This is a genomic window from Sporosarcina highlanderae, assembly GCF_030433715.1.
In the GTDB taxonomy this organism is placed as follows: Bacteria; Bacillota; Bacilli; order Bacillales_A; family Planococcaceae; genus Sporosarcina; species Sporosarcina highlanderae.
Genome location: NZ_JAROCC010000013.1, coordinates 1 through 95819 on the forward strand (window position 1 = coordinate 1; position 95819 = coordinate 95819).

100 protein-coding genes, 1 other RNA gene and 2 pseudogenes are annotated in these 95819 nt (G+C 41.1%); 14 read left to right on the forward strand and 89 right to left on the reverse strand.

What is annotated here, in order from left to right; translation table 11 throughout:
* Window positions 1-136: 136 nt before the first annotated feature.
* Complete coding sequence (locus P5G49_RS14505; RefSeq protein WP_301244899.1) at window positions 137-1267, reverse strand: DUF4362 domain-containing protein; 1131 nt, start codon at window positions 1265-1267, stop codon at window positions 137-139.
* A 129-nt stretch (window positions 1268-1396) separates the two neighbouring features.
* Between P5G49_RS14505 and P5G49_RS14510 the strand changes: the two genes are divergently transcribed.
* On the forward strand, window positions 1397-2086 hold the full coding sequence (locus P5G49_RS14510) for a hypothetical protein (protein ID WP_301244901.1): 690 nt from the start codon (window positions 1397-1399) through the stop codon (window positions 2084-2086).
* A gap of 43 nt (window positions 2087-2129) precedes the next feature.
* Here the strand turns inward: P5G49_RS14510 and thrS are convergent, their stop codons facing one another.
* Both thrS and acnA read right to left on the reverse strand, forming a co-directional pair.
* Complete coding sequence (gene thrS, locus P5G49_RS14515; RefSeq protein WP_301244902.1) at window positions 2130-3326, reverse strand: threonine--tRNA ligase; 1197 nt, start codon at window positions 3324-3326, stop codon at window positions 2130-2132.
* A 631-nt stretch (window positions 3327-3957) separates the two neighbouring features.
* Window positions 3958-6672, reverse strand: a complete 2715-nt coding sequence (gene acnA / locus P5G49_RS14520; protein ID WP_301244903.1) for an aconitate hydratase AcnA — start codon at window positions 6670-6672, stop codon at window positions 3958-3960.
* A gap of 241 nt (window positions 6673-6913) precedes the next feature.
* Here acnA and P5G49_RS14525 point away from each other — a divergent pair, with 241 nt between their 5' ends.
* Together P5G49_RS14525 and P5G49_RS14530 are read left to right on the forward strand one after the other, a co-directional pair.
* Window positions 6914-7459, forward strand: coding sequence for a cysteine hydrolase family protein (locus P5G49_RS14525; protein ID WP_301244904.1), 546 nt, complete (start codon window positions 6914-6916; stop codon window positions 7457-7459).
* A gap of 109 nt (window positions 7460-7568) precedes the next feature.
* Window positions 7569-7823: a GlsB/YeaQ/YmgE family stress response membrane protein gene (locus P5G49_RS14530; RefSeq protein WP_301244905.1), complete on the forward strand. Its 255-nt coding sequence runs from the start codon at window positions 7569-7571 to the stop codon at window positions 7821-7823.
* A 74-nt stretch (window positions 7824-7897) separates the two neighbouring features.
* On the opposite strand, the gene P5G49_RS14535 is transcribed toward P5G49_RS14530, so the two are convergent.
* Window positions 7898-8557 carry a lytic transglycosylase domain-containing protein gene (locus P5G49_RS14535; RefSeq protein WP_301244906.1) on the reverse strand — a complete coding sequence of 220 codons (660 nt, stop codon included), beginning with the start codon at window positions 8555-8557 and terminating at the stop codon, window positions 7898-7900.
* 25 nt (window positions 8558-8582) lie between these two features.
* Window positions 8583-9176, reverse strand: coding sequence for an SCO family protein (locus P5G49_RS14540; RefSeq protein ID WP_301244907.1), 594 nt, complete (start codon window positions 9174-9176; stop codon window positions 8583-8585).
* A 223-nt stretch (window positions 9177-9399) separates the two neighbouring features.
* Here P5G49_RS14540 and P5G49_RS14545 point away from each other — a divergent pair, with 223 nt between their 5' ends.
* Window positions 9400-9825, forward strand: a complete 426-nt coding sequence (locus P5G49_RS14545) for a DUF2621 domain-containing protein (protein WP_301244908.1) — start codon at window positions 9400-9402, stop codon at window positions 9823-9825.
* A 38-nt stretch (window positions 9826-9863) separates the two neighbouring features.
* Here P5G49_RS14545 and P5G49_RS14550 read toward each other — a convergent pair whose 3' ends face one another.
* The 12 genes from P5G49_RS14550 to menC form a co-directional block, all read right to left on the reverse strand.
* Window positions 9864-10379 (reverse strand): CcdC family protein, encoded by a 516-nt coding sequence (locus tag P5G49_RS14550; protein WP_301244909.1) that lies wholly within the window; start codon window positions 10377-10379, stop codon window positions 9864-9866.
* On the reverse strand, window positions 10372-10701 hold the full coding sequence (locus P5G49_RS14555) for a thioredoxin family protein (protein ID WP_301244910.1): 330 nt from the start codon (window positions 10699-10701) through the stop codon (window positions 10372-10374). The genes P5G49_RS14550 and P5G49_RS14555 overlap by 8 nt, the downstream gene beginning before the upstream one ends.
* Window positions 10702-10791: 90 nt before the next feature.
* Window positions 10792-11502 (reverse strand): cytochrome c biogenesis CcdA family protein, encoded by a 711-nt coding sequence (locus P5G49_RS14560; protein ID WP_301244911.1) that lies wholly within the window; start codon window positions 11500-11502, stop codon window positions 10792-10794.
* Window positions 11503-11761: 259 nt separating this feature from the next.
* On the reverse strand, window positions 11762-13543 hold the full coding sequence (locus tag P5G49_RS14565; RefSeq protein WP_301245047.1) for an ABC transporter ATP-binding protein: 1782 nt from the start codon (window positions 13541-13543) through the stop codon (window positions 11762-11764).
* A gap of 5 nt (window positions 13544-13548) precedes the next feature.
* Window positions 13549-15303: an ABC transporter ATP-binding protein gene (locus tag P5G49_RS14570; RefSeq protein WP_301244912.1), complete on the reverse strand. Its 1755-nt coding sequence runs from the start codon at window positions 15301-15303 to the stop codon at window positions 13549-13551.
* A 79-nt stretch (window positions 15304-15382) separates the two neighbouring features.
* On the reverse strand, window positions 15383-15715 hold the full coding sequence (locus P5G49_RS14575) for a YolD-like family protein (RefSeq protein ID WP_301244913.1): 333 nt from the start codon (window positions 15713-15715) through the stop codon (window positions 15383-15385).
* Between the two features lie 35 nt (window positions 15716-15750).
* The gene (locus tag P5G49_RS14580; protein WP_301244914.1) at window positions 15751-15879 is read right to left on the reverse strand and encodes a hypothetical protein; all 129 of its coding nucleotides are present in this window, start codon (window positions 15877-15879) and stop codon (window positions 15751-15753) included.
* 32 nt (window positions 15880-15911) lie between these two features.
* Window positions 15912-17165 (reverse strand): Y-family DNA polymerase, encoded by a 1254-nt coding sequence (locus P5G49_RS14585; RefSeq protein WP_301244915.1) that lies wholly within the window; start codon window positions 17163-17165, stop codon window positions 15912-15914.
* A gap of 159 nt (window positions 17166-17324) precedes the next feature.
* A complete protein-coding gene (locus tag P5G49_RS14590) occupies window positions 17325-18332 on the reverse strand; it encodes a S66 family peptidase (protein WP_301244917.1) in 1008 nt (335 codons plus the stop codon).
* 49 nt (window positions 18333-18381) lie between these two features.
* Window positions 18382-18819 (reverse strand): GNAT family N-acetyltransferase, encoded by a 438-nt coding sequence (locus P5G49_RS14595; protein ID WP_301244919.1) that lies wholly within the window; start codon window positions 18817-18819, stop codon window positions 18382-18384.
* 158 nt (window positions 18820-18977) lie between these two features.
* Window positions 18978-19778 carry a DUF6612 family protein gene (locus P5G49_RS14600; protein ID WP_301244920.1) on the reverse strand — a complete coding sequence of 267 codons (801 nt, stop codon included), beginning with the start codon at window positions 19776-19778 and terminating at the stop codon, window positions 18978-18980.
* 62 nt (window positions 19779-19840) lie between these two features.
* Window positions 19841-20947, reverse strand: coding sequence for an o-succinylbenzoate synthase (menC, locus tag P5G49_RS14605; RefSeq protein ID WP_301244921.1), 1107 nt, complete (start codon window positions 20945-20947; stop codon window positions 19841-19843).
* Between the two features lie 116 nt (window positions 20948-21063).
* Between menC and P5G49_RS14610 the strand changes: the two genes are divergently transcribed.
* Complete coding sequence (locus tag P5G49_RS14610; protein ID WP_435877225.1) at window positions 21064-21585, forward strand: transcription repressor NadR; 522 nt, start codon at window positions 21064-21066, stop codon at window positions 21583-21585.
* Window positions 21586-22200: 615 nt separating this feature from the next.
* Here P5G49_RS14610 and P5G49_RS14615 read toward each other — a convergent pair.
* The gene (locus P5G49_RS14615) at window positions 22201-22752 is read right to left on the reverse strand and encodes a DUF4829 domain-containing protein (protein ID WP_301244925.1); all 552 of its coding nucleotides are present in this window, start codon (window positions 22750-22752) and stop codon (window positions 22201-22203) included.
* Between the two features lie 486 nt (window positions 22753-23238).
* Between P5G49_RS14615 and P5G49_RS14620 the strand changes: the two are divergent.
* Together P5G49_RS14620 and P5G49_RS14625 are read left to right on the forward strand one after the other, a co-directional pair.
* Window positions 23239-23381 (forward strand): annotated as a pseudogene (locus P5G49_RS14620) (IS1595 family transposase); the annotation flags it as partial.
* Between the two features lie 55 nt (window positions 23382-23436).
* The gene (locus P5G49_RS14625) at window positions 23437-24039 is read left to right on the forward strand and encodes a phosphoglycerate mutase family protein (protein WP_301244927.1); all 603 of its coding nucleotides are present in this window, start codon (window positions 23437-23439) and stop codon (window positions 24037-24039) included.
* 88 nt (window positions 24040-24127) lie between these two features.
* Here the strand turns inward: P5G49_RS14625 and P5G49_RS14630 are convergent, their stop codons facing one another.
* The gene (locus tag P5G49_RS14630) at window positions 24128-24757 is read right to left on the reverse strand and encodes an HD domain-containing protein (protein ID WP_301244929.1); all 630 of its coding nucleotides are present in this window, start codon (window positions 24755-24757) and stop codon (window positions 24128-24130) included.
* Window positions 24758-25105: 348 nt separating this feature from the next.
* Here P5G49_RS14630 and P5G49_RS14635 point away from each other — a divergent pair, with 348 nt between their 5' ends.
* Window positions 25106-25309: a cold-shock protein gene (locus P5G49_RS14635; RefSeq protein ID WP_283731874.1), complete on the forward strand. Its 204-nt coding sequence runs from the start codon at window positions 25106-25108 to the stop codon at window positions 25307-25309.
* Window positions 25310-25356: 47 nt separating this feature from the next.
* Here P5G49_RS14635 and P5G49_RS14640 read toward each other — a convergent pair whose 3' ends face one another.
* Window positions 25357-25545 carry a zinc-finger domain-containing protein gene (locus P5G49_RS14640; protein ID WP_301244931.1) on the reverse strand — a complete coding sequence of 63 codons (189 nt, stop codon included), beginning with the start codon at window positions 25543-25545 and terminating at the stop codon, window positions 25357-25359.
* A gap of 80 nt (window positions 25546-25625) precedes the next feature.
* Here P5G49_RS14640 and P5G49_RS14645 point away from each other — a divergent pair, with 80 nt between their 5' ends.
* Window positions 25626-26021, forward strand: a complete 396-nt coding sequence (locus P5G49_RS14645; protein WP_301244932.1) for a reverse transcriptase-like protein — start codon at window positions 25626-25628, stop codon at window positions 26019-26021.
* Between the two features lie 44 nt (window positions 26022-26065).
* Here the strand turns inward: P5G49_RS14645 and P5G49_RS14650 are convergent, their stop codons facing one another.
* From P5G49_RS14650 to P5G49_RS14695, 10 genes are all read right to left on the reverse strand, one after another.
* Entirely contained in the window at window positions 26066-26659 is a 594-nt protein-coding gene (locus P5G49_RS14650; protein ID WP_301244934.1) for a metallophosphoesterase family protein, read from the reverse strand.
* A 19-nt stretch (window positions 26660-26678) separates the two neighbouring features.
* Window positions 26679-27500: a sulfurtransferase gene (locus P5G49_RS14655; protein WP_301244936.1), complete on the reverse strand. Its 822-nt coding sequence runs from the start codon at window positions 27498-27500 to the stop codon at window positions 26679-26681.
* Between the two features lie 14 nt (window positions 27501-27514).
* Window positions 27515-31132 (reverse strand): dynamin family protein, encoded by a 3618-nt coding sequence (locus P5G49_RS14660; protein ID WP_301244938.1) that lies wholly within the window; start codon window positions 31130-31132, stop codon window positions 27515-27517.
* A gap of 129 nt (window positions 31133-31261) precedes the next feature.
* Window positions 31262-33175 (reverse strand): ATP-dependent DNA helicase, encoded by a 1914-nt coding sequence (locus tag P5G49_RS14665; RefSeq protein WP_301244940.1) that lies wholly within the window; start codon window positions 33173-33175, stop codon window positions 31262-31264.
* 65 nt (window positions 33176-33240) lie between these two features.
* Window positions 33241-34368 (reverse strand): THUMP domain-containing class I SAM-dependent RNA methyltransferase, encoded by a 1128-nt coding sequence (locus P5G49_RS14670; protein WP_301244942.1) that lies wholly within the window; start codon window positions 34366-34368, stop codon window positions 33241-33243.
* Window positions 34369-34505: 137 nt separating this feature from the next.
* Window positions 34506-34900, reverse strand: an RNA gene (rnpB, locus tag P5G49_RS14675) — RNase P RNA component class B.
* 79 nt (window positions 34901-34979) lie between these two features.
* Window positions 34980-35276, reverse strand: a complete 297-nt coding sequence (gene gpsB, locus P5G49_RS14680) for a cell division regulator GpsB (RefSeq protein ID WP_301244943.1) — start codon at window positions 35274-35276, stop codon at window positions 34980-34982.
* Window positions 35277-35384: 108 nt separating this feature from the next.
* Complete coding sequence (locus tag P5G49_RS14685; protein WP_301244944.1) at window positions 35385-36644, reverse strand: ribonuclease H-like domain-containing protein; 1260 nt, start codon at window positions 36642-36644, stop codon at window positions 35385-35387.
* Window positions 36645-36810: 166 nt separating this feature from the next.
* The gene (locus tag P5G49_RS14690) at window positions 36811-39072 is read right to left on the reverse strand and encodes a DEAD/DEAH box helicase (protein WP_301244946.1); all 2262 of its coding nucleotides are present in this window, start codon (window positions 39070-39072) and stop codon (window positions 36811-36813) included.
* Window positions 39069-39437 (reverse strand): YppE family protein, encoded by a 369-nt coding sequence (locus P5G49_RS14695; RefSeq protein ID WP_301244948.1) that lies wholly within the window; start codon window positions 39435-39437, stop codon window positions 39069-39071. Before P5G49_RS14695 ends, P5G49_RS14690 begins: the two co-directional genes overlap by 4 nt.
* 163 nt (window positions 39438-39600) lie before the next feature.
* Here P5G49_RS14695 and recU point away from each other — a divergent pair, with 163 nt between their 5' ends.
* Window positions 39601-40215, forward strand: a complete 615-nt coding sequence (recU, locus tag P5G49_RS14700; RefSeq protein WP_301244950.1) for a Holliday junction resolvase RecU — start codon at window positions 39601-39603, stop codon at window positions 40213-40215.
* Between the two features lie 19 nt (window positions 40216-40234).
* A complete protein-coding gene (locus P5G49_RS14705) occupies window positions 40235-42883 on the forward strand; it encodes a transglycosylase domain-containing protein (protein ID WP_301244952.1) in 2649 nt (882 codons plus the stop codon).
* A gap of 30 nt (window positions 42884-42913) precedes the next feature.
* Here the strand turns inward: P5G49_RS14705 and P5G49_RS14710 are convergent, their stop codons facing one another.
* The 16 genes from P5G49_RS14710 to P5G49_RS14785 all read right to left on the reverse strand — a co-directional run bounded on the left by P5G49_RS14710 (window position 42914) and on the right by P5G49_RS14785 (window position 57771).
* A complete protein-coding gene (locus P5G49_RS14710; RefSeq protein ID WP_301244954.1) occupies window positions 42914-43240 on the reverse strand; it encodes a YpoC family protein in 327 nt (108 codons plus the stop codon).
* Window positions 43241-43262: 22 nt separating this feature from the next.
* A complete protein-coding gene (gene nth / locus P5G49_RS14715; RefSeq protein WP_301244956.1) occupies window positions 43263-43913 on the reverse strand; it encodes an endonuclease III in 651 nt (216 codons plus the stop codon).
* 10 nt (window positions 43914-43923) lie between these two features.
* Window positions 43924-44631, reverse strand: coding sequence for a DnaD domain-containing protein (locus tag P5G49_RS14720; RefSeq protein WP_301244958.1), 708 nt, complete (start codon window positions 44629-44631; stop codon window positions 43924-43926).
* Between the two features lie 31 nt (window positions 44632-44662).
* Complete coding sequence (gene asnS, locus P5G49_RS14725; RefSeq protein ID WP_301244959.1) at window positions 44663-45958, reverse strand: asparagine--tRNA ligase; 1296 nt, start codon at window positions 45956-45958, stop codon at window positions 44663-44665.
* 24 nt (window positions 45959-45982) lie between these two features.
* Window positions 45983-47176 carry a pyridoxal phosphate-dependent aminotransferase gene (locus P5G49_RS14730; RefSeq protein ID WP_301244960.1) on the reverse strand — a complete coding sequence of 398 codons (1194 nt, stop codon included), beginning with the start codon at window positions 47174-47176 and terminating at the stop codon, window positions 45983-45985.
* A gap of 45 nt (window positions 47177-47221) precedes the next feature.
* Complete coding sequence (locus P5G49_RS14735) at window positions 47222-47701, reverse strand: cell wall elongation regulator TseB-like domain-containing protein (RefSeq protein WP_301244961.1); 480 nt, start codon at window positions 47699-47701, stop codon at window positions 47222-47224.
* A 68-nt stretch (window positions 47702-47769) separates the two neighbouring features.
* Complete coding sequence (dinG, locus tag P5G49_RS14740; RefSeq protein ID WP_301244963.1) at window positions 47770-50544, reverse strand: ATP-dependent DNA helicase DinG; 2775 nt, start codon at window positions 50542-50544, stop codon at window positions 47770-47772.
* 42 nt (window positions 50545-50586) lie between these two features.
* Window positions 50587-50859 carry a hypothetical protein gene (locus P5G49_RS14745; protein ID WP_301244964.1) on the reverse strand — a complete coding sequence of 91 codons (273 nt, stop codon included), beginning with the start codon at window positions 50857-50859 and terminating at the stop codon, window positions 50587-50589.
* An 84-nt stretch (window positions 50860-50943) separates the two neighbouring features.
* Complete coding sequence (gene panD, locus P5G49_RS14750; RefSeq protein ID WP_301244965.1) at window positions 50944-51324, reverse strand: aspartate 1-decarboxylase; 381 nt, start codon at window positions 51322-51324, stop codon at window positions 50944-50946.
* 16 nt (window positions 51325-51340) lie between these two features.
* Complete coding sequence (panC, locus tag P5G49_RS14755) at window positions 51341-52195, reverse strand: pantoate--beta-alanine ligase (RefSeq protein WP_435877222.1); 855 nt, start codon at window positions 52193-52195, stop codon at window positions 51341-51343.
* Entirely contained in the window at window positions 52182-53030 is an 849-nt protein-coding gene (gene panB / locus P5G49_RS14760; protein ID WP_301244966.1) for a 3-methyl-2-oxobutanoate hydroxymethyltransferase, read from the reverse strand. The genes panC and panB overlap by 14 nt, the downstream gene beginning before the upstream one ends.
* 304 nt (window positions 53031-53334) lie before the next feature.
* The gene (locus P5G49_RS14765) at window positions 53335-54315 is read right to left on the reverse strand and encodes a biotin--[acetyl-CoA-carboxylase] ligase (RefSeq protein ID WP_301244967.1); all 981 of its coding nucleotides are present in this window, start codon (window positions 54313-54315) and stop codon (window positions 53335-53337) included.
* Entirely contained in the window at window positions 54293-55480 is a 1188-nt protein-coding gene (locus tag P5G49_RS14770; protein WP_301244970.1) for a CCA tRNA nucleotidyltransferase, read from the reverse strand. Before P5G49_RS14770 ends, P5G49_RS14765 begins: the two co-directional genes overlap by 23 nt.
* Complete coding sequence (bshA, locus tag P5G49_RS14775; protein ID WP_301244972.1) at window positions 55477-56613, reverse strand: N-acetyl-alpha-D-glucosaminyl L-malate synthase BshA; 1137 nt, start codon at window positions 56611-56613, stop codon at window positions 55477-55479. Before bshA ends, P5G49_RS14770 begins: the two co-directional genes overlap by 4 nt.
* Window positions 56614-56635: 22 nt before the next feature.
* Window positions 56636-57436, reverse strand: a complete 801-nt coding sequence (gene dapB, locus P5G49_RS14780) for a 4-hydroxy-tetrahydrodipicolinate reductase (RefSeq protein ID WP_301244974.1) — start codon at window positions 57434-57436, stop codon at window positions 56636-56638.
* Window positions 57436-57771, reverse strand: a complete 336-nt coding sequence (locus P5G49_RS14785; RefSeq protein ID WP_301244976.1) for a nucleotide pyrophosphohydrolase — start codon at window positions 57769-57771, stop codon at window positions 57436-57438. The genes dapB and P5G49_RS14785 overlap by 1 nt, the downstream gene beginning before the upstream one ends.
* A gap of 72 nt (window positions 57772-57843) precedes the next feature.
* Between P5G49_RS14785 and P5G49_RS14790 the strand changes: the two genes are divergently transcribed.
* On the forward strand, window positions 57844-58746 hold the full coding sequence (locus P5G49_RS14790; protein WP_435877223.1) for a YitT family protein: 903 nt from the start codon (window positions 57844-57846) through the stop codon (window positions 58744-58746).
* A gap of 48 nt (window positions 58747-58794) precedes the next feature.
* Here P5G49_RS14790 and P5G49_RS14795 read toward each other — a convergent pair whose 3' ends face one another.
* The 34 genes from P5G49_RS14795 to P5G49_RS14960 form a co-directional block, all read right to left on the reverse strand.
* Entirely contained in the window at window positions 58795-59472 is a 678-nt protein-coding gene (locus P5G49_RS14795) for a zinc metallopeptidase (RefSeq protein ID WP_301244979.1), read from the reverse strand.
* 70 nt (window positions 59473-59542) lie between these two features.
* Window positions 59543-60130 (reverse strand): lipoprotein heptaprenylglyceryl N-acetyltransferase LhaT, encoded by a 588-nt coding sequence (gene lhaT / locus P5G49_RS14800; RefSeq protein ID WP_301245051.1) that lies wholly within the window; start codon window positions 60128-60130, stop codon window positions 59543-59545.
* 119 nt (window positions 60131-60249) lie between these two features.
* A complete protein-coding gene (locus P5G49_RS14805) occupies window positions 60250-61011 on the reverse strand; it encodes a menaquinol-cytochrome c reductase cytochrome b/c subunit (protein WP_301244981.1) in 762 nt (253 codons plus the stop codon).
* A 54-nt stretch (window positions 61012-61065) separates the two neighbouring features.
* Entirely contained in the window at window positions 61066-61740 is a 675-nt protein-coding gene (qcrB, locus tag P5G49_RS14810; RefSeq protein ID WP_147059784.1) for a menaquinol-cytochrome c reductase cytochrome b subunit, read from the reverse strand.
* 22 nt (window positions 61741-61762) lie between these two features.
* Complete coding sequence (locus P5G49_RS14815; protein ID WP_301245053.1) at window positions 61763-62269, reverse strand: QcrA and Rieske domain-containing protein; 507 nt, start codon at window positions 62267-62269, stop codon at window positions 61763-61765.
* A gap of 210 nt (window positions 62270-62479) precedes the next feature.
* Complete coding sequence (locus P5G49_RS14820) at window positions 62480-62926, reverse strand: DUF2487 family protein (protein ID WP_301244986.1); 447 nt, start codon at window positions 62924-62926, stop codon at window positions 62480-62482.
* A gap of 58 nt (window positions 62927-62984) precedes the next feature.
* Window positions 62985-63536 carry a ReoY family proteolytic degradation factor gene (locus tag P5G49_RS14825; protein ID WP_301244987.1) on the reverse strand — a complete coding sequence of 184 codons (552 nt, stop codon included), beginning with the start codon at window positions 63534-63536 and terminating at the stop codon, window positions 62985-62987.
* A 1-nt stretch (window position 63537) separates the two neighbouring features.
* A complete protein-coding gene (locus P5G49_RS14830) occupies window positions 63538-64803 on the reverse strand; it encodes a tetratricopeptide repeat protein (protein WP_301244988.1) in 1266 nt (421 codons plus the stop codon).
* A 39-nt stretch (window positions 64804-64842) separates the two neighbouring features.
* Window positions 64843-66150 (reverse strand): 3-phosphoshikimate 1-carboxyvinyltransferase, encoded by a 1308-nt coding sequence (aroA, locus tag P5G49_RS14835; RefSeq protein ID WP_301244989.1) that lies wholly within the window; start codon window positions 66148-66150, stop codon window positions 64843-64845.
* Between the two features lie 15 nt (window positions 66151-66165).
* Window positions 66166-67281: a prephenate dehydrogenase gene (locus P5G49_RS14840; protein ID WP_301244990.1), complete on the reverse strand. Its 1116-nt coding sequence runs from the start codon at window positions 67279-67281 to the stop codon at window positions 66166-66168.
* Between the two features lie 2 nt (window positions 67282-67283).
* Window positions 67284-68378: a histidinol-phosphate transaminase gene (gene hisC / locus P5G49_RS14845; RefSeq protein WP_301244991.1), complete on the reverse strand. Its 1095-nt coding sequence runs from the start codon at window positions 68376-68378 to the stop codon at window positions 67284-67286.
* A gap of 26 nt (window positions 68379-68404) precedes the next feature.
* Window positions 68405-68770 (reverse strand): chorismate mutase, encoded by a 366-nt coding sequence (gene aroH / locus P5G49_RS14850; protein WP_301244992.1) that lies wholly within the window; start codon window positions 68768-68770, stop codon window positions 68405-68407.
* Between the two features lie 11 nt (window positions 68771-68781).
* Window positions 68782-69873 carry a 3-dehydroquinate synthase gene (gene aroB, locus P5G49_RS14855; protein WP_301244993.1) on the reverse strand — a complete coding sequence of 364 codons (1092 nt, stop codon included), beginning with the start codon at window positions 69871-69873 and terminating at the stop codon, window positions 68782-68784.
* A 1-nt stretch (window position 69874) separates the two neighbouring features.
* Complete coding sequence (gene aroC / locus P5G49_RS14860; RefSeq protein WP_301244996.1) at window positions 69875-71056, reverse strand: chorismate synthase; 1182 nt, start codon at window positions 71054-71056, stop codon at window positions 69875-69877.
* Between the two features lie 130 nt (window positions 71057-71186).
* Window positions 71187-71957 (reverse strand): CheR family methyltransferase, encoded by a 771-nt coding sequence (locus tag P5G49_RS14865; protein ID WP_301244998.1) that lies wholly within the window; start codon window positions 71955-71957, stop codon window positions 71187-71189.
* 113 nt (window positions 71958-72070) lie between these two features.
* Window positions 72071-72517, reverse strand: coding sequence for a nucleoside-diphosphate kinase (gene ndk / locus P5G49_RS14870; RefSeq protein WP_301244999.1), 447 nt, complete (start codon window positions 72515-72517; stop codon window positions 72071-72073).
* An 87-nt stretch (window positions 72518-72604) separates the two neighbouring features.
* The gene (locus P5G49_RS14875; protein WP_301245001.1) at window positions 72605-73579 is read right to left on the reverse strand and encodes a polyprenyl synthetase family protein; all 975 of its coding nucleotides are present in this window, start codon (window positions 73577-73579) and stop codon (window positions 72605-72607) included.
* A gap of 25 nt (window positions 73580-73604) precedes the next feature.
* Window positions 73605-74300: a demethylmenaquinone methyltransferase gene (locus tag P5G49_RS14880; RefSeq protein WP_301245002.1), complete on the reverse strand. Its 696-nt coding sequence runs from the start codon at window positions 74298-74300 to the stop codon at window positions 73605-73607.
* Between the two features lie 18 nt (window positions 74301-74318).
* Window positions 74319-75053 (reverse strand): heptaprenyl diphosphate synthase component 1, encoded by a 735-nt coding sequence (locus P5G49_RS14885; RefSeq protein WP_301245004.1) that lies wholly within the window; start codon window positions 75051-75053, stop codon window positions 74319-74321.
* A 48-nt stretch (window positions 75054-75101) separates the two neighbouring features.
* Window positions 75102-75323 (reverse strand): trp RNA-binding attenuation protein MtrB, encoded by a 222-nt coding sequence (mtrB, locus tag P5G49_RS14890; protein ID WP_283731840.1) that lies wholly within the window; start codon window positions 75321-75323, stop codon window positions 75102-75104.
* Window positions 75324-75395: 72 nt separating this feature from the next.
* A complete protein-coding gene (gene folE / locus P5G49_RS14895) occupies window positions 75396-75959 on the reverse strand; it encodes a GTP cyclohydrolase I FolE (RefSeq protein ID WP_301245007.1) in 564 nt (187 codons plus the stop codon).
* 201 nt (window positions 75960-76160) lie between these two features.
* Complete coding sequence (locus tag P5G49_RS14900) at window positions 76161-76433, reverse strand: HU family DNA-binding protein (protein WP_301245008.1); 273 nt, start codon at window positions 76431-76433, stop codon at window positions 76161-76163.
* Between the two features lie 182 nt (window positions 76434-76615).
* The gene (gene spoIVA / locus P5G49_RS14905) at window positions 76616-78094 is read right to left on the reverse strand and encodes a stage IV sporulation protein A (RefSeq protein ID WP_301245010.1); all 1479 of its coding nucleotides are present in this window, start codon (window positions 78092-78094) and stop codon (window positions 76616-76618) included.
* A gap of 93 nt (window positions 78095-78187) precedes the next feature.
* On the reverse strand, window positions 78188-78907 hold the full coding sequence (locus P5G49_RS14910) for a hypothetical protein (protein WP_363322190.1): 720 nt from the start codon (window positions 78905-78907) through the stop codon (window positions 78188-78190).
* Window positions 78904-79110, reverse strand: coding sequence for a DUF2768 domain-containing protein (locus tag P5G49_RS14915; RefSeq protein ID WP_435877224.1), 207 nt, complete (start codon window positions 79108-79110; stop codon window positions 78904-78906). Before P5G49_RS14915 ends, P5G49_RS14910 begins: the two co-directional genes overlap by 4 nt.
* A 35-nt stretch (window positions 79111-79145) precedes the next feature.
* Window positions 79146-80165: an NAD(P)H-dependent glycerol-3-phosphate dehydrogenase gene (locus tag P5G49_RS14920; protein WP_301245014.1), complete on the reverse strand. Its 1020-nt coding sequence runs from the start codon at window positions 80163-80165 to the stop codon at window positions 79146-79148.
* A gap of 19 nt (window positions 80166-80184) precedes the next feature.
* Window positions 80185-81495, reverse strand: coding sequence for a ribosome biogenesis GTPase Der (der, locus tag P5G49_RS14925; protein WP_301245015.1), 1311 nt, complete (start codon window positions 81493-81495; stop codon window positions 80185-80187).
* A 120-nt stretch (window positions 81496-81615) separates the two neighbouring features.
* On the reverse strand, window positions 81616-82758 hold the full coding sequence (rpsA, locus tag P5G49_RS14930; RefSeq protein ID WP_301245017.1) for a 30S ribosomal protein S1: 1143 nt from the start codon (window positions 82756-82758) through the stop codon (window positions 81616-81618).
* Between the two features lie 80 nt (window positions 82759-82838).
* Window positions 82839-83420 carry a lysophospholipid acyltransferase family protein gene (locus P5G49_RS14935; RefSeq protein WP_301245019.1) on the reverse strand — a complete coding sequence of 194 codons (582 nt, stop codon included), beginning with the start codon at window positions 83418-83420 and terminating at the stop codon, window positions 82839-82841.
* Window positions 83417-84094, reverse strand: a complete 678-nt coding sequence (gene cmk, locus P5G49_RS14940; RefSeq protein WP_301245021.1) for a (d)CMP kinase — start codon at window positions 84092-84094, stop codon at window positions 83417-83419. The genes P5G49_RS14935 and cmk overlap by 4 nt, the downstream gene beginning before the upstream one ends.
* 90 nt (window positions 84095-84184) lie before the next feature.
* On the reverse strand, window positions 84185-84826 hold the full coding sequence (locus P5G49_RS14945; RefSeq protein ID WP_301245023.1) for a flagellar brake protein: 642 nt from the start codon (window positions 84824-84826) through the stop codon (window positions 84185-84187).
* Between the two features lie 92 nt (window positions 84827-84918).
* Complete coding sequence (locus P5G49_RS14950; RefSeq protein ID WP_301245025.1) at window positions 84919-86205, reverse strand: PepSY1/2 domain-containing protein; 1287 nt, start codon at window positions 86203-86205, stop codon at window positions 84919-84921.
* Between the two features lie 45 nt (window positions 86206-86250).
* Window positions 86251-87000 carry a spore cortex-lytic enzyme gene (sleB, locus tag P5G49_RS14955; RefSeq protein WP_301245057.1) on the reverse strand — a complete coding sequence of 250 codons (750 nt, stop codon included), beginning with the start codon at window positions 86998-87000 and terminating at the stop codon, window positions 86251-86253.
* A gap of 178 nt (window positions 87001-87178) precedes the next feature.
* Window positions 87179-87325: a hypothetical protein gene (locus tag P5G49_RS14960; RefSeq protein WP_301245027.1), complete on the reverse strand. Its 147-nt coding sequence runs from the start codon at window positions 87323-87325 to the stop codon at window positions 87179-87181.
* 38 nt (window positions 87326-87363) lie between these two features.
* On the opposite strand from P5G49_RS14960, the pseudogene P5G49_RS14965 reads away from it, so the two are divergent.
* Window positions 87364-87887, forward strand: a pseudogene (locus P5G49_RS14965) (transposase); the annotation flags it as partial.
* 274 nt (window positions 87888-88161) lie between these two features.
* Here the strand turns inward: P5G49_RS14965 and prsW are convergent.
* The 6 genes from prsW to P5G49_RS14995 all read right to left on the reverse strand — a co-directional run bounded on the left by prsW (window position 88162) and on the right by P5G49_RS14995 (window position 93963).
* Window positions 88162-88839 carry a glutamic-type intramembrane protease PrsW gene (prsW, locus tag P5G49_RS14970; protein ID WP_301245029.1) on the reverse strand — a complete coding sequence of 226 codons (678 nt, stop codon included), beginning with the start codon at window positions 88837-88839 and terminating at the stop codon, window positions 88162-88164.
* Between the two features lie 41 nt (window positions 88840-88880).
* Entirely contained in the window at window positions 88881-89843 is a 963-nt protein-coding gene (locus tag P5G49_RS14975) for a YpdA family putative bacillithiol disulfide reductase (RefSeq protein ID WP_301245031.1), read from the reverse strand.
* Window positions 89844-89922: 79 nt separating this feature from the next.
* Window positions 89923-90696: a metallophosphoesterase gene (locus tag P5G49_RS14980; RefSeq protein ID WP_301245033.1), complete on the reverse strand. Its 774-nt coding sequence runs from the start codon at window positions 90694-90696 to the stop codon at window positions 89923-89925.
* A gap of 59 nt (window positions 90697-90755) precedes the next feature.
* Window positions 90756-91412 (reverse strand): LysM peptidoglycan-binding domain-containing protein, encoded by a 657-nt coding sequence (locus P5G49_RS14985; protein ID WP_301245035.1) that lies wholly within the window; start codon window positions 91410-91412, stop codon window positions 90756-90758.
* Between the two features lie 80 nt (window positions 91413-91492).
* On the reverse strand, window positions 91493-92926 hold the full coding sequence (locus tag P5G49_RS14990) for a RecQ family ATP-dependent DNA helicase (RefSeq protein ID WP_301245037.1): 1434 nt from the start codon (window positions 92924-92926) through the stop codon (window positions 91493-91495).
* Window positions 92926-93963, reverse strand: coding sequence for a YpbB family protein (locus tag P5G49_RS14995; RefSeq protein WP_301245039.1), 1038 nt, complete (start codon window positions 93961-93963; stop codon window positions 92926-92928). The genes P5G49_RS14990 and P5G49_RS14995 overlap by 1 nt, the downstream gene beginning before the upstream one ends.
* Window positions 93964-94082: 119 nt before the next feature.
* Here P5G49_RS14995 and P5G49_RS15000 point away from each other — a divergent pair, with 119 nt between their 5' ends.
* Window positions 94083-94337, forward strand: a complete 255-nt coding sequence (locus tag P5G49_RS15000; protein ID WP_301245041.1) for a ferredoxin — start codon at window positions 94083-94085, stop codon at window positions 94335-94337.
* A 65-nt stretch (window positions 94338-94402) separates the two neighbouring features.
* Here P5G49_RS15000 and P5G49_RS15005 read toward each other — a convergent pair whose 3' ends face one another.
* The 3 genes from P5G49_RS15005 to P5G49_RS15015 form a co-directional block, all read right to left on the reverse strand.
* Window positions 94403-95023 (reverse strand): hypothetical protein, encoded by a 621-nt coding sequence (locus tag P5G49_RS15005; RefSeq protein WP_301245043.1) that lies wholly within the window; start codon window positions 95021-95023, stop codon window positions 94403-94405.
* 81 nt (window positions 95024-95104) lie between these two features.
* Window positions 95105-95251, reverse strand: coding sequence for a hypothetical protein (locus P5G49_RS15010; protein WP_301245059.1), 147 nt, complete (start codon window positions 95249-95251; stop codon window positions 95105-95107).
* The gene (locus P5G49_RS15015; protein WP_301245045.1) at window positions 95248-95526 is read right to left on the reverse strand and encodes a hypothetical protein; all 279 of its coding nucleotides are present in this window, start codon (window positions 95524-95526) and stop codon (window positions 95248-95250) included. Before P5G49_RS15015 ends, P5G49_RS15010 begins: the two co-directional genes overlap by 4 nt.
* Window positions 95527-95819: the final 293 nt, after the last annotated feature.

The window sequence follows — 95819 nt, forward strand, 5'->3', positions numbered from 1 at the left end:
TTCCTTCACTTCTACTATAAAAAAATAGTAGCACAAACCATGGCCATGGTCTGCACTACTAATGTTAGTATGTTTCCAATTCAATCAACGGAAATTACTAAGTAAAAAAATAAATCTTTTCATAGTATAAGATTTATCAAAGTCCAGGCACATTGATTCTCTTAATCTCTTTCACTTTTGCTTTCCCTGGATGTGTATTTGTTATACTGCCATTTAAAACAGCTTCTATTTTATCACCAATCTTAAACTCTTCATTTTCAACGCCTTCCAAGAAAATGTACTTAAAGGCATATAAGCTTAAATCGATATTTCCTATTTCATTTTTTAGCCATTCATACTCTAATCGACTAAAGTCGACGCCGATTAACAACGTATCATCTTTCACTTTAAGGATATATCCTTGAATGACTGTTTCGGGATTTTCTTCTTGCTCCATTTCAGACTGTGCAATTATATATTCAGCAATCTTGGTGAATTTTGCGCCTTGAGAACTTTTATCACAGCTGGACCAATGAAACTCTTCCTCGGCGCTATTAATATATACTTTCAAATTATACTCTTCAAATTTTTTCGTATGGCAATTAGTCTCTAATTCAATGTCACTTAATGTTAGGACCAATCGTTTAAAGACTTCCTGCTTTACTTTCGGTGACATTTGAAGATCATTGGTTTTCTTTATTTTCGTTAAACTATTAACCCTTGTAGTTTTTCTTGTATTTGTATTTACTTCATTTTTCAATCCATTACCGAACTTTAATTCGAATTCAAAAAGGTCCTGTTGCTTTAGGTTATAATCAAGAGCTAAAATTTCAACCATTCCAGAACGGCCATCCGAACAATCAACCGCAATATAGGTCGTATTCGTTGGATTGACTTCCTCCACCAATTTGCTGCATTTAGTGGTTGTTATTTCACCACTTCCATATTTGTTGCGTGATGTGTCAAAGGTTATCTTCATTGTCTCTCCGTCGTAATTTAAATCAGTGACGATTGGAGCCCCTTCAAACGTGTAATGGACAATTCGCAAATCAGATGAAACACCTTGTTGCGTGTTTTTATAAAACCTTTCCATTCTTTCCAACCCATTAATGCTACTTACATGTTTAAGTACATCTACATTTTCTACGCCTTTCACAGTCGGCCGGGGGCTATCTGTACCTTGTACCCTATCAATCGGATCAATTTCCTCGCCAACCTTTTCCTCGCAAGCTGTTATAATAAAAAGAAAAGTGATTAATAGGATTATATAGGCTATATTTCTCAACAAGACACCACATCCAATCGGTATACTTTTTTATGAGTGATAATTGTGCTTATAATGAATAGTGTGACATAATTGTTATGAATTTTCAAAAGTATTTTCCTCATACTAAACCAAACGGTAATGAGGTGTTATATGAATCGGGTGTTAGTATGTTGCGTAGCAGCCTGTTTGATAGGTCTGATGATAAAACCAGTTAAATCTATGGCCATTGAAAAAGTTGTTGGGAAAATACCGGAAGCAAATATCTATTTATATGCTACTGAGAGAGAAGGCAATTTGGAAAAATTCCGATTAGAGGCAAATGGGGTTATTCAATACTTCCCGTTTTGGATCAATGTGTCAAATGAGACGTATTGGCCGCAACTGATTTATCATGATATTAATCATGATGGAAAAAAAGAGTTAATCATCATTTTAACTCAAGGGTATGGTACTGGCATTATTCTTCAAGAGGTTCATGTCCTGCATAATACTGAAACAAATATCGGCAATGTGTATAGGGAAATGATTGTTGATAATCCAATGGCGATTCTTTTGAAGAACGTGAAAACGAAGTTGACCAAATCGGAAGCTATTATTACGATTGGGAAAGAAAAGACGGTCATAAAAATAGATACATTAGGGATTGAACCGGAGAATCTTTTTTCCGATGTTGTTACTGATAACTTGATACGATTTGAAGTTATCGATAATCAATTGACGGCCCTCATCGGTGCCCAGATTGCACCCGTTGGTGGATATATAGGGAGCTTTTATATTACGTATAAATTTCAGAATGGATTGTACGAAGGAACGAATGTCGAATTCGTGCATTCCGACTAACAAGAGGTAAATAAGGAAAGAGTGCTTCTTCGGCACTCTTTTCTTATTCCGCTTTTAATAAATTCAAGACATCATCAATGACTAACTGACCAAGGTCCCCTTCTTTACGCTTCCGTACAGAAACCATTTGTTTTTCAACTTCCCGATCACCAACAATCATCATATACGGAACCTTCTGCTTCTCCGATTCCCTAATTTTCAATCCCATCTTTTCAGCACGGTCATCCACATTCACACGGTATCCCTTTGCTGCAAGCTCCTTCTTTACTTCCTCAGCATAAGCTACATGCATATCAGCAATCGGAATGATCCTTACTTGCTCCGGTGCGAGCCATAATGGAAATTCCCCTGCATAATGCTCAATGAGAATGGCAAGGAATCTCTCGACAGAGCCGAAAATCGCTCGATGGATAATGATTGGGAATTCAAGTTCATTCTCTTCCTTAATGTACCGGCAATTGAACTTCTCCGGCATTTGGAAATCTAATTGCACAGTTCCACATTGCCAACTCCGCCCTAACGAATCCAGTATGTGAAAATCTATCTTTGGACCATAAAACGCCCCATTTCCTTCGTTAATACGATAAGCCATTCCCCGCTGTTTAAGCACCTCTTCCAGTGACTGTTCCGCTTTGTTCCATAAATCGATGGAGCCCATATAATTTTCCGGCCTTGTCGATAATTCGACTTCATAACTGAAACCGAATTCCGAGTAGATATCGTCTATCAAATCCAATACACAATCGATTTCTTGTTCAATTTGATCCTTGCGGACGAATAGATGTGCATCGTCTTGTGTAAATGCACGTACTCGTAATAGTCCATTCAAGGATCCTGATAATTCGTGGCGGTGCACTAAACCTAATTCCGCATAACGGATTGGCAATTCTCGATAACTTCTCCGTTTATGATTAAATACAAGCATCGCACCCGGACAATTCATCGGTTTCAATGCATACTGCTGTTCATCTACATCCGAAAAATACATGTTCTCATGATAATGATCCCAATGGCCGGATTGTTCCCATAATCCTTGCTTCATCATAATCGGTGTTTTAATCTCTTCATAGCCTGCTTCCTGATGCTTTCTTTTCCAAAATTGCTCCAACTCATTGCGCACAATCATCCCTTTCGGCAAATAAAACGGCATGCCTGGCGCTTCTTCTGATGACATGAATAATTCAAGCTCCTGGCCCAATTTACGATGATTCCTTTTTTCAATATCCATTTGTACTGACATTGTAATTCCTCCTTTTTTTATATAAAAAAACCGCATTCGTCCCTCGTAAAGGGACGAATGCGGTCGTGGTACCACCCTGATTCCGCCATGTTTAAAAACCATGGCGCTCAATTGATAACGGTCTCCCGATCATAGTTTCCTGCAAAATGCAGTCCTCAATGATTGCTCAAAGGTGGTAAATCAACTCTTCTGCTACAGGATTTCCAGCCAAGATCCTGTTCTCTGGTAAATCTTCCGAAATGATTCATATCCTTCTCAACGCTTCATATTAAATTAAAAAAGACCGCATTCTTCCCCAAGAAAGGGACGAATGCGGTCGTGGTGCCACCCTGATTTCGCCATGTTTAAAAAGCACAGCGCTTCAATCGATAACGGTCTCCCGATCATAGTTTCCTGCAATACGCAGTCCCCTATCATAGCTTAAAGGTGGTAAATCAATTCTTCCGCTACAGGACTTCCAGCCGTGATCCTGTTCTCTGGTGAAGCTTCCCGAATGATTCGTGTCCTTCTCAATGCTTGTTTATAGAAAGTTAATTGTATTATATTATATGTGACTATTAATAATCTGTCAATAATAAAATCAAGCATGTTAAAAGGCGCCCGATTTTATCGGGCGCCTTTGTTAAGCTTATTAGTTATTCTTCATTTTATCACGAAGAACCATTTGAAGGATTCCACCGTGACGGTAATAGTCGATTTCAACTTCGGAGTCGAAACGAGCTAATACGTCAAACTCTTTAACAGAGCCGTCATTTGCAGTTGCTGTCACTTTCAGGATATCGCGTGGTTTTACGCCTTTCGCGATATTTACGCTAATTTCCTCTTCACCTGTTAGGCCAAGTGTTTCTGCACTTTCGCCATTCAAGAATTGAAGTGGAAGAACACCCATCATGACAAGGTTCGAACGGTGGATACGCTCATAGCTTTCAGCGATGACTGTTTTGATTCCTAAGAGTGAAGTACCTTTTGCTGCCCAGTCACGTGAAGAGCCCATTCCGTAGTCTTTGCCTGCAAGTATTGCAAGACCTGTTCCATCCTCTTGGTAACGCATAGCAGCGTCATAAATCGGGCAAATTTCTTTAGTTGGCCAGTATGTCGTGTAGCCGCCTTCAGTGCCTCTTGCGACTTGGTTACGGATACGGATGTTCGCGAATGTACCACGCATCATTACTTCATGGTTACCACGGCGTGAACCGTAAGAGTTGAAGTAACGTGGCTCTACGCCGCGTTCGCGCAAGTATTTACCAGCAGGCGTATCTTTACCGATTGCGCCTGCAGGAGAAATATGGTCAGTCGTGATTGAATCACCGAATTTACCGATGACACGAAGTCCGGATAGAGCTTCGATATCAGCAGGCTCTTTTGACAAGCCTTCGAAGAACGGTGGGTTTTGGATATAAGTCGAGTTTTCATCGAAATCATATAATGAATCGTCAGTTGTCTCGATTGCATTCCAAGCTTCGTTCTCCGTAAATACGCGAGCATATTCTTTACGGAATAGTTCAGGTGTTACTGTCGCTTTAACGACTTCCTTCACTTCTTCCGATGTTGGCCAAAGGTCTTTGAAGAATACATCCGTGCCGTCTTTCGCTTTACCGATTGGATCTTTTTCGAAGTCGATATCGACAGTTCCAGCAAGCGCATAAGCGACAACAAGTGGCGGTGAAGCCAAGTAGTTCGCTTTCACAAGTGGGTGGATACGTCCTTCGAAGTTACGGTTACCGGATAGTACTGAAGATACTAAAAGGTCGTTTTCTGTAATCGTTTTTTCGATTTCAGGAAGAAGTGGACCTGAGTTCCCGATACATGTCGTACATCCATAACCAACTGTGTTGAATCCGATTTGATCCAAGTATTTAGAAAGGCCGGAGTCCTCTAAGTAGCCTGTAACAACTTTTGAACCTGGTGCAAGTGAAGTTTTCACGTATGCAGGAGGTGTAAGTCCTTTTTCAACAGCTTTCTTCGCAACAAGTCCGGCACCTAACATAACGTAAGGGTTGGAAGTGTTTGTACAAGAAGTGATTGCTGCAATTGCAAGGTCACCTGTTTTCATACCAACAGTGCGGCCGTCCGCAAACTCAACTGTTCCTTGCTTTTCGAATTCCTTTGGAGTAAGACCGAAGCCTTGGTTTCCTTCAGGAGCTACAACGGATTCCTTAAATGAACGTTGTAGTTCTGTAAGCGGGATCATATCTTGCGGACGCTTAGGGCCAGCAAGGTTTGCTTCAATTTTTGTTAGATCAATTTCGATCACTTCTGTGTAAGTAGGATCTTCATTATCTGGCGTGAAGAACATATCATTTTCTTCAAGATATTTCTTAACGACTTGGATATGATCTTCTTCTCGTCCTGTTAGACGCATATAGTCAAGGGATTCTTCGTCAACTGGGAAGAAACCGCAAGTCGCACCGTATTCAGGAGCCATGTTCGCAATTGTTGCACGGTCTGCAAGCGGTAATTTCGATACTCCAGGTCCGAAGAACTCGACGAATTTACCAACAACGCCATGTGCACGAAGTGTTTGTGTCACTTTAAGTGCAAGGTCTGTAGCAGTCGTTCCGTTTGGAAGTTCGCCAACAAGTTTTACACCGATTACTTCTGGAATCGGGAAGTACGAAGGTTGGCCAAGCATACCTGCTTCTGCTTCAATACCACCAACACCCCATCCAAGAACACCGATACCGTTGATCATTGTTGTATGGGAGTCTGTTCCGACTAATGTATCTGGGTATGTTTCGTATGTGCCATCTTCGTTTTCGATTGCGTGTACAACGCTTGCAAGGTACTCAAGGTTAACTTGGTGAACGATACCAGTTGCTGGAGGAACTGCACGATAGTTATCGTACGCTTTTTGTGCCCAGCTCAGGAACTGATAGCGCTCAGCGTTACGTTCGAATTCAAGTTCCATGTTCAAGCGCAATGCGTCTGCTGAACCGTAACGGTCGACTTGTACGGAGTGGTCGATAACAAGATCGACTGGAATCTCAGGATTAATTTTATTAGGGTCTCCACCCATTTCAGCCATAGCTGAACGAAGGGATGCAAGGTCAACAACAACTGGAACTCCAGTGAAGTCTTGTAGGATAACGCGGGAAGGTTTGAAAGGAACTTCTGCGTCTTTATCTGCATCCTTGCCCCATTTTGCCAAGTTTTCGACGTGTTCGTCTTTGATCACATAACCGTCATGTTGGCGCAAGACGGACTCTAATAGCACTTTTACTGAATAAGGTAGTTTGGAAACGTTCGCAACGCCTGCATCTTCAAGTGCTTTGATGTGGTAAAAGTTATATGTTTTACCATTCAACTCGAAAGATTTGCGGCTGTTGTGCAAATTGCTTTTTGCCATTTGTGAATTCCTCCTTTTTCGACTGAAAAGGCCGTAAATAAGCATCTTTTCTCTACTTCATCATAGTACATCTGTGTTCATAAGTAAAATACTTAAAATTTATAGTATATCATAAGAAAAAGTAATGACCTTTTCAATCTTTGATAACATTCAATTTATCCAAGAGTTTGCTAATTTTTAATGATTTATTAACACTAATATGTCATGATAGGTGTATAGACAAACAGAAAGGGTGTAAATCATGGACAAAGCACTATTAGTGATCGATTATACGTATGATTTCGTTGCAGAAGATGGAGCGCTAACTTGCGGTCAGCCTGGTATTGATTTAGAGGGATATATTACCGAATTGACAAGAAAGTTTTTGGATGATGGGCAACTTGTCATCATGCCAGTTGATGTTCACGAGAAAGATGACCCCTACCATCCGGAAACTAAATTATTTCCTCCGCATAATATTAGGGGAACAGCCGGACGAGAACCGTTTGGTACTTTGCATACTCTTTATGAGGAAAGGAAAGAAGAGATTCTTTGGGTGGATAAGACACGCTACAGTGCCTTTGCGGGTACCGATCTTGAAATACAATTACGAGCGCGCGGTATAACCGAATTGCACTTAGTCGGTGTTTGTACAGATATCTGTATCCTCCACACATCAGTCGACGCTTACAATAAAGGGTTCGACATAATCATCCATGAAAAAGGGGTTGCAAGCTTTAATCCCGCAGGTCATGAGTGGGCACTTGGCCATTTTGAAAATTCATTAGGCGCGACAATCATCCGATAATCCTCTCCTTATTAGTAATTTTTTTGCTTAAAATGTTTGACGTATCGAAATATCGGATATTCATATACTACGGAAGCAATTATGAATTACTAAAAGGAGATGAAGGAAAATGAGCTTTATTTGGTTCTTAATTATTGGAGGAGTTATAGGTTGGCTTGCAGGCCTCATTTTAGGGAAAGACATTCCGGGCGGCATTATTGGTAATATTATTGCTGGTATCGTCGGTGCTTGGGTTGGTGGAATGCTTCTTGGCCAATGGGGACCACGGGTTTCTGATTTCTATATCATCCCAGCCCTATTAGGAGCACTAATCCTTGTGTTTATTGTGAGCTTGATCATGAAATCGATGCGTAGAGCATCATAAAAAACAAAAGTGCAGGGCGCACGGAGTCTATACGAATAAAAAGAGCATCGAGGGTTTTCCCTCGATGCTCTTTTTTAATCTTCTCCTTGTTGTTGACTCTCGAATTCATTGAAGAACCATAAGACATCTTCAACATATTTATCGCTCCGGTTATAAAGATAAATAGCTTGTTCAATTTTACCTTCAGCGGCCCCGCTTCTTGACAAATAATTGGCAGCACTGAAAATCGCGTCTTCGATATCATATGGATCTGCAATTCCATCTCCATTCGCATCGACGCCATACCCGCCATGCTTTTTAATAACCTCTGGATTGGTTTTATCTTTTTCTGGGATATCCCCTTTTCCAAGGCCCTCACATCCTGGATAGCTCCAACCGACAAATGTACAAGGCATGAATTGCATATGGCCTTCCGCACCCACTGGAGACAATAAAGGATCCATTGTTGAAAAACGGGTTTCAATCCGATGATGTGCAGCTAACAGCGTCCAAGGAATTCCGTATTCCTCTCCAGCTGCCTTGTAAATTGGAATGTAATCCTCAGGAATTACAGTTGCTGTATGCCTATCTTGAAATTCAAGCAACGTACTCGCAGATTTCTTCAACAAAGCTGGATTTTCTATTGCTGTCCAAACAATTGCTGATAAGGTAAAGGTGACGACAGCGACGGGTATAAATAAAACGATCATGAATAATTTCGCTTTTATAGATAATCCCTTTTTCTTCTTTTTCACTGCATCACCCTTTTCCATTCATCATTTATGATTTAGCGTCTTCTTTTATAAGAGCCTTAATATCTTTTACCATTTGATCGTATGGAACGTCCTCCGCTCCATTATACGTTTTTACGGATACTCCATCTTTATTTACCAAGCTAAATCCGGAGCCATGGATTACAGTATCCGGTGCTTTCGTTACAAATGTCTTAAATGATCCAATCGCAAGTTTTTCAATTGCTTCCTGGCTATATCCAGTCAACATTTCCCATTTGCTTTGATCCACTGGATCGAATGCGTCCAAGTACTCCTGTAATACTTCGGGTGTATCATATTCAGGATCCACACTAAAAGAAACAATTTTGTAGTCTTCAATTCCTTCATCTTGTAGTTGCTTTTGAAGATCCGCCATATTCGCCATCATTGGCAAGCAAACATTATCACAATTCGTAAAGACAAATTGAGCAATCCAAACTGTCCCTTTGAGATCATCTAAGGACACTTGTTCATTATGTTGGTTTGTTGAGCTGAAGGGCTCAATCTTATACTTATGGTCCGGCTTGAATCCGCCCATCGAGCACGCACTCAATACTAACATGAGTGGTAAAATAAAAGAAAGAAAAACTTTTTTAGGCATAATCAGACTCCTCCACTTTGCATACTTACTTTATCATAGTGGAAGAGTCAATTTCAAACAACCGCACTACCCTACTCCTTCTTGTCCAAATCTTGACTTTTCCGTGAAGTTCACTTCACTTTTAATGAAACAAGCGCATCAATTGATAAAAAGTATACTTTCTTCGTGTATTTTTTCAAAAAAGCTTCTATAATAGTGAGTAGAATGGAAGAGGTGAAGATAGTTGCAAGATTTCTTTATATGGTTCATCATTTTCTGGTGTTTCGTTCTTGTCGGTCTTTTCGGGATTGGTGGCTTCTTCATGTTCCGCAAATTCCTCAAGGTATTTCCTAAGGCGGACGGTAAATCCACGCTTGATTGGGAAGAACATTATGTAAATGAATCCCTTCATCTCTGGAATGATGAAGCGAAAGCTCTATTGAATGAACTTGTCAGCCCCGTACCGGAACTTTTCCGAGACGTAGCTAAACAGAAAATCGGCGCTAAAATTGGCCAAATCGCGCTGGAGGATCGAGCGAAGACAATTAGCTTCGATCATATTATCCGTGGCTATATCATCGCTACACCTAAGCGTGACCATAAATTTCTTCGCAAGAAATTAGATTCGATGAAGGTCGATCTGACGCCATATGAGCATTTATTTGAATAACAAAAGAGGCTTTCCTATATTGAGGAGGCCTCTTTTGTTTAATTTGCTACATTTTTAAGTTTGGAATATTTCACGAGCATTCCTATACGCCATGGGAGAATCATTGCAAATGCTAAAATCCAAAATATTCCCCCAAGCTCTCCAACATTTATAGTACTGCTTAATATCAATTTTGCAACAAGGCGAACAACTAGTAAACCTACTAATATGAAAAGGAAAGCCCTCGACTTTTTCACGTAAAGCTTATCTTCTTTAACCTCGAAGTTTGTCGTTTTGATCAATATCAATGAAAACAGCAACCCAATGAAAATCGATTCTAACACCTGTGGAAGAGGAACCCTGAACTCTTCAAATACAAACATCAATGCCCCTGTTGACATGAATAGTGGCGGTAAGATGATTCTTTTCATGGAAATCGGCTTTTTTGCTGCATTGGCTCGTACGAAAAACGCCATCGTTCCCATGAATATGAAGAGTAATGTTGAACCGACAATTAAATATATAGAAGGAATTTCCGTAAAAACAAAATCAACGAATTCACGCAGCTTAAGCATTCCCCTTCCCCCATTCTGCCAATTCAGCCATCCGATGTTTCAACTGTTCCATTTGAACGAATCTCGCAAATCGGGCAGTTTCTTTTTCTTGGTGGAACAATAGAATGACAGGTGCCGTAAATAAGGATAACTGGCCCGCCATTTCAGGAACTTGCGCTACGTTCGCTTTATAAAAAGGAAATTGATATTCATCTTCAAGTTCGGCCACTTGTGGATAAAGCCCATCACAGACCGAGCAATGGTCCGTTTTAACGAATAATAGTAGTTTAGGTTCTGTGGCTACTATTTCCAGCCACTGTTCAAAAGATCCGATTTCTTTCATCTGCAACTCCTCCTTTTGCGGTTTATTAACTTAAATTGCCTCCATCAGCATTTTTGAATGGATGGAGGCAAGTATGGTAAGCGTTTTTTATTAAAAACCTTGGAAATCTCCAAAAATCGGGCTTAGTAAACTTGTGAGGTATGTGATGCCGTCGAAAAATAACACGAGACCGAATACAATCATGATATAGCCACCGATTTTCATAATGAGATTGCTGTTTCTGCGGATCCATCCAAGTCTTGTGATGAAAAACGACAAAATGAAAAATGGAATCGCGAAGCCTAATACATATAGCATCATATAAAGCATGCTGGATCCTGGATTTGCTGCAGCCAATCCAATGATTGCACCGATTATTGGCCCCATACATGGTTGCCAGCCTGCAGAAAAAGCGAGCCCGATCAATGCAGTACCTAAGTAGCCTGCAGGACGATTTTTGAATTGCAGCCTATGTTCTTTCATTAAAAACTTCGGAGTGAACAATCCGATGACCATCAGTCCAAATACAACTATGAAAATGGCACCAATCTGTCTAAGCATATCTTTGTATTGTATAAAGAAAGTACCAACAAACGAAGTACTGAACCCTAAAAACACGAAGACAATCGAAAACCCAAGTAAAAAGAAAAGCGTGTGAAACATGCCGTTCCGGTTCATCCGTTTCGAATCCGATTTCAGTTCTTCAATCGACATCCCGGTAATGTAAGATATGAATGCTGGATACAATGGCAGGACACACGGTGATATGAAGCTAAGAAAACCAGCTCCGAATGCAAGAAATATATTTAAATCAGTCGCCATATTCTCTCCCCTTCATTTTTCTACCTCCATCGTAACAAATCCTGCACCAAATTTCGCCCATTTTGTCTGTGAACAATTTTCGAACACAGAAAAGCGAAGGGCGCCCGCTTAGGTGCGACGGGCATAAGGCGAAGATGCGAAGTGGCGCTTTTTGACACGTAGCAACTTTGACTTATGACCCCGAGCACCTGGCGTCCGGAGCTGGACAAAAGAAAAATGGCTTGCACGCATTGTATAATCAATGCGTGCAGGCCATTTCTTAAATTGCGTCATCCATAATTCCATTTTGAAGCTGATACATCATATAATACAATCCTTTTTGTGCAAGGAGCTGTTGGTGATTTCCGCGCTCAACGATTTCCCCTTGATGCAACACTAAAATAAGTTCTGCATCTTGAATTGTGCTCAACCTGTGAGCAATTGCTATCGTTGTTCTACCTTTACGCATTTTCTCCAAACTTGCCTGAATGGCGACTTCTGTTTCTGTATCAATATTGGCTGTCGCTTCGTCCAAGACAAGTATTTTCGGGTTCGTTGCGATTGTCCTTGCGAATGCAACAAGTTGGCGTTGCCCGCTGGAGAATGTTGAACCACGCTCCGTTACTTTCTGTGCGTATTTATCCGGCAGCTTTTCGATGAATTCATTCGCTTGAACGAATTCGGCCGCGGCACGTACCTCTTCCGAAGACATTCCTTCATTATGCAGACGGATATTACTTTCGATATCCCCGTAGAACAGGAACGGATCTTGAAGAACGAGACCAATTTTCTTCCGAAGTTCCTCTTTAGGCAAATCCTTCAAAGAAACACCGTCAATGAGGATTTCACCTTTATTGTATTCATAGAAACGCATAAGCAAATTAATGATGGAACTCTTTCCGCTACCTGTGTGCCCAACCAACGCAACAGTCTCACCTGCGTTTGCGGTGAAGGAAATATTTTTCAATACATCATTTTTCCCGTCATACGAAAACGTCACGTTCCGGAATTCAATAGTACCTTTTTGAATTTCCTTATTAACCGTTTCTTTTTGCGCAGGCTCCATATCAGGGTCATCCATCAATTTAAACACGCGCGATGCTGAAACTAACGCCTGTTGGAAAATCGACAACCTCTGCATTACTTGTTGAACCGGTTGGAATAAACGTCCGATCAACGTCGTGAATGCGTAGATGATTCCGACTTCGACTGCACTGTCAAGTGACATGAATCCAAAATAGCCAAGGACACAAACGATTGCGAATGCATATAGCAAGTCGATGAATGGCCCAAGCAGGACACTATCGAATTTGATATTTCGCATGCCTGCCCGGTAGTGGCCTTCGTTGATGTTGTCAAATTCTTTCGCCAAGCGTTCCTCTTGTCTGAACGCTTGCACCATTCCCATACCAGACAATGACTCTGCGATTTTGGCATTCAATTGACTTAAACGCTCCCGCAAATCCTGATAGAAATCGGCACTATAACGTCGGTATACAATAATGATTGTCAGGAATAAAGGTAGCAAGAGCATGGATGCAAACGTCAATTTTACATCCAATGAAAATAATGCGATGAAAACACCAATTAAGACAAGAATCGCTTGTAGGAACGTAACAACGACACTCGTAAACATTTCCTTGATGGATTCCGTGTCGTTTGTTACACGTGATACAATGCTTCCTGCTGGTGTCCTGTCAAAGTAGCGCATGCCTAAACCATGTACTTTTGTAAAAACGTCAATCCTCATCTGCTGAATAATTTTCAATGAGATATCTTGAAATCTCAGCAGTTGAAAATAGGATACGGTTACGATGAACACTTGTAATCCGATATAGACAAGTGCAAGCGTCATTACTTCATTTTTTGGAAAATGAAGCGGTGTTAGATTATTATCAATGAATGATTGAATGATAAGGGGTCCTACAATGCTCCCGGTTATTGTCAAAATAAGCAAGAACAATGCGATTGTAATGCTCACCTTATGTGGGATTGTATAGCGCATAAGTCGCTTGAATACATTGAATTGGTCCTTCGCCGTCAATTTGGGCTGTTTTTCCATCTGCATTATTCTTCCCCTCCTTGCTCGACAAGCACTTCCAATTGTTGCAAGTCATACATTTCTTTATATCTTCCGTCGATTGCAAGCAACTCTTCATGCGTGCCTGCTTCAACAATCGTCCCTTCATGCATGACGATAATCTTATGGGCATGCTGGATAGCACTTAGACGGTGTGACGTAATGATTGTCGTTTCTCCTGTACGCATCTGTTTCAGTGATTCAAGGATTGTTTCTTCTGTTTTGGCATCAACCGCTGATAGCGAATCGTCCAAAATGAGTAATTCCGGTTGCATGATAAGTGCACGGGCGATTGAGATCCGTTGTTTTTGTCCCCCGGACAATGATACTCCGCGCTCCCCTACAACCGTTTCATACCCTTCAGCAAACCCTTGAATATCTTCATGGATATTTGCAAGGCTTGCTGCTTCGTAAATTTTCTCGCGATCGATTTTCGGATTTGTAAATGCAATATTTTCCGCTATCGTCGTGGAGAACAGGAAATGATCTTGTGGTACATAACCGATTGATTCCCGTAAACGTTGCTGTTTATATTTGTTAATTGGGTTTCCGCCATAGACGATGCTTCCTTTATACCCTTCAAATTCCCTTAGAAGCAACTTCAAAATAGCAGTTTTCCCCGATCCCGTTTTTCCGACAATCCCTAACGTTTCTCCGCGTTTCAAGGTGAAATGTACATCATGGAGCGCTGGAGTTTCATCATCTGGGAACTTGAATTCCTTAATGTCGAAGTGAAGATCCCCTTCGGGTCGATGATTAATGGCACCTGTGACATCCTGAATATCAGGATTGATCGATAACAATTCAGTAATCCGGCTATACGAAGCATTTCCACGTTCCACGATATTAAATAGGAAACCAAATGCCAGCATTGGCCAAGTTAACAATCCGAGGTATGTACTGAATGCGATCATGTCACCGATAGACATATCACCAGCAATGATGAATTTTGTTCCGAAGTAGAAAGATAGAATATACGATACGGCAAAAATTCCAGTAATCGTCGGATCAAAAAGTGCATCAACTTTTGCCACTCGCATGTTTCTTGCAACGACATCTGTTGATAAATCAGTGAAATCTTCAATATCTTCCTTTTGCTGACCAAATGTTTTGATCACTTTAACGCCAGAAATGCTCTCCTGCGTCTTATCATTCAGGTTGGAGAATGCCTCTTGCGCGAACCGGAAGCGACGGCGTAGCAATCTACCGTAATAGCTTGTAAGGAAAATCATGACTGGAAATGGAATAAGTGCAATCAATGTCAGTTTCCAGTTGATGGTCAATGCCATTGTCAAGATGACGAACCCGCCTGTGGAAAGGGAGTCGACCAGCGTTAAAATCCCCATTCCCGCCGTCTGTTGCACCGCATTGATGTCGTTCGTTGCGTGTGCCATTAAATCGCCGACTCGTCTTTTTTGGTAAAAAGAAGGCGACATTCTTGTGAAATGATTGAATAATTTCTCGCGCATTGTCCGCGATAATAATACTGCCGAGCCAAAAATCATGACGCGCCAATAGTAGCGCGATACGTACATCAGAATCCCTGCAACTGCCAAAATAATAAGCCATTTTGTCAGTTGGTCCCCTGTCAATGTCCCAAGTGTAATATCATCGACGATGTAGCCGATGATTTTCGGTGGAAGCAATTGTAATAAGGAAACGAACACAAGCGCCGCGATTCCCAATCCGTATTGTTTCTTCCGTTGTTTGAAAAACCAGCCAAGCTGTAATAATACTTTCACGGTATTCCCCCTACTCTTTTTCTATGTCCCTGAATAGTCTACCAAAATTCTGAACAATAGAAAAGGTACGAGACTCAAATTATTCGAAATCTGAAATACTTTTTAGGTTGACAAATGGAATTGTGTAGGTCTTGCCCTCCCCAAAAGTGATTTGGAAAAAGCCTTCCAGTACATTGATTTTGCTGACAAAACCCTTGACCGTTTTTACTTTTTGGTCCTGCCAATAATGAACGGTAAGCGACAAATTTCTTTCGATTGCTTCTTGGATCTGATAATTCCATTCTTCCATTTGCTGTTCATCGGGCTGTTGTCTAATTTGATGTTGATCTTCCTTTTGCCAGTCCCGCAGCTGTTCGACATGCTCCGGCAGCATCATCGCTGTCCATTTGATGCGACCTCGGTCACGGATCATTCCATCATCTCCTTGCTAATTAATTTCAGAAAGCATTATAACCGGATTTCCGTTCCAGGCGGACGCTTTCCTGGGGGCACGGCTTCAGCCGCTTCCCTCGCTCCTCTCAGTCCAAGGTCTTCAGCCCGTGCTGATCCCCAAGGAGTCGCCGCCTTCCACTCCAATCCTACAACTTACATCAAACTGGTCTAATATCTTACTTGTAATGCCCGCCGATCAGCTTCGAACGATGGACAGCTGTCCCTGCGTCCGTATAGGATACGGCGCGTAATATGGCTGTGGAGCCGTATTTTTTACGCAATGAGTCCATTGCCTTTCCAAGTTGGCGGTTGCGCCATTTATGTTGATCAAAAAGGCTGAGTTGCATGGCATATTCGTCTTCCAAATTCGCTAAACTGATGGCAATGCGCCTGACAGGACGGCCGTCATGGAACTCGTCTAATAGCTTTGTGCAAAGCTGGTAAATGGTCATCGTGTCATTTGTCGCCTCGTACATTGAACGGGATCGCCCGAAGCCGCCACCAAGTGAATTTTTCGAGTAACCGATGGATAAATGGACTGTGCGGCCCGCTTTGCCCGCTTCCCTTGCCCGTAATGCGACATCTTCACACATCTCAAGAATGACTGTCAGAATATCTTCCCGCTTCGTATAATCACGATAGAGGATCTGCCCTTTCCCGAAGCTGATTTGCCCTTCGACAAGCGGTGCTCCAAGATCGGATAGATCAATGCCGTGCGCATGGTGATACAATTGGTTCCCCATGATGCCAAATTTCTGCTCCAGCCGTTCAAGCGGAGTGTGCGCCAAATCTCCGACCGAGAAGATTCCCATGTTATTTAATGTCTTTTCGAGCCTGCTGCCGATCCCCCACATACGGCTTAACGGTGCGACCGGCCAAAGCCTTGAGGGAATGTCTTTATATGTCCAGCGGGCGAAGCCAGTCTTTTTCGCATCCAGGTCAAGGGCCAATTTCGACATCAGCATATTCGGACCCATTCCGCATGCCGACCTTAGCTGAAACTGATCGACAAGCTCATCTTGTATTCGTTGAACTGTCTCTTCCGGAGGCCCCCATAGCCGCTCCGTCCCGCCGAGGTCAATGAAGCTTTCATCGACAGAATAGACATGGATTGCCTCTTTCGGTACATAGCGATTCAAGAGCCTCGCGATTTCCATTGAAACATCGATATAAAACTGCATTTTCGGTTCAATCAGTCGGATGGAAGGGTCGTCTGGTATTTCATACAGTCGCATTCCCGTCTGCACACCGAATTCCTTCTTCAAGGCAGGGGAAGCAGCTAAAACAATGCCTCCTTTCCGTTCCTTATTGCCAATAATGGCAATCGGCGTATCCATGACATCAAGCCCTTCCATCGCCGCCGCACAGCTGGCATAGAAACTCCGCATATCAAGGCAAACAATTTTCCGGTCCGGTAAATCCGTATACATAGCGATTCCCCTCCATTTAAGAACACTCGTTCCTTATAGTATACTCAGAACAAGTGTTCATATTCAATGGGCGTTATTGGAAATAAAAATAAAAAAGCAAGTAATAACGCACAGATCAATTGTCTGTGTGTTATTACTTGCCATATTTTCTCGATAAAGTTAACCAAGTGTAGAGAAATCTAACCAGTCTTCCGTACAAAAAACCTTTTTCCTTCCAGCATCTAACTTCACTTTCATACCGATGGCAAGTGGGTGCATGGGGTGGGTGTGAGACGTATCAAAATCAGCTAAAATCGGTATGTCCAATCCATCTAATTGCTCTATTAATAAATCCAACGGCTGTTTGCCTGTATCTAAATCATCGTACTGTTCATGTTTTCCTAAGATAATACCAGCGACTTTATCAAAAATGCCTTGCGCTTTTAGCATGGCGAAATTTTTTTCGACTATTGAGGCGTTTTTCATGCAATCTTCAATCAATAAAATATCGCCTTGCTCAATCAGCGGGAAGTATGGTGAACCAATAAATCCATACATGGCATTTACATTTCCACCTATTAGTCTTCCCTCTGCAACTCCATTATGTCCAGTAATCCATTCATTTTTATACAGCTTTTTCTCTGTCGTTTTTTCTAACCAATTTACTAGTTCATCTGACCAAAAATCTGGCATCGGCACTTCATAAGGTAGCTCATTCTTTTGCATAAAATATTGCTCAAAATAGTGATATGTATCATTTACTAAAGGTTCAAATTCACCAAATGAAGGAACTAACGCAGGACCATAATACGTTGGGATGCCTGTTTTTGAATAAAGTGCGAGCAAGATAGCCGTTGCATCAGAATACCCCACCACTATCTTAGGGTTTTGCTTAAACGCTTCGTAATCAATATATGGCAGCATACTGTTCGAGTTTGTACCCCCAATAGTTGACATTATCATCTTTACACTCGTGTCTTTTATTAACTCATTCAATTCCTCAGCGCGCTCTTTAGGTGAGCCAGAACGATAACCATCCATCTTTCCCGTTAATTTCCCTTCCACAATGGCAAAACCTTTTCCCTCCAAAAAAGATTTTGCCCGATCAAAACGTAATTTTGCCGTCACAGTTGCAGGTGAGGATGGCGTAAATATGCCAATTGTATCACCCTTTTTTAAAAGTTCCATATATAAATCACCTCATAACATAATTCAAAGGTTACCGTTGACCCTAATCTCAAATCATCTTTTTTGAAAATCCAGTGCTCTTACCTACATAGCCATTACTTGTATAAAAGATATGTGCCGTTTGACGCTCTGCTCGATTACCACTATTTAATGTTATAGCTACAGCACCTTCTTGAATTGCCCATTCTTCACATGCTTTTAAAAGCTTTGTTCCAATCCCTTGCTTCCGTTGGTTGGAACTTACGACAAACGCGATAATACGCACATATATACCAGTGAATTCAAAAGCAAGTACCTTACACATCCCTGCAAAACCTATAACTTGATTGTTTTTAACAGCTACTAATGCTTCATAATCTACATGTTTTCCTAGTAATTCCAATCGTTTCGTTAAATCTTCAAGTGTTGTTGGATAACCTAATTCACTCATCAATTCGACTAAATCTGTGTAATCTTTTGGTTCTATTTCTCTAATTTCAATGGTCAATAATATCACCGTCCTGGATATCCAACTTATGTCACCTATATAACTATTGAAAGTGTAGCATACCCAGATAGTTTTAAGTAATACTCTGTTAAATGAATCAATGAAAAATAAAAAGCATCTATCCATGGACTAACCCTGGACAGATGCCGCTTTTAATATTATTTAGATGTCAGATCCTTAACTTCCTTCGGCAATTCGAAATTCTCTGCGTCATTGAAATAACTATATGTCGCATTCAACTTCTGTTGGGACCTATACGAATTGCTATCGCTGTATGTCTTTATATAAGAAGACATTGTAAAGCCAGTTACGTAAAGAGTTCGGTTATTGAATGTAATGACAATATCCAATCTGTCGACCATGTCAAACCCTTCTTGACTTGAACCAACATCAGGGAAAATCTCCTTAAATCGCTTTAACTGATTTCGGTCCAACGATAATTTCAAGGCGTATCCGTAATCGATCGGTTGAAGAATAAAATCATCCCCGAACTCTCTGAACTTGGATAGGTCAACGATTGGATTGACGCCCGATACTAACGTGCCGAACAGTTCGGCAATCGAGCCGGAAGCCAATTCATCCCATTTCTTATTTTTGTCGTCAGTTACAAACACACGGTCATCCATTCGGTATACATCCATATTCCATGGCGCTGTGCCGCGAGGAGTAACCTTCGTCTGTGTATGAACCTTTACAGGGTTAAGAAAGGCAACCGTGCTCATATCGAATTTGACACCGGCCCTTTCTGGATTCTCCAGATCACCATCTTTAACGGTAACTTCCGTTTCGTCATAGACGATATGCGATTGGACGGATTTCAAAGACGTTTCCATCGCCTCTTGCGATTTATCCAACAAATCTCCGGCCGTCATTACATTCTGGGCCTTTCCCGTATAGCTACAAGCAGCAAGCAGAAGCAGCATAGAGCTTACCGCGAGAGCGTTAATTATTTTTTTCACATTAAACTCCCTCTCTACAAAAACCTACATTCATTTTACTGGAAAAACTATCATTCATCAATCTATTCGAAATGATAACTAACAGTGGTAAATTCATCGATTGTCTGAAAATCTGGCGAATAGCCAATGCCGGGCGCATCCGGAACAGTGATGAAACCATCTTCCACAACCACTTCAGGCTTAATAATATCCTCTTCCCAATAACGGGAAGAGCCCGCAGTATCTCCAGGAAAAACGAAATTCGGTAATGTCGTCAAAGCAATATTATGGGCGCGCCCAATTCCAGCCTCAAGCATGCCTCCGCACCAAACGGGAATCCCATTTGCCATACAATAATCATGGATTCTCTTTGCTTCCGATAACCCGCCTACTCTTCCGATTTTCACATTGATGACTTTTGTACTCCCCATCTCAACCGCCTTCCGCACATCTTCCAATGAAAGAATACTTTCGTCAAGGCAAATCGGTGTTTTAAGCTCCTTTTGTAAAACAGCATGATCGAAAATATCATCATAAGCAAGCGGCTGCTCAATCATTAGGAGGTTAAATTCATCTAACTGCTTCAGCAGATCGATATCGTCCAACGAATATGCCGAATTGGCGTCTGCCATAAGTGGGACATTCGGAAAAGCTTCCCTCAACCCACGAATTACATCAATATCGGCACCCGGTTTGATTTTCACTTTAATCCGTTTATACCCTTCATCCAAATAACCTTGTACTTTTTCGATTAAACGTGCCAAGTTTTCTTGAATGCCTATACTAATCCCGACTTCAATCTGCTCCCGATTGCCACCTAAAGCCTCGGCTAATGAAATCCCCTTCCGCTTTGCATAAAGATCCCACACAGCGCCCTCGATAGCGGCTTTCGCCATATTGTTTTTCCGGATAGGAGAAAAAAGAACCCCCACTTCGTCCGGGTGGGTAATTTCCTTTCCAAGCAGAATCGGGATAAGAAAATCACGGATCATATGTAAATTCGTCTCAACTGTTTCTTCTGTATACCACGGGGCATCGAAAGCAACTGACTCCCCCCAGCCGGTATTTCCCTTTTCATCTTTGACTTCCAGCAATAAAAACTGCTTGTCCTGCATCGTTCCGAAGCTCGTTGCAAAAGGCTCCTTCATTCTCATTTTCATTTTACGAACTGTTACTTTTTTAATTTGCAAGCGGGTTCTCCTCCAATTCGTTTAGGTGAACTCTATCGGTGACATTATACACTAACCTTTGAGAGATATGGTAAAATTGAAGTAATGGAGGGATAACATTGACCGTAATTGAAAAAATGCCCGGTGAAGAACGCCGGGAACTAATTTTGGCTACATTGCAAAAAGCCGATAGACCGATGACCGGAAAAGAACTTGGAGAACTGACAAATGTCAGCCGCCAAGTCATCGTTGGAGATATCACTTTATTGAAAGCTAAAAACGAACCAATCATTGCAACAAGTCAAGGCTATATGTATATGCATGCCCCAGTCGGACCCGGGAAAATCGAGAAGACACTAGTCTGTCACCATGCTCCGGAACAGACTGAAGAAGAATTGAATATTCTTGTCGACCACGGCCTAACGGTGAAAGACGTAAAAATCGAACATCCTGTATACGGTGACTTAAGTGCATCAATCATGGTGTCAAACAGGCAGGAAGTAAAAGAATTCATCCGGCAAGTCCAAGAAGCCAATGCTGTATATTTATCGAAGTTAGCGGAAGAAGGCATTCACCTTCACACAGTTATCGCGGAAACTGAACAGCAAATCGAAAAAGCAGAAATCGCATTAAAACAAGCGGGTATCCTCGTAGAATGAAGGATACCCGTTTCGATATTGAAAAGAAGATTGTTTATTATACTTTGGGGAGGGAGCAAGTTGATGATACCGTCTTTTGAATGGAAACAAGAATTGTATTTTATTCTTTGCCTATTGATTATCCCCGTTACTTGTTGCATATTTTTTTATTTTAAACGCCCGAAACTCATATGGATTTCCCCATTAATTATACTTATTGGATTTATAATTGTATCTATAGCCTTCTATCCGTTTTATTTCGAAGATATTTTTAATGGTGAATATGATTTTACAACAATATATTGGTTATTATTTTTCGTTCCTGTTCAGATTATCTTAGCTTTATTATTCACAGGGATAACATATTTCATTATTAAAATGCGGAGCAGAGGATAATAATACTCACTCCCCCGCTGCATTCCAGCCCAATGAACTGGACTTAGCGACCAGTAAGCTTCATAAAAAGATGAAAGCTCTTCCCTGCCAGCCATTTCCTTTTTTTTGATCAATTTCCTGGTTGAATTCCTGCAATCATCTTTACACGGGCATCATAGTGAATGGGCAGCAAAGGGAGATCAAAACGAGAACTTCCGGATCATAAACGAGCTTCCCTGAATCCCTTAGCTGTTCCCTTCATTAATTCAAATACTTCAATCTTCTTTCATCATAGGTTTTCTCATCCTCAGTACCAAACCCATAACCGTCCGAAATAATTGACCTTACCGGGACATGCGGAGACAAAGCTATTTTCCATTCTCCATCTTCCTGAACCAAGGCTATTAAAAAATAATTCATGCCATTAATGAAGTATTCGTTCTGGGAGTACACTTCAAAATCCACACCAACATAATACACTTTGATGTTTTTGAATTTCTCCATGTAATGATACGGTAAAAACTGTTGGAAGTACTCAAAAGGCAGCTCTTTCCACATAACAAGGCTGGCCTTTTCAATATTAAACAATCCAAGTCTCTGGATTTGATTTTCCCTATCGGCAATAAAGTCCAATAAATCCTTTTCAGTTTTCTTATCCCACCGGGAAATCGCTTTTTCCAACTGTTTCTTATTCAAATCATCAAAATAAGAACGGATGACTTGTTCTGGCGACCCGATTTCTTCGGCGTTGATAGGAAAAGAATATGCTGAAAAGCAAATAACTAATGCTATAACTAAAATTCTTAGTTTCATACCACGACAGCTCCTATTACAATTTACACATAGATTGTCCTATTTATTTCATTAAATCCGTACAATATGGGTATAGCTATACTACCTATCTATCTGATGAAGTAGTATACTCTGATAAATAATGCAAATGTAGATCAAATTATTTCTGCTACCTACGCTTCCAAGAATTTCGGAAAGGTAAGAAAAAAGAATCCCCACAATTCATTTCCGAAATAATGTAGTCGACACAGTCATTTTAGATTATAAAGCGTACGAAGAAATGTATGCTGAAATTCAAGCACTTCGAGAATTAACTTGGGAAGTAAACATTGCAAACCGTCTTGAAAAGCCAGATATACTAAGGTCATATATTCTTTGGAAGAAGTTACGAGTGAGGAAGAATATAATAGGTTCTATGATATCGATTCAGACTCAATTTCTGACGAGGAATTATTCGAATAAGTCATGTCCGAAAATTTCGAAGTTGTGTCGTGGTGGGAAAACGGGAACTACCTTGAGTCGTTCTTATTTGTTGATAGTCGCAGTAATGTAAGCACAAAACAGCATATAAAAGAATTTCGATTAACATCATTTGTATTTGAAATGACGATACTTATGATAGCTTACACCTCTCAAAATTCAGTGTTTAGTGAGCAAAATCGTATATTAAAAAATACTTGGTTACAAATTTAATAGGAGAGCCGTATGGAAATAACATTAGTAAGACATGGTAAATCTTTGTGGGATGAAAATAAGCCTATAACTTGTCAAGAGTTTAAAGTTTGGGTTGAAAAATATGATTGGCATGGAGTGTTTGAAGAGAAATCTTATCCTTCGGAAACTCTTGAAAAGTTAGGTGTAGCAAATATTGTATTTACAAGTGATTTGAAAAGGGCGATAGAGTCAGCGAAGTTTTTGAGTCCCAACTTGCAAACTATATCAAACTCATTATTTCGTGAAACAGAATTACCTGTTCCTTTAGCAAAATTATGGGGATTAAAGTTAAATGCAAGTATTTGGACGGTCATTTTGAGATGCCTATGGTTTTGCGGTTATTCAAACCAGTGCGAGTCTTTGAAAGATGCAAAGAGAAGGGCTGAAGAGGCATCAAAGTTTTTAGTTAAACGTGCAAACGAGCATGATAATGTAATATTGGTTGGACATGGATTTTTCAATAAGTTGATTGGGAAAGAACTTAGGAGAATGGGTTGGAATGGAAAGATAAAAACAAGCTCTACACATTGGAATTCTACAACTTATTCCTTAATCAGTAATGTATTAACGGGAGAGGAAACTCTTGATCAGTAAAGAGTTTCCAATATTTTTTTAAAAATCAATATTAATATTTTAAAAAACTGGGTGTTTTCCCAATCCCTCCAAATGTTCATCAGTATTCTTATATTCCAACTTCCCTCTTCAACTGTTCAAGAAAATCAAGCATAAAGACATGCCGCTCTTCCGCCAGCCTTGTCCCTTCCTCTGTAACCATGAGGTCTTTTAATAGTAAGAGCTTCTCATAAAAATGAGTGACGGAAGAAGTGTTTTTGGAACGGTATTCAGATTCGGACATAGTTGTTCTCACTATTTCATCCGCATCATACAATTTTCTTCCCCTTGCACCACCAAAAGCGAAAGTCCTTGCAATCCCTATCGCACCGATTGCATCAAGGCGATCCGCATCCCTCAAAATCGCCCCTTCAATTGAAACGATCTCTTCCTCATTTCCTCCATTGAATGAAACACTCTTAATCGTTTCCAAGACACGAAATGTCGTTTCATCATCAACACCTGATGATTGCAATAAATCAAGTGCCGTTATATGATTCACCATTTTATATTTTGGGTCATCAACATCATGAAGAAGAGCCGCAAGCCTTACAATCGCCATATTAGCTTCCGGCAAAGTCCCCGCAATCGCCTCTGCATTTCTCATTACTCGCAAAATATGATCAAAATCATGACTCGCATCAAACTGCTCATAAATCTCAATCACTTGCCCCGTACATTTTTCAATAATCTGTTCCATCTAAGCACCAACTTTCTATATACTGAAAAGCTATGGTTTTCATATTATCTTGGTAAAAAGAACTTGTTATCTATTGGAATTTCCGTTGATTGAAGCGAAAGGCGGCGACTCCTGGGGGATAAGCGGGACAGGTGAGACCCCGCAGTGTCGCGTAGCGACCGAGGAGGCTCACCGCCCGCCCCCCGGAAAGCGTCCGCCTGTAGCGGAAATCAACAGTTCTACATAGCTTATTTAACACTCGTTAGAAAATTCAAACCATATCATTGACGTATATTGTCGATTCATGTATAGTAAATTCAACCATGTCAATAATGGGATAGACATTGAATTGCCGAGGGAGGAATAAACATGTACCAAGGTAAAGTAAAATGGTTTAGTAACGAAAAAGGATATGGTTTTATCGAAACCGACAATGGCGAAGATGTATTTGTACACTACACTGGTATTATGTCAGATGGGTTCAAAACGTTGGATGAAGGCCAGACCGTCTCCTTCGAAATCATTGAAGGTAACCGTGGTCCCCAAGCGGCAAATGTCTTAAGTATCAGCTAAAATGAAAATTGAATGTAAATATCCCGCCACAAGCTTTTGGCGGGGTATTATTTTGTCAATTTATTCATTTCATTACCTAAAAATTGCAATTGCTCTCCTATTGTGCAGATTCGAATACAAAAATTATGGGCTCCGGTTTTGCCGATATCCTTCGCCTGTTGCCTTTTCACAAAACAACCTTCACAATACGTATCAAGCACTTCATTTATTTCATTCATGATTGTTAATTTATCCATAATAACCTCCCGTGCCGGTCATTCATTCATTTTAATGTCCGTATCGTGAAATTGCAACTAAGTCTAAGGAGTGAATAAATATGATCGAGTTATACGTAGATGGCGCAAGTGCCGGTAATCCCGGAAAAAGTGGTATCGGAATTTACATCAAAGGAGAAGGAACACAAGTAAAGCTTTCAGAACCGATTGAGCCAACAAATAATCATACGGCTGAATTCATCGCACTCTTGCGCGGCATGGAAGAAGCGGCCAAATTGACGACCGGAATCGTTTCAGCACGCTCGGATTCAAAAGCAGTCGTTTCCGCTGTTGAAAATGAATTCGTGAAAAACAAACTACATAAAGGGTTTTTGAATGAAATCCTGTCGATTGCGAAAACATTCGAATTCTTCTTCATTAAATGGATCCCAGATACTGAAAACCGTGCAGCTGATGCACTCGCAAGGGAAGCAATCCATCAGCAAACCGATTCCTAACCCGATAAAAAATAGTTGCCGCCAAGAGGATTGGCGGCAAATGATTATTCCGCTTTCATGAAAGTCACAGTATTATCGGTGCTGTCGTACAAAACCCATTCCCGATCATTGACAACCGCCCCAACATTGACAAGCGTCTGTCCATCGCTGATTTTTTTCGGGTGCTCAAACAGCACTTCTTCTTCTTTTCCATTATGCACGAACCCGGATTGATGGCTATGCCCATAGAACGTCAGCGGCTTCACTGTATCTGCCTTCAGTAAAGACCAAGGTTCCCCACCCCATGTCCATTGATGTCCATGGATGACTTCCGCATTTCCAAGTTCCATTTTCTCCGGCATCTCGGATAACATTTTGAGCAGCGGGTCATTTGCTTCAGTAATCAGTAAGATACGCTCCTCCTGATTCCCTCTTACAGATGGAAAAGTAAGTAATTCCTTAAAGCCATCTGGCAGTAACATTACTTCAGACAGGCTGCTGTACTTATGTTCAGTGATATTACGTTTACTGATGGTACATTCAAACAAGTCACCCGTTCCGATTAAAACGGCATCAGGTGCTTGTTTATTTATATGGTTAAGCACTTTTTTCAAATCTTCTTTAGAGGAATGGATATCCCCGATAATCGCGTATTGCATCTGTGGTACCTCCGACCGTTCAACCTTTTTCTACTTCTATGGAATCTCTGGAAATCCAATCACTATAACTTCCAACATACAGTTTTACATGATCATATCCATTATGTTTCAGCATGGCGTATAACGGTGTAGCCGTAACCCCGCTGCCGCAATAGACGGTAATTTCGTCTTCCTGATTGACTACTTTTGAAAGTTGATCTTTCACGTCACTTCCCAAGTCATATGCTCCATCCTTCTTGAGTTGTTCCCAGTCGAAATTCAATGCCCCGGGAATATGCCCTGCAATCGGGTCAATCGGTTCCACTTCCCCGCGATACCTTTCCGCGGATCGCGCATCGACCAAGACATTACCAGTTTCCCCCGCCACTGTCTTTTCAACAAATTGGCGGGAAGCGAAAATGGATTCATTCCATTTTGGGACAACTTTCGAAGGCAAAGGCTTTGTGAATTCATCGGAAACTGCAACACCTAAGGTTTTTAACTGATCAAAACCTTCAATAGCTATAAATGAATTCTTAAATCCAGCATACTGAAGAATCCACCATGCTCTTGTTGCAAAAGGTGCTCCACCATCATCATAGACCAGTATTAGATCTTCCAGTTCCAGTCCACTTTCCCTGAATAAAGACGTCAATTCTTCTTTATCTGGCAACGGATGTCTACCCGATTTCGATTTCAAATCGGATAGGTCTTTCCCAAGATCCCAATGGACTGCACCTTTAATATGCCCTTCTTCAAACTTCTTTCTCCCCAAATTTGCGTCTTGCAATGAAAACCTTGCATCAATCCATTTAACCCTTTCGACATTTACCTCATTGATCGATTTAAAAACTTCCCCCATCTTAAACATCCCCCTTAACGAATTTTTTCATAAACGGTACGCCACTCCTCTAACTGTTCCGTGTCTTGCAGTAATGAACGCTCCGATTCGATTTGCTGAATACTTTGTGTCAATAAATGAAGTCGTAAACCTTCTGCTTCGGCTTCTATCCATTGATCGGCCCAAAGTTCAAGACGTTCTTTTTCTTTCCCTAAATAGACGGAAGCATCCTGCTTCAAGCGCTCTTCAAGCTGATCCCTCAGAACCAACCGGTCTCCTCTTTCGAAAAATGATTTTTGGTTTTTAAATAAACGGTTAACATCTTTATAAACTGATGGATTCTCAAAAGGTGTTGCGAATGAAAGCATCTCTTTATCTTCCGTTTCATACGGTGACGGTGAAATGGAGGCATCTTTTTCACCAAGGAACCGAATTTCGGCACGCTGACGCTCTTTCAATTGTTTATTCATAAAGTTAAGCATGCGTAAATTGGTGACCTTCAATTCTTGTGTCAGATCAAAACCGACCATTTGCACGGTTTCAGCAAGCGACATGGACAATGCTTTTTCGGCTGGGTAGTTCGCAAAAGTCGAGGGACTGTAGCCCTCTTTGAAAAAGTCGCCGAAACGCAAGAATACACGTTGTAAAATATAGTAAACCAATTCATTCAACTCATTACTTGAAGCTTTGCGGATCACTTGTGCAAAGCCATTTGAAAAATGTGCTCGGATATCTTGCTCAAAGCGGTCCAGCTCAAGCATGCGCTCCGCTTTACGGGACCGGTTCAATTCCGTTCTTTCGATCAAAGTCGCAAGACGATTAACCGTTTTTTCAACCTCTTCTTCTAACGCCTGGACAGCGAGTCCCTTTAAATCATCCTTCAAGAAGTGTTCAAAATGGTTTTCAAATTCATGCATGGAAGGTTCATTTTGCCCAGCAAGTTTTGCCTCCAGTGCTTGCAAACTAGAAATTCCATGAACGCGTGGATGACGGATACCGAATGTCGTTAACTCTTGTTCAACAAATGATTTGACGGCTTCAGCTTCCTCATCATTCGAGGCTAAATCGATTGCATTGACGACAAAGAACATCTTATCCAATTCGAAAGCGTCTTTTACTCGTCCAAGTTGGATCAGGAATTCACGATCCGCTCTTGCAAAGGCGTGATTGTAGTAGGTAATGAAAAGAATCGCGTCCGCGTTTCTTATATAATCGAAAGCGACATCCGTATGCCGGGCATTTATCGAATCAGCCCCCGGTGTGTCAACAAGGGTGATGCCTTGCCTTGTCAATGCACAATCGATAAAGAGGTCAATTGAGTCAACGAAACAGCTACGCTCCTCTTCTGCAACAAATCGTGTGAATTCACTTTCTTCAACATTTATAGTCGTTCCAAGCTTTTCCATGTGAACGGGATAACCCTTTGAAAATGCCCTAATGAATGTTTTATGGATATGCAGGCTTTCATCCTCCAATTCCCGTTTCAGAACTTCACCGGATTTCTTAAATGCTTCTTCAAGTGTCGTTATTGGTACACCTAACTTTTCAAATGAAAATGCAACATCTTCCGTCATCTGATTGACTGATTTCAAATGAACATCCGCAGTGCGATCCTTTTTCCCTATGGATAACGGACGGATCCTATTGATGGCAGCTGTTGTCGGGTTTGGAGAGACAGGTAAAATGCGGTCACCGATCAAAGCATTGGAAAATGAAGATTTCCCAGCACTAAACGCACCGAATAAAGCTACTGTAAATTCCTGTTGGGAAAGACGGTCAGCCTTGTTTCGCAAATAACTTGCTGTTTCCAAAAAGCCTGGAATGTCATTCACTGCTTCCGCTATATGTAAAGCTTGGTCAATGACCTGACTCGCTTCAGTTCTCTCAGATTTCACTTCTTCTATTTGTTCCTCGGGCTTTGACTCAGAAATCACTTCATTTTCCCCTACAGTAAGCTGCTCAGGGTCAATTGTTTTAATTTCTGATTTCTTTTCCCATTCATGAAGGAGTTGACGGCTTTTCTCCTCCAAGCTTGGCGATGGCGTTATAACGCTTGTATTAAAAGTGGATAATTTTTCGTTTATCTCTTCTACCTGTGAGATAGCTGCAAGCTTTTGCTCAAGTGAATGAATCGTTGATAATAATGATTCTGATTGTTCATTCCCAATGGATTCAGCGATGGCAGACATCTCTTTTTTCCACTCATCTGTCTTTTTTCGGATGATATGTTGGATGGACGATTTCATCTGTTCCGCCATATTCAATACGGTATCACCCGTCATTACGTCAGATACATTCAGCTGGGCATCAATTTCATCAAATGGAACAGTCAAATCCATTTCGTCAATTTCAATCGACCGCTCATCGGTCATAAAACCAGCATCTTTCAACACTTTTTTCATTAAAGCCTTCATATGCACTTCGATTTGCGTATGTATTAGTTTTGATAAATTGGCCGTAAGGGCATTCCTTCTATTTTCCTTTTCTTCTGCCGTCTTTTTAGCTCCGAATAGAAAACCAACCTTGAATCTTGGAGATTTTGATTCTAAATATTCTTTTAGCAATTCCCGCGTTTCAAAAGGACTAACGGAAGCGTTTCGTAATAATTCGTTTCGTTCCCTTTCAAATACTGCATAAAACTCATCACCTGTCAGAAGGGCTGCCCGCTTTTTCAACTCTTTCACTTCAGTTAAAATTTCTCCGTGTTGAGACCATTCTTCATCTGAAACCATTTCGGCATAAGCCTGTTTGTGTTCTTCTTTATCGGATTCAAGATAATTTAAATGCTCTTCATTCAACTTCAGTAAAGATAGTTCCGCATTTTTCAAAAAATGCTTTTTCCAGTTTTCCATTGAGCCTTCCACAATACGTTTCACTTTTTCAAAATCATTATGTGGAAGGTCTTTATCCCTTAGAGACGTGTAAAAAATCCCTTTAGGCTCAACTCCCCATAGAGTGAAGGAATCTTCAACGGACTTTTTGAAGTCCTCGAATGGCAACTCGCTCTCTCGATGTTTGTCGATTTGGTTAATGATCAAATAGACATTGGGGTTATAGCGCAATAGTTCTTTTGTGAATTTGAAATTAAGTTCTGATTGGACATGATTATAGTCCATCGTGTAAAAAACGAGATCCGCCAGATGTAGGGCTGATTCAGTAGAAAGCCGGTGTGCATCATCTGTTGAATCGACGCCTGGTGTATCCATAACTGTTATTGCTTCAGGTAATTTGGATGCAGGATGACCGATTTCAACAAGCGCAATTTCTGCACCATCTTTGCTGAAAGATTTGATCGCCGACGGAAAGCCATGACCCTCGTATTTAAACATCGTCCCATCTGTTTTATGAATGATTGCATATTCACTATCTGTTTTTTTCACTTTAACAATATTGGCACTCGTCGGTATTGGACTGGATGGCAATAAATCATCACCAGTCAGTGCATTGATCATTGACGATTTACCTGCTGAAAAATGTCCAGCAAAGCCGATGACAAATTCCTCATCGATTAACTTTCGTGCCAACGACGCTGCTTTCTTCACACGGTCCTCATCATGATTATCTTTAAATAATTGTCCGTAAACTGCTACTTGGTGTAAAACATCATTTTGAGACATTGGATTCTTTCCTTCCCTAATTTCTGCTTCTATCATATCATCTTTTCCAAATGAAATGACCAATAAGAAAGTTGTGAAACATATATATTCTATTGGCTATCACTATTTTCGCATAAGAAAAGCTGTCTCCAATGGGATTCTCCCAAATAAAGACAGCTTGATTCATTATTTATTGATAGGTGATTGGATTTCAACTGGGAAAATACCCGAAATTTCGTTCTTCATCTCCCTATCTTGGCCTTCAAGTGGAATATGGATTGTACCATAGTCATCACTTGTTCGGATGAGTCTCCCCGCACCTTGTCGTAATCTTAACAACATGAACGGAAGGTCGACCTCTTTGAAAGGATTTTCTGCATGCTTTCTTCGTGCGTCAAACAAAGGATCTTGAGGTGGAAATGGCAAATCGTAAATGATGACACGAGTTAAGGCATCATTCGGAACATCCAGCCCCTCCCATAAATGATACGAGCAAAGAACCGATATTTCTTTCTGTTGGAAGTCACGGATCATTGAAGATAATTCCCGTTCCCCTTCAAAAGCAATTTCCTTATGCCCTTCGCCCAACTTCTCTTTGAATTCCTTCATTGATTGTTCTGATTTGAACAGCATGAGTGTTTGCTGCTTCTCTTGCAATAGGTCAAGGACATAATCTGCCTTTTCTCCTTCCTCAAGATCTGCAACAAATACGTCCATCACTTCTTCATAATCAAAAGGAGACTCAACAGAAAACGATAGGAAATCATCGATTCCGAGACTATCCAGCAAATACGTAAAATCCTGGCCGACTGATAGAGTTGCGGATGAAAAGACAATCGGAAGGTTTGAAGAAAATAGTTTTTCCTTTAAAATATCCGTAACAAGTCGCGGCATAATGATAAGCGTCATTTCCCCTTCGGCCTCTTCAACCCAATCGACCGCATCGTTTTCGGAAGTGAATAATTCCATCGAGAAAATATATTGTTCCAAGTATTCCTCAACCATTGTCAAATCGTATTCAGGAATAATATAAAGTTCTCCTTCAAATACAAACTCTTCCAATAATGCAGTAGATACTGCAATGGCCTCTCTACCTACTGAAAGGAGTTCATCGATCTTTTTAATCGCTTTCCGTTCTGTAGTATTTCCAATAGAATTCGCTCGAAGTAGAAGGAAAAAGTGCTCATGTAAGTCGATCAATTGTTCCATCAACCGCAATGTCTCTTCCCGAACTCCATCAACCATTATGCGCTCTAACAAATTAAGCAATGTATTATTTTGCACTTCATATGTGAGAGCACGTTGAGCTGAATATTCAAGAAGATGGCCTTCATCGAAAACAATCATTGATACATCAGGTAACAATGGCAATTGCCCTTGTCGTTTTCTTGAATCTTTCGTCCAAATGTGCTCCATATAGAAATCATGTGAACAAATGATCACATCTGCTGCCTCACGATAATGATTTCGGTGGATTGTCTGACCGCATCTATTCCGGATATCGCAAGCAGCACATTGTTGGATTGGATGGAAATTTATTGTTTTCCATTGATCATCGTTGATGTCAGGATAATCGGATCGTTCCCCATATGGAGAAATAGACTGCATGGATAGGTTTCCCCGAACAAAGTCCGGTAGACTACTTTGTACGTTTTCAGCGAACTCTTCTGTAGTACCATCTACCGTTTCATCCAAACGTTTGAGGCATAAATATTGATCTCTCGCTTTTGCAAGGCGGACATCGATATCGATTTGAAGGGCATCACTAATTTTTCGAATATCGCCTTCTTCTTTAACAAGCTGGTCTATAAGCGTTTCATCTGCACAGGAGATGAGGGCTGGTTTTCCTGTATACCTCGCATAGGCAATGGCTGGCAGTAAATAGGCAATTGTTTTTCCAGTTCCGACACCAGCTTCAGCAAGGAGGACTTTCTTCTCTTTTAGCGCTTGTTCAATTTGGAATGCCATATAGATCTGTTCATCCCTGCATTCAAATCCTTTTTCAGTCAGATCGTCGTATAACGTATCACCAATCCAGTCATTCAAGGATTCGTAGAATGATTTCTCTTTTGACAATGAAAATGGCATTTTTCGTTTCATCTGCGCTTCCCCTTTCCTTTACACATGGAAACGGAAGAGGGCTGGCCTCTTCCGTTAACTATAACTTATTTCCGCTGACCCCAAAATTGATAGAAGTCCGTCCGGATAAATCCATTAAATAATTTCCGTTTCTTCGTAGCTTTTTTACCATACATCGTTTCGAAGTTTTCCAAGGAGGAAAGCATGTATACCGACCAAGAGGGATACTTATCCATAATATGGCCCATGGTCTGTGTAAGTTCCTCTGCTTCCTCGATTTCTCCCAACCGTTCTCCATAAGGAGGATTACCGACAAGAACGCCGTTCAAACCTTCAACCGATAAATCCTTAATATCCCGTTGGTTAAAACGGATCAAATCCATAAAACCGGCTTCAACAGCATTTTGTTGAGCAACTTTCACCATTCTTGAATCGACATCAAAACCTTGTATATCCAGTGGCTGATCGTATTTTGCAAGGTCTTCGGCTTCTTCTCTAATACGATCCCAAATTTCTGCGTTCATCCATGGCCAATGTTCGCTACTAAATTCACGGTTATAGCCAGGTGCAATATTCTGGCCGATCATCGCTGCTTCAATCGGAATTGTACCAGAACCACAAAACGGGTCAACAAATGGTCGGTCAGGATTCCAACGTGTTATTCTTACAAGAGCGGCTGCCAACGTTTCTTTCAGCGGCGCATCCCCTTGTCCGACCCGATAACCGCGCTTATGCAAGCCGGCACCACTTGAATCGATTGTAAGAGTGACCTTATCTTTTAAAATGGATACTTCAAGTTTAAATAATGGACCCGACTCGTCTAAGAATCCTATCCTGCGATATGCAGTTTTCAACCGTTCAACGATTGCTTTTTTTACGATTGCCTGGCAGTCAGGTACGCTATATAGTGTGGATTTCACGGATTTTCCCGCTACTGGGAAATTTGCGTCGACTGGTAAGTATTGTTCCCATGGAAGTGCTTTTGTTTGTTCGAATAGATCATCAAATGTCGTTGCGTTAAATTCTCCAACAATGACGCGTACACGATCGGCGACACGAAGCCACATATTCGTTTTTGCGATTGCTGCCTCGTCGCCTTCAAAATAGATTTTCCCGTTTTCTGTTTGTGTTTGGAAGCCTAATGCTTTCACTTCATCGGCAACAATTGACTCAAGGCCCATCGCTGAAGTGGCAACCAATTTATAATTTGTCATTCATGTCCAACTCCAATTCATAACGTATGTATATGATTATAGTCTGTGTAATTTCAGTCAAATAATTTCCCTATTAATGAAGAAATGCTCTCCAAAACGAAAGGAGAGCATTGATTGTACTATTGAACCATCGTAAATTCGATAAGCCATGTTTTGTTCCCGCGTACTCAAACGGCTTGCGCCTCGTACTTAGGGCGGTAATCATCTATCTACAGACTCATCTTAAAATGATGTCTGTCCCTTCATCTGTTCATTTCCTTCAGAAGAGTGCCCCTACCATAATTTGGGTTTCTCGCTCGTGGGGTTTACCGCGTTCCACCTTAGCCGTTTCCGGATAAGCTACGTCACTGTGGCACTTTTCAGGAGACCTCATCCATATTCGTTGAACGAACTTAGGATTTATCCCCGCCGTCAACGCATCATGCGTTGCCCCGGCTTATTTTTTCGCCGAGCACGAACACTACGGTCTTCTCAGAGCCGTGCGAGCATGGACTTTCCTCTACAACGTAAGTTGCAGCGATTACCTGAATTCACACTATGGTCTCAACAGTATACAGCTTTTTTCATTAAATATCAATTGATTTATTTTTTGTTTTTCTTTTGGAACATGATCATTCGTAGTCGTATAATTTGCTACCAAAAACATGCTTTTCCAAATTCGAAATTCGCTTTAATAAGTCAAAGTTAGTTGTATTCGTGTTTGTTGGAGCTGGTCGTTTCGCTTGTGTAGCAAGTTCATCTTTCAATCTTTCGTTTTCCATTCGCAATTCGGAAATCGTTTTTTTGAAAGCCTCATAATCCTGTATGACCTGGTCAAGGAATAAGTCAACATCTTCCTGATTATATCCGCGTAGACCCGTTTTGAATTCTTTTTCAAGAATTGTTTTCGTATCGAGTTTTATTTCCATAAAATGACGCCCTTCCATCTGTGTTTACGTATCGCAAGTATAGCATATTTTGTATATCCGTGTCTTTTATTTTCAGCGTTAGAAGACGGATTTTGTCGGTTGGTGCGCTTACCCGGGAAATAGCTTCCTTCGTAACCTTATTTCCCTATTCGCAAAATCACTCCCCATCCGTTTTTTGAAACGTTCAGGAATATCGGGATTATTATTTAATAGCTCAATCGCCTTCTTTGTATATTGGAGTGCCATTTCCGGCTCTTTCACTTTATGCTCGTACAGCTTCGCTAATTCCTCCAAAGCTATAATACTTTCTCTACCGTCCAAACCATCAGCAGCAATTTCGAATGAATTGATCGCTTCGGTATGGCGATTCTCCTTTTTAAGGATGAAACCTATATGGAAATGAGCCATAGGTTCTTCCGCTCCAAATTCGGCGATGACGTCTCCAAGTACCTTTTTACTTCGGTCAAAGGATTTTAAATCCCTATACCATTTCCCGATATTTGTTTTGGAATTCGCCGAAGCTGATTGTTGTTCTTCAAGAAGAAGATTGGTGGAACGGATATATAATGTAACAAGTGAAAGGATATCCCATTCATTATGCACAAGGACTTTCATCAGCATTTCAGCACGTCCGTTTTTAACTGCATCTTGATAAATGATTGGGGCCATATATCCGGGGATATCCCCATCGCGGAAGAAACCTAACTGTTCTTCTTCGACGGCGGTAAGTTTGAATGTATCCATTTCATTTTTCCAGATCCGTTTCGAGCCATGCAGCAGATCGATTTCGGTATGCTTCAGTAAAGGGGGCAGGATATCTCGGTTCATCGTCCATCTCGTCTCCACTTGCGGCATATCGAAGCTTTTTCCATTATACATGACGACCGACATCGGGGTTTTCCAGAAATTCGATGCGTAAAGGAAAGCAGCCTCGTGATCAGGTCCAGGTAATACATATTGGGTTAACGTGAAATTCGTTTCAGTGTATTCGATAAAGCCTAATAGGAAAATGAGTGTTCCCGCTCCCTTTAGCCCTGTTGTTTCAGTATCGAAGAAAACAAGGGGGCGTGATAAATCAGGGGAGAGTGGATGAACTTCATTTGCTTCTCGCCAACTTTCCACAGTACCCAATAAACCTGATAGTTTATGCTTTCCATGAAAATGATTCGGTCCGTAATCAACTACGCGTTTGTAGACAATTCCATACTCGTTTTCCTCTTTTGTGAGGCCAGCCGCGAGCCAGTTTTCTTCATAGGGTGGAGAAGGTGGTCTTTTTCGTTTCGGTTCCACCAGCTTTTCATTCGATGGTTCAGCAGGTTTTTTCTTTAGAAGCTTCTTCATCTGCATCAACTTGGCTTCATATGACATCCCGCTCCCCCCTTCTATTTATATAGTTATGGATATAGTAACATAGAATAGAATTGAGGGGTGTAGTATTTAATGGCTTGTTGCTAACGGATCCATTCTATGCAATTTTTCAATCAAAAAAAGAGGGGTCGAAGCCATGATAACAATGCTTCAACCCCTCTATTTATTACGCTAATTCCCGTAGCAACGTACTAACTTGCCGTTTGGCTGTTTTTACGCCTTCTTCCTGAGCACCGATACAGACCGGGCAGCCATTTTCACAGACGCAGCCTGCAACATGTTTTGCCGTTCTGTCGATCAGCTCTTTCCACCTGCCATACAGCTTTTCGCTTAACCCGATTCCGCCTGGATAGCTATCGTAGATGAAGATTGTCGGTTTACCTGTGTGGATAGCCTTTACTTGCGGCACTACATGGATATCCGTTCGATCACAACGGACAAATAACGGGATGAACGATTGAATCGCATATGCAGCCCCAGTCAGTGCGTCAGTCAAATCGGATTCCTTCCATCCTTCCGGCGTGTCGAATGTATACCAAGTAGAAGAGGTATGCAATTCTTCTGCTGGTAGAGTAATAGGACCAGAACCGATATTATCATGCGTATCAAAGCGGATCTTTTTGAATATCGTCGGGATGGCCAACACCGCAATATCGCCGAAAGCGGTAGTCGCTTCGCCTAATTGCTCTCTTTCATCCTCGTTGATGACCTTCAATTCCACCGCCAAGTTCGCATCCGTATAGTAATCGACATCCACTTCCGTTACATATGCCTTCTTCTCTTCCCAATCTAACATCTCCACTTGATATTGCTTACCTTGATGGATATAAATCGCTTCTTCATGCAAAAGGGTCATTGCACTATAGCGATCCATCTCCCCTATTACAACTGTCCCCTTCGGAATCGTTTTGTCGATGATGACGACATTTTCTTGGGACGCAGAACGTAGGCTGATTTCACTTGCAGGGAATCGGTCTGTCATCCAATGCCATTTATCGGATGTTTTTACGAGAACGCCTTCGCTCTCTAAAAATGCAAGTAGTTCTTGGACTTCGAATTCGCCGTATGTTTCCGTCATGGTAAACGGCAATTCGAAGGAAGCGCATTTCAAGTGATCCATAAGAATAAGCATATTATCCGGATGGATCCGAGCTTCTTCTGGTGTTTGTCCTAAAAGATAATCAGGATGTTGAATAATGTATTGGTCAAGTGCCATTGACTGGGCGACATAAATGATTAAAGCATCATCTTGCCTTCTCCCTGCCCTTCCGGCTTGCTGAAAAGCACTTGCGATGTTTCCTGGGTAACCGGTCATGATGCAAGCCTGAAGTTGTCCAATATCAATGCCTAATTCAAGCGCATTTGTACTGACAACTGTTCGGATTTCCCCTTCACGTAAACGTTTTTCAATTTTCCTTCGTTCCGATGGTAAGTAACCGCCCCTGTAGCCCATGATTGTTTCATCGAATAGTTTTTTCTTTGTTAATTCCTTCATATAAGTAACGAGCATCTCCACCCGCACCCTGCTTTTCGCAAAGATGATTGTTTGGATGCTTTCCCTATATAGGAACGAAGCGAGATCTCTAACTTCAAGAATGGCACTTCTACGAATCCCGAATGTTTTATGGACGACTGGCGGGTTATAGAAAACAAAGTGCTTCACTCCAGCCGGAGCACCGTTGTTCGAGATAAGTTCCATTTCCGTACCCGTCAATGTTTCAGCCAACTCTTGAGGATTGGCAATCGTTGCGGATGTACAGATGAAAGTCGGGTTGCAGCCGTAGTAATTGCAAATTCGCTTCAACCTTCTTAATACATGTGCAACATGACTGCCGAATACCCCTTTATACGTATGTAATTCATCAATGATGATGTACTTCAGGTTTTCGAAGAGTGATACCCATTTCGTATGATGCGGTAAAATTCCGGAGTGAAGCATATCCGGATTCGTCAGAACGATATGGCCGGACTTACGAACTTTCGTCCTTAACCCTGGTGCCGTATCTCCGTCATACGTGTAACTCAGGATATTTTCTCCGCTTGACTCAATAAGTCCATGTAAATCCGCTAACTGATCCTGCGCCAACGCTTTTGTCGGAAATAAATAAAGCGCACGTGATGAATCATCTTCCAAAATGCTTTGCAGGACCGGCAAATGATAGCATAAAGATTTCCCTGAAGCAGTCGGCGTCACCGCGGTTATCGAATTTCCTGAAGTGGCATGATCAAATGCTAAACGTTGATGGCTGTAAAGCTTTTCGATTCCTTTCTCCTTAAGCGCCCTTACTATTGAAGGATGAAGACGCGAGGGAAAGGGGGCGTATATTGCGGATTTTCCCGGGATTTTTTGATAGTGGCTAATGTTTGGCGATAATTCAGGATTCGCTAAGAGATGATCGACTACTTCCCGGACACTTCCCTGCTTCATTCAATGTCGCCCCTCTCCAATTGTAGCGCCTCCAATACGGTTTTAAGCGTGTAAGTAGCAGAATTAATGGAAAGAACGAATCGCTTCTTTCCCGTTTTTGCATAAAAGGATTGCACGATGAATTGTTTCATCGATTCGTTTAATGATTCAATTTGATGGATATGGACATATTTCGGTTTTTCAGTGCGTATATATGTCCTCATTTCATCTGTCCATTCATCAACTAATTTATGGTTTGTATCTGCATATGGCTTCACTTCATTAAAAAAATCAGGCTCCCGTTCCATTTCACGCATGGCTAACAGTCTTGGTAGACATTCTTCACATACAGAAAGGAGCCGTTCTGTTTTCTCAATTAGATTCAAGTGATCTCTTCCTTCCCGGATTCTTTCCTTTAGTCTATCAAAATTTCACGGACACACCAAGTTAAACGAACGTATATTCCTTTGGAATTGATGTTAACGTGGAACTTTTAGAAGGATAATCCGTCCAATCATTATGGTATGATAGTGATACGAGGTGGTAGCTTTGACGATACGTTATCCGAATGGGAAAAAATATATTCCGGCTCAGCAGTTGGAAAGTGGAAAAAGGTCGAATCCTTCGTTCAGCAACAGGGGGAAAACGCTTGAAGATGAATTGAACGATACCAATGAATATTATTTGTCCAACAATATAGCTGTCATCCATAAAAAACCCGTCCCAATCCAGGTCGTACATGTGAAATATCCCGCCCGTAGTGCTGCCGTCATTACTGAAGCTTATTTCAGATCTCCTTCAACGACAGATTATAACGGAGTGTGGAACGGTAAATACATTGACTTTGAAGCTAAAGAAACTAAAAATCGCACTTCATTCCCTTTGCAAAATATTCATGAACACCAAGTAGAGCATATGAGGAAAGTGTCAGAGCAAAATGGCATTGCATTTCTTTTGGTGAAATTCACCGTTTTAGATCGTTATTTTATCGTTCCGTATGAGTACTTCGAAAAAAAATGGGAAAGAATGATAGAAGGCGGCAGAAAATCTATAACACTCTCTGAAATTGAAGAGATGTCCATAGAAATAAGCGCAGGATATAATCCAAGGCTTGACTACCTATCGGCATTGGAAAAACTCCAAAATACTATTAAAACGAATTGATTGAAAGGCAGGAAAAACTATGAGTGATAAAATTAATTCCCGTGCAGCCCGCCGTCAACAAATGGAAGCGGAACGCAAACGCGGAAAAAATAAAAAGCCGAAGAAAAATGGAAATATCATCAAGAAAATTATTTTAGCCATAGTTGCTATCGGACTTGCGGTGTTTGTCGGTGGTTTAGGACTCTTCGCATTTTATGCAAGCAGTGCACCCGATTTAGATGAAAGCTTATTGAAAGATCCCCTTACAAGCAATATCGCCGATCGTAATGGAGATGTTTTCATGAAATTAGGTGCCGAAAAGCGCGAGTTCGTACCATACAACGAAATACCGAAAGAGTTGGAAAATGCAATTCTTGCTACAGAGGATGTACGTTTCTACAAACATCATGGCATGGATTTTTGGAGACTAGGCGGAGCTGTGTTAGCCAACTTTAAAAGCGGATTCGGTTCGCAAGGAGCATCAACATTGACTCAACAAGTCATTAAGAACTCCTTCCTGACCGATGAGAAAACTTTAAAACGAAAAGCACAAGAAGCATGGCTTGCTTTCAAATTGGAAAGAGAATATGAAAAAGAAGATATTTTTGAAATGTACTTCAATAAAATCCTAATGTCTGGCAGGATTCATGGTATTGGTACTGCCGCAGAATATTTCTATGGAAAGAAGTTAGATGAACTTGAACTTCATGAAATGGCAATGTTAGCCGGCTTACCACAATCGCCAAATGGATATAACCCGTTCAAAAATCCTGAACGAGCAGAAAAACGTCGTAACACAGTTCTGACATTGATGTACAAACATAAAAAAATAACAAAAGAACAAATGGAAGAAGCAAAAGCTATTCCTGTTACTCAGACACTGGTTCCAGAAGATCAACGAGATGAGAATACAAATTCTCAATATCTTGCTTATGTGGATATCGTTTTAGACGAACTTGAAGCTGCCGGAATGATGGATCTTCTATCTGAAGGTGTCACAATCCAAACTGCGCTTGACCCAAAAGCACAGCAAGCAGTTGAAAGAGCTATCAATTCAGATATTTACGAATCTGATGAAATGCAAGCAGGGATGACTGTTTTGGATACAAAAACAGGTGAAATTGTTGCAATCGGTGGCGGTCGTAACTTTACTGGTCGAAACCTGAACTTCGCTTCTGGGGATAATCGAAGGCAGCCTGGCTCTATTATCAAACCAATCCTTTCATACGGTCCAATTATCGAACATGAAAGCTGGTCCACTGCCCATACCGTCGTTGACGAACCATATAAATATAAAGGAACAAATATATCACTCCGCAACGTTGACGGTAAATTCTTAGGCCCGATTTCGGCAAGAGAAGCATTGTACAAATCAAGGAATATCCCTGCTGTAAAAGTTTTTGAAGAGGTCGGACCAAAAAGAGCGGCTCAATTTGCTAACAAATTGGGGCTTTCATACGACAAGTTGGAATCCGTAATTGCAATTGGTGGTGGACGAGGCCAGTTTTCTACAATCGAGATGGCAGGCGCATATTCTGCTTTCGGAAACGGGGGCATCTATACGAAACCCCACGCGGTTAAAAACGTAATTTTAAGAGATGGGAAAACAAAAGTAAATCTCTCCCCTGACCCGGTAACTGTCATGAAAGATTCTACAGCATATATGGTTACGGATATTTTAAGAGATGTAGTCACATTAGGGACTGGAAAAACAGCAAATGTATCCGGTTTAGATATGGCTGGAAAGACAGGCACGACAAACTATGATGCCGATACGAAAAAGAAACTTGGTTTGAGAAACACCGATGTTCCGGATAGTTGGTTCACCGGATATACAACAGAATACACAATATCTGTTTGGGGAGGTTATAAAAAACCCTCAACTCCAATTACAACTTTCGATCGTGGTCGCTATGTACCTCAAATACTTTTCAGAAAAGTAATGACTGATCTTGTCGCTGGCAAAAAGACGCCACATTTCAAACAACCAAGCTCTGTGGAACAGGCGACAATTGTCAAAGGTTCAAATCCGACAATCCTTGCGAGCAAGTCAACGCCAGATGCACTCAAGAGCACGGAACTATTTGTTCGCGGTACCGTTCCAACAGAGATGGATAAGGAAATCCTAACTGAGTTGGATGCACCATCCGGATTATCGGCGGATTACGACAATGAATCAAATTCAGTAATACTTAACTGGACTCATAATGGTCCAGATACTGAACTCCTTCTTGGACCAGTACAGTTTGAAGTTTCTGTTGCAGTAGACGGTAGCGAAGCACAAACAATGACTACGACTACCGATCAAACAGTGACATTCTCCAATGTTGAATTAGGTCGTACTTACGTCTTCTATGTTAAAGCAATCGCTGGAGACATTGAAAGTAGTCCTGCATCCACTTCAGTAATGATTGAGGGGAAAAAGGAACCAGGATTCGACAATGAAGATGGAGATAAAGGCAATGAAGATGATGGAGAAAATAAGAATAACGGAAACGATAATGACAAGAATAACAATGGAAACAAGGGTGACAATGGAAACAAAGGAAATAACGGAAACAATGGCAACAATAGCGGTTCAGATAACTCCACGGATGAAGGCTCCGGCGACTCTGGAAATGCCGGAGATGATACAGGTTCCGGAGATGACGGCAAACCGGACGACGGAACCGATGGTGGCGGTCAATAAAAAACAAAGCCGGTAAAGGATCAATATCCTTTACCGGCTTTTTATCATATTCCTAGCCAATAGGCTAACAGCTTTTTTATTCGCTTCGGTATATAAGGCGTCTAATTGAATATAAGCAAACTCCCTATTCAGCCTCCCACGGATGAAATCTAAACGTTCCCTTCCATTCAATGGTTCAATGACTTCTGATGGATCATCAATAGCATGAGCCACAATATTCACGAATGAACCTATCATTTCAGTATAGTTATCAACTGCCAACTCCATCAGATTCTCTACTTTTGAATCCCTTTGTTTAAATGCAGTCGCAATTTTTTCATTCAACCAAATCCAGTTATTCCAATATAAATTTAACATTTCACGTTCTCTCGTTTTGGAATTAGGCAAGTTTTTTCATCCGTTTCTTCCCTTCCCTACACAAAGGTAAAAGTGGACATTCCGGACAGGCAGGGTTTTGCGCTTTGCAGTGATATCTTCCAAAAAAGATAATTTGATGATGTGTATCAGTCCATTTTTCCATAGGAGTCCAACGCATGATTTTTTCTTCCACCATAAGTGGAGAGTCTTTCCAACGATTCATGCCAAGCCGTTTTGCGACTCGCTCCACATGCGTGTCAACAGCCATAGCAGGAACCCCAAATGCATTTGAAACTACAACATTTGCTGTTTTTCTTCCTACACCGGGGAAAGTGGTCAGTAAATCACGATCAGCAGGAACTTCCCCATTGAATAGATCAATAAGGATAGCACTTAATGCTTGAATATTTTTCGCTTTATTTCTGTATAAACCGATTGAGCGGATATCATTTTGCAATTCTTCAATCTCAACCGATAGATAGTCTTCCGGTGTTTTATATTTACGAAATAAGTCAGCTGTTACCCGATTCACAAGAACATCCGTGCATTGTGCGGAAAGTAAAGTTGCAACAAGAAGCTCAAAAGGATTATCATGCACTAATTCACAATGTGCATCAGGAAACATTTTGCCGATTTCTTCAAGGCAGATTTCCCATTCTTTCTTTGTCAACATGTCCCATCACCTATTCCCGTTCTTCCAACCAATTATAAAATGGCACCTTCTTAACGCTACTATCTTGTTTTTGTGCAGGACGTACAATTGCCGTCCTGAATGTTTTGGATTGCTTTTCTACATCAGACAATGTTTTTATATTCTTCTTCTTCCACTCGAATAGAATTCTATCAATGTACCGTAAACTTAGTTTTTGGGCGAGTACTGCTTCTTTTAATGCAGCCCTAATAATTTGAGTGGTATGACCATCCTCATCCAACCACATAGTGATTGTTTCACATTCCATCGGGGATAGCAGTCGTCCAAATTCTTGTTCAAACAACGTGAAAATTTCTCCTTCGTCATTCTGAGATATTTCCTCTTCAACGTTATTCTTTTCGGCAAGAGCAATAGTTACAAGTCTATCCCATAATGAATGCATGGAAATTTGTTCATAAAGAACTCCATTGGAATCTTGGTCTTGCTTGATTTCTAGTAACCCTCGTTGCATGAGCCGCTGTAGTATTTCTGATACTTGATTGACATTCAAATGCATTCTTCCGGCAAGTTCCAACGGCGTTGGAAACTGTGAACCATTCGATTGAAATGCAAGCATATGCATGATTAACATTGCATCCAAATCTTTTATATCCAAAGCTTTATAATGCTGAAAAAAGAGCTGGGAAATGGTTAGATTTCCCTGCTCAATCCAAATTCGGAGCCGTTCTTCGTCTTGCATTCCGAACACCTCACTATATATATCTTATCAATTAAGGGTACAAACGATTTAACAGACGTGGGAATGGGATTGTCTCTCTGACATGCTCCACTCCTGAAATCCAAGCGACTGTCCGCTCTAAACCTAACCCGAAGCCGGAGTGTGGAACTGCACCATATTTACAAAGATCCAAATACCATTCGTATGCGGCTTCATCTAAATTATGGTCTTGAATACGTTGCTTCATCAATTCATAATCATAAATACGCTCAGAACCGCCGATGATTTCCCCATAGCCTTCCGGAGCGATCAAATCAGCGCAAAGGACAACATCGTCGCGATCCGGATGCGGCTGCATATAGAACGATTTAATATCTTTCGGATAATGAGTGATGAAAACTGGCATATCGAAGTTTTCAGCAATCGCTGTTTCATGCGGAGCACCGAAATCATCGCCCCATTCAATATCGTCAAACCCTTTTTCGTGCAGGAACTTAATTGCATCATCATAAGTGATACGAGGGAATGGCGCTTGGATTTTTTCAAGCTTCGACAAATCCCTGCCAAGCCTTTCTAGTTCCAATGGGCAGTTTTGCAATACGGATTGGACGATATGCGACACATACTGCTCTTGGATTTCCAAGCTTTCCTCGTGTTGCACGAATGCCATTTCAGGTTCAATCATCCAGAATTCAATCAAATGGCGGCGTGTTTTTGATTTTTCCGCACGGAATGTTGGTCCGAATGAAAATACCTTACCAAGAGCCATTGCTGCGGCTTCCATATAGAGCTGACCGGATTGTGATAAATAAGCGTCTTCATCAAAGTATTTTGTATGGAATAATTCCGTCGTTCCTTCAGGTGAAGATCCAGTCAAAATCGGTGGATCAATTTTCACAAAGCCATTCATATGGAAAAATTCATAAGTTGAACGGATGATTTCATCACGAATTTTCATAACTGCATGTTGCTTGCGTGAACGAAGCCATAAATGTCTGTGATCCATTAGGAATTCAGTTCCATGTTCCTTTGGCGTAATTGGATAATCTACAGCGTCATTGATAATTTCAACATCCTTCACTTGCAATTCAACGCCAAAGGAAGAACGTTCATCTTCCGTCACTTCAGCCGTGACATAAAGAGATGACTCCTGATGGAGGGATTTAGCCTTGGAAAAAACCTCTTCCCCTACAACTTCTTTTACAACTACTCCTTGAACAAAGCCAGAGCCGTCACGAAGTTGAAGGAATGCGATTTTTCCGCTTGATCGTTTGTTCGATAACCATGCACCGATGCGAACAGTTTCCCCCACGTGATCGGGCATTTCGTGAATCATAATTGTTTTCATAAGTACCTCCGTCAATATCTACTATTATTCTTTCCAATTCGTTTCTACATATGAATGAATCCGTTTTACTGCTTCTTCTAACAAGTCAATAGATGTTGCATAAGATAATCGGATTGTTTCAGGCGAGCCGAAGCCCGAACCCGGGATGACCGCCACTTTTGCTTCAGTCAATAATGCGGAAGCAAAATCATCAACCGAAGAAAATCCTGTCTTTTCAGCTGCTTCAGAAACTTCAGGTAGCAAATAGAAAGCACCTTGAGGCTTGATAACCTTGAAGCCGGGGATGGCCTTAAGTTGAGGATAAATACGGTCAAGTCTCAATTCGAAGTCTTTTCTCATAACCTCAACGGTATCCTGAGGTCCATTATAGGCCTCTATCGCCGCATATTGCGAAGTTGTTGTCGGATTCGACGTTGAGTGGCTTGCTAAGTTGGTCATTGCACTGACGACTTCCCGATTACCGGCAATGTAACCGATTCTCCAACCAGTCATCGAGTGGGATTTCGATACCCCATTGATAATGAAGGTTCTTTCCTTTGCATCTTCTGAAAGCTGTGCAATCGATACATGTCTCTCGCCGCCATAGATAAGTTTTTCATAGATTTCGTCCGAAATGATCCAAATATCCTTTTCTTTACAAACAATCGCGATTTGACGAAGTTCTTCATCGGAATAAATCATCCCGGTTGGATTACCCGGAGAATTTATAATGATCGCTTTCGTTTTTGGTGAGACTGCTGCACTTATCTGCTCTGCAGTGACCTTGAATTGTGTTTCAGGGGAACTCTTCACAAATACAGGAACACCGCCTGCCAATTTGACCTGCTCTGGGTAACTAACCCAGTAAGGTGTTGGAATGATAACCTCATCACCCGGATCTAATAGTACTTGGAACAGCGTATAAAGTACATGCTTTGCTCCAATGCCAATCATTATCTCCTGACGTGTGTAATCCAAATGCTGGTCTTTTTTCAGTTTTGCTATAACAGCATCCTTCAAAGCTAATAAACCGCCAGAAGGAGTGTATTTTGTCTTACCTTCCTTCATGGAGTCATAGGCTGCGTCAAGTATGTTTGCAGGAGTATTATAATCAGGTTCACCGGCCCCGAGGCCAATTACATCAATCCCTGATTCCTTCATTTCTTTTGCTTTCGCAGTGATGGCCAAAGTCGATGATGGAGATAATGTATTCACCCTAACAGCTAATTTCTTTGTCATTGGATTGTTCCCCCTTGTATCTTTTTCCGATGAATGGACAAGTTATTATAAATTTAAAATACGTTTCCACCATTCGCCATTCTCAAAGAATACATATACATAATTCAGCTTGCCGTTTTCACTTTTAAATGCGACTTCCCATACAGGGTGACCTTCTTCCAAACCTAAGGCTACATGCAGAATCTTCTTCATTTGAAGTTCGGATTTGACGGTTTCAACTGCTGTTTGCGCATCAATTCCGTCTTTTAATACCACTTCATCAAGTACTTTTTCCGTTTTTTCATCAACGAATACCGCCTTTTTAATTCCGTCCGCATCTTTACCGTATACGGTTATCATCGAAATAGTCCCGTTATAAATCTCCGCATGGTCAACTGATTGCAGACTCCCGTTTTTCATGGCAATTGTTTCTGCCTTATTCTGAACGGAAGAAAAAGGTTTATTCGCATTATATAAAACAATGACGGTGATGAAAAGTGTTAAGAAAAGAAGGAACGCTACGATGAATTTAACCCAATTCATCATATTGCATCATTTCCTATATACGAAAAAACAAATTCCAAAACTTCCCCATCCCGCTTTCTTTTGGATTCCTATTCATTATAACAATCTTCGAGGCTCTTCACCATATGTTCAAGTGACACGTTCTTGATGGGAACCGAAGGCAAAGCATTCAAAAAGCTCTTTCCATAAGACTTCGTTTCAATTCGCCTATCTAAAATGATGAAAAAACCTCTATCTTCCGACGAACGGATCAACCTTCCAAACCCTTGACGGAAACGTAAAATCGCTTCTGGCAACGCTAAATCAGTAAAAGGGTTTACACCAATGGCATTCAACTTTTCTGCACGTGCCTTGAATATCATCTCGTCAGGCGAAGTGAAAGGTAGTCGTACAATAATCACGGCGGACAAGGCCTCGCCAGGGACATCGACACCTTCCCAAAAACTATTCGTACCAAATAAAACCGATTTATCAAATTGGCGAAACGATTTCAACAGCTTTAACCGGCTGCCAGAACTGACACCCTGTGCAATTAACGCATATTCACTTAGTAATTCACTATCTAAGATCAATTCATAAGTTTTTCTAAGCATATCTTGAGAAGTGAATAAAACAAACAACCTGCCTCCAGTCGCAATCACTGTTTGTACGACCGCATCCGCCACGGCTTCAATATAGTCGTTTTGTGATACGTGTTGAATGGAGGGCATATCGTCAACAATGAATATAGCCGCCTTATCATAAAATTGACGAGGTGCCGCAAAAGATTTAATAGGAACACCATCCGATATGCCTAACTGCTGTGCAACAAACCGTTCATTATTTTTTATTGTCATTGTACCTGATGTCCATACTATACCGATTTTCTCCTGATTCATCCGTGTTGTGAATTCCTTTATCAAAACGGATGCATCAATAGGGCTTTTTACGATATTCAGACTGCCTGGCAGGCTCCGTTTGTCTTTTTCAATCCATACTGTGAAATTCTCATTGCTATCATCTAAAAATATTTCGACCCATTCTCCTGCTTTAATCTTCAATTCCCTTAGCCAATATTCCCATTCTGCAAGAAGTGCTTCTTCCTTCTTCGACATTTTTGGTTTATGGACCTCTAATTGTGTTTGGATGGTTTGGACTGACTCTATATAATCAGACATTTTTTCAGCTACTCTTGCAAAAATCGGTTCATCCCTTACTTCAGCAAGTGCAAATACTACCCGGTTTCCGTGTTGTCCACCGCGGGTTTTAGGTCGATGGCTGGACAATAGAAAAGCAACTTTGTCAAAAACACTGGTAAATTGATCATATGAGTAGGCAAGCTGATTAACGATTTGCTGACCAAAATTACTGAATCGATTGTGTAGCTTTATTATTTTATGCAGAAGCTGGCCCTCTGCGTCAGACCCTATTTGGCCAATGACATATTTCCAATTCATATAGGATAGGACGATTTCATTAGAGCGTACAGCTGTATGAATGAATTGATGAGCTTCATCAATAATTAAGCCTGAATACGAATGGAGAATTCTCTGTTCACGTTGTGAATCGGACAATAGCATGGAATGATTCGTAATCACTAAATTGGTTTTACTGCATGCATCCATCATTTTTTGATGGTAGTCCGCTACCTTTTCATCTTCCGACATTTTGGAATTTCGTTTTCGGATACGATCTATAAAGAGCTGTCCGCCACCAGAAACATTCAATTCATTTAGATCACCAGTACCTGTCTCTGTTAACCAGACAAGAATCTGCATGATTGTGAAAGTCTCATCATATGACTCATCGGTTATACGTAGTAGTTCTTCAAACTTACCAAGCGATATATACTGCTCCTTTCCTTTCAGAACGGCCGCAGTACAATCGATATCCAATATGTCACGAATCCGCTGCACTTCATCTTCAAGGATTTTATCTACCAAATGGTTTGTAAATGTACTAATGACAACCGGTTTACCCGTTTGAAAGGAGTGGATTGCTGCTGGTAATAAATAACCCACGGTCTTACCAATCCCTGTCGGTACCTCTGCGATAACTTCGGTGGATGACTGTAAGGCATTCCAAGCTGTATCCATGAATTCCAGTTGGGGCTTTCTATATTCAAAGGAAGGATAGCCTTTCTCTAATAACTGGATTTTTTCATCTTCCTGAATAGGAAACATCGTTCGAAGAGCAACAGATTCAACTGTTTTTTTAACATCGCGATATGGAATTCCTCTGAACAGCGGTAATTTTACGGATTTATTATCCTGCCTGACGGATTTCAAGGCTTCATAAAATAATGAAGAAATATCGGAACGTAAAGAAAACGATCGCCTGTGAAGGAGGTTCAATGTCTCTTCAGGCAATGAATGCAATTTAGACAGCGCTGCCAATAGTAAGTGTGCGGTTGCCTCCGCATCATCATCTGCTCGGTGTGCGGTTGGAAGTGGGATATTCAAATCCTCCGCTAAATCCTGCAATCTGTAGCTTGAAGATGATGGGAATAGGATTTTTGATAATTCGACTGTGTCAATTTTTTTACCGGACCAAGTCGGAACTTTACACCGTTTGAATTCGCTTTGTAGGAATGACAGGTCAAAGTCGGTATTATGTGCGACAAATACGGTTCCTTGAAGTAGATCGGAAACTTCTTGGGCGATTTGTTCAAATGAGGGGGCTGAGGCGACCTCCTTATCCGTAATTGAAGTCAATTGTTGGATAAATGAAGGGATATCACGCCCAGGGTTAACAAAACGGGCATATTTACGAGAGATGGCCCCATTCTCTATGAAGACAATTGCGATTTGGATGACGCGGTCACCTTTTAGAGGAGAGTGTCCGGTTGTTTCTAAATCGACAACTGCGTATGTACGGTTATCCATTCAATCATCAACTTCCTGTATCGAATACTACAGCAGATTGTATCATATTCTGGCACTGGATTGCTTAATTAGGTGTTCATTCAGTGATAAAGTTTTATCACTAAACGTTGGCCAGTTGATTTGCGCTTCAGGCGGACGCTTTCCGGGGGGCTGGCGGTAAGCCTCCTCGTCCGTTTCGCTTCGCTTCACTCCCTGTGGGGTCTTACCTGTCCCGCTTATCCCCCAGGAAAAGCTGTCACGAAGAACGGCTTTTGCGAACAAAAGCGAAGCGTTGAGAGCACATCTTTGCATTTCGCCGCCTTTCGCTTCAATCAACAGAAATTCCTATTACTAATAAAATCGCAAATCTAAAAGCTGATGAGATTGAGTTAACAATTCCATCAGCTCTTAGCTTACTTCTTATGCAATTATACCAGGAGCTTCTTTTATTACTTCTTTGATACTATTCTTTTCATCCATTAGGAGGACTGTCGGTTGGTGGGTTTTGGCTTCTTCGTTTGAAACGTATACGTAAGAAATGATGATGACAATATCACCCGGTTGGACTAATCTTGCTGCTGCACCGTTCACGCATATTTCGCCAGTGCCCCGTTCTCCCGCGATGATGTATGTTTCAAATCGGGCACCATTGTTGTTATTGACGATATGGACCTTTTCATTTGGCAGCATTCCTGCTGCGTCTAAAAGGTCACTGTCAATTGTGATGCTTCCTACATAATTGAGGTTTGCCTCCGTGACAGTTGCTCTGTGTAATTTACTATTCATCATCATTCGGAACATATGGACCATCCTTTGTTTACATAATAATATTATCTATCAATCTGGTCTTTGAGAATTTCACGGCAACAGCTAAAATGACTTCATTGGTCTCACTTGTTATTGGCTGAAGGCTTGGGTACGACAATAACTTAACATAGTCAATCTCCCCCACGCTGCCACCTGTAATAAAGTTTGCTACTTCCTTTTCAATTTGCACAGGTTTTAAGCCGTTCGAATAGAGCTCGGCGCCTTTTATCAAAGCTTGTTGGATAATCGGTGCTTGGTTGCGCTCTTCAGGTGTTAAGTTTACGTTCCGTGAACTTTTAGCCAGGCCGTCGTCTTCACGGACAATAGGAACACGCACAATTTTTGTCCGCAGGTTAAAATCACGGACAAACGTTTCAATGATAGCAAGCTGTTGTGCATCTTTCATCCCGAAATAGGAGCGATCAGGGTCTACGATGTTAAAAAGCTTTAATACAACTTTCAAAACACCATCAAAATGCCCTGGTCTCGATGCGCCACAAAGTTCGTCAGCTTGGGGACCTGGCAAAATACGAATCCCACCGTCGAACGGATACATTTCTTGCACGGATGGGATGAATACGAAATCTACACCGGCTTCTTCTGCCAATGTAATATCTCTATCAAGGTCGCGTGGATAGGATTCAAAATCTTCCCCAGGTCCAAATTGTGCAGGATTCACAAAGATGCTCATCATAACAATGTCATTTTGCTCTATTGCATGTTTTACAAGTGAAAGATGTCCTTCATGCAAAAAGCCCATTGTCGGTACGAAGCCAACTGTTTTACCTGCTTTTTTATTGATCAACTGCTGAAGTTCTTCAATCGTTTCTACAACTATTATGCTTTTTCTTTCAGTATTTAGCATCCTGCAATCCTCCGTAAAGTGCCACCAGTTCATCTTCTTTCATCGTAAAGCGATGTGCTTCTGATGGGAATGCCCCAGATTTGACCTCCGAAACGTATTCTTCCAATCCAGCCCGAATATCGTCCCCGACATTGGCATAGGTTTCGACAAATTTCGGTATATGATGGTTTCCGTATTTAACCGTATCATGGAAAACAAGCACTTGCCCGTCTGTTCCTGCCCCAGCTCCGATGCCGATTGTCGGTACTGAAACTGCTTTTGAAACTTGCTCCCCCAATTGGTATGGTATGCATTCCAATACGATCATACAAGCACCGGCTGCTTCACAAGCAACTGCATCACGGATAAGTTGCTCTGCAGCCGCCGCGGTTTTTCCTTGAACTTTGTAACCGCCTTCAACTGCAGCAGACTGAGGCAATAGACCAAGATGAGCCACAACTGGGATTCCTGTACTTGTCAAAAGTTGAATTGTGTCAATCACTTTACCGGATCCTTCCAATTTCAAGGCGTTAGCACCCGTCTCCTGGAAAATACGAACTGCGGCTTCCAATGTTCGATCCTCGGATCCATGATAAGAACCGAAGGGCATATCGACAACAACAAAAGTCTCTTTCGCTCCCCTTCTTACCGCTTTCCCATGATGAATCATATCATCGACTGTTACAGCGGCTGTCGTATCGTAGCCCAATACAACCATGCCCAATGAGTCCCCCACAAGGATGACATCAATCCCGGCTTGTTCCGCTAACTGTGCTGATGGATGATCGTAGGCAGTCAGCATAACAACCTTCTCGTTTTTTTGTTTCATTTTCTTAAAATCAGCTGTACTTTTCATTCTTCCCCACTCCCTTTCGATTTAATTGAAAGGAGAAAACCGAAAATAAAACCCTTCATGCCAAAAATGGACAGAAGGGTTGTGTTGGTTAGCTAATGGTTTCCTCCGTCCCTGTCTTTCGCAAGATCAAGGCAGATGCTATTGAATTGGGTGTTTCCTTTTTCTTACAGGTGCAGTTCCGATTGATACTGCCCTTCGCCATTACTATAGCAAATATAGCTATGTTTGTATATATTCTATTTTAAGTGAATTTGCATTCAAAAAAACAGGCAAAGGAAAACGCAATGTCTTCCCTTGCCTGCTGCTACTGTATCTGTATATCCGCCGAATAAATCCCTCTCACTGACCCATCATCCAATTGAAGTTCCAACAAACCTTCATCGGAAATACCTAATGCCGTTCCTTCAATCGTTTCGTTCAACATTACAGCGCGAATCCGTTTACCGGCTGTGTTAGAATACCCTTCCCATAACAGCTTGATCGGTCCGAAGCCGTGTTTTTCATACATTTTTGTATACTGTTCCAAATACCCTAAGATGCTGGTGATGAGTTTTGCACGGTCGATGTGCTGACCTGTTGCAATTTTCAACGATGTTGCAATCGATTGAAGTTCGTCTGGAAAATCGTCTTCTTCCTGATTGACGTTCATTCCTATCCCGATAATGATTGCCTTTACACGATCGGGATCTGCTTGCAATTCGGTTAGGATTCCCGTCATTTTTTTACCGTTTATCAATATATCATTGGGCCATTTAATTGTAGCTTCAATACCTGTGACTTCTTCGATAGCGCGGACAATTGCCACTGCTGCGACTAACGTCATTTGCGGTGCTTGCTGCGGCGTTAGTGTAGGCCGGATGACCAAACTCATCCAGATCCCTTTGCGTGCAGTTGAAGACCATGGTCGGTATAGTCTTCCCCGGCCTGCGGTCTGCTCTTCCGCGACTATCAGGGTCCCGTCAGGAACTCCTGCTTGCGCGGCGTCATGCGCTATCGGTTGAGTGGATTCTACGCTCTCGTAATAGTCAACACTTCTGCCGTAAGCCGATGTTTCAAGGTGGTTTAGGATATTGGCTGAATTTACCCGATCCGGTGAAGTAATAAGTGCGTATCCCCTTTTACGAATTGAAGTGATTTCATAGCCTTCCTCTTCAAATTCTTTAATGTATTTCCAAATGGCTGTCCTTGATAAGCCGTATTCATCCGCAAATTCCTGGCCGGAAACGGGTTGGCCTTCTGCTTCAAAAAGCCTTTTCAGTAATTCATTCTTGACGTTCGTATTCATTATGAAACCATTCCTTTATCTTTTCCATGTCATTTGGACATTTTCGATAGAGAACCGCCTCTTCTATTTTATCCATCCATTCGCCGAGCCATCTTCCACCTCTTTGCCCGGTCCATGCCATAAGGTCCCTGCCATCAACTTTCAGGTCGTCCCTTGATTTGATTGGCAATTCTTTATGCTTTTCGTATATTTCTTCCTCAGTAATTCCTAAGAGTGAAGGATGAATAGCTTGCCACAATTTTTCCGTTGCAATTAAAACTTCAAGATCAAAACGATAATAATGTTCTGTTGTAAATCGTCCTGCCTGTCTATTTTTGAATGCCTTTTGAACTGCAGATAAAAAATCCTTTTCCCGATTGGACAATTTATAGGCATTAGCAATTTCAATAGCAGTAAAGTGGCCACTCAGCAGTAAAGCAGACCAACCTTGCAAAGCAGATGTAAAGGGGGCGCAAGCAGATAATAGTTGAACATCTTCCGGAAATTTTGGTAGATGCTTTGATAAGTTAGACTCCACTATATAACTCAAAGCTTTTTGCGGTTCTGTCCCCATCCATAACTTGTCCATCTCAACTTTAATCCGTTCTACTGATACGTGGCGAATCGATTCTGCATTTCCATTGATTGCTTTGAGTGTGCTTTCCTCAATTTCAAAGCCCAATACGGAAGAAAAGCGTACAGCACGCACCATACGCAGGGCATCCTCTTCAAAACGATCGCTTGCATTGCCTACTGACCGTATCATACGTTTTTCAAGGTCTTCCCTTCCCCCGAACGGATCGACCAGTTCTCCTTCAAGGGTTAATGCGAGGGCGTTGATAGTAAAATCACGCCGCTGTAAGTCTTCCTTCAATGATTTGACGAATCTAACTTCATCGGGTCTTCGATGGTCGGTATATGTACTTTCTGTTCGATACGTCGTTACTTCAATCGGCTCATGATCCATCATAACAAGTACTGTTCCATGAGCAATACCGACATCTATCGTGTGCGGGAAGACGCTTTTCACTTCATCTGGAGATGCCGATGTTGCAATATCAATGTCTGAAGCATTCTTCCCCAATAGATAATCCCTTATAGAACCGCCGACAAAGACTGCTTCATGTCCGGCGTCCTCCAATTGCTGTATGACTTTTCGACTTTTAACTGTACCGAATGCATTCATTCCTTCGATCCCGCCACTTTGTAATAAAGTTTCTCGTACTGATTAACAATGGACGTTGAATCGAATTTTTCATGCACTGTACGCAAGGCATTTTCCCGGAATAGTTTATGTTTAACTGGATTTTGCAGTAGCCCAATTGCTTTCTCTGCAGCAGTTTTAACGTCACCCAATTCAACGAGGAAGCCGTTCTCCCCATCCTCAATAACTTCAGGTATGCCACCAATATTTGTTGCGATTGCGGGTACTCCACATGCAAAGCCTTCCAACAAGACAAGACCGAAAGCCTCTTTCTCCGACAATAGATACATAAGGTCACTGATTGCTAATAATTCCGGAAGGTCGTCACGTTTACCCGTGAAGATGATTTCCTTTTCCAACCCTTCGCGCCTTGCCTTTTCCATCATTTCAATCTTTTCCGGTCCTGTACCAACTAATACTAATTTCGAATCGATGGTTTGATTGATTATTTTAAAGCTGTCTATTATATCCCCTATTCTTTTCACACTTCTAAAATTGGATACATGAATAATGACCTTTTCTTCTTCTTGGATGCCTAATTCCTTTTTAAGCGAACCAGGATTGACTGGCTTGTATTTTTCCTCATCGATGAAGTTATAAATCGTTAATATCTCTTTGTCCGGCTCAATCAACGTAAATGTATCTCGGCGTAGGGATTCGGAGACAGCTGTTGTTATATCCGATTTCTCTATTCCATAACGGACGGTGTATTTAAGAGCAGGGTCATGTCCAAGCACTGTTACGTCTGTACCGTGCAACGTTGCAATCACGCCAATATCCGATTTTGCCATATCTTTGGCGAGCGCAGCTGAAATTGCATGCGGTACTGCGTAGTGAACATGTAATAAGTCAAGGTTTTCTTTCTGAATGACATGCGCAATCCGATTTGCGAGGGCGATGTCATAAGGTGGATATTTAAATACTGCATAGCCGTCTATTTTCACTTCGTGGAAATGAATATTCGGATGTGCGTCAAGTAAGCGGAACGGTTTTCCAGAAGAGATATAGTGCATCTCATGACCTTTCTCCGCCATTTTCATCCCAAGTTCAGTAGCAACAACACCTGAGCCTCCAAGTGATGGGTAACAAATTACACCGACTTTCAATTTACTCATTTAATCACCTCTCATACAAAAGTTAATCGATAATATGTTCCAATCCATAAATAAGGTCATTTCGGCCGACAACTTTACGGATCGCCATCATGATGCCAGGCATGAAGCTTTTCCGGCTTAATGAATCATGCCGGATCGTCAATAATTCTCCTTCTCCCCCTAAAAGCACTTGTTGGTGTGCAAGTAATCCAGGAAGTCGGATGCTATGGATTTTCATGCCTTCCACGTCTCCACCGCGGGCTCCTTCCAGATGGATTTGCTCTTCCGGATGGCCTTGAATATGTGGTGGTCGATTTTCTTTAATCATTTCGGCTGTTTTAACAGCTGTCCCTGAAGGTGCATCTAATTTTCTATCATGGTGCATCTCAAGGATTTCAACATCACCTAAATAACGGGCAGCTTGAGCGGCAAATTTCATCATAAGCACCGCACCAATCGAAAAGTTCGGCGCGATGATCCCACCGATTCCCGTAGATTCCACCATCATTGAAATCTCATCGAGCTCCTGTTTAGTAAGACCTGATGTTCCGACTACGGGATGGATGCCAAGCTCCAATGCCTCTTTAACATTTTTAAAAACGGCATCCGGATCAGTCACGTCTAATAGAACAGCCGGTTGATGCTCCGCCACCAAATCAGCGAGTGAGGTATAAATCGGAATCCCATGTTTCCCGTCATTGACGGAAGAATTATGTAAATGCAACCCACCGTATTTATAATCAAGTGCAGCTACCACTTCCGCATCAATTGCTTCTTCAATCGCTTCAATCGCAGTCGTACCCATTCTTCCACGGGCCCCAGCTATCGCTACTTTAATTTTCATCAAATTTCATCCTTTCTCGTCCAGCGGTCAGCATCGCGTTCTTTAAACTTCTTCAAGACGGTTGATAATGCTGTTTCCAAATCTATTCCTTGTGAATTTGCAAACGAGATGAGGACAAATAGCAAATCGCCTGTCTCTTCCTCTAAAGAACGGACCTCTTCACTTTCTTTTTTCTTCTTCATACCATATACATGCTGGACTTCCCTGGATAGTTCCCCTAACTCTTCGGTCAGCCGTGCAATCAGTTCCATTGGAGGGAAATAGCCCTCTTCAAAACCTGATATATAAGTATGAACCTCTTCCTGTATTTCTTTCATTGTTTTGACTTGTTCCATTTGCTCTATTCCCCTTCATTTGTTATCGTATTCATTCAGTGTACTATTGTCAAAAATCGGGTATCATTGTCTATGATAGTAGCCTTGAAAGGTGGTCATCTTTTGTTTCGCGGAATACGATTCAAAAACATATTTTTCATCATCCTTGGAGCCGCGATATTCAGCTTTGGGCTTGTTCACTTCAATATTCAGCACGAGCTTGCCGAAGGTGGATTTACAGGAATTACGTTAATTCTTCTATTCGCTTTCAATTGGGACCCAGCCATCATGAATCTTATTTTGAATATCCCGATGTTCATAATTGGATGGAAGCTGTTAGGAAGAAAAGTATTCATTTATACAGTGATTGGTACTGTTGCAGTTTCCGTTTTCCTAAAGGTCTTCATGAAATACCAGTACAATATTCACCTTGAAGGTGATATGTTCCTTGTTGCTTTATTTGCCGGTGTTTTCATCGGTATTGGATTAGGAATCATTTTCCGTTTCGGTGGAACAACTGGCGGTGTAGATATTATCGCACGATTGGCGCATAAATACATAGGCTGGAGCATGGGAAAAACAATGTTTATGTTCGATGCATTTGTTATTTTACTTTCTTGGGCGGTTTACTTGGATCATCGCTCCATGATGTATACGTTGGTCGCGCTCTTTGTAGGCGCTCGTGTCATCGACTTTGTCCAAGAAGGGGCCTATGCAGCAAGAGGAGCTTTTATCATTTCTGATTCCCAGGACGCCATCGCTTCCAAGATCACATTGGAAATGGATCGTGGTGTCACTGTTTTTAGAGGCTATGGACATTTTACAAAATCTGACCGCGAGATTCTTTATTGCGTAGTCGGAAAAAATGAAATCATGAGACTGAAAAATATTGTCACCTCAATTGATCCGCATGCCTTTGTTTCCGTCACAGAAGTCCATGATGTACTTGGTGAGGGTTTCACTCTTGATGACCAGAAACAGCCATTAGATCATTGACCCATTCGTAACCATATAAAAAGCCGACCACTGATGGTCGGCTTTTTATTATTCTTTATTCGTAAAAATCAACAAAAGTCGAACTAGTTCCATCACGGCTACCGCTGTGGCAGCGACATATGTCATTGCTGCAGCGCTTAACACTTTCTTCGCATGTGGCTCTTCTTCATTTCTAATGATTCCAAGCTCAACTATTTGATTCATTGCACGGTTGGAGGCATTGAACTCAACCGGCAGCGTTACGATTTGGAATAGAACACCAACTGCCATAAAAGCGATTCCAAGTCCTAAGATCGGTTTCGCCATTGGGATTGTTAAGAGCATGCCCGCAATGATAAAAATCCATGAAGCATTTGATGTAATATTGGCTACAGGTGCCAAGCGATGGCGGAAACGCAAGAACGCATACGCTTCAGCGTCTTGGATGGCGTGTCCGACTTCATGTGCTGCAATAGCAGTGCCTGCAACTGAAGCTTCATGAAAGTTTTGGGACGATAATGCAACCGTCTTTGTTAATGGGTTATAGTGATCACTCAAAAAGCCTTTGCTTTCAATGACTTTCACATCTTGCAAACCATTGCGGTCAAGGATCAGACGTGCAACTTGTGCTCCTGTCATTCCTGATGTCGAGCGTACTTTCGCATATTTATTATACGTACTTTTCACTTTGGATTGGGCATATAACGGAAGCAACATAATAATACCCAGGTAAATCAAAAAAGACATTTATGTTTCCCCTCCCTTTCTATCTGATTCTATTTTATAATGCTCTTCGAACAACCGCAACTTTTTGCTATTATGCTATAACAGCTTTTCGCTTAATCCTAAATTTCCAAACTACATAAGCTAACAAAATACATGCAATGGATAGCCAAAACGTGAAATAGCCAATCTTACTCATATGTTTCATTATATCGTAGTAAATTGGCATTTGGCCAAATACATAGTCGATCACATCATTATGCATTGTCCAAATGGCGGCAATTACAATGTGCTTAAACTCAAATTTATACATTCCGCTATAAAGAATTGCTTGCACTGCCATGGCGAAATGGGAACCGATTAACATCCAACCTTGCCATCCGATTTCCCCCACTTCGTTTAGGGTAAGTAAATTCATCACTACTGCCCATAATCCATATTTAACAAGTGTAATAAGGGCCAAAACCTCAAACAGTTTAAAATTCTTGCCGATTAACCATCCAATAATGGCAAGTGAGAAAAACAGGCTCGCTGTAGGACTATCCGGAACGAATATCCAGAAAATCGGATCAGTTATTTTTAGTTGCCACATATACCAATCATAACCGTAAACCGTTCCAAAAATATTGACAAACAATAAAATCCATAAGAATGATTTATGGGTCAAAATGAGCCATGCCATATTTTTAAGAGAATTCAAAGACCTCTCTCCCAACACTAAATTATGTATAAAGTGAAAACTGTATAACTAACTTGAGTATAGCAAAAAAGAGCCAGTTACCTGACTCTTTTTGCTGTGAATCATTTCAAGTTTTCAAGGAATTCAGCAAGTACTTGCAAATCCTCTTCCGATCCTGTCCACTGATTAGCTGGCATTGTTCCAATACCGTTATGAGCGATATCGATAATTTCATCAGCTGTCAGACCAGTATTACTTAAAGCTGGCCCTAAACCGCCTTCGAAGGCTTCACCGTGACAACTGATACATGAGGATCCAGCATAAATCTGATATCCTTCTGACTCAGGGTCAAATTGAACCTCTTCCCTAATTGCACCTTGTGCTTTCGCTTTTTCCCAGTCATGGTTCGCAACAGACTCGTATGTCAAATAGAAAATTGCTGCGAATGCAAGAAGCATAAAGCCTGTTGGAAGAGGGCGCTTAAATGGACGGCGCTCTTTTGATGTATCCATGAATGGTACAAGCATCAATGCTCCAACTGCCAATCCAGGGATGACGATAGCTCCGATAACGTTATATGGTCCGGAAGCAAATTCATACTTTAGTAATTGGTACATGAATAGGAAATACCAGTCTGGAACCGGTATGTACATTGTATCCGTAGGGTCTGCTTGTCTCTCAAGCGGCGACGGATGGGCAACTGTAATGATTAAATATCCAATAAGGAAGACGGCACCAATCATCCACTCTTTCAAGAGGAAGTTCGGCCAGAATGCTTCTGTCTTACCTGGATATTCCGAGTAATCTTTCGGGACGTTCGGCATCTTCCCTTCGGCTTTGATGCGCGAGTCACCAACAAATTTCATGCCTTTTCCGCGTTGCATTATGTCCCCTCCTTATTCTAATTTCAGACAATCAACAATAAGTGGATGTTGATCTTATAGTGGTCCGGAGATACCTTGTCTTCTGATCATGATAAAGTGTGCTGCAAGCAACCCAAGCAAAGCAGCCGGTAGGAAGAATACATGAATCGCGAAGAAACGAGTCAAAGTTTGCGCACCAAGAATTGTAGAGTCACCTGCAAGAAGGATCTTGATCTGTTCACCGATAAACGGTACAGATGCGGCGATTTCAATACCAACCTTAGTTGCGAACAATGCTTTCATATCCCATGGCAATAAGTAACCTGTGAAACCAAGACCTAACATTGTAACGAAGATAAGAACTCCGACAACCCAGTTCAATTCACGAGGTTTTTTATACGAGCCTGTAAAGAATACACGCAGCGTATGTAGGAACATCATAACAATAACAAGAGACGCTCCCCAGTGGTGCATCCCACGCACAATTTCACCGAATGCCACTTCATTTTGAAGATAGTAAACGGATTTCCATGCATTTTCAATATCCGGCGTGTAGTACATTGTAAGGAACATACCTGAAAGAATCTGGATGACCGTTACGAAAAACGTCAAACCACCGAAACAATAGATGAATGCAGAAAAATGATGTGCAGGGTTTACGTGCTCAGGTACTTCATGGTCAGCGATATCCCGCCAAATCGGGGTGATATCCAACCGTTCGTCAACCCAATCATAAATTTTATTTAGCACTTCGGTCGTACCCCCTTACATTTTAAACTAATGTGTTTGGAACCGTTTTTCCAAGATAAACATAGCCATCCACGACATTTACCATATACTCATCGAGTGGTCCAAGTGGTGGAGATCCAGGAATGTTTTTCCCGTTTTTCTCATAACGTCCATCATGGCAAGGGCAGAAGAATTCATTCTTATGCTTCTCGGACCCTTCCCAGCTCACCGTGCAACCAAGGTGTTTACAGACAGGAGAAAGTGCGATGACTGTATCGCCTTCTTTATAGACCCAAGCGGTATTCGATACATCAGACTTGTACCATGCATCTTTACGATCCTTAATAGTAAAGTCAACCCGTACAGGAGTTTCGGTCAATTTATCCACTTTTTGCGGAGTTGGAACGAATTCACCTTCACTTTTTGGTTGCAATACTGGATCGACTGCAAATCGTACCATCGGCATTAACATAGCAGAAGCCATGAATCCACCGACACCCATCAACGTATAGCTCAGGAATTGGCGTCTAGACACTTTGCTGCTCATCAGTTTCCCTCCTCTTACTCCAAAATCAGTCCAACGGACATACTTTTGCTAATTGTAATACTAGGACATATCTATGATATATCAATACGAATTTAAATTCAATCATGCGTTCTACGGTAAAAGTAGAATGTGAACAATTCATGAATTTTACATAAATCGTGTTAGAACCTAAATAATGACAACTCATTATCCTTTAGATATTCTATCAGCTTCTTAGTTTGACCATTTTTCGATGAATTTCGGAAGCACCTGTCGCAACTGGTCTTCAAGGATTGATTGCCGTAGCGAGGCATCCATACTTTCTAATGGGATGGAAGGCATCCAAATAACTTGTCCAGGCAATTCAAACGTCGACCACACATGATCGGTCGTCAAGAAGAAGACGTGCTTGAATGGTGTACCGGAAAATTCTTGAAATGTCGTTTGCACTATAGATTGCAAATCTGATGTAGACGTATAGCTGAATGGCGGAGCAAACATCATTCTGCCTTTAAATTGAGTTTCAATTACTGATGCAAGATGCATAACAAATTCCGTCGAAGAAGCGCTTGTCTTCATCTTATCCAAGTTCATTTCAACTTTTACAAGCGGTATCACTAATGTATCGATATATTCTTTTTGTGATAGATATGTATCCATGTCATTGCCTGTCCAATTCATTTCTATTCAGTCCCCCTAAAAAAGTCAAGCAAATGACTCCATCTTGAAGATGGAGTCATTAGTCCTTTGTAATTTTCATATCATTCAGCATTGCAGATAGGATTAGGAAGCGTTCCCTATCATTTGCATCAAGCGCTTCATCTACTCGTTTCATCAGCAGATCAAGCGACAAAGAGGCAGCACTTTCCTCTAACAGTTTCTCGGCAATTTTACGATCCCGTGCACTTACTTGTAGTTCTGCAGGCAGGAATGGATTTTCCTCCCGAACACTTGCATAATGCGGGCATGCATTGCTATTTGGAAAATTCAGCTGTATATACATTTTTTCGTCCGGATGAAGACGTAAATCATGAAATGACTTTTCTGCATCCGCGGTCATCAGATTGCCCTTGTAAAAACGAAATGGGATACTTTCCGAATTAATTGTTGATATCACCATTGCGCGCGGACAGTAATGCACTTCATCCGTAAAGTGGACGTTTTGTAGAAGCTGTTCATGGCTTAGAAGATAGTTCAGAATCCAAACACATTCCCGACGCTTTAATTTATAGCGCTTTAAAAACCAACGAACAAAGTCTTTTTTGGCAGCGACAGGAACCATGGCTGTCATATCACACCTCCTTGTCATTCAACATTTCAAGAAAAGCGGCCCATTCATCATGTTGCGTTAGTGACACAAGCGTCTTAATTACCTCGATAGCTTCATTCGGTTTCCCTTCATCCAAAAGGAATCTTGCGAATTTATCCAAAAATGATGGATCATCTTTCAATCCAGTATATGCCTTACGGTAAGATAGGTATGCATCGGCATATTGTTCCTCTCTTTCTAAAGCAAATGCTTTAAATGCTGAAAGAAGTGGGAGATCCATCTCATCTACTTTCATCTCCGCTAAAAGATCAAGTAGTTCCTCATCTTGCTCCCTCTCATTATAAAGCGAAGCCAAAGTAATGATTGCATCGATATATTCAGGATCAAGAGCAATTGAATGTTTTAAATGTTCCTCTGCTTCATCAGGAAGAGCTAATTTTAAAGCAACTTTTCCAGCAGCCAAGCGTAATTCCTTGTCAAATTCATCTCGTGCGATTCCTTTTTTGTATAGATCGTAAGCTTTCGCGTCCTCACCCAATTGGGAATTAGCTTGCCCCGCAAGCATATAAGCGGAAAAGTAATCCGGATCCATTTCTATCAGGTTTTCGAGTAATTGAATCGATCGTTCAGGTTGTTTGCTTTGATAATATGCGTATGCTGCACCGAAAACAGTATCGGGACTCTGCTCATCCTCCATAATATTCTCATAATATGGAATGGCTTCTTCATAGGCAGCACCTGCACTATAAGTTTCGGCAATCCGTAGCGGGATACTGATGTTAGCTATTTCATTGTTCCCCTCACTATACAAATCTGAGAACAGTTTAGCCGCTTCAATATACCTACCTGCATCAAGTAAAAGTTCCGCATATGCAAATCGGATGACTGGTTCATATGGGGCCCTTTCAAGAGCCTCCTTCACCTTACTAAGTGCGGCTTCCGCCATTCCAATCATTTGATAGTAATCTGCTAACGCCATCAACGCTTGAACATATTCATCCTGATCGGGCGTCACTTCGGAGAGTAGGAGCAATGCTTCGTCCTCATCTCCAAGTTCAAGCAGTGTAGATGCCCTATCAATTTTCAGCTGTGCTTCGTCCGGCATCACTGAGCTCAATGTTTCGTAGATATGATCTGCTTGGCCTATATAGCCGTACTCGACCATCATCCCCGCAACGTCATAGAGAAGGTCAAACTCCTCCATTTTTTCTGCGCGATCAATTAATTCATTCATTAAGCGAATATCACCTTCAAAAATCGCTCTTTCAAATTCATGTAACTGCTTCATATTTTCACCTGTTCCTTCATGTTGTATACATTAGGAAAATTATTCATCTTCACCTTTTTTGATGAGATCCGATAATTGTTCAAAGAAATTTGGGTAGGATATTGCAATGCATGAAGGATTTTCAATTTCAACAGGACCTTCCGTTATAAGTGCGGCAATTGCTGCCATCATACCTAACCGATGATCACCGTATGATTTCAATTTTGCCCCTTTTAACGGAGTAGGACCTTTAATGATCATCCCATCATCAGTTGCTTCAATTTGCGCACCTAACTTATTCAATTCGTTAGTAACAGCAGCAATACGGTCTGTTTCCTTGACCCGCAGTTCTTCTGCATCCTTAATGATTGTTATACCTTCTGCCTGGGTTGCCAACAATGCAATAATTGGCAATTCGTCAATGAGCGTTGGAATGATATCCCCTTCTATGCTTATTCCTTTCAAATGTGAATTGGAGACTCTTATTGTACCATAAGGTTCCTCTTTTTCACCGTACCGTTCAAGCACTTCAACTTGAGCGCCCATCTTCTCAAGAACCATGATAATTCCTGTTCTAGTCGGATTCAGACCTACGTTTACGAATTCCACGGTACTTCCTTCAACCATAGCCGCAGCCACCATGAAAAATGCAGCTGAAGATATATCTCCTGGAACTACTACATCAGTTCCTTTCAATACCTGCCCGCCTTGTAGACTCACTACATTCCCATCTTGTTGAATATTTGCACCGAATTGTTTGAACATCCGTTCTGTATGATCTCTAGATATGGCAAATTCCTTAACAACTGTCAATCCATGAGCATTCAAACCAGCAAAAAGTATTGCCGATTTTACTTGGGCACTTGCAACTTGCATTTGATAATCAATACCTTTTAGTGATTCTCCTTTTATAGAAAGGGGAAGATAATCTCCTTCATCATTCCCAGAAATTGATGCTCCCATTGATTGTAAAGGGATTGTGACTCTTTTCATCGGTCTTTTTGATAGTGAGTCATCTCCAGTCAAAACAGAGTTAACTGACGAGCCCGACAATATACCAAGCAATAATCTGGCAGTTGTCCCTGAATTCCCTGCATACAATTCACCAACAGGCGTTGTCCAATCCTGGATTCCTGGGCTCTCAATTAACACATCCGTTCCATTTTGTTCAATGGATACGCCCAATTTCTTGAAAATATCGATTGTCCGTAAGCAATCTTCCCCTTCAAGGAATCCTGTTACGGTCGTCTTTCCAGAGGCGATTGACCCTAACATAATTGCCCGGTGAGAAATGGATTTATCACCCGGGACCTGTATTGTGCCTTTTACAACCGGCTTATCGAACTGGATTGTTTTCACTTCAACCAAAGTCATCTACCCCTTTTAAAGAATATGCATGCTATAGTCCGTCGTCCTTGAAAGTACAGCTCTTGCCGCCTTGCGATCGTCAGCATTCTGGAAGCTGATTACAAGAATTCCGTACACATCTGTCCTTGTTTCAACAATCCGGATGTTTGTAATACTGATCTGTTCATCGGCAAGTATTTTTGTAATTTCAGATATGACTCCGGGATGATCAGGTACATCAATATGCAAATCAAGTGTCATATACAGGGCTCCTTGTATAGCCCCTTCAGATGTAGAAGGCAATCTGTCCCTAAATGTCTTGGCATCCTCAAAGAAACGAAAAATTAAATCCGGATCATTTTCAGAAATTAGATTTCGGATGGATTCCATCTCTTGCAACCATCCATCAAGTTGCATTAATAATTCATCACGATTTTGCATTGTAATATCGCGCCACATTGTTGGATCCGCAGAAGCGATGCGGGTTAAATCACGGAAACCTCCCGCCGCCAAATTTTTGATGAAGGGCTGCTGTTTTTCCTGATCCGCCAATCTACCAACGAGAGAAGACGCGATTAAATGTGGGAAATGACTAACTATGGCCGTCATATGATCATGCTCATCGGCGTTTAATACAACAATTTTCCCCTTAGTTGATTTTAATAAGTTTGATAATTCATCGATTTGTTCGGAGGTTGCATCTATAGTAGGTGTCAAAATGTAATAAGCATTTTCAAATAGATGTTCTTTCGCGGCAGAAATACCACTTTTATGTGAACCTGCCATTGGATGGCCTCCAATGAATGTCAGTCCCTTGTCAGTGAGAACCTTCGCAGCCTCCATAATTGGCTTTTTCGTACTGCCTGTGTCTGTAAGAATTACTCCATCCTTTAATTTCCATGTGGATGCTTCCTCTAACAATACGACTGTAGTATTAACTGGAGTCGCAAAAATGATGATATCTGCTTTTTCACAAGCTGATTTAGCGGATGGAGCAATTGAATCGATTATTCCGCGTCGGTATGCCTCGTCTGCAGTTGCGTAAGATCTGTCAAATCCTATGATATGTAATTCTTGTATACTGCGCTTTAGTGCAAGACTAAGTGAGCCTCCAATTAGCCCAAGTCCTATTATTGCCACGTTTTTCTTCATAATTATCTACCTTTTTCTTTTAACAAAAGATCCAATGCATGAAATACTCCTGTATTCTGCTCTTCTGTTCCTATTGTTATCCTAACATAATTAGGTGTTCCCAAAGCATTTCCACTTCGAACTATATAACCTTTTTGCAATAGGAATTCCGTTGCTTCGTCTGCATCACAAGGAACTTCCATTAAGACGAAATTCGTTTGCGAATCAAAGATATGGATCTTATTTTCGGAAGCAAAATCCTTGTAACGACCTCTTTGAATTTCATTTTTACGACGGCACTCTTCAATGAATTCATCGTCTTTAAGTGCTACACTCGCCATTGCTAGTGCAAGTGAATTATTATTGAAAGGGTTACGTACTTTATTCAATTCCGTAACGACTGTTGGAGAGCCGACCGCATAACCGAGCCGGAAAGAAGCTAACCCGTAGGCCTTTGAAAACGTTCTAAGCACTAAAATATTTGGGTAATCATCAACCAATCGTATTGAATCGATATTATTTGGATCGGTTACATACTCAAAATAGGCTTCGTCTAACACCACTAGGATATTTTCTGGCACTTTGCTTAAAAATCTTTTCAATTCATCACTTGGGATAAGGTTTCCTGTGGGATTGTTCGGATTACAAATCCAAATGACTGACGTCCGTTCATTGATCGCCGATAGGAATGCATCAAGATCATGACCGCCGTCACTTAGAGGGATTTCAGTAAAATCCGCCCCCTCGATTTTTGCATTATGTGCATATTGCGGAAAGGTTGGAGCTGGCATGATTGTGTGGGTTTGATTATCAAGCAAAGCACGTGAAATGATTGAAATAATTTCATCGGAGCCATTTCCGAAAAGAATTGAACCTTCATCCACCCCATGTTTTTCAGATAGTTCACTTCGAAGATTTGTTGCATGACCATCAGGGTAAATTTGAAACGGCATAGAAGAGCTTGTTAAAAACTCCATTACTGATGATGCACAACCGTATGGGTTCTCGTTTGAGGCTAATTTAACGACTTCTTTCAGACTGTATAAATCCTTAACTTCCTCAATGGATCTTCCTGGTTTATAAGGATTCATTTCATTTAAGGCTTCTTTCCATTTCATATGTATTCCTCCAGTCTCCATTGTAGTTAGTTGAGCAAGTCAGGACGTAGCTTAACCGCTTCATTATGATAAACATGCTTAATGTCTTTTTGGACAATTTCACTATTTACATGCATGAGCGCTCTTATGCAAAATGGCATGGAACCTATTACATTCATTTCATGCGTGCACATGACAGGAACGTATTTCCATCCATCTAATGTTCTTACTGCCTTGGCTGGAAATGCTGATTTTATGTCCTGAGTAGTTGAAATAATGACTGAAACAATGTCACCTGGTACTACTCCATTCGCTTCTGCCATTTCGATAACCATCATTCTAGTTGCTTCAAGAACTTTGTCTGTATGATCCTGTTCAACGGTTGTTGCTCCTCTTATTCCCCTTACAGTCATTCATTTTCCCCCTAACCTATTCTTTGCTGAAATTCCTCAAATGCTTCCTTGCAATCTTTTTCAGTAACTTTCTGTATGAAAGGGCTACCTAATTCTTTCAACATTATAAAATTCAACTCGCCGAATGTTGCTTTTTTATCATTTTTCATGAAGTTCAAAAACTGATTGAATGAATAATTTAGAACTGGTTCAAATGTATAGCCATTTAATTTTGCAAAGTTAATGAAACGGTTTGTAAATGTAGAATCCACATTGCCGTGTTTCTCACTAAGGATGAAACTATAAGCCATGCCAATCATTACACACTCCCCATGACTAAGACCGCCGAATCCGCATACCGCCTCTACCGCATGACCAAATGTATGACCAAAGTTAAGATATTTCCTTACAGAATGCTCAAACTCATCAGCAGCAACGATATCCGCCTTCACCTTAATCCCCTTTATGAGTTCTTCAGAAAGCCATTCTATGGATGGATTGACAAATGCAATATTCTCGATAAGTTGGTTTGCCCAGTTTGCGTCAGATATGAATGCGTGTTTTATCAACTCCGCCATTCCAGAGCGTATCTCACGTGGCGGCAAAGTTTTAAGTAATGTTGTATTGAATAATACCGCTGAAGGCTGATGAAAAGAGCCAACCATATTTTTTCCTGCCGGTAAATTGATAGCAGTCTTTCCTCCCACAGCGCTATCGTGTGCAAGGATTGTCGTAGGACATTGTATGACCCGAATACCTCTCATAAATGTCGCAGCCACAAATCCGGCTAAATCCCCACACGCCCCTCCACCAAAAGCAATCAATAATGAGTTCCGAGTGAAGTTTTCCTGCAATAAATACGATTGGCATTCAATATAGACCTCTGGTGTTTTACACTTTTCACCGGAAGGGACAATTTTGACACTTGGAGACACCTCTGCTTTTTCCAAAGCCTGAAGAAGAATCGGCAAATGTTTTGACGCAACTATGGCATCAGCAATAATCCCAACCTGGTCAGCTGTTTTTAGCAATTCCTTATAGTCAGATGAAAAAAGCTCATATACATGGTCTCCGACATGTACATCATATCGGGCATTCGGTATTTCAATGGTCAGTTTCCCCATATCAGAACTCCTTTACATATTCTCTGTACCGATTGATTTCATCCACTAATCCATCCATCGTATCAGAACGAAATTCGTCCATGATTGCCTTAGCGACTTCGGTTGCAATGACATGTTCTGCTACAACGGAAGCTGCAGGAACTGCACATGGATCAGATCTTTCAATCGTTGCTACGAAAGGCTCCTTCGTATCAATATCGACACTTTCAAGCGGTTTGTACAAAGTTGGTATTGGCTTCATGACTCCTCTTATGACAATCGGCATCCCGGTAGTCATACCACCTTCAAGTCCACCAAGCCTATTCGACTTTCGGTAGTATCCAAGCTCTTCCGACCATGCAATCTCATCATGCACCTTGCTACCAGGGTTTTGAGCCATCTTAAAGCCCAGACCAAATTCCACACCTTTAAATGCATTTATGCTCATCATTGCACCAGCAAGTTTACCATCCATTTTACGGTCGAATTGGACGTAACTGCCAATCCCTGGTGGACATCCTTCCACAATTACTTCAACGATTCCTCCAAGGGTGTCTCCACGTCCTTTGATATCATCAATTGCTTCAACCATTTTAACTGAAGCTACTTTATCTGCACAATACACAGGGTCCTGCTCGATGATTTCTCGTAATTCATCCACTTCAAGGTGTGCATATGATTTGGGATCAGTCGAGATTCCACCGATTTCGGTAACATGAGCCACTGTTTTAATACCCAGTTGACGAAGGAATTGCTTGGCCACAGCACCTATTGCAACCCGCATTGTCGTTTCCCTCGCGGATGATCTTTCCAATACATTTCTTAAATCCCGATGGCCATATTTCATGCCCCCTACAAGGTCTGCATGACCTGGACGCGGGCGAGTAATTTGTCTTTTTATATCTTCAGGATTGATATCTTCAGACAAAGGTTGAATTCCCATAATTTTTGTCCAGTGTTTCCAATCATCATTGACAACTGTAAGTGTAACTGGTGAACCTAATGTCAATCCGTGCCTTACGCCGGATGTGATGAGCACCTGATCCTTTTCAATTTGCATTCTTCTTCCACGCCCATGCCCGCCTTGGCGTCTTTTCAATTCGTTATTGATCATTTCAGCGGTCAAAGGCATTTGAGCGGGTAACCCCTCAATTATTGCTGTTAGTTGAGGCCCGTGTGACTCTCCTGCTGTAAAAAACCTCATTCCAAATTCCTCCTTTTATCTCTATTTTAAAGGTTGGATAAATATCCGCTTCATAGCACCTTATCAGAATATAGCAACTTTGACTATAGGTATTGCAAAAAAAGTCTGGATTTTCGCTCCTAAAAAAACATCAAATCTTCCTGTAAAAGAATGTCTCTACCTGTTCGAAACCGTATTTATCGGGGGTGAATATTTGTTCTGTGCTACCGACAAACAGAACTCCATTAGGTTTGAGCGCTTTTGCAAAGTTGGTGTATAGTTGTTCTTTGGCTTTATCGGTGAAGTAGATCATAACATTGCGACAAATAATAAGGTCAAAGCCGTTCTCAAATTTATCGTTCAGTAAATTATGCTGCTGGAATCGGACGGTTTGCTTGATTTCTTCTTTAATCTGATAATATTGACCCTGATTAATAAAGAAACGATCCAACATCTTTTTTGGAAGTTCCTTAAGCGATCTCTTAGCGTAAAGGCCGACTTCTGCTTTATCCAAAACCATGGTGTCAAGGTCTGTAGCCAAAATGGAGACATTCTTGAGTGGTAGATGTGCTGATAGAACCATGGCGAGAGAGTAAGGTTCTTCACCGCTCGAACATGCTGCACTCCAGGTCTTCAAGTTTTTATTTGTGGAAAGAAGCATCGGTAGTATTTTTTGTTCAAGTATCTCCCAGCGTTGGGCATTTCGATAAAATTCAGTTACGTTAATCGTTATCCTCTCTAAAAAATCATCTAACAATTCCTGATCATTATGTATGGCAATAAAATAATCTGAAAAACTGTGATATCCTCTTTTTTCATAAAGTGAGGTAAGTCTTCTTTTCATTTGTGGCTCTTTATACAAAGAAAGATCTATCCCAGTTTTTTTCTTAATATTCACTATGAAACTGGCGTAATCTGCCAATCGAATTCCCCCCAAACCAACTTTTTTCTATTATACCGAATAATACTGCAATGTTGGTAAACAAAAACAGTCATGCATATTTTGCATGACTGTTTTAAAAGCTACTTTATTAATTAGTTGATCCAGCTAATGATTGATTTGTCATAGCTGACAAGCTCTTCTTCTTTAAAGAAAAGATTAATTTCACGGACTGCGGATTCAGATGAATCAGAACCGTGGATGATGTTTTTACCGACTGTTACAGCGAAATCTCCACGGATTGTTCCAGGAGCAGATTCCTTAGGGTTTGTTGCACCCATCATAAGACGTGCTGTTGAGATGACATTTTCGCCTTCCCAAACCATTGCAAAAACAGGACCTGAAGTGATGAACTCAACAAGTTCGCCAAAGAAAGGACGCTCTTTATGCTCACCGTAATGTTGTTCTGCAAGTTCTTGAGTGATTTGCATCAATTTACCGCCAACAAGTGTGAATCCTTTGCTTTCGAAACGGCTTACAATCTCACCGATCAAGTTACGTTGTACACCATCAGGTTTTACCATTAAAAATGTTTTTTCCATTTATAACACTCCTTCATATATGTATCGGATTTTATCCTTACCGATCGTATCAAACGGAAGCCAATCTTTCAACTGGCAACTCTTTAATTAAAACTTTCTTCTTCCAATAAATGCGGCAATTTGAAGTAAAGCATTCTTCGCATCTCCGTCTGGCAATGATTCAACTTCGGAAATCGCCTTTTTAAGATACAATGTACTTACTGCTTGGGCCTTCTCAATAGCCCCGGATTGCCTAATATATCCTAACATTCGGATACGCTCCTCTTCAGTCAAGGTGCCATCAAAAGAACGGATTAAAAACGGTTGGAATTCGGGGTCATCCTTTATGTATAGTGTCGGCAAGGTAATATGACCATTCAGCAAGTCACTTCCTGCAGGTTTGCCTAATTTTTCATCAGTCGATGTGATATCAAGGATATCATCGACGATCTGAAATGCCATTCCTGCAAAGTAACCGAACCTTTTTAACTTTCCAACTGTATCGGCATTCGCATTCGAAACAAGCGCCCCCAACTCACAGCTGGATGATAGTAATAAAGCCGTTTTTCTCTTGATACGGCGTAAATAATCCCGGAACGATTGGTCTGTTATTTGCTGATATTCAAGCTGAATGATTTCCCCCTTACAAATTTCCAACATTGTTTCAGCCAATAGTTGATGAACTGCGGGCATCTCAATTTCTCCGATGGAAACAAGCGCACGGGAAAAGATATAATCACCCGTATACATGGCAATTCTATTATTCCACCTTGACTTAACCGTTTCAAAACCTCTTCGGAAGTCTGAATTGTCGATGACATCATCGTGGACAAGGGAGGCCATATGAATAAGTTCCAGGGATACTGCAACCTTTGCCACATTTTCCATTGAATATTCACCGAATTTCGATGAAAGGATCACAAAAATTGGACGTATCCTTTTTCCACCAGCCCGTAATAAATGTAAGGAAGCTTGACGAATGACCGGGGAAGAGGAGTCAACGGATTGTTCAAGTTCCTTTTCGATGAATGAGAGATCCTGCCGGAAATCTGCGTAAAGCGACATTAACTTCAATTTCTCCAAGACGATTACCTTCCCCTACTTGCAATTATTTGAAAGCGATATGCCCTGCAGCAGCCCCACCGCTATATTTCTTGTATGACACTTCCTGAAAACCTGCATCCACAAACAGTTGCGCAAGTTGTTTAGCCCCAGGGAAATCATCTGCCGATTCTTGAAGCCAAGAGTACTCCTTATAACTTTTAGCAAAAATTTTGCCAAATAGCGGCATGATGTATTTAAAATAAAAGCGGAATACTTGACGGTAAATCGGAATTTCAGTTTGTGATGTCTCTAAACACGCTGCCATACCACCTGGTTTTAGCACCCGGTGCAATTCCTTCAATACTTGTTCGTAATCGGGCACATTACGTAAGCCAAACCCTATTGTTACATAATCGAAACTATTATCCTTGAATGGCAGCTCCATAGCATTTCCTTGGACGAGAGTAATGGACGGATACTCTTTAACTTTAGGACGGGCTGATGCAAGCATCCCCTCACTAAAGTCGAGACCGGTTACACTGCCATCTTTACCGGTTGCCTCTGCCAAGCTAATTGTCCAGTCACCAGTTCCGCAACATACATCCAAAGCACTTGAATTAGGTTTGACATTCATACGCTTCATAATATCGTTTCGCCATTTTTTATGCTGATTAAAACTGATGACGGAATTCATCTTATCATAATCATCAGCGATACTTTCGAAGACGTGATGGACTTTTTTTTCTTTGGCTGTCTCCATATGTCGTCCCTTCTTTCCTTAGAGAGGCTTTCCTGATAGTGGATTCGCCAACCTATGTATTTCCTGCTTTAAAAAAGGAGTTAAAAAGTCAGCATTCAGAAGCTCTTTCCTCATCCTTCCTGAGAGAATAGAAATAGCCGTTTCAATTTTTTCCTTTTTTAACCGATTCGTAGTCATACTCCGATGAATAGTTGTATCTTTTATCAGCTGATTAAAGTACCAAATTAGACTTAATGCAGTTTCAGATATCGTTCTATATTTTGAAAAACCATATCTCTGTTGAAACTCACCAATGCAGCCTGATTCAATACAATTCACTGCCTCAATATGCGCATATGTTTCGTCAAAAGATCCCATGAATAAGTCAGTTTTCGTCTCGTTGATACGACCTATCATTTTAGACATCGCCGTTATAAATTCAAAATCAGGGATTGAAGATAATAAACGATAATGGATTCCACTGAAATGATCTCCGGATAATACCATAAGTTGCTGTTCTTTCGTTGAAGCGTCAAGAAGATCCACCCGGTCATGTATATCGAATGCTGCATGGACCGCTCCAACAGCAATAGCCGATATATTCAGCACTGGCGACCATTCTTCACCATTCAGGAATGGTAAAAGAAGGAAAAAAGCTTTTGCTTCATCCAATGGCATTGTTCCAAGCTCTCTATATACAATTGGCTCTTGGATTGATTGCTCAACTTGCTTTATATAATTTTGAATGTATCGGTTGATTGTTAGTCTGTCCATCTTCGGTTCTCCATTCAAAGACAATGTGAAAGAGCGATCTTTTATGATTTATTCTTTCCCATCGCTGTAAACAATACCATGCGCGGAGTGAATTTCTGCCTTGCCACGTATTTTCATGGCGGATGTATGTTCAGTGAATTGGGCAATCATTACTTCTCCACGGTCCAATTTTTCGGTGTGATGAAATTTTGTATCATTGCCTCTCGTAAGTCCAATGACATTTACTCCGTCTTCTTGCGCTTTTATTACAATAAAATCAGGTTGTGGCATGTTTCCAACTCCTGTCATTCATATAGAACTAATCATATCATAGAACTGATTTGAACCGCAAAGTCATCGGTCTTATTTAAGAAGAGACAGAATTTCGGCTCTTTTCACATCATCGTGCTCGTAAATGCCACGAGCTACTGTCGTAACAGTTTTCGCGCCAGGCTTTTTTATTCCTCTCATTGTCATACACATATGTTCAGCCTCAATAATGACGTATACCCCGATTGGATTCAGCATTTCCATCATTGCGTTGGCGACAGTGGAAGTGATCCTTTCTTGCAATTGTGGTCTTTTGGCTGTTGTTTCTACGGCTCTTGCCAGTTTGCTTAGTCCGGCCACTACTCCGTCTCGTGGTATGTATGCGATATGTGCATGTCCAAAGAAGGGAACTAAGTGATGTTCACACATTGAATGAAAAGGTATGTCCTTTACAAGTACCACTTCATCATGATTCTCATGGAATACTGTTTCGAAATATTGTCTAGGGTCTTTATTCAATCCTTCAAAGACTTCGGCGTACATTTTAGCTACTCGTTTTGGTGTTTCGATCAACCCTTCACGCTCGGGGTCTTCTCCTACAGCTTCAAGAATCATTGATACTGCTTTTTCTATTTTAGCAAGATCCATCTCGGTCATTTTGACAACCTCCTTAGGCCAATCTGATGCTATTCCTTCAAAGATAGTAGCATACTCACATCAATACGTACAGTTGAATAGATTCAAATAGAATAATACATTGTCGATTTCTGTTTCAAGCGGACGCTTATATGAAAAGGAGTCCGTCCCCCTTATCTGTATAACAGATGCAGCGGACGGACTCCTATGTAAACTTAAAGATTACTTAACAGCATCTTTAAGCGCTTTACCTGCTTTGAAAGCAGGAACTTTGCTTGCAGCAATTTCGATTTCCTCACCAGATTGTGGGTTACGTCCTTTACGAGCAGCGCGTTCACGCACCTCAAAGTTTCCGAAACCGATCAATTGTACTTTATCACCATTAGCAAGTGCTGATTGGATAGTATCGAATACAGCTTCAACCGCTTTAGTAGCGTCTTTTTTAGTCAATTCTGCTGCTTCTGCAACTGAGTTGATCAATTCTGTTTTGTTCACACCATTCACCTCCTCTCAAAGGTAAATTCATTTACTTTTGTTAGAGTAACATACCTAAAACCGCGGTGCAACAATATTATCAGCGTTTCGGCTGGATTTTGGTCAATTTCGGTAAAAACAAAAAAAGATCCGTGAAATACGGATCTTTTAGGGTTCTTTAGTCTTATTGGCGGCTGAACTTCTTAAACGATGAATGTTATCATGCCCTTATTTCCGTCGTTCACCATTTGCTCAATCGTTTCGCGTAGACGTTTACGCGCATTCGGTGGAACGGAAGAAGTTTTAAAGCGGATGCTTTCCTTCAGCACTTCGTGCAACGGTGTGCCGAAGAGCTGTGTCTGCCATAAGGCATCCCTGTCATGAAGATATGCATTCTTTAATTCCTTAAGCAAATGATGGCTATGGAATTCTGAACCGATTAGAGGTGAGAACTCTGCGTCCATATCGATTCGGATAATGTGAAGCGATGGTGCCGTTGCTTTCATTCGTACACCATAGAAATTATTTTCCTTAATAAGTTCAGGCGGGGATGGTTGGAAATCATCAATTGTTGGCAAAGCTACGCCGTACCCACTCTTCTTAGCTGTATCAATCGCTTCAGCATACATATCATATGACTTTTTGGCTTTCACAGCGTCTTTAACGAAAAGGAGCCAATCCTTTTTCGTTCTCATTTCCTGTTGCATAATTTCTTCGCAAACTTCGCGGAATGCTTGTTCGTCCATTACAATATTGACCGTCGCTTTGCCTTTCCCCGCATCTACGTCAACGACTTCGGCATGACGTACAAACTTTTCATCCTTCAATCGCTCTGCAAGCTCTTGAATTTTCCGGATTTTAGATGCTTCAAGGAACCCTTCATTGATAACATTGTCAATGGCTGCATTCAACTCATGATCCGAACCAAGCACGTCCATCCAATCAGGCTTTTGCAATTCGATATCTGTAATAGGGAATTCGTAAAGTGCCTCTTTCAGGATGAGTTGTATTTCTTGAGCGTTTAATTGGTCCGCACTTATCGCAATTACAGGTACCCCGTGTCTTTCATGCAACTGTTCCTTCAAAGCGACTGTTTTGTCATGGGCAGGCATTTTTGAGTTCAGGACAATGACAAATGGCTTCCCAATATCTTTTAACTTTCCTACGATTTCTTCCTCCGCAACCTCAGCTGCAGCTCTTGGAATGTTGTTAACCGTTCCATCAGTCGTTACGAGTATGCCGATCGTTGCATGGTCTCGGATAACTTTATCGGTTCCAATACGAGCCGCTTCTTCGAAAGGTATCGGTTCATTATGCCAAGGAGTATGGACAAATTTCGGACCATCCTCATCCTCATATCCTTTTACTCCATCAATCACATAACCGACACAATCAGCAAGCCGAACTTGAAAGGACAACTCCCCATCCCCGATGGATACTTGAGTACCTTGTGCGGGGACGAATTTCGGTTCAGACGTCATAATAATCGGACCTGGCGAACTTTGGGGCAATTCGTCCTGAGCCCTTGCCCTATCGCCTGCATCCGTCATATTCGGTATGACGACCTCCTCCATCACCCTTTTGACGAAAGTCGATTTACCGACACGAACAGGGCCTACAACACCGATATAAATATCCCCATCCGTTCGTCTTGCCAGATTTTCATACAACTCCTCTTTCATACTTAGCCCTCCTTTTTTCGCGCATATTAGTTTATGTAAATGAAAAACGTTTCATGCTAAAAATGCATGAAACGTTTTAGTTACTCTATGAAATTATTTCTTTTTCATAAATACCGGTTCATTTTGATCATTCACAGTGTATGGCAATGAATAGGCAGGAACGATTGGATAGTCATCAGAAAGTAAATAACGGATGTCTTCACCTTCCTTAACATTTCTTTTCTCTTCACTTAAAATTCGATTTAAATCGATAGAGTAATCCACATAAAAGTTCCCATCCCCACCAACAACAATCGGAAGCAATGCATCTGAATACGGACTTTCGATTTTCAATGGCTCTTTGAAACCCATTGCTTCAAAATCGATTTCATAAACATTTTCACCTACAGCTTCTTTAAAAGGGAGCTTTCCATTTATATGCTTACGTAAGTTCAGTTCACGGATGCGTTCGGCAATTCGTAAGTCAACGAGCTTAACAGTCGGATTTTCCTCAACATCCATTAGGACATATTGATAAATCCCTCCTGTTTCAAACGCATTCGATGGAATTTTTTCCGTATAAGCGGGTACTAATTTTGAAAACTCAATCGGGTATTTTATGTACAGATCAGTTTCCTGTTCTCTAGTTTTAATTGGTAGTAACCCACCGTTATTTTCCTTATATGCATTAACTGCCTTTTGAATCGCCTCGATTTGATCTTCATAAGGGATTTCCCTTCGTTCTTTTTCATCACCGGGATACATACAGCCAGCTAAAATAATAACGGTTAGCAAAGAAAGTAATAGCGCTACTCTTTTTTGAATCATCATCATCTTGCTCCTCCCGTAGGTCCGCTGAATACTAGATACACCATTGCAAAAAATGAAAATATCAATAACGCATACGCGACAAGGGCAAAAATGATTTTCATGAATTTGTTTGAGAGTTTATGTCGGCTAACGTAGATGAGCCCCATGGAAATTGCCATGAAACCCATCGCATAAAACGATAGCCACATTTTATCCAAAGAGGACAAAAGGATCATCCTTTCGTGTCATACAGGACATCTTATTATTTATAAAAAATATCTTCTATTTCTTGTTTTTTCATTCTGTTCATTAATTGATCTACTGCTTCTTTTGGCGGAACCTCTTCAAAGAGAACTGAATACAATGCTTCTGTCAATGGCATTGAAACATCATATTGAAGAGATAATTGATGGGCCGCTTTTGTTGTTCTTATACCTTCAATGACCATTCCCATTCCGGAAACTACTTCATCGATCGACTTACCCTGCCCCAAAAGGTTTCCAGCCTTCCAGTTGCGTGAATGGACACTCGTACAGGTTACAATCAAATCGCCTAGTCCAGTTAACCCTGAGAACGTAAGAGGGTTTGCACCCATTTTCATGCCAAGTCGTGTGATTTCCGCCAAGCCCCGTGTTATTAAAGCCGCTTTGGCATTGTCACCGTAGCCGATGCCGTCAATGATCCCTGCGGCAAGTGCGATAATGTTTTTTAAAGCTGCACCTAATTCGACTCCAATTAAGTCATCGTTCGTGTACACACGGAAATATTGATTCATAAATAAGTCTTGTACCTGTTCGGCTGCATCATGGTCATTTGATGCAGCGGTGATTGTTGTTGGTTGGCGAAGGACAACTTCCTCTGCGTGGCTCGGTCCAGATAGCACAACAATTGAACGGCGTTTATTCGGTTCAACTTCTTCTTCAATCATTTCTGAGATACGCTTTAATGTATCCGGTTCGATACCTTTCGAAACATGGATGATCAGTTTTGGAGTTTCCGCCAAAACATTAATCTGCTTTGAAATATCCCGCATGCCCTTTGTCGGTACTGCGATCACTAGAATTTCAGCGTGCTGTATTGCATCCTTTAAATCGGATGTAGCTTTCAAATTCTTAGGCAATGTTATCTTAGGTAAATATGAAGAATTCGTATGCATTTCATTAATTTCACGGGATTGTTCAGGCCTTCTTGTCCACAACCGGCAATCATGTCCATTCTCTGCAAGGACGAACGCGATTGCGGTTCCCCAACTGCCCGCTCCTAATACCGAAACTTTTTCCAATAATCTCACCTCATTTTAATCAGCTTCTTGCTCTTGTGATAAGACGGATAGGTGTCCCCTCAAAGCCGAAAGACTCTCTTAAGCGATTTTGCAGGAAGCGTTCATATGAAAAATGCATAAGTTCGGGTTCATTGACAAAAACAATGAAGACTGGGGGCTTTACAGCCACTTGTGTTGCATAATAAATGCGAAGTCTACGGCCCTTATCAGACGGAGCTGGATTACGTGCCACAGCATCTTCAATCACTTCGTTCAACACGCTTGACTGGATACGTAATGCGTGGTTTTCACTGATCATTTTAATGGTATCGAATAAAGTCGTAACACGTTGTTTCGTTTTCGCAGAGACGTAGGCGATCGGAGCGTAATCTAAGAACAAGAAATTCTTTCGGATATCCTCATTGAATTTGTTCATCGTCTTGTCGTCTTTTTCGATAGCATCCCATTTATTCACGACAAACATGACTCCTTTTCCTGCTTCTTCTGCATATCCGGCAATACGCTTATCCTGTTCACGTATTCCTTCCTCACCATTTATAACAATTAACACGACGTCTGAACGGTCTATTGCTTTTAATGCTCTTAAAACACTATATTTCTCCATGTTCTCATACACTTTACCCTTTTTACGCATTCCGGCAGTGTCGATGATCTTGTACTTTTGCCCTTCGTACTCATAGGAAGTATCTATTGCATCTGTTGTCGTTCCGGCTACATCGCTGACGATGACCCGTTCTTCTCCAAGCAATGCGTTCACTAATGAAGATTTGCCGACATTCGGTCTACCTATCAATGAAAAACGGATGACGTCATCCTCTATGGCTTCTTCCCCAGGTTCTGGGAAATTAGCTGCAACTGCATCAAGCAGATCACCAAGCCCGATACCGTGTGATCCAGAAATCGGATATGGGTCGCCAAAACCAAGCGAATAAAAGTCATAGATCATATCACGCATATCAGGGTTATCGATTTTATTTACAGCGAGAACGATAGGCTTTTTTGTTTTGTAAAGGATTTTGGCAACATGCTCGTCTGCGTCAGTTACACCTTCACGTCCGTTAGTCAAGAAGATGATGACATCGGCTTCTTCGATTGCGATTTCCGCTTGTGCCCTGATTTGCTCAAGAAATGGCTCATCGCCAATATCGATTCCACCAGTATCAATTAGATTAAAATCATGTGACAGCCAGTCTGCCGAGCTATAAATCCGGTCCCTCGTCACTCCGGCTACGTCCTCGACGATTGAAATACGTTCACCGACGATTCGATTGAAAATCGTCGATTTACCGACATTCGGTCTTCCAACGATTGCAACAGTTGGTTTACTCATTATTTAACACCCTTCCAATATATCTCTTGAACATTATACACAAAAAAAGTGATGATGCCTATGTAAGCACCATCACCATATGAATCGTAATTCAATCAATTGTTCAATAATTAGTCAAACTTACTCAGTAAATTTTTTGAGTTGGTCTCCGATGACGTCGCTTAGGGAGAATCCTGTTTCCTCTTTCATCTCATAATCGCCGTATGAATTGTCTTCTTCTTCCTTCTCCACCAAGTCTTTAATGCTAAGGGAAAGTCGCTTTTCATCCGAGTTGACATCAACCACTTTAACATCGATAGTTTGGCCTTCTTGCAACACTTCATGAGGTGTTCCAATATGCTGATGGGAGATACGTGAAATATGAACAAGTCCCTCTACACCAGGGAACACTTCAACAAACGCACCATATGAAACAAGGCGTTTTACAGTCCCTTGCAATACCGATCCTTTCGGAGCACGATTTTCAATGTCTTCCCATGGTCCTGGTAACGTTTCTTTAATCGACAAGGAAATACGTTCTGAATCACGGTCTACCGATAGCACCTTAACGTTCACCTTGTCTCCTTCTTTAAGTACATCAGAAACTTTTTCGACGTGCTCGTGGGATAGCTGGGAAATATGAACCAATCCATCCACTCCACCAATATCCACGAATGCACCGAATGATGCGATACGTTGTACAGTCCCTTCAAGTACTTGCCCCTCTTTCAGGTCGGCAAGGATTCCTTCTCTCTTGTTAGCCTTCTCTTCTTGCAGAACTGCCCTATGGGAGAGAATCAAACGGTTTTTCTCCTTGTCCATTTCCACGATTTTAAATTCCATTGTACGCCCTTTATAATCTTCGAACGATTCAACAAAATGATCTTCAACTAAAGATGCTGGGATAAAACCACGCACTCCAAGATCAACTACTAAGCCGCCTTTTACGACGTCCTTAACTTCTGTTTCAATCGTTTGTTGGTTGTTAAATTTTTCTTCAAGGGAATCCCAAGCATTTTCGGCATCCACTTTTCGCTTTGAAAGAACATAGTTCTCATCTTCTACTTTCGTGATGAGTAATTCGAGTTCATCTCCGACCTGTACAGCATCAGATGCTTTTTCAATGTGAAGGCTAGACAGTTCGCTAATTGGGATGACACCGTCAAACGGCGCACCAGAAATTTCGACCATCACCGATTTATCTTCGATTTTTGTCACCTTACCAGTCACACGGTCACCTTCTTTGTAACCGTTCACTTCATCCAAATTCATCTCTTCAGTCATATGTAGTCCTCCTCCATAATGAATCCTATCTCTATATTATTCGAATCGATTCATAAAAACAAAAAATTACTCTTATAAATTTATTTATTCTGTTCTAAAAGGGCTTGGATTTCACTCATAATCACTTCAGTCACTTCTTCAGCAGATGCTTTTGATTCCCTGTAAGTTGTCATGTCTATCGGCTGACCAAAAATGACTTTTAATGTTCTTAACGGTTTGTAGGGACCTACGATTGCACATGGCATGACGACTGCATCGCCTTTAAGAGCAAAGAATCCTGCTCCAGCAAGTCCTTTTCCAAGTTCCCCTGTCTTACTCCTTGTTCCTTCTGGAAACATTCCAACCACTTTACCGCCTCGCAATAATTTTAGAGTGGTTCTAAAAGCTTCGCGATCGCTCATACCCCGTTTTACAGGAAATGCATTGACACTTGGTAGAATGTTTTTCAGTATTGGCAGGTTGAATAGTTCTTCCTTCGCCATGAAATGGACTGTACGTGGACTAGAAATCCCAACAACCGGCGGATCAAAATTATCAATATGATTTGCACAAAGAAGAACCCCACCTTCTTTAGGGAAATTCTCCTTACCAATCACCTTGATCCGATAGAGGGGAAAGAAAATAGTACTGACTAAAAATTTGCCGAAAGGATATAGATTCATTGGTTCATCCTCTTTTCCGCTAACTCAATTACCTTATCAGCCACCTCTTCAATTGACATGGATGTCGTATCAACCAAAATGGCATCCTCTGCCATTTTCAACGGAGATGATTTTCTCTCGCTATCTGCACGGTCCCGCTTCTCAATCTCTTCTTTCAATTGGCCAAGTGGTACATGAATTCCCCTTTTTTCATTTTCCAGAAAACGTCTTTCGGCTCTTTCATCTACGGATGCAGTCATGAATATTTTCAACTCGGCCTTTGGAAGTACTGCAGTTCCGATATCGCGACCATCCATTACTACACCTGTTCCTTCAGCCAATTCTCTTTGTTTCTCCACCATTAGCTGGCGAACAGTAGTATGGGCAGCCACTTCCGAAACATGTGAAGTAACTTCCTGGGATCTAATTTCATCGGAGCAATCTACCCCATCAATCCAAACGGCTTGGCCATTTCTTTCGGGAACTAACACTATTTCAGTATGCTCTAGTAAATCCGCTAAATCTTTATCACTACCCATATTTATGCCCAATTGGATAGCTTTATGCGTCAAAGCTCGATACATCGCACCTGTGTCTATATAGGTATACCCTAATTTTTGTGCAATCCTTTTTGCAATTGTACTTTTACCTGCAGCTGCAGGACCATCAATCGCAATGATAAACCCATTCATCATATCATCTACCCCCGAATTCAATTCGAAAACATTGTATCATATAGAAAAGGGAAAAGTCCTATTTTATAAGGACTTTCCCCGCTACTCATATTATGCGTCATTTCTAGCCTGCAATTGTCTTTCAAAGCAAAACCGGATAATGTTCTGTCTATCCTTAGGTGTGGTATCCAAAAATTGTAGTGAAGCGATGGCACGCTCATTCTTCATCCAAGTACGAATGGCTTGCGCTTCCGTTTTAATATACTTGATCTCATCATTCAGAAAAGGAAGTGCAATCGTCAATCTCACCTTTTCCCCATCTTCAAATGAGTCTTTAGGTCCAAGGTTTAAAGCAATGCCACCCGCACTAATATCATCTGTGACATATTGATGAAAAGTGCCTCCAAAATCCACTGCCACATCAACTGCAGTTTCCACCCGGACATATTCCCGCCTTTGAATTTTTGTCAGCTTTTTATCCCCTGGATAAGAAACCTTTAGCATTGGGATGTCTTTATTTGCCCGTCCGGTCACTTCTGTCTTAAAGGAATAAGAAATATTGTTTTGAACAAAAGAAATTTGCAGTTTTGTACCATCAATAAAAAACGTAGTTCGGTTTGTTTCAATATTCACGGGATAATCAATCATGACGTAGCCTTCGCCCGTGTCAACAACCTTACTTTTAAACTTTTCGCTATTATTTTCTTCTATGTCTTTTACAATGGTTAACGTTGTACCAATAGAAAGGAACAAAGTAAACACCTACCCTTGAATGGTTATATCTATTATGTCATGGGTAGGCATAATTTCCAATATCTAATTTTTTGACAACATCACCAGTACAATTAATCTAACCTTTCGGTCTTTATGACTTCTTCTGTTTCCGTATCAACAATAACGCTATATGTGCCAGTTTGGCCGTGTTCGTCTCGAGTCACAGTTAGATAATGGGAAAGTCTTTGTTCCAGTCTTTCATTTTCAACATAGGCCAATTCTTCTTCTACAATTTGCACATCTTTATGGAAAAACTCTTTCCAATCGATCTTTTTAATTGCTTGTCTATGCAATTTCTCTTTTCTGATGTATTCCGATGCGTCCAAGCCAATAATATCACCATTATCTTTAGCAACTTTCAAATGGATTACGTCCGAAAACACTTTTGCTCCGTAAAATGGTTCTTTCCTAACAAATACGAAATGCCATGCGGTATTATTTTCCCTTGACTCTTGATAAACGAGATCCTTATAATCTGCAGCTTGCAGAAAATCTTCTGCCTTCTTTTTTATTTCTTCAAATGCAAGTGAAGCCTTCCCAAACGGTCTTTCAGAAAGATAGGATAGTACGTGGCCGCCCTTTTCCGTAATATCGATATAACCGATGGATTCTCGATCAGCAAACCGTATGTGGAAAAACGGATATGGAGAGCCAGGTTTACTCATTTCAACACCAATTACGTCATTGGAAACATTCGGGAATAATATCTTAAATCGGTCAATCGCTTCGGCTTGCGTGACCTTGGCATCTTCAATATGTTTTAGTTCTTTTTTCTTCATGGCATCTGATTCACTTGCGGTTAGCGGAAAATCACTTTCCGTATATTGCTTGATGGAAGCACCCATAGTGGACCAATCAAAATCCGGGTTAGATGTGTCCAATTTACGTGTCCATTCATCCATGGAATATTGGCCATCCAACAATCCCGCCGTGGCGAGTTTCCATTCGTTTTGCATTGATCCAAGGTTTTTCGAAGCTTGTGACATTACTTTGTAGTACTCGTCTGGTTGTGCTGCCCGGTCGGCTTCTTTCGCATAATTTCCTACTCTGCTTAAATAGTTCATCCAAGAGGTTGTAAAACTTGCATCAAGAGGCAATGAAGCAACCGAGCTTTTGATATCTGAAGAAAGTCGCCAAATGTCATCTCTTGATTTCTTTGATTCATCTGAATGATTAAACAACAGTGTTTGTTTTACAGCTTTATCGAGCTCTTCCAGTTTATCTGAAGCGTCTGCCATCTTCATTGCGTACTCGTTACTTAATGCCAATGAAAGTCTGTTATTTTCTGTTGTCTTGGTAAAAGCAAATACTGATACAACTATCAGCGCGTATGCAAGAACAAATATAGTTTTTTTCATCGTGGATTTAAACAGCATTTAAAGCTGTTCTTTGATCCTCCTTTATCAATGGCAAAAGATATGCAGTCCAATCTTTTTAATTTGCGGTCTGGACCAAATCCATTTGCTTGTAGCAGTAATCGGATTGAAGTAATAGATGGCATTTTCCGAAGGATCCCAGCCATTCAATGCGTCAAGAACAGCCTCTTTCGCCCGCTCATTAGGGGTCAGCCAAATCTGTCCATCTGCAACAGCGGTGAATGCCCCGGGTTGGAAGATGACGCCACTTACAGTATTAGGAAAGTCGGCATGCTCTACCCGATTCAATATAACGGCTGCTACTGCTACCTGCCCTTCATAGGGTTCACCTCGAGCTTCACCGTATACGGCATTTGCCATCAGTTTAAGATCTTGTTCTGAATACTTAGATGGCAGGTGGATGTTTTCCGATTTACCTCCACCTTGTTTTACTTGTGAAGCCAATGGCTTTCCGCCATAATGGGTAAACTTATTACCTTTCTTCAGATTGTCCATTACAAACTTTTCATCGTAAGAGGAAGCAGCTGTAAGCTTCTTTTTTGTTTGTGAACCGGCAATCCCGTCAATAGGTAAACCGTATTTGTCCTGGAAGTTACGCAATGCCCAGTAGGTGCCATAACCGAACTTCCCGTCGATATTACCATTATAGAATCCGATGTATTGAAGCCTTGCCTGTAATTCAATAACATCATCACCAGTTGCTCCTCTCCCTAAATCACGCGAGCTGAATGCATCGCTTTGGATGGGAGAAGTTGCGTATGCGGAACCAATAAGCATTACAAGTATAAATAGGCGTAGTACTATTTTTTTCAATACAATCCCTCCTTTCTTTCAGTTTGTCCAAACAATTTCTTTTTAGTATCAAGATAAAACAAAAAAAGATTCGGATTTTATCCGAATCTCAGACTGTAGACAAATACATGGATTTTAGTGTTTGCCTATTAGTTTTTTTCTTTTAAAATTGAGATGAAGCTAAAAATGTTGATTTCCGCTGCGAGCGGACGCTTTCCGCGGGCACGGCTTCAGCCGCTTCCCTCGCTGCGCTCAGTCCAGGGTCTTCAGCTCGCGCTGTTCCCGCAGGAGTCGCCACTCTCCGCTCCAATCAACGGTGCTTCCTATTAAATGAATAAGGTGATGGATATAATGACTAAGAATCAAATCAATGAACGAGACCAGTTGGAAATACTGAGCATAGAACAGCTGGTTCCTCAAGACCATCAGGTGCGCAAACTGGATGCGACAATTGATTTCTCCTTTATCTATCCATTAGTTGAAGACCTTTAATCAACCATTGGGAGACCCACATTGATCCTGTAGTTCTGATCAAAATGACATTTATTCAATATACCTTCTGCATTCGTTCAATACGTCAGACAATCTAGGAGATTGCAACGAGCGTGGCATATCGCTGGTTTTTGGGATTCTGCTTTCATACAGAAGTTCCTCACTTTTCTACGGGACAAAGCAGTTTGAAACGGTCGATGACAAAAGAAGGCTTTTTCAGAAAGCACGAATATGTCTATGACGAGCACCATGACCGCTATCTTTGTCCAGAGGGGCAGGTCCTTACATACCGAACAACCGAGAAGGAAGGGTACGGCCAGTATGCATCAACTCCTTCCATTTGTGAATCGTGTCCAGTGATTGGCCAGAGTACTGCGAGTTTAGTTGATTGGAGTGCAGGGCGGCGACTCCTGGGGGATTAGCGAAGCGCGAAGACCCCGCAGGAGCAACGCGACGAGGAGGCTGAGGGCAAGCCCCCCGGAAAGCGTCCGCCCGGAACGGAAATCAACGTCGTGGCATTCAAATTTTGAGCCGAATGCGTAAAATAAAACAAAAGGGATGGAAATCAATTCGATTTCCATCCCTTTTGTCTACAGTCTGAGATTCGGATTTTATCCGAATCTTGGTGGGTCTGAACTATTTCATTTATTAACTTCATTTAAGGGTAGTCTTTTTCCTGAATTGCTGCATGGCGAACGTATGAGCATATTTTACCCGTGTTAAACCGAACCACCATAAAAATAGCATGAAGGGAATAATTAAGTATAGTGATAGGTCATTCACTCCAAGTATTCCATTGTATATGAAATGGAGAATGAAGGGGGCAAAGAAGGCAAAGAATAACATGCCTTTCATATTGGACCTTGTTGTGAATTTTGCCCTACCGAAATAATATCCCATCACGACACCAAATAACGCGTGACTTGAAACAGGCAATAGGGCCCTTAAAAAAGCAGTATCCAATCCAAAAATGAATAGGTAAAGAATGTTTTCTACTGTAGCGAATCCCAGTGAGACACTTGCACCGTAAAGAATCCCATCGTACGCATCTTCAAATTCCATATGCTTGTAAATGGCGATTAATAGTATCAGCCATTTGAAAAACTCTTCAATCCAACTGGTGAAGATGACGTTGAGGAAAAATTCATTAGAGATGATGTTTTCTTCTTCAAATACATGTTGGATGAACATTATTGGAAATGTCATCATGGCGCCATAGATGAAGGTATGAAATAGGGTTCTTGACGGTTCCTTGGCTATTTGTTTGCGTAAGTAAAAATAGCTGAAAAGTGCCAAGCCTGGCGCAATCGCTACTGTAAGTAATATGATCATACCTCGGCCGGCCCCCTTCCTGCCATTTTTTCAAGTTTCCGTTAGCAATTTGCCTCTATATGATTTGCTATTAATACTCCATGATCGCGTCCGTTTTCGATGAAGATTTCGTTTGTATTGTTACCAGCAGCGATTACACCTGCTATATATAATCCTTGAATATTTGTTTCCATTGTCAAGTCGTCATAAGTCGGACGACCTGTTTCTATATCGATTTCAATGCCGATTCGCTCTAAGAAACTATGGTCGGGATGGTAGCCAATCATTGCGAAGACGTAATCGTTCTCAATTGAGATTTTTTTACCTTCCTTTTCAAATACTACAGTATCTGAGGTGATTCCAAGGACATTCGAGTTAAAATGCATGTCAATTTCACCATTTCGAATGAGGCTATCGAAGCCTGGAAGGATCCATGGTTTGACACTCGGGGAATAATCACAACCCCTATAAATAACTGTGACTTTGGCACCTGCACGGACTAATTCTATTGCCGCGTCCACAGCTGAATTCTTTCCTCCGATTACGACAACATTTTTACCGAAAAAGGGATGTGCTTCCTTGAAATAATGAAATACATTAGGCAGGTCCTCACCGGCAATTCCAAGTTTGTTCGGATTATCATAGTAGCCCGTAGCTATAACAATATGTTTTGCTGAATAGGTTTTCAAATTGGTTCGCACTATAAAAACATTATTCTGCTTTTCAACTTCCTCAACCGTTTCAAAACTATTAATGGAGAGCTTCTTTAACTCGGCTACATGCCGATAATAGACTAATGCGTCGTTTCTTTTTGGCTTTTCTTTCGCGGTGATGAAGGGGATATCTCCAATGGATAGCTTGATGCTTGAGCTGAAGAAAGTTTGATGTGTTGGGTATCGATAGATTGAATTGACAATGTTTTCTTTCTCAATTATCAATACGTCCAATCCTTTATTTTGTATTTCAATTGCGGCGGATAATCCACAAGGTCCACCGCCAATTACAATGGCGTCTTTTGCAATCATAATTATCAATCTCCTTAAGCACTTAACAGTGAGTGTATTTCACTCACATTTTGATGTTGAATCGAACAAAGATTCAACATCAATAGTTTATTTTAATGACATGACTCTCTGGGGCTGCCCCAAACCGAAGAGGAACAATGGATGTCCCATAACCATTACTAATCAATTTCGCTCTATCTTTTTGCTCAATAAATTCACCCGGTGGATGTAATGAAAATCTACCAATTCGAATTTGCCCGCCATGGGTATGTCCTGCAAGCATCAATTCCGGACTACATATTTCCTCTACTTTCCTGAATAAATATGGATTATGGGCCGCTACTATCAAATAACGATAGGACTCTGCATTTTTCAGTGATGCCTTAACATCTACGTGCCCACTGGATGGGTCATCGGTTCCGCAAACCCCCCATAGCGGGTGGCTTGGAATTGATGTATCCATATTATCCAAAACAATCCCGCCGTACTTCCTGATAATTCTTCGGATTTCACTTTCTCCGACTTCCCGATCATTATTGCCCCAAACAAACACTATTGGCCCGAGAGTGGCTAACATCCTTATATTTTTTTCAATTCGAGATAGCGGAACGCCTCCTTCCGCAAGATCCCCACCTACGATGATGACATCCATAGATCCAAACGATTTAACTTTATCCAACAACCGTCTGTCAATACGACGCCTGTGTATGTCAGATATAAAAAAAACGGAAAGTTCCTTGCCATGAATAGTTTCTTTTTTGACTTTGTAGGAATGATTAATGACATTTCTACGTTTCGCATAAGTAAACATATACACAAGAATGGCAATTGTAATAGCCGTAACTCCCGCTAAACTATTCAATAGAATTCTCATTACACACCTACCATAATAAAAAAGGCAAAGAACTCGGCTTTGCCTCTTTCATGATTTCATTAAGGAATGATCAGCTTTTGTCCGGCCATAATATCATTTGAAGTTAGCCCGTTTGCTTTCATAATCTTTTCAATTCCAGCATTACTACCATAATAATTCATCGAGATACGATAGAGAGTTTCATTTTCAGCGACGATATGAGTTTTTGATAGTGTTTGCTCGGTAGGTTTACCTTCATTTTTAGGTTTTTCCGAAACAACAGTGGAATCTTTCTTCTCAGTTGCAGACGGATTAACATTGACTACTGGTTTTTTGGAATCTGATTCCTCTTCAGGTTCTTGTTCAGCATTCCCCTCGGAAGCATTTTCATCCTCATCTTCTTTCTGAATATCAAGGACGACAGAAGCTGAATCATCAGTTTTACCAGAAGAAGAATTAGTATCCACTTCCACAGAAAACTCTGTATTTCCAACTTTCGCTGAGCCACTATCCGTTCCATAGTAGTAATTATAAATAACATATACGAAAATTAATATGGGTATGAATGTAAAAACGCCAAGGATGACATTGATCATAGTATATCTTGAAGTTTTTTTCTGCTTCCGCTGACGGCCATATCGTTCCGCGCGGGAAGGCAACCTTGTAATCTCAGGCTGATCAAGTTCAATTTCTTTGCGATTATTTTCGAATTCAACTTTATAATCATCATTTTTCATCGACAAATTCTCCTATCCAACGGTGCTCTTCCTTATATTATGACGAATATTGTCGTAAATGTAAACGTTCATCAGACCTGTTAACCAAGAAGATTGGTAATTCTTTCATCCCAACTGACCAATTCATTCGTCTTTTTCTTTAAAGATTTATCAGTAAGCCATTCCAACACTTCCAACCCACAGATTGAGCAGCATGCTTCCGGCTTTTCGTTGCACTGTTCACCAAAATACGACAAGACCATTTCTCGGACACATTGCTCGGAACGTACAAGGTGGAGCATTTTTCTGAGTTCTGTTTCTTTTTCAGCCGAAAGAGTATCCATTACTTCAAGAACCTCATCTAAAGTATGCCTTTCCAAATAATAGTCTACTATTCGTTTTCCAGTATCCGTCATGCCTGCTAACTCTGCCGATTCGGATGGGTCACGACCTTCAGAAAGCATATTTGCATAATGACGCAACTGACTTTCGTCTGGCCTATCCGACTGTATGATAAAACTCGTCATTCTTTCATCGACAGGTATATAAAGTAGCGTAGCGGCGGCAGGTCTGCCGTCCCTGCCAGCCCTCCCAACTTCCTGTAGATAGGCTGCAATGGTTGATGGGAGGTGCTCATGAATAACTTGTCGGATATCACTTTTATGTACACCCATCCCAAATGCATTCGTTGCGGATATCCATTCCAGTTCATTATTTAAGAATTGTTCTTGGATGATCGCACGATCGTCTTGTTCTTTCCCCGCATGATACGATTGGATAGCTACACCCGCCTCTTGTAATTCAAACGCCAATTCATCTGCCCGTTTGCGTGAAGAGGTATAAATGATTCCTGGACCGGTTGTCTGCAAAATTCGTTCCTTAATCCAATCTGTTTTTTCTAAAGTCGAATTCAGTTGAATGATCGAGTAAGAGATATTCGGTCGATCCAATGAGTGTCTTTGGATGATTGGCTCGTTCATCTTCAAATAGCGCGTTATATCATTTATCACTTTTGAATCGGCTGTTGCTGTCAAGGCCAGAATCGGGGAATTATAGGAAGATAAGAATTCTCCGATCCGTAAATAATCAGGACGGAAATCAAACCCCCATTGCGAAATACAATGGGCTTCGTCGATAACTATAAGGCCAATTTCAATCTTTTTCAGATGAAGACCGAAGGATTTATGCGAAAGCATCTCCGGCGAGACGAAGATGAACTTATAATTTCCAAGGCTTGCGAGTATTCTACTTCTCTCAGTAAAAGATAGGAAAGAATTCAACGCAACGACTCGTTTCTCCCCATTTTTCCTCATTTGCATCACTTGGTCTTCCATTAAAGATACAAGAGGTGAAATGATTAAAACGGATCCCGGCATAATATATCCAGGTAATTGATAACAAAGCGATTTCCCCATTCCTGTCGGCAGGATAGCAATGCAATCGCGTTTATTTAACACATGTTTAATCACTTCTTCCTGACCAGGGCGAAAATGACTGTATCCAAACCGCTCCTTGAGTAACGCTTGTAAATCCATTACGAATCACCTTCTCTATTGACAGTTAAAATTAATCTAAGCTCAAAATAGGAAAGCATTTGAAATTCATTCTTCAATAACTTAAGCCTTTTCGTGCCCATTTCTTCTGATTTTGATAGGACAGCTTGAATGGTATCTTTGGAAACAAAATGAGTAACAGGGAACCGCTCGTCATTCGTCGCCATCTCGATGATATGATCCTCAATTGTACTCATTTTCAAATTACGGGTTTTAGAGATGTCCTTCATCGAATATCCCTGGTCGAATAGCTTTTTTGTTCTTAATGCCGAATCAGTTAAATAGGAATGTACTTTTATATCGAATGCACATTTATTTAAAAACGGATAGTTTTCGGGATTTTCAACGACGGGTAATAGCATATGTAGACTTTCTATGAACAATAAGTAGACCGCTGATGGTGAACTATCCAATTCAGAGGCAAGCTGATCATAGGTTTTCGCTGTTTCCCCCCTGCCCGTCAGCCTATTTGCAAATATATATTTCTGACGATCACTAATCCCACTTGTTACAAGAGCCCGTTTGAGTTCTTCACTGATTCTCTTCCCAAATTTCGGGTCAGTAAGCGGCTTACCTTCAAGAAGACGTTTCACAAAAAGCTGGATTTCCCGGTCCCTTTGAATTGGGTTGAATGATGTGGAGCCTGTCCTAAAATATGAAATCGTTTGGACTGCCAATGCAATTCTTCCGAAAAACACCTTTTCTCTGCCCCGGTAATCCCACCCTTTAAAACGAGGTAACTGGAAATGTTGTACTTCCACTCCTCCTTTTTCTGTAAGTCTACAGAATTTCTCGTCAGAAGTGATCAAAGCTTTGTTGATCAATTCATCTGCAGTCTGTTGGTATAAAACCTCATCCAATTTTGGCCAAATTCCGAATAAAGGTTTGAGATCGAAATACTCAACGTCCTGTAATGTCTGACCTGATTTTTTGCCTCGCAACAGGTGCAAGCCCGCATTTAACGTTCGCTCTCCATTCATTTTATTTATAATAAATAATAGAATTGAAGACAAATCCATGTCAAATTCCCCCTGAATCGATGGTATATTAATGTTTTATTGTTGAAAAGTAGTGAAAACAGCATTAGAATGGTAAGGGAACTAAATAGATTGTGCGGAGAAAAGAGGAGAGAACGTCAATGACTTGCAAAAAATACACCATCGTTGACCAGGATACATGTATCGCATGTGGAGCTTGCGGCGCTGCTGCACCTGACATCTACGATTATGACGATGAGGGAATTGCTTTTGTTATTTTAGATGATAACATGGGTACGACTGAAGTTCCAGAAGAACTATTGGAGGACATGGAAGATGCATTTGATGGTTGCCCAACAGACTCTATCAAAGTCGCAGATGCTCCATTCGATGGCGATCCGTTAAAATACGAATAGGTACCTGTGCAGGAAACATTCATGTTAATTCGGTCAATTAGAATTGTTTCCTGCAGATGTACCACTTACTGTCTAAACCCATGTTTTTCCTTGAAAGCATCGATCCACTCCATATCGACCGGCCCATTAAGAACTTTATAATATGAGGAATGATTAAAAGACAGGAGCCGATTCTCATAAATGGAAGCGCCCGTTGTCTTACCCTTTAAGTAAATCATGACCTGAAATCCTTTTTCCCCTGAAACATTGCTATCCCACTCGGTGTCCTTCATCTTTTTAACTCGATACCGGCCTAAAAACTCCATCAATTCTTCTACAGGTTCCGTATCTTCCATTCGCGAATCGGAAAAATTGAGTTCCATCGCCTTGAATTTTGAAGATTTATAAGTGATTAAGTCATCCAAACCTTTTTCCCTATGGTCGTCATATACATTCCATGAGAATAACAGCACTACACCTACGCTTCCGATCATGTGATACTTTAACGGTATTTTAATCACAAGCAACCTTGCGGTCAAAAATGCCGCAGGAATGACTAATAAGATGATGGCCAGGAAGCCGAGAGCTTCCGGTATAAGACTCCCGTAAAACCACAGATTCCACGCAAAAGCAAAAATCTTAAAATATAACAAGAAAAATAGGATTCCCCAGAAGAAAAACGCAAATTTACCCTTCGTTGTATCCACTTTAACTCACTCCCTTTGAGGGTACCTGCGCAAGAATCAATTCAATTAATTTGATTTGTTTTTTTCCTGCATAGGAACCACTTACTTGTAAAATACCCCAACTATCCAAACTATCAAATACATTGAAACTCCAACAATTATCGCCCCAGCAATCAAATAACCGATCGACCAAATAATAAATTTGAAAACATCATATATTGCACCTGCCAAGTCATCTATGAATCTCAATATTTCCTCCTCCATAACATATAGTTTAATCTTTTCACAGCTATAAAAGATAGTAAGATTCCTATTAAAAGAAAAACCATTGACCCGATTAGTACCTTTATTGGTGATGTAAAATGTATTGGTCTAATAGATGTAATATCATCCTCTTTCGAAGTAATTTCATTAATAGTTTTTACTGTCCACCAATCATCAACAGTTGAATGATTGGCAGCCAGATAAATCCATAATAAAAAACTAAGATAAGTAAATAACCACACACCTACTATCCGATTCATTAAATCACCCCATCTAAAGCATTCTACATTTCTCTATAAACTCCTTCATTGAGTAAATTACACTTAAAAACTTTCAGATTTACTTTTGAATCGCATGGAAAATTGCTAAATTGTTGCGAGTCGGTTATAAACGCATTTACGGGTGGTAAGAAAGCTTCCGCCTTAAAAGAATATCAACAGTTATTGTGGCTAGATAAAAAGGCTACCCCGCAATCGGAGGCCACTGAAAAACTTACGTTTTTAAATGTACAAGGCACTCTAAAATCTAAAAAGGCACCATTTCGTTCTTTCTT

What these genes read in the sequence shown, in the direction of transcription:
- P5G49_RS14555 (WP_301244910.1), bottom strand. Translation starts at nt 10,701, where the DNA reads ATGAAAGAAATCGGATCTTTTGAACAGTGGCTGGAAATAGTAGCCACA.
- P5G49_RS14885 (WP_301245004.1), bottom strand. Translation starts at nt 75,053, where the DNA reads ATGGACAGACTAACAATCAACCGATACATTCAAAATTATATAAAGCAA.
- thrS (WP_301244902.1), bottom strand. Translation starts at nt 3,326, where the DNA reads ATGTCAGTACAAATGGATATTGAAAAAAGGAATCATCGTAAATTGGGC.
- aroH (WP_301244992.1), bottom strand. Translation starts at nt 68,770, where the DNA reads ATGACTGTAAGGGGAATAAGAGGAGCAACAACCGTTGAACAGGATCAT.
- P5G49_RS14610 (WP_435877225.1), top strand. Translation starts at nt 21,064, where the DNA reads ATGCCCGGTGAAGAACGCCGGGAACTAATTTTGGCTACATTGCAAAAA.
- P5G49_RS14805 (WP_301244981.1), bottom strand. Translation starts at nt 61,011, where the DNA reads ATGCAACGCGGAAAAGGCATGAAATTTGTTGGTGACTCGCGCATCAAA.
- P5G49_RS14790 (WP_435877223.1), top strand. Translation starts at nt 57,844, where the DNA reads ATGATAGTAGCCTTGAAAGGTGGTCATCTTTTGTTTCGCGGAATACGA.
- P5G49_RS14625 (WP_301244927.1), top strand. Translation starts at nt 23,437, where the DNA reads ATGGAAATAACATTAGTAAGACATGGTAAATCTTTGTGGGATGAAAAT.
- P5G49_RS14655 (WP_301244936.1), bottom strand. Translation starts at nt 27,500, where the DNA reads ATGGGGGAAGTTTTTAAATCGATCAATGAGGTAAATGTCGAAAGGGTT.
- gpsB (WP_301244943.1), bottom strand. Translation starts at nt 35,276, where the DNA reads ATGGAAATAAAACTCGATACGAAAACAATTCTTGAAAAAGAATTCAAA.
- acnA (WP_301244903.1), bottom strand. Translation starts at nt 6,672, where the DNA reads ATGGCAAAAAGCAATTTGCACAACAGCCGCAAATCTTTCGAGTTGAAT.
- P5G49_RS14710 (WP_301244954.1), bottom strand. Translation starts at nt 43,240, where the DNA reads ATGTTAAATTTATATTGGAATAACTGGATTTGGTTGAATGAAAAAATT.
- P5G49_RS14550 (WP_301244909.1), bottom strand. Translation starts at nt 10,379, where the DNA reads ATGCTTAAGCTGCGTGAATTCGTTGATTTTGTTTTTACGGAAATTCCT.
- P5G49_RS14585 (WP_301244915.1), bottom strand. Translation starts at nt 17,165, where the DNA reads ATGTATACGGATTTACCGGACCGGAAAATTGTTTGCCTTGATATGCGG.
- P5G49_RS14795 (WP_301244979.1), bottom strand. Translation starts at nt 59,472, where the DNA reads ATGTCTTTTTTGATTTACCTGGGTATTATTATGTTGCTTCCGTTATAT.
- P5G49_RS14995 (WP_301245039.1), bottom strand. Translation starts at nt 93,963, where the DNA reads ATGGATTTGTCTTCAATTCTATTATTTATTATAAATAAAATGAATGGA.
- P5G49_RS14525 (WP_301244904.1), top strand. Translation starts at nt 6,914, where the DNA reads ATGGACAAAGCACTATTAGTGATCGATTATACGTATGATTTCGTTGCA.
- panB (WP_301244966.1), bottom strand. Translation starts at nt 53,030, where the DNA reads ATGAAAAGTACAGCTGATTTTAAGAAAATGAAACAAAAAAACGAGAAG.
- P5G49_RS15000 (WP_301245041.1), top strand. Translation starts at nt 94,083, where the DNA reads ATGACTTGCAAAAAATACACCATCGTTGACCAGGATACATGTATCGCA.
- P5G49_RS14765 (WP_301244967.1), bottom strand. Translation starts at nt 54,315, where the DNA reads ATGAATACGAACGTCAAGAATGAATTACTGAAAAGGCTTTTTGAAGCA.
- dapB (WP_301244974.1), bottom strand. Translation starts at nt 57,436, where the DNA reads ATGAAAATTAAAGTAGCGATAGCTGGGGCCCGTGGAAGAATGGGTACG.
- P5G49_RS14530 (WP_301244905.1), top strand. Translation starts at nt 7,569, where the DNA reads ATGAGCTTTATTTGGTTCTTAATTATTGGAGGAGTTATAGGTTGGCTT.
- P5G49_RS14990 (WP_301245037.1), bottom strand. Translation starts at nt 92,926, where the DNA reads ATGGATTTACAAGCGTTACTCAAGGAGCGGTTTGGATACAGTCATTTT.
- der (WP_301245015.1), bottom strand. Translation starts at nt 81,495, where the DNA reads ATGAGTAAACCAACTGTTGCAATCGTTGGAAGACCGAATGTCGGTAAA.
- P5G49_RS14985 (WP_301245035.1), bottom strand. Translation starts at nt 91,412, where the DNA reads ATGAAAAATGATGATTATAAAGTTGAATTCGAAAATAATCGCAAAGAA.
- P5G49_RS14820 (WP_301244986.1), bottom strand. Translation starts at nt 62,926, where the DNA reads ATGAATTGGACAGGCAATGACATGGATACATATCTATCACAAAAAGAA.
- P5G49_RS14830 (WP_301244988.1), bottom strand. Translation starts at nt 64,803, where the DNA reads ATGAAGCAGTTACATGAATTTGAAAGAGCGATTTTTGAAGGTGATATT.
- asnS (WP_301244959.1), bottom strand. Translation starts at nt 45,958, where the DNA reads ATGAAAACAATTATGATTCACGAAATGCCCGATCACGTGGGGGAAACT.
- folE (WP_301245007.1), bottom strand. Translation starts at nt 75,959, where the DNA reads ATGACCGAGATGGATCTTGCTAAAATAGAAAAAGCAGTATCAATGATT.
- spoIVA (WP_301245010.1), bottom strand. Translation starts at nt 78,094, where the DNA reads ATGAAAGAGGAGTTGTATGAAAATCTGGCAAGACGAACGGATGGGGAT.
- cmk (WP_301245021.1), bottom strand. Translation starts at nt 84,094, where the DNA reads ATGATGAATGGGTTTATCATTGCGATTGATGGTCCTGCAGCTGCAGGT.
- P5G49_RS14540 (WP_301244907.1), bottom strand. Translation starts at nt 9,176, where the DNA reads ATGCCTAAAAAAGTTTTTCTTTCTTTTATTTTACCACTCATGTTAGTA.
- P5G49_RS14665 (WP_301244940.1), bottom strand. Translation starts at nt 33,175, where the DNA reads ATGAAACGAAAAATGCCATTTTCATTGTCAAAAGAGAAATCATTCTAC.
- P5G49_RS14510 (WP_301244901.1), top strand. Translation starts at nt 1,397, where the DNA reads ATGAATCGGGTGTTAGTATGTTGCGTAGCAGCCTGTTTGATAGGTCTG.
- P5G49_RS14730 (WP_301244960.1), bottom strand. Translation starts at nt 47,176, where the DNA reads ATGACAAAGAAATTAGCTGTTAGGGTGAATACATTATCTCCATCATCG.
- bshA (WP_301244972.1), bottom strand. Translation starts at nt 56,613, where the DNA reads ATGAGTAAATTGAAAGTCGGTGTAATTTGTTACCCATCACTTGGAGGC.
- nth (WP_301244956.1), bottom strand. Translation starts at nt 43,913, where the DNA reads ATGTTGACAAAGAAAGAATGGGAAATCTGCCTTGAAGAAATCGGCAAA.
- P5G49_RS14735 (WP_301244961.1), bottom strand. Translation starts at nt 47,701, where the DNA reads ATGATGAATTGGGTTAAATTCATCGTAGCGTTCCTTCTTTTCTTAACA.
- P5G49_RS14975 (WP_301245031.1), bottom strand. Translation starts at nt 89,843, where the DNA reads ATGATTGCAAAAGACGCCATTGTAATTGGCGGTGGACCTTGTGGATTA.
- dinG (WP_301244963.1), bottom strand. Translation starts at nt 50,544, where the DNA reads ATGGATAACCGTACATACGCAGTTGTCGATTTAGAAACAACCGGACAC.
- P5G49_RS14770 (WP_301244970.1), bottom strand. Translation starts at nt 55,480, where the DNA reads ATGAATGCATTCGGTACAGTTAAAAGTCGAAAAGTCATACAGCAATTG.
- P5G49_RS14980 (WP_301245033.1), bottom strand. Translation starts at nt 90,696, where the DNA reads ATGAGAATTCTATTGAATAGTTTAGCGGGAGTTACGGCTATTACAATT.
- hisC (WP_301244991.1), bottom strand. Translation starts at nt 68,378, where the DNA reads ATGAAATGGAAAGAAGCCTTAAATGAAATGAATCCTTATAAACCAGGA.
- P5G49_RS14950 (WP_301245025.1), bottom strand. Translation starts at nt 86,205, where the DNA reads ATGAAAAAAACTATATTTGTTCTTGCATACGCGCTGATAGTTGTATCA.
- P5G49_RS15015 (WP_301245045.1), bottom strand. Translation starts at nt 95,526, where the DNA reads ATGAATCGGATAGTAGGTGTGTGGTTATTTACTTATCTTAGTTTTTTA.
- lhaT (WP_301245051.1), bottom strand. Translation starts at nt 60,130, where the DNA reads ATGGCATGGCTCATTTTGACCCATAAATCATTCTTATGGATTTTATTG.
- P5G49_RS14565 (WP_301245047.1), bottom strand. Translation starts at nt 13,543, where the DNA reads ATGGAAAAACAGCCCAAATTGACGGCGAAGGACCAATTCAATGTATTC.
- P5G49_RS14670 (WP_301244942.1), bottom strand. Translation starts at nt 34,368, where the DNA reads ATGACAAATTATAAATTGGTTGCCACTTCAGCGATGGGCCTTGAGTCA.
- P5G49_RS14785 (WP_301244976.1), bottom strand. Translation starts at nt 57,771, where the DNA reads ATGGAACAAGTCAAAACAATGAAAGAAATACAGGAAGAGGTTCATACT.
- panC (WP_435877222.1), bottom strand. Translation starts at nt 52,195, where the DNA reads ATGCTAAATACTGAAAGAAAAAGCATAATAGTTGTAGAAACGATTGAA.
- P5G49_RS14685 (WP_301244944.1), bottom strand. Translation starts at nt 36,644, where the DNA reads ATGTCATATGAAGCCAAGTTGATGCAGATGAAGAAGCTTCTAAAGAAA.
- aroC (WP_301244996.1), bottom strand. Translation starts at nt 71,056, where the DNA reads ATGAGGTTTTTTACAGCAGGAGAGTCACACGGGCCTCAACTAACAGCA.
- P5G49_RS14840 (WP_301244990.1), bottom strand. Translation starts at nt 67,281, where the DNA reads ATGAAGAAAAACGTGGCAATAATAGGACTTGGGCTAATTGGAGGCTCA.
- P5G49_RS14720 (WP_301244958.1), bottom strand. Translation starts at nt 44,631, where the DNA reads ATGCAAGACGAAGAACGGCTCCGAATTTGGATTGAGCAGGGAAATCTA.
- P5G49_RS14560 (WP_301244911.1), bottom strand. Translation starts at nt 11,502, where the DNA reads ATGGCGACTGATTTAAATATATTTCTTGCATTCGGAGCTGGTTTTCTT.
- P5G49_RS14645 (WP_301244932.1), top strand. Translation starts at nt 25,626, where the DNA reads ATGATCGAGTTATACGTAGATGGCGCAAGTGCCGGTAATCCCGGAAAA.
- P5G49_RS14660 (WP_301244938.1), bottom strand. Translation starts at nt 31,132, where the DNA reads ATGATAGAAGCAGAAATTAGGGAAGGAAAGAATCCAATGTCTCAAAAT.
- P5G49_RS14935 (WP_301245019.1), bottom strand. Translation starts at nt 83,420, where the DNA reads ATGAATCTATATCCTTTCGGCAAATTTTTAGTCAGTACTATTTTCTTT.
- P5G49_RS14590 (WP_301244917.1), bottom strand. Translation starts at nt 18,332, where the DNA reads ATGGAACTTTTAAAAAAGGGTGATACAATTGGCATATTTACGCCATCC.
- P5G49_RS14575 (WP_301244913.1), bottom strand. Translation starts at nt 15,715, where the DNA reads ATGATCCGTGACCGAGGTCGCATCAAATGGACAGCGATGATGCTGCCG.
- rpsA (WP_301245017.1), bottom strand. Translation starts at nt 82,758, where the DNA reads ATGACTGAAGAGATGAATTTGGATGAAGTGAACGGTTACAAAGAAGGT.
- P5G49_RS14640 (WP_301244931.1), bottom strand. Translation starts at nt 25,545, where the DNA reads ATGGATAAATTAACAATCATGAATGAAATAAATGAAGTGCTTGATACG.
- sleB (WP_301245057.1), bottom strand. Translation starts at nt 87,000, where the DNA reads ATGCTTATTGGTTCCGCATACGCAACTTCTCCCATCCAAAGCGATGCA.
- P5G49_RS14635 (WP_283731874.1), top strand. Translation starts at nt 25,106, where the DNA reads ATGTACCAAGGTAAAGTAAAATGGTTTAGTAACGAAAAAGGATATGGT.
- prsW (WP_301245029.1), bottom strand. Translation starts at nt 88,839, where the DNA reads ATGATCATATTACTTACAGTAGCGATTGCGCCAGGCTTGGCACTTTTC.
- panD (WP_301244965.1), bottom strand. Translation starts at nt 51,324, where the DNA reads ATGTTCCGAATGATGATGAATAGTAAATTACACAGAGCAACTGTCACG.
- mtrB (WP_283731840.1), bottom strand. Translation starts at nt 75,323, where the DNA reads ATGCCACAACCTGATTTTATTGTAATAAAAGCGCAAGAAGACGGAGTA.
- ndk (WP_301244999.1), bottom strand. Translation starts at nt 72,517, where the DNA reads ATGGAAAAAACATTTTTAATGGTAAAACCTGATGGTGTACAACGTAAC.
- P5G49_RS14615 (WP_301244925.1), bottom strand. Translation starts at nt 22,752, where the DNA reads ATGAAACTAAGAATTTTAGTTATAGCATTAGTTATTTGCTTTTCAGCA.
- P5G49_RS14910 (WP_363322190.1), bottom strand. Translation starts at nt 78,907, where the DNA reads ATGATGATGATTCAAAAAAGAGTAGCGCTATTACTTTCTTTGCTAACC.
- P5G49_RS14650 (WP_301244934.1), bottom strand. Translation starts at nt 26,659, where the DNA reads ATGCAATACGCGATTATCGGGGATATCCATTCCTCTAAAGAAGATTTG.
- P5G49_RS14630 (WP_301244929.1), bottom strand. Translation starts at nt 24,757, where the DNA reads ATGGAACAGATTATTGAAAAATGTACGGGGCAAGTGATTGAGATTTAT.
- P5G49_RS14825 (WP_301244987.1), bottom strand. Translation starts at nt 63,536, where the DNA reads ATGACAGCCATGGTTCCTGTCGCTGCCAAAAAAGACTTTGTTCGTTGG.
- P5G49_RS14705 (WP_301244952.1), top strand. Translation starts at nt 40,235, where the DNA reads ATGAGTGATAAAATTAATTCCCGTGCAGCCCGCCGTCAACAAATGGAA.
- P5G49_RS14880 (WP_301245002.1), bottom strand. Translation starts at nt 74,300, where the DNA reads ATGGAGACAGCCAAAGAAAAAAAAGTCCATCACGTCTTCGAAAGTATC.
- P5G49_RS14690 (WP_301244946.1), bottom strand. Translation starts at nt 39,072, where the DNA reads ATGAAGCAGGGAAGTGTCCGGGAAGTAGTCGATCATCTCTTAGCGAAT.
- aroB (WP_301244993.1), bottom strand. Translation starts at nt 69,873, where the DNA reads ATGGGGAAACTGACCATTGAAATACCGAATGCCCGATATGATGTACAT.